The organism is Paenalicyclobacillus macrosporangiidus (genome assembly GCF_900116805.1).
GTDB lineage: Bacteria > Bacillota > Bacilli > Alicyclobacillales > Alicyclobacillaceae > Alicyclobacillus_H > Alicyclobacillus_H macrosporangiidus.
Genome location: NZ_FPBV01000015.1, coordinates 1 through 91,318 on the forward strand (window position 1 = coordinate 1; position 91,318 = coordinate 91,318).

Annotated in this window: 98 protein-coding genes; 10 read left to right on the plus strand and 88 right to left on the minus strand. The window is 55.2% G+C overall.

Features of this window, described 5'->3' with window-relative positions:
- Together BM357_RS12460 and BM357_RS12465 are read left to right on the plus strand one after the other, a co-directional pair.
- Window positions 1-426, plus strand: a 426-nt coding sequence (locus tag BM357_RS12460; protein ID WP_483869894.1) for a DinB/UmuC family translesion DNA polymerase, incomplete at its 5' end; no start/stop codon positions are given.
- Window positions 423-752, plus strand: coding sequence for a YolD-like family protein (locus BM357_RS12465; RefSeq protein ID WP_245783983.1), 330 nt, complete (start codon window positions 423-425; stop codon window positions 750-752). The genes BM357_RS12460 and BM357_RS12465, both read left to right, overlap by 4 nt.
- Window positions 753-790: 38 nt before the next feature.
- Here BM357_RS12465 and BM357_RS12470 read toward each other — a convergent pair whose 3' ends face one another.
- The 4 genes from BM357_RS12470 to BM357_RS12485 are packed head-to-tail and all read right to left on the minus strand — an operon-like array spanning window position 791 to window position 1,994.
- Window positions 791-1,036 carry a hypothetical protein gene (locus BM357_RS12470; RefSeq protein WP_074953861.1) on the minus strand — a complete coding sequence of 82 codons (246 nt, stop codon included), beginning with the start codon at window positions 1,034-1,036 and terminating at the stop codon, window positions 791-793.
- Complete coding sequence (locus BM357_RS12475) at window positions 1,023-1,553, minus strand: hypothetical protein (RefSeq protein WP_074953864.1); 531 nt, start codon at window positions 1,551-1,553, stop codon at window positions 1,023-1,025. The genes BM357_RS12470 and BM357_RS12475 overlap by 14 nt, the downstream gene beginning before the upstream one ends.
- Window positions 1,531-1,836, minus strand: a complete 306-nt coding sequence (locus BM357_RS12480) for a hypothetical protein (RefSeq protein ID WP_074953867.1) — start codon at window positions 1,834-1,836, stop codon at window positions 1,531-1,533. The genes BM357_RS12475 and BM357_RS12480 overlap by 23 nt, the downstream gene beginning before the upstream one ends.
- Entirely contained in the window at window positions 1,836-1,994 is a 159-nt protein-coding gene (locus tag BM357_RS12485) for a sigma factor-like helix-turn-helix DNA-binding protein (RefSeq protein WP_281245601.1), read from the minus strand. The genes BM357_RS12480 and BM357_RS12485 overlap by 1 nt, the downstream gene beginning before the upstream one ends.
- Before the next feature lie 169 nt (window positions 1,995-2,163).
- On the opposite strand from BM357_RS12485, the gene BM357_RS12490 reads away from it, so the two are divergent.
- Window positions 2,164-2,361 (plus strand): alpha/beta-type small acid-soluble spore protein, encoded by a 198-nt coding sequence (locus BM357_RS12490; protein ID WP_074953870.1) that lies wholly within the window; start codon window positions 2,164-2,166, stop codon window positions 2,359-2,361.
- Between the two features lie 209 nt (window positions 2,362-2,570).
- On the opposite strand, the gene BM357_RS12495 is transcribed toward BM357_RS12490, so the two are convergent.
- The 15 genes from BM357_RS12495 to BM357_RS12570 all read right to left on the minus strand — a co-directional run bounded on the left by BM357_RS12495 (window position 2,571) and on the right by BM357_RS12570 (window position 16,457).
- Window positions 2,571-2,756: a hypothetical protein gene (locus tag BM357_RS12495; protein WP_074953873.1), complete on the minus strand. Its 186-nt coding sequence runs from the start codon at window positions 2,754-2,756 to the stop codon at window positions 2,571-2,573.
- Window positions 2,757-3,479: 723 nt separating this feature from the next.
- Window positions 3,480-4,136, minus strand: coding sequence for an SOS response-associated peptidase (locus BM357_RS12500; RefSeq protein ID WP_074953876.1), 657 nt, complete (start codon window positions 4,134-4,136; stop codon window positions 3,480-3,482).
- Window positions 4,137-4,148: 12 nt separating this feature from the next.
- Window positions 4,149-5,057, minus strand: a complete 909-nt coding sequence (locus BM357_RS12505; protein ID WP_074953880.1) for an ATP-dependent DNA ligase — start codon at window positions 5,055-5,057, stop codon at window positions 4,149-4,151.
- Between the two features lie 147 nt (window positions 5,058-5,204).
- Window positions 5,205-5,747 (minus strand): TIGR-Tas system RNA-guided endonuclease, encoded by a 543-nt coding sequence (gene tas, locus BM357_RS12510; RefSeq protein WP_074953883.1) that lies wholly within the window; start codon window positions 5,745-5,747, stop codon window positions 5,205-5,207.
- A gap of 109 nt (window positions 5,748-5,856) precedes the next feature.
- On the minus strand, window positions 5,857-6,279 hold the full coding sequence (locus BM357_RS12515; protein WP_074953886.1) for a hypothetical protein: 423 nt from the start codon (window positions 6,277-6,279) through the stop codon (window positions 5,857-5,859).
- A gap of 294 nt (window positions 6,280-6,573) precedes the next feature.
- Window positions 6,574-7,008, minus strand: coding sequence for a hypothetical protein (locus BM357_RS12525; protein WP_074953892.1), 435 nt, complete (start codon window positions 7,006-7,008; stop codon window positions 6,574-6,576).
- A 38-nt stretch (window positions 7,009-7,046) separates the two neighbouring features.
- Window positions 7,047-7,559, minus strand: a complete 513-nt coding sequence (locus BM357_RS12530) for a hypothetical protein (protein WP_074953895.1) — start codon at window positions 7,557-7,559, stop codon at window positions 7,047-7,049.
- Between the two features lie 342 nt (window positions 7,560-7,901).
- A complete protein-coding gene (locus BM357_RS12535; protein ID WP_074953898.1) occupies window positions 7,902-8,204 on the minus strand; it encodes a hypothetical protein in 303 nt (100 codons plus the stop codon).
- Between the two features lie 41 nt (window positions 8,205-8,245).
- Window positions 8,246-8,767, minus strand: coding sequence for a hypothetical protein (locus BM357_RS12540; RefSeq protein WP_074953900.1), 522 nt, complete (start codon window positions 8,765-8,767; stop codon window positions 8,246-8,248).
- A gap of 87 nt (window positions 8,768-8,854) precedes the next feature.
- Window positions 8,855-9,010 (minus strand): hypothetical protein, encoded by a 156-nt coding sequence (locus tag BM357_RS19895; protein WP_175511523.1) that lies wholly within the window; start codon window positions 9,008-9,010, stop codon window positions 8,855-8,857.
- A gap of 1,767 nt (window positions 9,011-10,777) precedes the next feature.
- Window positions 10,778-11,605 (minus strand): hypothetical protein, encoded by an 828-nt coding sequence (locus BM357_RS12545; RefSeq protein ID WP_074953902.1) that lies wholly within the window; start codon window positions 11,603-11,605, stop codon window positions 10,778-10,780.
- Window positions 11,598-13,637, minus strand: a complete 2,040-nt coding sequence (locus BM357_RS12550) for an ATP-dependent DNA helicase (RefSeq protein WP_074953905.1) — start codon at window positions 13,635-13,637, stop codon at window positions 11,598-11,600. Before BM357_RS12550 ends, BM357_RS12545 begins: the two co-directional genes overlap by 8 nt.
- A 664-nt stretch (window positions 13,638-14,301) precedes the next feature.
- A complete protein-coding gene (locus BM357_RS12560) occupies window positions 14,302-15,234 on the minus strand; it encodes a hypothetical protein (RefSeq protein ID WP_074953911.1) in 933 nt (310 codons plus the stop codon).
- On the minus strand, window positions 15,224-15,937 hold the full coding sequence (locus tag BM357_RS12565; RefSeq protein WP_139234707.1) for a hypothetical protein: 714 nt from the start codon (window positions 15,935-15,937) through the stop codon (window positions 15,224-15,226). The genes BM357_RS12560 and BM357_RS12565 overlap by 11 nt, the downstream gene beginning before the upstream one ends.
- A gap of 196 nt (window positions 15,938-16,133) precedes the next feature.
- Complete coding sequence (locus tag BM357_RS12570; protein ID WP_074953918.1) at window positions 16,134-16,457, minus strand: hypothetical protein; 324 nt, start codon at window positions 16,455-16,457, stop codon at window positions 16,134-16,136.
- A gap of 86 nt (window positions 16,458-16,543) precedes the next feature.
- Between BM357_RS12570 and BM357_RS12575 the strand changes: the two genes are divergently transcribed.
- The gene (locus BM357_RS12575; protein ID WP_074953921.1) at window positions 16,544-17,224 is read left to right on the plus strand and encodes a hypothetical protein; all 681 of its coding nucleotides are present in this window, start codon (window positions 16,544-16,546) and stop codon (window positions 17,222-17,224) included.
- A gap of 49 nt (window positions 17,225-17,273) precedes the next feature.
- Here BM357_RS12575 and BM357_RS12580 read toward each other — a convergent pair whose 3' ends face one another.
- From BM357_RS12580 to BM357_RS12590, 3 genes are all read right to left on the minus strand, one after another.
- Window positions 17,274-17,543 (minus strand): DUF3553 domain-containing protein, encoded by a 270-nt coding sequence (locus BM357_RS12580; RefSeq protein ID WP_074953924.1) that lies wholly within the window; start codon window positions 17,541-17,543, stop codon window positions 17,274-17,276.
- Between the two features lie 75 nt (window positions 17,544-17,618).
- Window positions 17,619-18,740 carry an RNA-guided endonuclease InsQ/TnpB family protein gene (locus BM357_RS12585; protein WP_175511524.1) on the minus strand — a complete coding sequence of 374 codons (1,122 nt, stop codon included), beginning with the start codon at window positions 18,738-18,740 and terminating at the stop codon, window positions 17,619-17,621.
- A gap of 245 nt (window positions 18,741-18,985) precedes the next feature.
- Window positions 18,986-20,107 (minus strand): RNA-guided endonuclease InsQ/TnpB family protein, encoded by a 1,122-nt coding sequence (locus BM357_RS12590; protein WP_245783984.1) that lies wholly within the window; start codon window positions 20,105-20,107, stop codon window positions 18,986-18,988.
- A gap of 208 nt (window positions 20,108-20,315) precedes the next feature.
- Here BM357_RS12590 and BM357_RS20495 point away from each other — a divergent pair, with 208 nt between their 5' ends.
- Entirely contained in the window at window positions 20,316-20,444 is a 129-nt protein-coding gene (locus BM357_RS20495) for a hypothetical protein (RefSeq protein WP_281245599.1), read from the plus strand.
- A gap of 281 nt (window positions 20,445-20,725) precedes the next feature.
- Here the strand turns inward: BM357_RS20495 and BM357_RS12605 are convergent, their stop codons facing one another.
- The 3 genes from BM357_RS12605 to BM357_RS12615 form a co-directional block, all read right to left on the minus strand.
- The gene (locus tag BM357_RS12605; protein ID WP_074953938.1) at window positions 20,726-21,229 is read right to left on the minus strand and encodes a PD-(D/E)XK nuclease superfamily protein; all 504 of its coding nucleotides are present in this window, start codon (window positions 21,227-21,229) and stop codon (window positions 20,726-20,728) included.
- Window positions 21,226-22,038, minus strand: a complete 813-nt coding sequence (locus BM357_RS12610) for a Dam family site-specific DNA-(adenine-N6)-methyltransferase (protein WP_074953940.1) — start codon at window positions 22,036-22,038, stop codon at window positions 21,226-21,228. The genes BM357_RS12605 and BM357_RS12610 overlap by 4 nt, the downstream gene beginning before the upstream one ends.
- Before the next feature lie 113 nt (window positions 22,039-22,151).
- Window positions 22,152-24,299 carry an ATP-dependent helicase gene (locus BM357_RS12615; protein WP_074953944.1) on the minus strand — a complete coding sequence of 716 codons (2,148 nt, stop codon included), beginning with the start codon at window positions 24,297-24,299 and terminating at the stop codon, window positions 22,152-22,154.
- A gap of 761 nt (window positions 24,300-25,060) precedes the next feature.
- Between BM357_RS12615 and BM357_RS12620 the strand changes: the two genes are divergently transcribed.
- Together BM357_RS12620 and BM357_RS12625 are read left to right on the plus strand one after the other, a co-directional pair.
- Window positions 25,061-25,879, plus strand: a complete 819-nt coding sequence (locus BM357_RS12620; protein WP_074953947.1) for a ParA family protein — start codon at window positions 25,061-25,063, stop codon at window positions 25,877-25,879.
- A complete protein-coding gene (locus BM357_RS12625) occupies window positions 25,821-26,405 on the plus strand; it encodes a hypothetical protein (RefSeq protein WP_139234708.1) in 585 nt (194 codons plus the stop codon). Before BM357_RS12620 ends, BM357_RS12625 begins: the two co-directional genes overlap by 59 nt.
- 34 nt (window positions 26,406-26,439) lie before the next feature.
- On the opposite strand, the gene BM357_RS12630 is transcribed toward BM357_RS12625, so the two are convergent.
- The 24 genes from BM357_RS12630 to BM357_RS19415 form a co-directional block, all read right to left on the minus strand.
- The gene (locus tag BM357_RS12630; protein ID WP_074953953.1) at window positions 26,440-27,645 is read right to left on the minus strand and encodes a hypothetical protein; all 1,206 of its coding nucleotides are present in this window, start codon (window positions 27,643-27,645) and stop codon (window positions 26,440-26,442) included.
- A gap of 2 nt (window positions 27,646-27,647) precedes the next feature.
- Window positions 27,648-28,907 carry a transglycosylase SLT domain-containing protein gene (locus BM357_RS12635; RefSeq protein ID WP_074953956.1) on the minus strand — a complete coding sequence of 420 codons (1,260 nt, stop codon included), beginning with the start codon at window positions 28,905-28,907 and terminating at the stop codon, window positions 27,648-27,650.
- Complete coding sequence (locus BM357_RS12640) at window positions 28,904-30,331, minus strand: hypothetical protein (RefSeq protein ID WP_074953959.1); 1,428 nt, start codon at window positions 30,329-30,331, stop codon at window positions 28,904-28,906. The genes BM357_RS12635 and BM357_RS12640 overlap by 4 nt, the downstream gene beginning before the upstream one ends.
- Window positions 30,332-30,346: 15 nt before the next feature.
- On the minus strand, window positions 30,347-31,465 hold the full coding sequence (locus BM357_RS12645) for a hypothetical protein (protein ID WP_074953961.1): 1,119 nt from the start codon (window positions 31,463-31,465) through the stop codon (window positions 30,347-30,349).
- Window position 31,466: 1 nt separating this feature from the next.
- A complete protein-coding gene (locus tag BM357_RS12650) occupies window positions 31,467-33,431 on the minus strand; it encodes a VirB4 family type IV secretion system protein (protein ID WP_074953964.1) in 1,965 nt (654 codons plus the stop codon).
- Entirely contained in the window at window positions 33,373-34,194 is an 822-nt protein-coding gene (locus BM357_RS12655) for a hypothetical protein (protein WP_074953968.1), read from the minus strand. The genes BM357_RS12650 and BM357_RS12655 overlap by 59 nt, the downstream gene beginning before the upstream one ends.
- On the minus strand, window positions 34,191-34,397 hold the full coding sequence (locus tag BM357_RS19385) for a hypothetical protein (protein WP_139234709.1): 207 nt from the start codon (window positions 34,395-34,397) through the stop codon (window positions 34,191-34,193). Before BM357_RS19385 ends, BM357_RS12655 begins: the two co-directional genes overlap by 4 nt.
- A gap of 214 nt (window positions 34,398-34,611) precedes the next feature.
- Window positions 34,612-35,016, minus strand: coding sequence for a hypothetical protein (locus BM357_RS12665; protein ID WP_074953974.1), 405 nt, complete (start codon window positions 35,014-35,016; stop codon window positions 34,612-34,614).
- Between the two features lie 28 nt (window positions 35,017-35,044).
- The gene (locus BM357_RS12670; protein WP_074953977.1) at window positions 35,045-35,380 is read right to left on the minus strand and encodes a hypothetical protein; all 336 of its coding nucleotides are present in this window, start codon (window positions 35,378-35,380) and stop codon (window positions 35,045-35,047) included.
- A gap of 157 nt (window positions 35,381-35,537) precedes the next feature.
- Entirely contained in the window at window positions 35,538-35,762 is a 225-nt protein-coding gene (locus tag BM357_RS19390; protein ID WP_139234710.1) for a hypothetical protein, read from the minus strand.
- On the minus strand, window positions 35,759-36,055 hold the full coding sequence (locus BM357_RS20105) for a 3D domain-containing protein (RefSeq protein WP_074953980.1): 297 nt from the start codon (window positions 36,053-36,055) through the stop codon (window positions 35,759-35,761). Before BM357_RS20105 ends, BM357_RS19390 begins: the two co-directional genes overlap by 4 nt.
- Before the next feature lie 314 nt (window positions 36,056-36,369).
- Window positions 36,370-36,711, minus strand: coding sequence for a DUF4406 domain-containing protein (locus tag BM357_RS20735; protein WP_074953983.1), 342 nt, complete (start codon window positions 36,709-36,711; stop codon window positions 36,370-36,372).
- A 137-nt stretch (window positions 36,712-36,848) separates the two neighbouring features.
- On the minus strand, window positions 36,849-37,328 hold the full coding sequence (locus tag BM357_RS12685; protein ID WP_074953986.1) for a hypothetical protein: 480 nt from the start codon (window positions 37,326-37,328) through the stop codon (window positions 36,849-36,851).
- Between the two features lie 43 nt (window positions 37,329-37,371).
- Window positions 37,372-37,632, minus strand: a complete 261-nt coding sequence (locus BM357_RS19395; RefSeq protein ID WP_139234711.1) for a V-type proton ATPase subunit F family protein — start codon at window positions 37,630-37,632, stop codon at window positions 37,372-37,374.
- Between the two features lie 86 nt (window positions 37,633-37,718).
- Complete coding sequence (locus tag BM357_RS12690; protein WP_074953989.1) at window positions 37,719-38,234, minus strand: hypothetical protein; 516 nt, start codon at window positions 38,232-38,234, stop codon at window positions 37,719-37,721.
- A gap of 375 nt (window positions 38,235-38,609) precedes the next feature.
- Complete coding sequence (locus BM357_RS12695) at window positions 38,610-39,053, minus strand: hypothetical protein (protein ID WP_074953992.1); 444 nt, start codon at window positions 39,051-39,053, stop codon at window positions 38,610-38,612.
- Between the two features lie 137 nt (window positions 39,054-39,190).
- Window positions 39,191-39,709, minus strand: a complete 519-nt coding sequence (locus BM357_RS19400) for a hypothetical protein (protein ID WP_139234712.1) — start codon at window positions 39,707-39,709, stop codon at window positions 39,191-39,193.
- A gap of 856 nt (window positions 39,710-40,565) precedes the next feature.
- Complete coding sequence (locus tag BM357_RS12705) at window positions 40,566-41,288, minus strand: hypothetical protein (protein WP_074953997.1); 723 nt, start codon at window positions 41,286-41,288, stop codon at window positions 40,566-40,568.
- A gap of 503 nt (window positions 41,289-41,791) precedes the next feature.
- The gene (locus tag BM357_RS12715; protein ID WP_139234713.1) at window positions 41,792-42,919 is read right to left on the minus strand and encodes a ParM/StbA family protein; all 1,128 of its coding nucleotides are present in this window, start codon (window positions 42,917-42,919) and stop codon (window positions 41,792-41,794) included.
- Window positions 42,920-43,099: 180 nt separating this feature from the next.
- Window positions 43,100-43,756: an EAL domain-containing protein gene (locus BM357_RS12720; protein ID WP_074954006.1), complete on the minus strand. Its 657-nt coding sequence runs from the start codon at window positions 43,754-43,756 to the stop codon at window positions 43,100-43,102.
- 135 nt (window positions 43,757-43,891) lie between these two features.
- Window positions 43,892-49,759 carry a hypothetical protein gene (locus BM357_RS19405; protein ID WP_139234714.1) on the minus strand — a complete coding sequence of 1,956 codons (5,868 nt, stop codon included), beginning with the start codon at window positions 49,757-49,759 and terminating at the stop codon, window positions 43,892-43,894.
- 285 nt (window positions 49,760-50,044) lie between these two features.
- The gene (locus tag BM357_RS19410; protein WP_074954015.1) at window positions 50,045-50,149 is read right to left on the minus strand and encodes a putative holin-like toxin; all 105 of its coding nucleotides are present in this window, start codon (window positions 50,147-50,149) and stop codon (window positions 50,045-50,047) included.
- Between the two features lie 128 nt (window positions 50,150-50,277).
- Complete coding sequence (locus tag BM357_RS12740; protein ID WP_074954018.1) at window positions 50,278-51,630, minus strand: hypothetical protein; 1,353 nt, start codon at window positions 51,628-51,630, stop codon at window positions 50,278-50,280.
- An 85-nt stretch (window positions 51,631-51,715) separates the two neighbouring features.
- Window positions 51,716-52,291, minus strand: coding sequence for a hypothetical protein (locus BM357_RS19415; protein WP_139234715.1), 576 nt, complete (start codon window positions 52,289-52,291; stop codon window positions 51,716-51,718).
- A 499-nt stretch (window positions 52,292-52,790) separates the two neighbouring features.
- On the opposite strand from BM357_RS19415, the gene BM357_RS12750 reads away from it, so the two are divergent.
- Together BM357_RS12750 and BM357_RS12755 are read left to right on the plus strand one after the other, a co-directional pair.
- The gene (locus BM357_RS12750; RefSeq protein ID WP_074954025.1) at window positions 52,791-53,138 is read left to right on the plus strand and encodes an AbrB/MazE/SpoVT family DNA-binding domain-containing protein; all 348 of its coding nucleotides are present in this window, start codon (window positions 52,791-52,793) and stop codon (window positions 53,136-53,138) included.
- On the plus strand, window positions 53,131-53,439 hold the full coding sequence (locus tag BM357_RS12755; protein WP_074954028.1) for a type II toxin-antitoxin system RelE/ParE family toxin: 309 nt from the start codon (window positions 53,131-53,133) through the stop codon (window positions 53,437-53,439). Before BM357_RS12750 ends, BM357_RS12755 begins: the two co-directional genes overlap by 8 nt.
- 46 nt (window positions 53,440-53,485) lie before the next feature.
- Here the strand turns inward: BM357_RS12755 and BM357_RS12760 are convergent, their stop codons facing one another.
- From BM357_RS12760 to BM357_RS12785, 6 genes are all read right to left on the minus strand, one after another.
- Window positions 53,486-54,949 carry an AAA family ATPase gene (locus BM357_RS12760; RefSeq protein ID WP_074954031.1) on the minus strand — a complete coding sequence of 488 codons (1,464 nt, stop codon included), beginning with the start codon at window positions 54,947-54,949 and terminating at the stop codon, window positions 53,486-53,488.
- Between the two features lie 89 nt (window positions 54,950-55,038).
- Window positions 55,039-55,665, minus strand: coding sequence for a hypothetical protein (locus BM357_RS12765; RefSeq protein ID WP_074954034.1), 627 nt, complete (start codon window positions 55,663-55,665; stop codon window positions 55,039-55,041).
- Window positions 55,666-55,803: 138 nt separating this feature from the next.
- A complete protein-coding gene (locus tag BM357_RS12770) occupies window positions 55,804-56,478 on the minus strand; it encodes a hypothetical protein (protein ID WP_074954036.1) in 675 nt (224 codons plus the stop codon).
- A 494-nt stretch (window positions 56,479-56,972) separates the two neighbouring features.
- Window positions 56,973-57,941 carry a site-specific integrase gene (locus tag BM357_RS12775; protein ID WP_074954038.1) on the minus strand — a complete coding sequence of 323 codons (969 nt, stop codon included), beginning with the start codon at window positions 57,939-57,941 and terminating at the stop codon, window positions 56,973-56,975.
- 1,281 nt (window positions 57,942-59,222) lie between these two features.
- On the minus strand, window positions 59,223-59,699 hold the full coding sequence (locus BM357_RS12780; protein WP_074954041.1) for a type II toxin-antitoxin system VapC family toxin: 477 nt from the start codon (window positions 59,697-59,699) through the stop codon (window positions 59,223-59,225).
- Window positions 59,696-59,971, minus strand: a complete 276-nt coding sequence (locus tag BM357_RS12785; protein ID WP_074954044.1) for an AbrB/MazE/SpoVT family DNA-binding domain-containing protein — start codon at window positions 59,969-59,971, stop codon at window positions 59,696-59,698. Before BM357_RS12785 ends, BM357_RS12780 begins: the two co-directional genes overlap by 4 nt.
- A gap of 210 nt (window positions 59,972-60,181) precedes the next feature.
- Here BM357_RS12785 and BM357_RS19420 point away from each other — a divergent pair, with 210 nt between their 5' ends.
- Window positions 60,182-60,898 (plus strand): hypothetical protein, encoded by a 717-nt coding sequence (locus BM357_RS19420; protein ID WP_139234716.1) that lies wholly within the window; start codon window positions 60,182-60,184, stop codon window positions 60,896-60,898.
- Window positions 60,899-60,944: 46 nt separating this feature from the next.
- Here the strand turns inward: BM357_RS19420 and BM357_RS19425 are convergent, their stop codons facing one another.
- The 33 genes from BM357_RS19425 to BM357_RS12960 form a co-directional block, all read right to left on the minus strand.
- The gene (locus BM357_RS19425) at window positions 60,945-61,271 is read right to left on the minus strand and encodes a hypothetical protein (RefSeq protein WP_139234717.1); all 327 of its coding nucleotides are present in this window, start codon (window positions 61,269-61,271) and stop codon (window positions 60,945-60,947) included.
- Complete coding sequence (locus BM357_RS12795; RefSeq protein WP_074954050.1) at window positions 61,243-62,061, minus strand: ThiF family adenylyltransferase; 819 nt, start codon at window positions 62,059-62,061, stop codon at window positions 61,243-61,245. The genes BM357_RS19425 and BM357_RS12795 overlap by 29 nt, the downstream gene beginning before the upstream one ends.
- The gene (locus BM357_RS12800) at window positions 62,058-62,987 is read right to left on the minus strand and encodes a Mov34/MPN/PAD-1 family protein (protein WP_074954052.1); all 930 of its coding nucleotides are present in this window, start codon (window positions 62,985-62,987) and stop codon (window positions 62,058-62,060) included. The genes BM357_RS12795 and BM357_RS12800 overlap by 4 nt, the downstream gene beginning before the upstream one ends.
- Before the next feature lie 29 nt (window positions 62,988-63,016).
- Window positions 63,017-63,754 (minus strand): hypothetical protein, encoded by a 738-nt coding sequence (locus BM357_RS12805; protein WP_074954055.1) that lies wholly within the window; start codon window positions 63,752-63,754, stop codon window positions 63,017-63,019.
- Window positions 63,723-64,274: a hypothetical protein gene (locus BM357_RS12810; RefSeq protein ID WP_074954058.1), complete on the minus strand. Its 552-nt coding sequence runs from the start codon at window positions 64,272-64,274 to the stop codon at window positions 63,723-63,725. The genes BM357_RS12805 and BM357_RS12810 overlap by 32 nt, the downstream gene beginning before the upstream one ends.
- On the minus strand, window positions 64,271-64,603 hold the full coding sequence (locus tag BM357_RS12815) for a hypothetical protein (protein ID WP_029423400.1): 333 nt from the start codon (window positions 64,601-64,603) through the stop codon (window positions 64,271-64,273). The genes BM357_RS12810 and BM357_RS12815 overlap by 4 nt, the downstream gene beginning before the upstream one ends.
- Window positions 64,604-64,690: 87 nt before the next feature.
- The gene (locus BM357_RS12820) at window positions 64,691-67,978 is read right to left on the minus strand and encodes a DEAD/DEAH box helicase (protein WP_074954062.1); all 3,288 of its coding nucleotides are present in this window, start codon (window positions 67,976-67,978) and stop codon (window positions 64,691-64,693) included.
- A gap of 102 nt (window positions 67,979-68,080) precedes the next feature.
- On the minus strand, window positions 68,081-69,130 hold the full coding sequence (locus BM357_RS12825) for a DUF6094 domain-containing protein (protein ID WP_074954065.1): 1,050 nt from the start codon (window positions 69,128-69,130) through the stop codon (window positions 68,081-68,083).
- Between the two features lie 87 nt (window positions 69,131-69,217).
- On the minus strand, window positions 69,218-69,469 hold the full coding sequence (locus BM357_RS12830; RefSeq protein WP_074954068.1) for a hypothetical protein: 252 nt from the start codon (window positions 69,467-69,469) through the stop codon (window positions 69,218-69,220).
- Window positions 69,470-70,192: 723 nt separating this feature from the next.
- Window positions 70,193-70,585 carry a hypothetical protein gene (locus BM357_RS12840; protein WP_074954074.1) on the minus strand — a complete coding sequence of 131 codons (393 nt, stop codon included), beginning with the start codon at window positions 70,583-70,585 and terminating at the stop codon, window positions 70,193-70,195.
- Between the two features lie 24 nt (window positions 70,586-70,609).
- Entirely contained in the window at window positions 70,610-72,061 is a 1,452-nt protein-coding gene (locus tag BM357_RS12845; protein WP_175511525.1) for a vWA domain-containing protein, read from the minus strand.
- A gap of 5 nt (window positions 72,062-72,066) precedes the next feature.
- Complete coding sequence (locus BM357_RS12850; protein ID WP_074954078.1) at window positions 72,067-73,191, minus strand: AAA family ATPase; 1,125 nt, start codon at window positions 73,189-73,191, stop codon at window positions 72,067-72,069.
- Window positions 73,192-73,266: 75 nt separating this feature from the next.
- Window positions 73,267-74,166, minus strand: a complete 900-nt coding sequence (locus tag BM357_RS12855) for a DUF6744 family protein (protein WP_074954080.1) — start codon at window positions 74,164-74,166, stop codon at window positions 73,267-73,269.
- A 165-nt stretch (window positions 74,167-74,331) separates the two neighbouring features.
- Window positions 74,332-75,507 (minus strand): DNA polymerase III subunit beta, encoded by a 1,176-nt coding sequence (dnaN, locus tag BM357_RS12860; RefSeq protein ID WP_074954082.1) that lies wholly within the window; start codon window positions 75,505-75,507, stop codon window positions 74,332-74,334.
- A 43-nt stretch (window positions 75,508-75,550) separates the two neighbouring features.
- The gene (locus BM357_RS12865; RefSeq protein WP_074954085.1) at window positions 75,551-75,841 is read right to left on the minus strand and encodes a LysM peptidoglycan-binding domain-containing protein; all 291 of its coding nucleotides are present in this window, start codon (window positions 75,839-75,841) and stop codon (window positions 75,551-75,553) included.
- 90 nt (window positions 75,842-75,931) lie between these two features.
- Window positions 75,932-76,195, minus strand: a complete 264-nt coding sequence (locus tag BM357_RS12870; protein ID WP_245783985.1) for a DUF4258 domain-containing protein — start codon at window positions 76,193-76,195, stop codon at window positions 75,932-75,934.
- 4 nt (window positions 76,196-76,199) lie between these two features.
- Window positions 76,200-76,337 carry a hypothetical protein gene (locus tag BM357_RS19900; RefSeq protein WP_175511526.1) on the minus strand — a complete coding sequence of 46 codons (138 nt, stop codon included), beginning with the start codon at window positions 76,335-76,337 and terminating at the stop codon, window positions 76,200-76,202.
- A gap of 3 nt (window positions 76,338-76,340) precedes the next feature.
- Window positions 76,341-77,900, minus strand: coding sequence for an AAA family ATPase (locus BM357_RS12875; protein ID WP_074954088.1), 1,560 nt, complete (start codon window positions 77,898-77,900; stop codon window positions 76,341-76,343).
- Between the two features lie 139 nt (window positions 77,901-78,039).
- The gene (locus tag BM357_RS12880) at window positions 78,040-78,354 is read right to left on the minus strand and encodes a hypothetical protein (RefSeq protein WP_074954091.1); all 315 of its coding nucleotides are present in this window, start codon (window positions 78,352-78,354) and stop codon (window positions 78,040-78,042) included.
- Window positions 78,355-78,433: 79 nt separating this feature from the next.
- Window positions 78,434-78,826, minus strand: a complete 393-nt coding sequence (locus BM357_RS20740) for a DUF4258 domain-containing protein (protein ID WP_074954094.1) — start codon at window positions 78,824-78,826, stop codon at window positions 78,434-78,436.
- An 87-nt stretch (window positions 78,827-78,913) separates the two neighbouring features.
- Window positions 78,914-79,399 (minus strand): single-stranded DNA-binding protein, encoded by a 486-nt coding sequence (locus BM357_RS12890; protein WP_074954097.1) that lies wholly within the window; start codon window positions 79,397-79,399, stop codon window positions 78,914-78,916.
- Between the two features lie 24 nt (window positions 79,400-79,423).
- The gene (locus tag BM357_RS12895) at window positions 79,424-80,491 is read right to left on the minus strand and encodes a recombination directionality factor (RefSeq protein ID WP_074954099.1); all 1,068 of its coding nucleotides are present in this window, start codon (window positions 80,489-80,491) and stop codon (window positions 79,424-79,426) included.
- A 17-nt stretch (window positions 80,492-80,508) separates the two neighbouring features.
- Window positions 80,509-81,051: a CHC2 zinc finger domain-containing protein gene (locus BM357_RS12900; RefSeq protein WP_083430488.1), complete on the minus strand. Its 543-nt coding sequence runs from the start codon at window positions 81,049-81,051 to the stop codon at window positions 80,509-80,511.
- Between the two features lie 734 nt (window positions 81,052-81,785).
- Window positions 81,786-82,667 carry a hypothetical protein gene (locus BM357_RS12905; RefSeq protein ID WP_074954102.1) on the minus strand — a complete coding sequence of 294 codons (882 nt, stop codon included), beginning with the start codon at window positions 82,665-82,667 and terminating at the stop codon, window positions 81,786-81,788.
- 421 nt (window positions 82,668-83,088) lie between these two features.
- Window positions 83,089-83,520, minus strand: a complete 432-nt coding sequence (locus BM357_RS12915) for a prepilin peptidase (protein ID WP_074954108.1) — start codon at window positions 83,518-83,520, stop codon at window positions 83,089-83,091.
- The gene (locus tag BM357_RS12920; protein ID WP_175511528.1) at window positions 83,513-84,964 is read right to left on the minus strand and encodes a hypothetical protein; all 1,452 of its coding nucleotides are present in this window, start codon (window positions 84,962-84,964) and stop codon (window positions 83,513-83,515) included. Before BM357_RS12920 ends, BM357_RS12915 begins: the two co-directional genes overlap by 8 nt.
- Complete coding sequence (locus BM357_RS12925) at window positions 84,961-86,439, minus strand: ParM/StbA family protein (RefSeq protein WP_083430489.1); 1,479 nt, start codon at window positions 86,437-86,439, stop codon at window positions 84,961-84,963. Before BM357_RS12925 ends, BM357_RS12920 begins: the two co-directional genes overlap by 4 nt.
- 625 nt (window positions 86,440-87,064) lie before the next feature.
- The gene (locus BM357_RS12935) at window positions 87,065-87,535 is read right to left on the minus strand and encodes a hypothetical protein (protein WP_074954119.1); all 471 of its coding nucleotides are present in this window, start codon (window positions 87,533-87,535) and stop codon (window positions 87,065-87,067) included.
- 34 nt (window positions 87,536-87,569) lie between these two features.
- A complete protein-coding gene (locus tag BM357_RS12940; RefSeq protein ID WP_074954121.1) occupies window positions 87,570-88,877 on the minus strand; it encodes a hypothetical protein in 1,308 nt (435 codons plus the stop codon).
- A gap of 29 nt (window positions 88,878-88,906) precedes the next feature.
- Window positions 88,907-89,317 (minus strand): hypothetical protein, encoded by a 411-nt coding sequence (locus tag BM357_RS12945; RefSeq protein WP_139234718.1) that lies wholly within the window; start codon window positions 89,315-89,317, stop codon window positions 88,907-88,909.
- 27 nt (window positions 89,318-89,344) lie between these two features.
- Complete coding sequence (locus BM357_RS12950; protein WP_074954127.1) at window positions 89,345-89,566, minus strand: hypothetical protein; 222 nt, start codon at window positions 89,564-89,566, stop codon at window positions 89,345-89,347.
- A 191-nt stretch (window positions 89,567-89,757) separates the two neighbouring features.
- Window positions 89,758-90,573 (minus strand): type II secretion system F family protein, encoded by an 816-nt coding sequence (locus BM357_RS12955; RefSeq protein ID WP_074954130.1) that lies wholly within the window; start codon window positions 90,571-90,573, stop codon window positions 89,758-89,760.
- A 110-nt stretch (window positions 90,574-90,683) separates the two neighbouring features.
- Window positions 90,684-91,184, minus strand: a complete 501-nt coding sequence (locus BM357_RS12960) for a hypothetical protein (RefSeq protein WP_139234719.1) — start codon at window positions 91,182-91,184, stop codon at window positions 90,684-90,686.
- Window positions 91,185-91,318: the final 134 nt, after the last annotated feature.

Below are 91,318 nucleotides of genomic sequence, written 5' to 3' on the forward strand. Positions count from 1 at the left end.
TGTGTGGTAATGCTTGAGCTTCTGGACGAAGTGTGCGAACGGGCTCGCCGCGCAGGCCAAGTTGGTCGGCGAGTGGGTCTTGGTTTGACATACGAAGGATTGAGCGGCGGATTCTATCGGGCAAAGACGATTTCGCAGCCCTCAAACAGGCCGGAGGAACTGTATCCCACATTGTCGGCGTTGCTCGACCGGCATTGGGATGGGAGTGGTGTGCGTGCGGTATCCGTATCTCTCGACCTGCTGATATGGGATACAGCGGTGCAGTTGTCCCTGTTTGATGATGTGCCGCGGCGAAAGAGGTTTTGGCAGGCCGTTGACGGGATTCGCGCGCGTTTTGGTGAAACGGCTGTTATGCGTGCCAGCAGCTTGATGCCTGCCGGGCAGCTTCGTGAACGCGCGCAGAAGATTGGGGGTCACTGGGCGTGACGTCGATCCGGGACGGTAACATCTTTGAGGCCATGCGGATTCTGCTTCCAGAACACAGAGCAACAACGCAACGGTATCGTGAATGGAGGTCGCGCAGGCGGCCACCGGAGCTGTCTGCGGACGAACTGTCGGAGATGCAGTACAAACTGTCGGAGGCGATTGAGCTGCGCCGGCCGGTGAGACTTGTGCTGTTTCATCCGGACGAGGATGTGGTGATTATGGGCGTTCCTGAGTTGAAAGGAGGACGTTTGTGGTTATGGCGGGATGATGGAAACCGCGTGCTGGTGGATTGTCGTCGGTTGATGCGAGTTGAAACTCGCTGTTGATTTTGGGCAAAAAAAATCCCGCAGCAGCGGGTGTGTTCTCAGGCATCGACATCATGCATCAACCCATCCTGGCCAGACAGCCATTCCCGCGACACCTTGGATTCAATGGACGATAGAACTTCGGCTGCAAATTCGCGTTGCCCATTGAAATTGTTATATTTTCCAATTGCGATGTCCTCCAACGCCCCAACCGCCTCCCGCAGCGCGTCGGCTAAGGTGTGGATGGTTTCTGCATATGCTTGCGGTGTACGTGGACCGTTTTTCACTTGTTCAGGCGTCAACATCCGCTGTCGCTCCTTTCTCCCCACGAACCTTGGCGAGTGTGTCGCGGGCGATTCGCTTCATTTCATTCCCGAATTCAGTAACACTCGCGAATCCCATAGACATCGTTGCGTTTGCGATCCGTTCCAACGCCTCCAGCATGAGGGCGTTTTGTGTGTTTGCCTCATCGGCACGTTGTTTCCATGTCTCCATCAGCCCAAAGGACTGTTTTAGATGTCCAATAATGCGTTTTGCTGCACTCGGTGCTGTCTCTTTGGTGATCATTCCATGTGCATCAATTGTTGAACGCAGCGCACCTACGATCTGCCGCTCAAATAAAGGGCGATTTATCACTTCTTTACTCAACTCCGCATTCCGCCGTTGCAGGTCCCGTATCGTTGCCACCAGATCCCGCAGGCGCTGCGCTACAATCTCCGTGATCTGATCTGCTTCAGACCCGTCGCCGGGAATCGCCATAATCATGTCGGCTACCGTCTCCGTGCGCTGGATCTCGTCGTCAGTCAACACGTTTCCGCTCATCGACTTCACCACCTTCTAGGAATTGGCGCGCCCGGTGGCCGCCGTCAGTCTGACGATAGGCATAGAATTCGATCACACGTATTGCCTCCAACAGCTTCTGCGCCAGCCACGGGCCTTCGGTGCGAGATGTGGCAATGAATTTGGCGTCGCTTGAACGCCAAATGTCACCTGTGATACCGCGCACAATCGGATTCAAACCATTAGTACCAGCCGACCATGGCCCCTTCGTCGCCTTCTCAGCCAACTCCAGATACTTCTCAGCACGTTCGCGGATACTCTCCATTACGCCATCATCCCCCTGTACCGCTCCCGACTCCGCAGTCCCTGCGAATAGTGATACCGCACCGCATCCCTCGACATCCCGGCCAACTCTGCGATCTCCGGCCAGTCCAGCAACTCCACCGCCCTCATCATCAGCACCGCCACCTGCGCTGGCTTCAGCGTCCGATCTAATTATCCAACAGTTCTATAGATATTTGGCGCTATTTAGGCGCCAATATATCTCCGGAACAATGTAGACAACTCCCGCTTCGGTGCAAGTGAGCATACACATCAATCCTCCAGCGCAAAATACCGATTGCACTTAACTCCCCTAGGAGGATGATGGACAGTGCCGAGTCGCAACCAATACGTTTCTCCGCAAGTGAGGAACACCATCGAGCAGATGAAATGGGAGATTGCAGCGGAGTTCGGCGTCAATTTGGGGCCCGACACCTCTGCTCGGGAGAACGGCTCCGTGGGCGGCGAAATCACGAAGCGGCTCGTGGCGTTCGCGGAGGAGCACATGTTCGGGCAGATGAGGAGATAGGTGGTGGTTGCGGAGGCCCTGGCGGCTGGGCGTTTCGCCGGCGCGTCGGCGGATGTGAGCAACATAGGCTGGATCGGTGGGCCAGGATGCGCATGGGATACAGTCTCTCCTCCTGGACCCACCCTATCTTAAGGCCGGGGTTCCCATATGCGAATACAAACGCCCCCACGCCCCCTACACAGTAGTGAACATACCCCTGTTAATGTGTTTCAGTTAGGTTTCAGGTATTCGTTTTTCTGGTCGATGACGACTTCCTTGCCGTTGAATCTGAATTCAGCCAAAGCACGTAATACAGACGCTTTCACCACGAACCCCATCCCGGTGCCTGGTTGGGTATTGAGAGAAAGGGATTCCTTAATGTCTTCGATGGCATTGTTGAATTGTTTGATATCCATGTGATTTCCTCCTTATCGTCTCTCTATTCCAAGGAAATTCGATAACACTCGATAGCGCCCGGGCCCTTTGGGCCAAACCTATAAAACCCCTGTTCGCCTTCCCACACCTCATATCCCCTGGAACATTGAGTGGGCCAAATACCGAATTTCCCCTCGCCTAATTATTCAACAGTTCGCTAGATGTTTTGCGCCATCTGTGCGCCAATATTTCCACGGAACGAAACCGCCCATTCAGGCGGCCTCAAGCCTGCACAAACCGGGACAACTTCCGTTCCTTGTCGACGTATTCGCAGAAAGCTCAGGCTCGCCGAAGTTCTCCTTCCCGAATGTGTGGAAGGGGCATACAAAAAAGTCCTCCTGCGCAAAATACGATTGCACTTAACTCCAACAGGAGCAGGAGGGATCGGCGGGCCAGGGTGCGCATGGGATACAGTCTCTCCTCCTGGCCTCACCCTAATCATAAGGCCGGGGTTCCCATTTGGGAATACAAACGCCCCCACCCGCCGCTATGGGATGGGGGCGCGATCATGGGAATGTACCTAACCCGGTGTCGGTGTAGCCCGAGCGAACCAACACATCCATGGATGATTCTCCACCGCCAGCCCCTCCGTCGCTGGCGGCATTGACAGCCACGGTTGCTGTCCTACCCACCTGATATTATGGGCGCATAGCCTTGAAACTAAATCGAAAGCCCCAAAGCCACGCTCAAAACGTCCTGGCCTCTTATTCAACTGCCTGAATGCACTCCGGCACGTCGTTCCGAGGATTCCCGACGAGTTTAGGCACGCGGTACCAAACCATATCATCGGCAGGGTAGGGCTCCAGGATCGGCAGCAGTTCGTCCAGACTGTGTGCGGCACGGTCAAGGTACAGGTCGTAGTCCTGCTTTCGAAGTATTACCGGCATCCGGTTGTGTAACACCGACATGGCAAGATTGGACTCGCACGTGAGTATGCTGCACGTGGACAGAGGACCATTTGGCGAGTCCCACGTATCGTAAATACCGGCAAGCCCGAAGAAGTCGCTGCTCTTGACTCGGATTCGATACGGCTCCTTGGTGTTTCGATGCCACTCGTAGTACCCGTCGCACGGCACAATGCACCGTTTGCGCTCCACCAACCGCCGCAAGACAGGATTGACTTTCAGTGTCTCCACCCGCGTGTTAATGGGCTTCGGACCGCCTCCGTCCCACGCCGCCGGCTGAAGCCCCCATTTGAGCGCCCCGAACCGGCGCTCGGTTCCGTCGGAGAGGATGGCCGGGATCTGCTGGCTGGGGGCGATGTTGTAGCGCAGCGGATAGTTAGCCGTGACTCGACCCAGGCGGAAAAACTTGATAACCTCCGACCAGTCTTCGTACGCGAAGGAAAAGCGGCCGCACATCCTCAGTCACCCCTAGCTTATCCAACGGCACTCGGCCGGATCTTTGCCTGGTACAAACCCGCGGAACGCAACCGTACGAAGGTGGTGCCGTTCCGTCCGTTCAAGGTACTGTATCTTGCAGCACAGGACGGGCGCAATCCATTGCACATCGCGGTCCTTCGCCGTATGGATCTCCTTTGCTACCTCAAGAAACGCCGTTTTCTCTTCAGCTTTGAACCCGTATTCCACCACCGCCACTGGCTTGTTCCGAACGGTCGGAAAGTGTAGGCCAACGACAAGGCCAAACTGTGGTTCGCGACGATACCCGAGGATTACGGCGTCGATCTCCTTCCAGTTCTTGATCTTCAGCCAGTTTGTCGTCCTCGTATCGGGAATATACAGGGAATCCTTACGCTTGGCGACGATGCCTTCCCAGTTCCTTTGCTCAGTCAGCCTCTTCATTTTGATACCGGCTCCGTCAACAAACATCGTCGGTGTGAGAATGTGGGACGATTGGACCAGGTCAAAGAGTCGCTGCTTGCGGTACAGGAGCGGTTCGTTCATGTGGCTCCTGTCGGTGTACAGTACGTCGAACGCAACAAACGTCACGGGGTGCGTTTGCATGGCCCGATGAATGCGGCGAGGATCCTGGATCCGGCCGCGGTATTGGAAGTCGTCGAACACACTCCGGCCGTCACGGAGGCAGATGCCTTCACAGTCGAGAACGGCAGAATAGGCACGGATGGCACTCGCAACCTCACGGAGTTCCGGGAAGCGGTCTGTGACAATCCTGCCGTTGCGTGTGAAACCCTCCACACGGTCTCCCTGCTTGTGCAACAGGATCCGCCAGCCGTCCCATTTGGGCTCGAAGATGTAATTGGGATCGTCGAATGCTTCCATGTGCATGTTCGGAAGCATGGGATTGATCGGAGTAAACAGCATAGGCCTCACCTATGTCGATCGTGGCAGTGCTGCAGGGATTTGGCCATAGGGGAATAGTGGTAACAGGCAGCTAAAAATGTGCGGAATCTGTTTCCATCCGACAAAGGACCGCCTAAGTATCGCAAAAATCTGTCCTTTTTGGGGCGGTCATCGTCTTCCCTGCCGCCACAGATCGGCCAGGAATCGCTTCTCCATCTGACGCATGGCGGCTAGGTGTGCGTGAGCCTTGACCCACCCCCGCCCATCGTACACGTCGCGGTAGCGATCGTACACCTCTCGATAGCTCGACCGGTGCATGATCATCCGCGTGCCGACGAGGTACATGGTGGTTTTGAGACGCGGGTTGTAGGCCGTCGCGACGCCCCTCTGCCTGCGCTCAGCCTTTCCCTCTTTCACAGCAAGACCAGCATACCTCCACAGCGCCGGGATCGAGCGGAAACGCGTGACGTCTCCGATTTCGGCCATCATGAGAGCAGCTAGGACAGGCCCGACACCGCGCACGCTCTCAAGCCACGGCCATTGAGGATGCTTCTGCACTGCATCCGCCATTCGGCGAGAAACCTCTTTTTCGAGATCAGCCAGGGCTGCTTGAGAGTTTTTGGCGTCGTCATCCTTCGAAGCTATACGGCTCAGACTCATACGTGCCCGTTGGATCGCCCTGTAGCTTCGAGCTAAACCGGTCAATGACACGATTCACGCCTCCAATAAAGATGCCAGGCGCAGAATGAGTAGGTGCCTCGCGGCACAATAACATCAGGCGCCTGGCCTCTATCAGTATACGACACTGCGCATCTGGCTATCACTCGAACGCGATTCGCAGCGCCTCCTCTGTTGGCTCCTCCGCGTGCGCCCAAAAACGGCGAATAGCCTCCTCCAGGCCGTAGAGATCCACATCCGACAGCTCACGGATCTTGTTGACCAGGACCTGCCCATCTATCTCCCATTTGCTGTCCAGGTGGTTGAACCGGATTGCGTCCGCCACCTCAGCCCATATCAGGTGCGGCCGGTCGAGCATCATCCCGTTGCACGCGTCCATCACCGCGCAAATCTCAGACGCAGAAAAGCGCTCCCGGAGACTCCGCCTGGCGTCGTCTACCAGGCGGAAGTAGCGGTACAGAGCCCGCTCGATGGCGTCGTTGCGGCCCTCGTAGACCTCCGCAGACTGCTCCAGACGAGCGATCAAGTCTTCCGGGAGACGAACGGAAAGTGGTTGCTTTGGCATCTTCGCCCTCCTATCCCTCAGCAGATGGTGCGCCCGTCTGGACCGCAGCCAGGCCCGTAGATGATGGCCGGGTGCGCTGCCCTCGCAAGCCCCCGCTCCTCCAGCTTCCCGAAGACCCGGTATGCCGTTTCCATTGCGTCCTCATATGTCCTGTGCATCCGCCGATACCGAGGGAAGCGTTGCACCCGCGCACTTCCCCAAAAAGTTAACTCGTACTTCATCGTCTTCCTCCCTCTGCCCGATGTGCGGGCATGTCATGTATTTCGTGGGCCGCCGAAGCGGCCCGGGAATGCCTCAGTCGTGGAACGTCTGCCAAAATTCTTCCCACCCGGCGCCATCCGGGAGCAACCGCAGCCTCCGCAGCGCTTGGTCCGCGCTTCCGTTCCACTCGGCGGCATCATCGTACAGGCGAACTGTCCGCCCATCCTCCGCCGTGGCTACTACCACGCTATCCGAGGGGCCGAGGTTAGAGACCCCGACTCGGTCCAGCTCGGACTGGATGACAGCCTCCACGCCCGCCATCTGGAACGCCTCGGCTTCATCCCGGGTGTCGAAGAACTCGACCCGCTCCAGCGAAACCTCTGAGTCGTCCCAAGCGACCCATCGTCCGTCTGGCAATCGCGTGATGTACCACGTCACATCCCCGTTCTGCAAAACCGCCTGGGACGCCTCGAACAGCTGCGTCTCAGATCCGAAGCCGAGCGCCTGCGCAAAATCAAACACGGTCATACTCCTCGTCTCCTTCTCCCGTCTCGAGCGGGTTTGATTCACTCGGCCCAGCCCATCACTTCGTCGACCTGGCCGATCACGTCTTCCCAGTCGACCGGCCCGTAGTTGTACTCGATGAGCGGCTGAGTCAGGCCGTACCGGATGCGAAGCTCATCCTTCACTGACGCCTCTCCGTAGCCCAGCCACGCCTCCTTGCCAATGTCCTGCGCGATCTCCGCCAACATCTCGGCGAGCGGTCGCCCAGCAAACGTCAGTATGCCGACCTCTTGCGGCCGTCGCACCCACACGATCTCGGTCGGCAGAACCAGCACGGCGCCCTCGTCCGCGTCGAAATCCTCGTCCTCTGACTCCTCACCTTCCAGAGCGACGACCACCACATCGTTCATGTCGGCACCGCGGGACTGGAAGTACCTCTCCAGGCCCCGGAGCGTGCGGCAGCAGGATACCCCGCGCCTCTCGTCGAAGCCGTCCCACACTGTGGACCGCCAGTTGCTCGGGTCGAGCAGTTCCTGCGGATTCCGGCTTGCCTCCTGGATGCGGTAGTACGTCACCGTTTTCGCCTCCGTTTCCGTCTTTCTGATGTCTAGTATATCCAAACTGTATGACGCATGCAATACGAACAGCATACGAACATATTGTGAATTAATTGTGTCTACCGTAGCCAACAAATATCCCCGCTTGCGCGTGGCTATCGACAAAGCCCCCGCCGACGGGCGAGGGCCGAGTTCAGTGCCTGCGCAAGTAATCGATGATCTGCTCCTTGGTCCATATCGGGCCGCTTGCCAAGCGGATGACCGGCTCCGGAAACGCGCCGCGGCGAATATACGTCACCAGCTTGCGCTTATCCCAACCCAGGAGTTCCGACGCCTCCGCAACGCCGACAAGCGGCGGAATCAGTTTCCCAGGTGCATCTCCCGGAAAGCGGACTCGGAGATGACTTGGCGCGCCGACGAGTGCTTGTCGTATGTCTCGCCGTCCGGCATGACCTCGATCACAGTGGCGTCCAGTGTGGTAGTGACCGCCATGTCGCTTTCGGTCACCAAATACACGGACTCGTTCCCGCGCCGAATCCAGAGCAGGTGACCGCCCTGCTCCTCCCAAGTCTGCAGCGCCTCCCGGGCGTCCTCCGAGTACGCTCCGGCCGGAGCGTTTTCTGCCGCGATGGCGGCGTGCAGTTGTTCCACGAGCGTCACCATATACATCGTCCTCCTTTGGTTAGTCCCATCGGATCCCGACTTCAATCCAGCAGGAATTCTCGTCGCACGTCGGATCCGGTCTCACGCACCCACACGATCCGAGTAGGCCGGAAGAGTTCCCAGTCCTCATCCGGGTCGTATCCCACGAATTCGCCTTCGTAGCAGACCAGAAGCGGCAGGTGGATGCCGTTCAGCGTCCGAAATTCGCCGTCCATGGGCGGCTCTTCTTCGAATGATTCGAGCGCGCACAAGCCATCCAGGTACTGCGCCCAGCCGTCGCCGCATGGTTCGAGGCCCAACACTCGGATGATGGCATCCTGCGACAGGTCGGCTCCGTCGCGGTCAAAGAGGAGATACTCGACATCCTGTTCTGTCTCGACCTCGATACCTACCTCGGCCGCCACTTCGCGGACCGCCTCGAACCGTTCACGGGGCGGCAGGGCGTACTGCAGGAACGTGATCGGGTCCGCTCCCGCATATGCCCACCGCCGCACCGACCGGCCGCGTTCTAGTGCTGCCTGGGCCTGCTCCATTGATTCCTCCGTGCGGACGAAGTACATCATCTCTCATCATCCTTCGTCGCCCTTGTTGACTTTATCATACGCCAAATGTATGATAAAGTCAACACCACAAGTGAAAAATCTATAGACTTAGAAAAATAGACTTAGAAAAATGCCGATTCCAGCAGCTAAGATGCTGACTTCATTACGCACCTTTGGCGGAGCCCAGAAGAGCACCAATTGCGCCGCCAGATCGAACCCCAAGCCAAAGATGAGCGCGATTAGTACCATCTTTACTATCTGCATACATCAACATCCTCCCGCACTCAGTTTCGAGTCGTTCGTCATCTCGTCTTATCCTCGATGTCATTGTATCGTGTAATACGAACATAATACGAGCGTAATACACACGTTATATCTGATTGTTCTGGCGAAATTTCCGTTTAAGATAATCTCCGTTTCTGCATTTGCATCTCTCCCGATTCTCCCCGCTTGGCCGCCGGGGAGACTGATTTTTCCCCGCGGCTGGGGATCGGGAAAATAAAAAGGCAAGCGCTAAAAGGCATCTCGACACTTGGATTGATCCAAGAATCCAGACGCTTGAAGCGCTTGCCCTTTAACTGCCTTCGGCTTACGCCGTCCAGCGGATTCCCTACTACATCTTTGCGACTTCCTTCACCCCGTCACCGGTCGCATTCGGATGATCAACGGGGGATCCAACATCTGTCCCCGGATACCGTCTCGTTCAGTGAGACTGGCTGCTTCGTATTCGGGTAATCCCATCGACCTGATTGCCAAGGTGGTGATGGGAAGATGATAATGCGTCACAGACTAAAGCGACCTCGCAGAGCGCCCCGACTCGACAGTTGCTGGACCTTTCCAGGAAAGTGGCGCGCCTTTCCATCGCTCACTTAGTGAGGATCCAGAACTCCGGCACTCACCCTCTTAGGGGCTACAACGTGCCTTCAAACATCTTCTGAGTACAAGGCTATCATACTTCAGAATTATCTCAAGCGCAAAACATCTGAGGAAAAATTGACGCTTTGATAACAAAAGTAGGGTGAGATACCCACGAATCTTTGATGGCGAGGGCATTTCTTCTGAGAAAGATATATCATGATAGTTGATCCTACACGGTCCTGGGTTGCATCAGAACAACCATCTCACGGAAAGCCCAATCGAGGATTTGTTGTCATATTGCGGGGCCGCTTGTCAAGAAATCCGTATCAAGCATTCGAGCGAAAAAACATTTATAGCATTTGTTTTCATATGTACGGGACTCATTGGTCATCGGGAGGCAGTAACCACTGCATCAGAAAACCCAGTTAGGACTTGTATCTTGGCTCGGGAAACCGAATGGCTGAACATCATCAGTCTATCCCGGCGTGGAGACCCCTGCCTTTAGGTATGAGGAGGAAGCGCCGCCATCAGCAGTGGCATGGCTGCTACCGGCGGGCTGCTGTCAGCCAGCCTATCGTGCCAGCTGTAAGGCTAGGTGCAAGCCCCGCCCTTAAGGACTGGGGTAGCTTACGTCGTTTTCTGGTGCAACAAGCAGGGCAATGAAATCCTTCACAACGGCCAAAGATGACAACAAATCCTCACGTAAGTTTTCTGATGCAACCCGGCGAAGGGTGGGAAAACCGGTGAGAGTAGCGAAATGGAAACAAGTTGTAACACAGGTTTTCTGATGCAACATCGCATGATGCAACACCTTGGCCGCCCGTACATCGCATGGAAACAAGTTCTCACATAGATTTTCTGATGAAACAATCCGGGCGGTCAGTGGCTCTGGGAAGGCGATGGAAACAAGTTCTCAAGGTAGATTTTCTGATGCAATGTTGGCTGAAGACATCACCCATGTTCAAGCCGAGCTATGTAAACAAGTCCTCAAGTAGATTTTCTGATGCAACGAGCGTCAGCCTATCGCACAGTATGAGCTCACTTTTATGTAAACAAGTCCTCGTGTAGATTTTCTGATGCAACAAGGTCATCGGTCCCGGATAGGCAGGTCTCAAGCATGTAAACAAGTCCTCATGTAGATTTTCTGTGCAACCCTTCGTTTACGATTACGTATTAGACCTCATATTCCCAGAGTTGCGTCGTATCGGATTGACACCATGCCTCCGTGTGGACAGCCCCGCCAGCGCTGAGTTGGATGCAACGCTCCCACAGTGTGCCCCATCCCCAAGTGGTTCCGGAAGCTATCCCCCATAGTGTAGCCATCTGAAGCCACACGTGACCATCTGCCACTACATCCGGCCGACCGTGATACATGACTTGGCCCACGAATCCATGACATTCGAGTTTGTACCCCTGACGATTTGTATGTGACGTCTGCATTACAGACCCATACTGCATGCCAGGAACCAGTGAAGACTCGTCATACCAGATGAAGCTGTTGGGTGCCAGCTTCAGCGAGAACCACTCTCGTGCCATGGTGGAGAACTTCTGTCGCGTTAGTGGGATGAGCACATCCATGCGCGGCGGTTGGCGAAAGCTGAAACGGATATTCTTGCGCGCCAGGTACTTCAGTGTGTTCTCGGCGTAATAGACGGGCGTGATGAACTGCACGTACAGTGTGTCTCCTTCCGCCTCCTCGTAACGGACAGAGACGTGTTCCGCCTCCGGGTATGCGAATCGCACAACGCTTTGCATCTCTTCATCTACCGCAGGCACCCATGCGATTCGCACGTGTTGCCCATCCAGGTCAGGAAAGACACGATATGGGCTGGTCTTTCGCACGCGATTGTCCCACCAAGCGGGCATTCCTGCCGGCCGGCGGGCCAACAGGTCACCTATCTTGGATCTAACCAGACCCGCATCTGTTCCAGGAATTCGAACCACCTTTGTTTCGACCATCATTTTCTGAACAGCCTCTTTTGGGCTGAGCGTGTCAAGCATTCTGCGCTTCCTCCTCCCACACGACGGCCGCCGGTGCAAGGACTGCACCTGCCTGTTGAATCGTTCGCTCAAGTGCGGCGTTGAGGCGACGTGTAAGACGATTGTCGATTGGCGGAACCTTGGCTTCTCGCACCTGGCGTACCATTTCATCCGGGTTTTTTGCCATCACCGTCAGACTCGTCTTGGCCCGGGTTAAAGCCGTGTACAAAAGCCGCGGATCCTCATATGCCTCTGGCATCACGACAAGAACGTGGGCTCGTTCAGCGCCTTGCGCCTTGTGGATGGTGAGTGCATATGCTAGAGACCATTCATCAATGGCTTCCATCTCGTCCAATGTGGTTTCGGTGTCATCGTCAAATCGGGCCGTGATGACGCCATCATCGACGCTTACAATGACACCCATCTCACCGTTTTTTCGACCAGTGGTGTAGTTGGGAGCGTTCTGCACGATGCGCAAGCCCGGGCGCCATTTGACGTCGCCGCCGAGAAACCAGCTATTGATCTGCTGTTGACCAATGGTCCGCGTCTCCGTCGCATCCCGGAACGGCGTCAGAATCAGCCAATCAGTCGCATCAAGACCGCCATGTTCCTCCACCCACTGCATGATCTTCTGCCGCCAATGCTCTTCGGAGTCTGTCTCAATGGCAATCGCATTTATTACCGGCGGATGCCATGTCCATGGCTGGTCGATGTCCCAAAACCGGTGCGCCACTTCAGCTAATGAGCCAGCTGAACGATGAGGAACCGACAGCGTTCTGGAGGCTCTTGATACGATTGGATGAGTCAGACAGGTCCGGAATGGCTGACCGAATCCGACAGGTGGCAGTTGATTCGCGTCCCCGATGAAGACCACACGCAGATTGTGGTGTGTGAGTGTGGACCACACAATCGCGTGGAAGGTTTGCAGGTCGCACATGCTGGCCTCGTCAACCACTATCCATTGGTCCTGTCCGGAGGCCGGGAACGACCCTTTCTCCACACGTGACGAATGGTTAAATAGAGCATACGCGGAGTGAATGGTGAACGCCTGAATATCTGCCACGTCACGCAAGCGCTTGGCGGCAAGGCCCGTTGGTGCAAGACCGGTAACGGCATCGTTCATACCGAGCTTGCGGGTCGTGTCTGCCAAGGCCTTCACTAATGTGGTTTTGCCCGTCCCGGGCCCGCCTGTGACCATGGTCAAGGGCTGTGTCCACATGGCTGCCAGGGCTTCCTCTTGTGAGGTGTCTAGCGCCAATTCACTGACCAGCGAGGACCAATTTTGCGGCAACGAAAACGAGGGCCTGCGTATGTGCTCCGCCAAGGCCTCCGCGATCTGAATTTCTGACCAGTAGGCCCACTGTGGGTACAGGCGCAGTTTTCCGCCAACTTCCTGGTGAACTGCGGGAAACGGCGTGTCGAGTCGTTTGTCAGACGGATAAATCGCCCTCCAGTTCTCAACGAGTCGGCGCGCGTATTCTTCTGCTTTGCCGTTGTGCCGGCCGAGGTACCGGGCGGCCAATTGCACGGCGGCGCTGGATTTGGCGATGCGGATCACGGAATTCCCCGATTGCCACACGTGCCCGCATGCAGCAACGAAAAATCCTCGAATCCGCTTCTCTTCCAAGCGTGTCTCGTGAGCGTACTTGGCGTCGATGATCGCCAACTCAGGCAGAGACAAGGCTTGGCCGAGTACATATGGGTTCGTCTGAATTTCCTCCACACAATGCTGTATTGACGTAGCGTGATTGTGTGCAATCTCCTCGACGGCGTTGAGCAGAGTCCCGTATGGAATGCCCGTTGATAATACCTCGTTCAAGTGTTCGTGGATGAGCCCGTGGATTTGGTTGCGGCACCACCGCGCGGTCCACTTTCGAACGGAATCAGGGATGTCCAACGGTGCATTGAGCACCCACTGAGGAGTGGGAAACGACATGTCTTGTGTCAATGCACCTTCTTCTCTCGCTTTCATGACCGCGGCCAAAAAAATGCGTCCGTAAGGGTGCTTGTCCAGTTCCGACATCCAGTTCGACGAACCGGAGGACTTTTTCACTCTGATTCCCTCCATACAGCGTCGTAACTGCGTACTCGGCACAGTACGGGCTCGTGATGGAAATACGGTGGCTCGATGGCGTGGGCGTCAAGGATTCCTCGGAACCCGTTCTCTCTTGCATAAGATTCTGGAACGGGTCGGAGAACAAGACTGTCAACGCCAGCGATTGCGGAGTTGAGATCCGGCCGGCGTCGCAAGATTGCTCTGGCGATCCGGCCCATCCCACGCTGTCCCTTTTGCCCCACGTACATACCAGGAAGTCTCTGCGCTAGGCGAGCGAACTCGTCCACTTGCTCAGCGTCCACATCGACGAAGAAGTACAGGAGCGGGACAGACAGGTACGTGTATCGTACCATGGCACCGCGGAGAATCCCTGAGCTGGTCTCAATGGGTTTGAAAAACCACGGGGTGCCCTTGAAAACCGCTTCTTCCCCAGTTTCCATGGTTGGTGCAAAGAGTGCTGACACCGCCCAGAACTGGCCATCTTGAGACTCGAAACGTCTCACTGGCAAGGAGATTGGTTCCCATTGGTCCGGATCGCGCCGGTTTGCCGCGTCCGGATACAGTTCCCGCGCACGTGCTGCGAATAAGAGTGCGTCTCCCATCAAAACGCCCCTGCGCGGCAGGAAGACTGGTGCCTCCAAAAAGAGGCGGACCTCGAGGATCACGACACGGACACTTCCTTCATGGCGACGTAGAACGGCTCCTTATGGGTCAGGAGGAAGTGCAGCATGTCCCTGTTTTGTCTGACATACTCTGTGAACATTGACGGATCCAGACGTTCATCTTCCGGAATTCGTTCCCAGGACACGAGGCCAAATCCGCTCTTGGATTTGCCGCCGAAAAACGGCCGGTTGCGAAGCCGCTCAATTGCCAAACCCATCATGCTCCAATCCATGGGCGTTGCATTGTCGTGGAGCGTGAAACGCACGACAAACGGATAACCAGGCAGCACATATCCGTGAGTTACCGGCATGTTGCGGAATGGGTTCTTTTTGCCCTCTTGGTCATCAGACACCACTTCAGGCAGTCCGATGAGGGAAGGCATTTCCGGCATGCGATAGGTTGTCCAAGCACCGTTGTTGGTGAAGCTGTCCTTCAGTGCAAAGTCCTCAAACCAATCGTCCGGGAGCGTGGGAAAGAGAACTCGTAGCTCGTTTGAAGCCGGATATGCGTGTCCCAGGGCGCACCGACTGGTAATAAATTGACCTCCAACGACACCACCTAGCAGACCAAACATCGGCAGCAGCTGCTTAACCTTCTCCACATCATCCAACGACAGACGCACCTCGTTTGTGATGAGCACCCCGCCACTGGTAAGCGTGTGGTACGTGATCTTCTGGCCGCGCGTTCCATGTCCGTAGAAGGACACAGGATCGATCCCCAGTTCCTCAAAGAGATACCCGGCCAACTCCCGGCGAATACGGCCGCCGAAGCTGTTGCCGGAGAGCACCGGAGCCTCCACGGGCGCTTCCTCACCCGTGTACACTTTGAGGGTTCTCAGTATTCCGCGGGACTCACCTTCCTCTCGCCGCGATTCAATCGATTGGAACAAGGGGGTGAGAGTGCGAAAACGCAGGTACAGATCACTCGGCATGGGATTCCATCTCCTTTTTCCGGTGTGTCATGATAATGGCCCGAGTCCAATCTCTTAGTGCTTCCTCTAACGGTTCGAGAATGGGATCGAGCGTACTGCGGATCTCCTTTGGCTTGGGGTACCCATTGATGCGCCAGTCATTTTCGAGCGCCGCAACGCGCTCCGCGATATCTGCTGGCGCGTACATTGGCTTGGAACGCCAAACAATGATCCAATTCGGATCGTAACAAACTTTCCCACGGAAGATGGTGTGCTTTTGCTTGTACGATCCTTCGACCGCGACAGCCAAGAGCGGGCGAATGCGAGGAATCCTGTACCACGGAAGCTCATATGTGTCCCACGGGAAGAACGAGGTGAAATCCTCACCTTTTGTGCCATATGCGAGGAAGCTCCACGCATTTGGTGCATTCTGCAGTCCAAATGTGAACATGAGTGCGCATGACTCACACAACCAGGGCGACATGACTGGGAAGTAGTCATGGTCAGTAAATGTGGTCAGCAATATGTCACTTCGTGCATACGCTTGTCGTACGCGACGAGTGCAAAAGGAACACCGGGCGTCCACATCGTGAGGGGGATGGTCGATCTTCCAGTCGGTACGAGTTTTAACGTGTTCGGCAAACAGGTCGGAAAGAAAAATCAATTTTCCACCTTCTCTGCATGTTCTATCGCAAGTTTGGGGAAGCGCTGTTCCCTGCGTCATTTCGTTTCCTGCTGTAATTGGTGGAGTCTAAGTTTGCGGTACATTTGTGTTGCGGTAGCTACAATTATCCAAGCCCGACTACTTAGTAGGTGGCCTTTGGTATCCATTGAAAATCCCTCCCGCTTGGTTTGAACATAGCACAATTCTATATGGCTCACTGTTCGACTTCTTGTCGAAGTGCTTTTCTTTCGGGCAATTAACGTTTATAGTCCTTTTCGGTCACATCAGTGCATCGTTTCGGGCACCGGTTGGACGTTATGTCGGGCATCGGTGGGATGTCAAGTTCGTATTCTGCGTGTTCAATTAACCATCGCCCATAAAACACCTTGGCAAGTCCAATGACCGCAAGAGCGACGATCAGGTAGAATAACCATTCGCGCAGAGACAGAAGGCTATGAAACGTAAGCATACCCAACCACAGGATAGCAATCAGTGTGGCGCCGAAAATACGGAGAATTCCACCTTTAATTTGGCGTTTTCCATCTTTGACTTGGTCTTCGTCGAGGACTCGCTTAATCACCGTGGTACCTCCCCACTGTTCACGAGTGACTCGTAGTGACTAACTGGGTATACTGAAAGTATACCAGTTCCGTGGGGGCGTCGAGTATGTTTCTCTACCGGTCGAGGGTGAAAGGTAGGGACTATGTTCAAATCTGTCGCTCTGAACGTTTGGAGGGGCGTACAAAGCGCCGGTACGTGGCTGCATTGGGATCAGTCCCGACGGCGTTAGAGGAAGTCACTCGGGCCCTGAACGGCGAAGAGCCGGTCAAAGACATTCTGCGTCAGGTCGAACGCACCCGGCTGCTGGAGTGGAAAACACGTTTGGAGAACTGGCTGGCGCCGGGAGTGACCAATTCGGCCGGCTTTCCGGTCCAATCCAATACGAACATCTCTCACCTGCTCGAGCGAGAAGGAAGCGGTAAGCACGTATCACCAGACATCCTGATGTACTGGCTTCAGGTATCCCAATCCTCCTTGGGAAGGGCATCTAAGAGAGCGCCAGTCAGAATCCGCATGTTTGAACACGATTACCCTATCGGCCGGTGGATAGAGACTGCAAATAGGGTGCGCGTGGAGTACACGTGCAATAAACCGTACTTGGACATCGACGGACACGAGTATCCGATACACGTTGTCCTGGTAGTGACTAATCTGCGTGAGAAGCCCTATTTTGTCCGTTTCAGCGTGGTCTGCGCTGATGGAACAAGGATTGAAATCATCCGGAGGTCGAAGTTCAAGAAAGACCTTGCACCAGAAGTGAAGCGGTGGAAGCTCGATAACGCATAATACGGGCTGATTCCACTCGGGTACATACCCACACTTGATATCGTTCGTGTCATCGTAATCGTTCCGCTTCGACCTTTCGAAGGTATTTCAACAGCACCGTGCCATGCCATCCTCCCTGGTCCCAATTGATATAGGCACTCTTCCCTGTTAGGGACAGTCCGTCTATGGTGCCGCGCCCCCATTCCGGGTGCAGTCTGTGGACCACACGGTCGCCTTCTTTGAATGGCGGCGTCTCAAAGTACGCTGCAATCCTTGCTCGCAGCTCCTCGGTAAGGCCTTCTTCATGAACCCGACGCAATAGTTTCTCTGCTTCAGTCATGTCTCATGATCCTCCTTTATCCTGCGAAATTACGTCAGCTACCCCAGCCCTAAAGGGCGGGGCTTGCACCTAGCCTTACGGCTGGCACGATAGGCTGGCTGACAGCAGCCCGCCAGTAGCAGCCATGCCACTGCTGGCAAGGTACTTCCGGGCAATGTTGCGAGCCGCGTTCAAATCAGCATTCAGTTCAAATCCGCAGTTCCGGCACAAGAAGCGTGATTGCGTCCGTCGGTTAGAACGGTGGACGTATCCGCAACATGAGCACATCTGCGACGTATGGCGAGGGTCAATGCCAACGACAACGCAACCCTTCTCCACCGCCTTGTATTTCAGGAACGAACGTAATTGTGCAAACGTCCACGAATGCAAGCGGCGGCGGGACTCTCGTCCGCGTTGCTTGACGCGCGTGCGGATGTGATTCAAGTTCTCGACGACAATCACAGTGCCGGGTTCAACGGAATCGACGATACGCCGACTGAGAACGTGGTCGCAATCGCGGCGGAAGCGGTGAACCTTCCCGGACAGGCGGCGCAAATGCCGCTTGGCCGAGCGAGTGCCTTTCGCCTGAAGCGCACGCTTCAATCGGAAATACCTGCGGTCAATCTCTTTCCAACGCTTCTCACCGAGGAAGTTGGCGGTGGATGTGACAGCGGGATGGTTCAATCCCATGTCCACGCCGACGACATTCCCGGTTGGGGAGAAGGAGGCATCTGGAATGGTCACCACGAGATGCAGCCAAAACCGGCCCTTTCGATAGACCAGATCGGCGCTATCGAAGCCAGTAGCTTGAGCGAGGAGACGATCCGCATGTGGATTGCGAGCGAATTCAACCGACTGACGGCTTGCAACCGTAGAAAGGCTGACAACACTCGCGTTCGGGTGAAATGTGTATGTCCGCGCATCGTACCGGATCGGGACCAAGTTCCCGTGGGGGCAAGACGTCTTGCTGCCTTTCTTCAACCGGTTCAAAGCGGACTTGACGGCCTCCGTCGCACGCACCCGCGCGGCAATCAAAAGTTGCGCAGGCAAGTCCGGATGTTCCACACGGAGAGTGCGGTACGTCTCGTGGTGCAGCGTCACACCGTTCTTACAACGCTTCTGCCAGCCAACAGCACAGACAGCGTTAAAACAAGCGGTGTGCTCCACGAGGGTCCGCAACAGAATTTCCTCCTGTTTGGTTGTGGGTTTCAACAACAATCGGATCGTTCTCCTCATATTTCATACCCTAGCACATTTCGCAGAAAGAGGATGGCGACGCTCCTCCCCATGCCTAAAGACAGGGGTCTCCGCGCCGGTATAGACTGATAAGATATCCGCTTACGCCGCTTTTTATGTACATCTCGTTCGCGCCCGACAGAAACATACACTTCGTGTGCGTTGGGTTCATGTGTATGGTCATGAACCCCAGCCCTAAAGGGCGGGGCTTGCAGTTGTAGCCTGCGCTATACCGCGTACGGCTGCATGACTTCAGCCCTACGGCGAATGTTCACCGCAGCGATGGTGTCGGCTGGGCCAGCGAACCCACATTCGACACACTCAAAATTATCCCTTGTGGGGCGATTGCGTTTGTCCGCATGACCGCAGCTTGGACATGTTCGAGATGTATTGCGCGGATCGACGAACACCACGGGCACACCCGCCAAACGTGCCTTGTACTCGATGAAGAAGCGAAGCTGATGGAATGCCCAGGAATGCTGGGTGCGACGCTGAGCCTTGCGAACCGTTATCCGGTCACGAATGCCCTTGAGATCTTCAAGTGCAATCCCGCGCCCGGTGTCTTTGGCTTTCGCAACCAGCACTTTCGCAATGCGATGGTTTACGTTGGTGGCGAAACGGGCTTCCTTGCGGCGACGCTTCTTCAGCAGACGCTTGGCAGACTTTGTGCCTTTCGATTGCAGGCGTTGGCGAAGGCGTGCGTGGCGATGGCGCAGTCCGTTCACGTGCCCTCCAGAAAACACCTCGCCGTCGCTGTCTGTCGCGATGTTCTTAATGCCCAAGTCCACGCCAAGAAATCCATTTGGAGCACCTTGTGGTGGATCTGGGACATCCACAACGACAGCGAGGTAGAAGGTGCCATCGCGGTAAATCAGGTCGGCTTGTCCACGAATCCGCTGGAGGCGTGCAGCCTGGTACTCGCCAAACAAAATGGGGACCAAGATGCGGCCGCCAAGCGTTAGGATGGACACGCGATCAAGACCTTTCCAAGAAAGGAGGCGTTGGTCATATACGATGGCGCCATGCGGCTTGAATGTCGGCTTTATCGACTTGTCTCGCTTGTACGCTTCGCACGCCTTAGCGATAGCACGGACGGTCATTTGGGCTGAAAGCCCAAATTCCTTGCGGATACTGTCGTACACGAGCTTTTGCAACCGGATCTTGTTTGCAGTGCGATGTTCGAAAGCCACTTCCGCAATCGCATTGCAAGCCGCATTGAACCGTTCCATCGTCTCAAGCAACGCTTGGTGCTGTTCAGTTGTGGGTAGCAGCTTGACCATCAACGTCAGGTTCATGCCGTTATTATAGCACAAATCGTTCAATACAATAAGAGCGCGTTTCCTCCCCATGCCTAAAGACAGGGGCTTCCGCGCAAATCATATGGTGAGTTCAACACACTATTCCGATTTTAAATCCTTTGTAGAACCCTTGTCCCCCGAACGTGACCTTTCGCAGCATTGAACCAAGCGGAGGTGATGATGCATGCTGCCGCTCGTTTCAGCTGCGTTAACCATCGCCCGGGCCATGCGGGGACTAACCATTCCGGAGGTTGCGATCATGGCCGGGGTGACCCCGGACGATGTGTTTGACGCTGAGAACTTTCTCGAAGACGTACACCCCGCTACCGTCCAGATCATCGCAGGGGCACTCGGGATTGACCTGCGTTTGGTGGAGAAGTCTTTCTAACTCAGTTCGGCGCAGGGCCTGTTTCAAACCAGGTCCCTGCGGCCGCCCGGGATGAGTTGGAGCTGGGGACGTGTGGGTTCCACCTGCACGTCCTTTTCGTCGTCATCGAACAATCCGAGCGTCATCTGCTCGATCTCGAAACGGCGCATGGGGGTTCGACAGAATTTGCAGTACGAGTCTGAGCTGGTTCTGCCGCACTTGGGACATTGATTCGTGATTATCACCATTGGCTATCCCTCGTTGCCTCGCTGTAGCTGTACATGAACGGATGTTTGTTGTGGTCAATGGGTGCGAAAAGTCCGATTGGCCCAGGTTACGAAATCGTCCAAGGACATGACGCGGATGTTCTTCCCGGCTACATCAGCGCCATACAGTCGTTCCTGTGCCGCACGTTTGAGCCAATCCATGGCCCCTTTCTTTGCTCCCGAACCGCCAAGAACGATAAAAATATCCTTTTCTGGCATGGCCTCGATGGCATTGAGGTAGACGTACGGGTACTTCTCGTCTACGCTTCCCGAGGATTGTTGCCATTTGCATTCGATCCGAATGCGCAGGTTGTAATCTGCTGAGACGAGCAAGAATTCGGTCTTGCCCTCGTGGCCATAGATCGACGTGTACGGTGCGTGTTGGAGTAGCAGCTCGGTGCCGTATCGTTCCGGGCGCTTGATGTACTTGGAGAACGGGACGACCGTGAAGCCCTTACTGGTCATGACTTCGCGTATCATCCGTTCCAAGACGGTGCCGGAACTGTTTGCGAATCCACCCTGGGTGCTCGGACGGTTCATTGGTGCGTACCTCCAAAGAGTGCGAGAACTTCAGTTGCTGTTCCCCGGTTTTCTCCGTCGCAGCTGATGAAACGACGCACCTCGAGGTGCTCCACATCTGCCGCGGCGTACGCGTTTTCCGTGAAATCCGTCGCGTGATTGGAGATGAGGACCGGGATGCCCCGCTCTCCAAGCGTCGTAGCCAGGCGTGCCAAGTCCCGTTGGTCGTCCGGTCCGAATCCTCCGGCCGCGTAGTCAGTAAAATTCGCGGTGTCCGAGAGTGGGACGTATGGCGGGTCGCAGTAGATCACGTCACCAGATTGGGCCTGGCGCATGACCACGCGAAAGTCTTGGCACACGAATATGGCATGTTGAGCTTTCTGCGCGAAGTACCGCATTTCCTCTTTTGGAAAGTACGGGCGCTTGTACCTTCCAAATGGGACGTTAAATTGGCCACTCGTGTTGTACCGGCACAGGCCGTTGTATCCGTGACGGTTGAGATACACGAACAGGGCGGATTTGCGCCATGGATCCGTTGTCTCGTTGAACTCTGCACGGAGCGCGTAGTACCGCTCAGACGTGTTGTTCTCGGGTACGAACAACGTCTCGCAGTACGTGATGAACGAATCTCCATGTTGTTTGAGTGTCTCGTAGACCTGGATGAGGTCTTGGTTGATGTCGGACAACACGTACTCTGGGTAGTCCGTGTTCAAGAAAACTGCACCTGAACCTACGAATGGCTCTATGAGCCGGCGTCCAGGTGGCAATCGACGTTTGATATGCTCAACGATGCGGTACTTCCCGCCGGCCCATTTGAGGAATGGTCGCATATACCTCTCCTTACGTCGTTGACGTCGTTGGCGGAGGTTTGAGCTCCGACCTGTACTTCATTCTACAGGACAAGCCATGGCTGCGCTGGAACAGCCGGGTTAGATTCGGTTGGCTATTCCTGCAGCACACGGAGATATCTGGAGAGTTCTACGGGCTCTCCGCCGTATTGCTGGGCAGCCATGAGATACAGGTTCTCCTTGGCGCGGGTGATGGCAACATAGCACAGCCTGGTTTCTTCTCTGAGGCTGGGGCCGGATAGGGACTTGCGATGAGGAAGTATTCCCTCAACCAGGTCCACCACGAAGACCGTCCACCATTCGAGACCCTTGCTCTTGTGGATGGTCATGAGTTGAACCGCATCATCCTTGGGTTGCCTGGACTTCTCAATTACCCAGTCCACATACCACAGGAACTCCGGCACCGTTTTGTATCTCGACGCTGATCGAATGAGCGCGTCCACCCATGTGACTGGTTCGTCATCGTCTTGTTGGCGCACTACTGTCGGGTGCGTTTGGACCAGCCATCGCAATGCTTCTGCGGGGTTCTCGTAGCGACTTAGCTCCTCCACGGTTTCGCGAAATGATCGGCACTTGGGGTGCGCCATGACCGCTTCCCACCCGCCGGCCTTTACCTCGTCCACGACCTGCTTTGGGATGAATCGTCTTGGGCGGTTGAGCAGTGGTATCCAGGTTGCAGGATCCGAATGGTCGATGGTGACACGGAGATAGTCCAGAAGCGTCTTCACATCTCGGTTCTCGTAAAAATGCTTGTCCCCCACGACCTGGTATGGTATGTCCTGCTCAGCCAGGGCTTCTTCGTACGCGCGAGACTGAACGTTTGTGCGGTACAAGATGGCGTATTCGCTCCACGGAATCCGGGGGTACCGCTCATGCAACCGTGCGATTTCTTCGGCCACGAATTTGGCCTCTCCCCAGTCCGATTTGGTTGTGATGATTTCCGCGGTGGATGTGTCCTCCGATACTTCGCGCGCCGCATGCACGCGTTTTTCGATTTGGTGACCGCGGTTTAGGGCTATCACTCGGCCGGCAAGTTCAAGTATCAGGTCGTGCGACCGATAATTGATGTCGAGTACGATCTTCCTGGCATCCGGAAATTCCTTCTGGAACTGAAACATCAGATCCGGCCGGGAGCCTCGAAAACCGTAAATGGCCTGAAAGTCGTCGCCAATCACAAAGAGATTTCGTGTGTTGCGTACGAGCTCCAACAAGAACAGCCACTGCGAGTAGTTTGTGTCCTGAAATTCGTCGACAAGCACGTATCTCCAGCGGCGTCTCCAACGGTCTCGAAAGTCCGAGTTGGTCTTGAAGAACCTGAGTACGTGCAACAGCATGTCGTCGAAATCAAGGATGTGCCGTTCGGCCTTGAGCGCCTCGTATGCAGCATACACCTTTGCCAGTGTATTGTCCTGAACTTGCTCCGGCATAAGGGCCTCTGCTTTGGCCCGGGATACGTTCGTCAGGGCCTCCTGTGAGCTGGCGTATAGTGGCCCCACGCCGTGGGGATTTAGGTTGCTCGGTTCAGACAGTACAGTATCCATGAGCCAGGTTGGGTCTGCGGCAACTTTCCAGTCGTCCTTCAGGAACGATTTGAGCATGCGATAGGCTACAGCGTGCATTGTGCCAATGGTGACTTGTTTGGCTGCATCCCTTCCCACCACGTCTACGAGTCGGGTTCGCATTTCATCGGTCGCCTTGCGAGTGAACGTGCAGGCGAGAATTGAACGCGGGTCGACACCGCTTTCAATCAGGTACTGTATCCTTGCGATGAGTACGGCCGTTTTACCGGATCCTGCGGCGGCTATCACCATACATGGTCCATCTGTGTGTCGGGCTGCCTCCTGCTGAGCGGGATTGAGTTCTTGAAGTGACGGCACGTAGAACGTACTCCTTTCCCAGTTGGCGTATACCGCCTCTGCAGGGTCGGGCGTCGCCGAGGTTGTTGAAGTTTGTACAGACTCCGGGATTGACGGAAACCTGAAAATGTGGGTAAAGAATCGCGGGCAGTCTGGGGCGTGCTTGCCGCGAGGGTTCGTTACGAGGCAATAAGCCGGAGGACGCGTCTGATAACGGCGAATGTGCATGCGTACGGGTCGTTCGGGTTTGCACATGCACAAGAGTGTCGCGTTTTCGCGGTACAGGTCCTGGAGGAGTTCCTGCATGTGTCCCGGACCGGTTACCAACTCGGCATAGTTGAGCCGGATCGTTCCTCGACTTGTTGACGCCTCAATCCACCCCGCCATGGCGTTCGCCCCCTCGATCCCATTGTGGTATGAGGCACTTCGAGGAAGGACGCAAAATCTGTGCAATCCCCATGTAAGGGTGGTTTCAAGTTCTTTCCCCCATTGACTATGGCCATTCACCTGAACCATTCACCTTGGCAATTGACCATGGGAAGGTACTTTTGACATGAACCAACACCATCGACTGTTATCATTCAAAAACACTTTTCACATAAGGAATGAATTAGTTACATCGACAATCACATGTGACCTGTACAAGGTGTAGGGTCCATATAAAAGTTCAATGAAAATGTGAAAGTAACGTGTGCTATGGAAAAGTACAGGTAACGTGGTTCATGCAAAAGTACAATCAACAATACACATTCAACATATTAAGTGACATTAGGAAGATAGAAATAGAAGCTAATGGTGCTTGTAGAAATGGTATGTGAATTGTGCCCAAAACAAATAGAAGTCAAACGTGAATGGTAAAAGTAGAAGGGCCACGGTATTAACAAAAGCCACAGGCAAAATAACAAGTGAAAGTAGACTCTTACAATAGATTGTGTAACGATAAGGGAACTTCAGGTTTAAGAATGGTATTGATAAAGGTGCCTGGATAAATAAGAAGGCACAAGTGAAATTGACAAGTCAAATAAACAATGACAATATAAAAGTGAACGTAACATGCGCCTTGGTAAGGCATAAGAGTATTCTGTTTGATCCTTGGCTAAAGAACCAGTAGTAGAATATGAGGAAAACCGGCGTTTGGAGGTGTAACCGTGGCAACTGTATTCACGTTCGGGATTCAGAAGGGCGGTGTTGGGAAGACCACGACCACTGGCATAACCGCGTGGCTCTTGTCACAGAAGTACCGGGTGTTGGCGGTCGACTTTGACTCTCAGGGGAACTTGACACAACTCCTGACGGGCTATGATGACCTTCAAATCTTTCGTGAGAAAACCGTGTTGGAGGCAATTAAAACTCGGAATCCCCGAGAGTACATCTACAAAGTCAGCGACAACCTGCACATCCTGCCGGCTGACGATTTCCTCTCCCAGTTTGCGCGTTGGCTGTACACTGAGTACCGCGGCCGGCAGAAGGCGACCGTCCTGAAGGAAACGTTGGCTGTGGTATCAGATGACTACGACTACATCCTCATCGATTTGCCGCCGAATTTGGGCGAACAAACGATCAACGGCATCACGGCGGCCGACCACAACATCGTTGTGCTTCAGGCGGAGCCGTTCTGCTACAACGCCCTCGGGAACTACTTGGAGATCCTGGTGGCGACTCAGGAGCAGGTTAACCCGGCTATGAACGTGCTCGGTATCCTGACATCAGTGATCGATCCAAGAACCGGAGTGGGTCAAGGCATCTTGGCGAGAACCCGCGATGAATATAAAGATCTGGTGTTCGACACCATCATCCACCGTCGCGCGCGGGTAGCGGAGTTTGCGATCACTGGAATCGAACAGCGGACGAAGAACGACCGCGAAGCTCTGCAGATGTACGAAAGCTTCATCGAGGAGTTGATGACACGTGTCAGCGAGTACGAAAGCCGAACAGTTGCTGCAACGAATGAACCGGCGGACAACTAATACCGCCTCGTCCGTGGACGAGGGCATTGACCAGAAGAAAGACATTCTTGAGACCATCGTTGGTGCGGTTGGGGTTCCCGATGAATCGGTGCAGGGGCCTGCGGTAGTAGACCAAGTGCAGCCTCCCATTGAAACTACTACCGACCGTGCGGAATCACTGGCATCAGTCGCCTTAACAGGTTCCGATGACAAGACACAAGTGGAAGTTAACAGCACCTTTGAAAATGGCATGGGACATCAGGAAGTAAAAGAGACAAGTGATATTGACTTGTCAAAGGGACTTGCATCCATTGCAGACCAGGTTGTCAGAGAGATCAAGTCGAAGAAAACAAAGAAGGATACACACAGGAAGGCAACGTACGAACTACCGATTGAACTCTTGGAGCGGTTCGACCGTATCGCCAGTCTTATGAAGGAACCACGGGGATTTAAAGAAAGGACCATACAGCATTTGCTCGAACGGTTCTGCGACGAGATGGAAGTTCAACTTCAGGCACGACAGAAACAGCATAGAAGGAAACCGTAACCGCGGTGGCCGGGAACCCGGCGCCGCGGTTCTATCATGGTCGTGAATCGAGCGCAGGGGTGAGCAGGGCGTCCATCCACACTTGTCCGGTCTCCTCCAGTCCATCCAACGCGCGTCCCTCAATGACAGCAAGGCTTTGATCAGGTAGGAACGGACAAGTACACACGACGGTCTTGCTCCAAGCGCCAGCGTACTCTCCCGGATGTACAGGGAGCCGGTTCGGCGCCATGTTGACCACCAGCAGTTTAGGTGAGAGATGGGAAACGAGTGAGACTTTCTCCGGGTCTGGTGGTACAACGAGTACGTCAACGGAATCCTCGAGGTCTGACAAACGCGCGTCGATGACAACTGTCACCTGGTCTGGAATGCCGCGTAAGGCTTTACGCACCGAAGCCAGTGACGGACCGCAACCTTGGGCGGGCAACACCATCAACCCGTCGGACAGGCGCCACGTCTCGTTCAGGCTCAATCCACCGTGAACCCAGGTATTAGCGCCGTCCCAGTCTGTTGGGCCGTGAAGCCAGCGCGTGAGAATCGGCCGGTCGCTGGCCTCGATAAGCACCGTAATGTCTCGATTCACCAGGGCACGTGCCAGGTGCAAAGCTACAAAAGAGACACCTGACCCGGGCAGGCCGCTCACGGTGACCACGCGGGGCCCGCGCGCACGTGGCTCCGCTGACTTGGTGATGGGACCGCGTGCGCGCCAGTCTGATAAGCGTAAACCGGGTCGTACGGCCGGACGCTTGGCAGTCTGCGGTTCCGTTGATTGCTCGACAGATTCCGGCGCGTCTTTTCTCCACGTGAGTGGTTTTCGAGAGCGCTGTCCCTTGTACAGGTCATCCTCCATCTGTACGAAGGCCTGCACGTCTCCATAGGTGCCAGGGTGGTCAATACGCTCGAACACAGCCTCCAGAACGATCTCGTCCGCGAGCAAGAGATCGTATACGCCCCGGTGGACGAGAGCGGTTACCAGCGGGTCGCCCGCGGGGCGGCTTTGGTCCAGGAACACAATACGAACTCCGCGCCGACGGAGATGTTCGACGACAGCTACGAATCCCGCGTCGCCCGCGCCGGAGTCGGGGAGGACGCGGGTCAGGATGACGACGTCGCCCTGGTCCAAAGGAAGGACGGTGAGGCCTTGCAGGTACGATACAGTCTGTACGGTGTAGAGGTCCTTGTATCTGTTCCGTAAGGCCTCATCGAGGTCGTCTAGACCTGTTGCGATTACCAACTTCGCCATTCCTAGTACCCCCTGTATGGCAAACTGTTGCCGATTCCGTTGATAGCCCAGGGCACCTTGTACCTGACTTCGATGTAGCGCAGGGCAGCCATCAGATTGTCGACGGGGTTCCATATGTCCTCGTGCCCGGGCACAGCGAACTCTTGGAACGTAGACGGAAGGGTCTGCATGATACCTTCCGCATGCTCATTGCCCGGCCCGCCCGTCATGGGGTCGATGCCCTGTGGATTGTATGCGTATGGATCCCCTCCACTCTCGTGGGCAACAATGTCCAGGATGTACGGTTCCCACGACATCGGCAGGTCGTCTGCTTGCAAAGCCTGGTCAACCCACGATTTCACCTGCTCTTGATTGGGAAGATACCCAGATTTGTGAGGTGGGCCCGATGGAGCAATCGGTCCCGTTACCCCAAACATGGGACCCCACTGAGCCACCTTAGGATCGCGTAACCAGGCGAACATATCTCCTTTTTCGTATTGGCTGTATTGCATAGCGAAAATGGCATCGAACCAGAGCGGATCGACATCGGACTTTTGGAACCCGTACTTTGCGGCCGCCTGGTAAAGCCGGGTCCAGTCATACTGCATGTTGCCGTCCACCATTTGTGGCGTGATTGTCTCGGTACCTACTCCATCGGTAAAACCTCCAATGGTCACGGTCTGCCACTCACTGGTGAAGGTGCCGTCCCAGACCTCGGCCTTTCGCAATTCCCAAACCGTGAAATAAGTGATCTCCGTTGCGATGTAAGACTCCGTGGTACAACCGTTCTCGTCGCAGACGGTACGTGTTGTCCAAAACTTGTGTATCGTTTCGCCCTGGGCCTTCACCCACGTGTACTGTGGTTTGACGAGTTGATAGTAGTCCATCGCGCGCTGTGCTTGGTTTGGGCTCTGATAGCCGTCGATGAACTTGCCCAATGTCAGCAGAACGCTTGCCGGCAGATCCAATTGGTACGAGCGAACGATCTCTTTTTGACTCTCATCCAAGCCGTCTTGCCAGTGATCGGCCGCAGCCTGATATTCCTGCTGGATGGTGCTATCCACCTGTGACCATTGTGCTTGATCTCCGTCCAGGTGTACCCCCGTAAACGCGCCAAGATAAAAGGTGCCCGCGGTATTGGACACGACGCTGATGAGGACGTATCCAATTAGGAGCGGGCCGAGAACGACCATTCCAGCTGCAAGACTGAGCAAAAGGAGTTTCCATGGAGGCAGGTTGGTGATTCTCTTCCACAGGCCGGGCCTTTTGTGCTGAGAGGTCACCGGGCCCGCCTCCCACCCCACGGGGAACTGAGATCACTCAGGCCAACCCGGTTGGCCCGTACCCGGGCCTGCTGCATCATGGACTGGGACGGATTCTTATAATACTTCCAGTTGATCCTGCTGATCGAGTTTTGCGCGTCGACGACGCGTTTTTCGCCCCGTTGTGAAAGGTTTCTCGCACGCTCCATTTGGGCTTTGAGCGGTAGGTAGCGATCCTTGGCTTCGTCTCGGCGCCGTATTGCATGCTCATACTCTGCCTGCAGCTGGGCGAACATGGGTGTCCCTTCGTGTTTTGCCTGTCGTGCTTCATCCAAGCGTGCCGCGGCCACGTTCACCTCGTCCTCAGCGAACTCATAGGCGGCTTTCGCTGATTCGTAAGACGGAGACAAACGCTGTTGTTGCTCGTCTCCCTCCATCATCCATCTCATGCCCTGTTCCAGTTCGGACTGGTACTGCCCGATACGTGTGAGGTCTTCGGCCGCGTCAGAGTTCGGGCCGCCTTCAGCAGCTGCACGAAGCAGTTCCACACTCGGAAGGGTGCTGTCGTGATACAGCTTGCTCTCGGCGGAGCGGTCGCCAAATTCCTGCATGGCCACACCGAGAATATTGTGGGCCCCTGCGTAGCCGCTCGACCTATGCCCAAGGTGAAAGCTCGTAGCTTTGTGGTGAAGGTCCTGTTTCAGTCGCCGACGTGCTTCTCCAAGAAACGCGTTGGCCGCATTCCGATAGGTCGGACGTTGCTCCAACGCCGCCAGCTTTTCCATGGAGGATGGCATCAGGCGGGTGTGAGCCCCGTGAACCCGTGAGGCATGGTCGAACAAAGGCGCGTCGGAAGAACCAAACCCCGTGGTGTTCCGGCCCTTTCTCGGTTCGGAACCCGCAGCTCCAGCCTCAGTAGTGGAGGCGCCAGTCGTACCGGCGGTGCCGGTGGTGTTCAAAACCCGGGCTATCCCAGGGCCACGATGCGTCTGGGAAGTGAACGGATCGAACATTGTCCAGGCCTCGGCCTCCGGTGACGGCAGCCCCAGCGCCGCGTCATTTCCCCCAGTGAGCGATTCAAAAACGTTACCCGGACTGCTTGATTTAACTGCGGAGTCATCTCGTCCGGTGATCTTCGGCAAGTGCTTTTTCAAAGACGCTTGCTTGAGAAATGCCCTAGCTCCTGCGAGACCGGCGATTCCCGCCGATGCAGCCAAGCCTGCAGTGGCTTTCATGGCGTTTACCCCGGCGCCAAGAAATTTCTCTCCCATTCCAATCCCGATCCCTTCCATAAGCCCAGACAAAAGGGCCCCTGGACCGCTCCGGCCTCCGCCTCCATAAGGGATGAGATGGTCGAGAAAACTGCGGATGAGTCTATGTGATTGCAGCATGAGCACAAGGGCAACTACAGCGACGAGAAAATCCAGGAATGGCCCGGTGGTCATGCTTATCCGCCTCCTTTAGATCCCAATGAACACTCGTGCTATCAGCAGAAACAGCGCCGCGACGAATGGTAGCAGCATGTAAGCTGTGACTTCTTTCCACCAATGGACGATGAGGTCTACGCGCTTTCCGGTCACGAGACCGATGGCAAACAGGGGCATCAGGGTGATGAGGATGGCCAGCACGACCCGGCGCCACTGGTACGTCACCCACATGCAAAGATTCACGACGCTCATCAGGAGGTTGAACAAGGAATTCCCGATAAGACTTCCGGATGAGGTTCCTGCGAACAGTTTCAAATTGGCGATGAAATCGGCGCTAGACTGCGTGCCATCATAGAACAAGAACCCCCAGAAGCTGTTTGGGGCTAACTGTTGATCATGAGACGCACTCAAATTCAACACCCACTGGGTCAAGTCAGATACCCCGGCGTTGAGCAAACCAAGTGCGTAAGGAGTCAGACCCAGCACGAGGCCTGCCACCACAACGTTCTTGGCCAGTGTTGCCGCTCTCTCTTTGGCAATGGCGGACGATGGCGCGTTCTCGATTTGAATGCCTTGAATCACGAATGAGATGAGCGCGGCGATGGCGACCAGGGCGTACAACGAGTGCTGAACGTACATCATCGCCGACCATGTTTGCGTCGAGAAAATCCCCATCACCCATGAGTCGTTCTTATCTGGCGTCCAAATGTTGGCCGTGATCATCGCAGCGGGGCCGGTAAATCCAGTGAGTGCCCAAAAGATGGCTGCAAGGGCGTCCAAGAGACCTGCGAGCACAGCGAATGTCGCGTCCATGAGCCAGCCCTTGATGCCCTCTCCCGAGTCCGTCATGCCTGGCAACTGGATCAGCTGCGAATCAGAGGGCGGAGAAGTCGTCAGACTGCCACCGGTTTGTCCACCGGAGACCTGAGTCATCTCCCACGACACGAGCGCTGTGAGAGTATAGGCGGAGAGGGCGAGGATCGCCCCGATGACGATCCATTTCACCCTCCCCAGTGCTTCTGCTTTCTTCTGCGGAGACGTGGAGATTATGGCGATTCCTGCGAGCCCTGTTTGGACGAGGGCGAAACCGGCGGCCCCGGCCATAAGAATGGCCAGCACGAAGTGCGTCAAAGATAAAAGATCGTTGCTCATGTCAATCTGCCACTCCTTCCGTCTCCGCCGCTACGACCTTGGTAGACCACAGCCTGTCCTCGGCAGGGGTGGCTTGGTAGTAGGAATAGACGATCTCGCCTCCGACATCCCACCGTACCTGGCCGCGTTCGAACTCAAAGAGCTGTTCGAGTTCGTGATCTGCCAATGAGAACAGCTCACGCAGCGCGGCCGCATCTTGTCTGTCTTGCCGCAACAGGCACTTAGTGGCTGAGTTACGGATAATGCTGGCACCGTATTCACTGGCCGCAAACACTCGGAATTGCTGGCTGGCTGCCACTGCGGAACCGCCACGTTTGCGAATCCGCGTGAAACTTGTGTCCAGGAACAAGGCCGCCTGGTTCCCCGCTGGTGTTCCCTCGCGGTTTTTCAGCGCTTCTTGCGCTTCGTCCACGAGCACCCGCTTTTTCTGCCCGGGATTTTTCTTGATAAACCGTTCAATGATCCACTCCAACGCCACGTACATGCCGAGCTTTCGCAAATCGCTGTTTTCGCTTAAACGAGAGAGATCGAACACCACAATCGGCGCTTGTGCCAGTCGGAGAGTGCTCTGACAGTCGAACAGGCCCAATGTCTTGCCTGCTGTAACCCGTTCGAGACGGTCGGCCAGGTTCTGATACCGCGGATCAGCGGTGGCGACTTTGCGCAGTTTCTGGTAGAAATCCGAGAACTGAGGTTGTTTACGGCGACGGCGCATCTGCAAGGACTGGCCTTGCAGTTGGTGGGGGAGATCATACAGGGAATTAGGGTCCTCCGTGAATCTGAAGTCCTTGCGGTAAATCTCCTCCCACAGGCGATTGATAAGCGCAATCTCCGCGCCAGTCAGGTCGTCCGAACCCGTCAGACTGGCGGCGTAGCGGGTGAAGTTGGTCATTTCGTCGATTTTCTCTGCGATGTCCACCCGCGCCTTTTTCTGACCGGTGACCGGATCGATGTACTCTTCTTCCTCCAGTTCGCAGGGGTTGATTTTGTCCGGTGCGTCATAGTCGATGGTGACCACCGCTCCGCCCAGGGCCTTGGCGAGAGGCGGATACTCCCCTTCCCAGTCAATCACGACGGTTTGGATGTCGTGCAGAACGCTGTGGGAGATGAGCATCTTCAGAAAGTACGATTTGCCGGCGCCCGACACACCACAGACAAACATGTTTGCGTTCGTCAGTCCGTCATGCCACGCGTCGTAGAACATCGGTGCTCCGGAGACCAAGTCGAATCCGACCAACGGACCGCGGCGATGTGAAAACTGGCTGGAGGTAAACGGAAACATGTTGGCAACATAACTGCCGAACACCTCCATGGGGAACCGCAACTTGTTTATCCCCAATGGAGACACCGTTAACAGACCTTCCTGCTGAAGATAAGCCGCGTCCAAGAGTTGAAATCCGCGCCCGGGGCCCTCACGCTCCAACGTGGCGCAGGCTCGTTCCAGAGCCGGCAGACTTTCCGCGCTGACGGTGAGAACGACCGTCAGGTAATACATCTTTTCTTCTCCTGCCTGCAATGCAGCGCGGAGACTGTCGAGTTCCTCAATACGGCGGCGATTGAAAGTGACGTTTTCGGTTCGGTCAGCCTTGATGTCCATCGCGATCTGCGCTTCAAGGCCTGAGATGACCTGGGTGATCTTTCGGATCTGGCGGGCCGAATCCGCAGGTTCGATATGCACCGAAACGTCGACGTCCGCGCCGAATCTGAAAAACTGGTTTAGGAACCCAAAGTGCACGCGGTTGGGCATGCGGGTTACCACGTACGTCCGACGGTAACTGTTGGGGGCGATCTCCACGTACGTCGGGCGAAACTGCGCTTGACTGGCCGTTGCTATAACGTCCTGGAGAGTCGGGGCGTGCTCTCCCCAGACTTCCTCCAAGGCTTGTTGTTCGCGTTGGCTGTCACGTTTACGCTTGGACGGCTTTTCCTGCTGCTGTGCGGCTTGTCCTTTGCGAAACCAACGCATCGAGTTTCACCTCCTCTTCGCCCGTCAGGTATTCCTTGAGGCCTCCGTAACGGACGGCATCCCGGGCACGGGCATGCACTCGGTCCCGGTTCCAGAAGAACTGGAGCGCTTCAATGGATTCCTCCAGGCTCATGATCTGGGGGGAAACCCGGCATCGGGTCAGTCCGGAGAGAGCAGTCTCAGTTTCCTGATTGAGCACCCGCAACAAATCATCGGGATCCTTTGTTCCAATCAACCCGGCATCCACCTGGGTAATGAACAGATTTTCACGAACTGTACGTTGTTTGTTCCCTTGATCGACCAGGTGAGCTTCTACATGCCGGCCGTATTCCAAGAGCAGGTCCGAACCCCATTTTTCCGCCGTACGTGTGTAAGTGCGTTGGAAGTCCTGGCGGTAGTCAGTCAAATCCATCCGGCGGCCCTGAACGATAAATTGGACCGGGTTATGGAACATGCCAAACATGGTCTGGAAGTGATCCCGGATTGAGCGAATTTCTGCTTCCGACAGGGCATACGGATTGATGTTGCCGACTCGAATAAGGCGGCGATAGCCGCCGCCTACAAGCTGGATTTCTCCCGTTGGCTCAGCCCGCTCGACGGGCAAGAACTCCTGAAGAGGTCGGACCTTTTTTGGCTTGACCGATACTGACGTCTCATTCTTCTCGCTTCCGCGCTTTGACTTGCGCAGTTCCGAGATGAGAGTGGCGGCGACAACCGCGGTGAACACGCCGCCGCCCCCTAACCACATCAGCATGTGGTTCACAGTTCCACCCCCTCACGCTTGGCAGCGTCCGCGATGTCGGCAAGCCAGTCATGCATCTCCCGGCGGTGGCGCAACTCGCGGTACGATAAGTCATACCGGTAGATTTGCGGCTTGAATTTAAACCGAGCTTTCCGCCATACCCAGGTCAGAGCGTTGATTCGCTGTTTCGGTAAGGGGATGACGGCGAGAACCAATCCTGGCAAAACCCCCAGTCCTCCTCCCACAATGACGCGGGAGGAGGGGCCAGGGAGAAGGTAAGCCACCAGAGCGCAGAGTGCACCAAGGGGCGCAAACACGGCCAGGCCGATCCCAAGAAACAACAGGTGTTTCGTGGTTATAGGACCGATCAGCCTCAGCCCGGTTGAGGAGACTTCGATATATCCCTCTTCCACTGTTCACTCCCCCTGTTGTTGGTCCTTACGCACCAAAGAAGCTCGCGATCCAGGCAGCCAACGCGACGAGAGTTGAGGATGCCAGGCACACCACGATGCCGATAGCACCGTTTCGGATTTTTTCCATCCCCTCTTGCTTTCTCGTCGCACCACCGTGGATCAAGGAAATTCCGCCGAGAGCAATGAACACCAGACCAAAGCCCGCAGCGGCCGCGGCGATAATGCCGAATATTCCCATCGCAGCGTCCTTGATGTAGCCAACGATGACGGACTGCGTCACGGTCTTGCCCACCACTTGGTTAAAGGCGTCCGTGGTGCTGTCTGCAAAGACTGCCTGGGTAGAAAGAGACGTAATGGTCATCATTGTCAGCCAGGTGATGGCTACCCGAATGCCTGGCAGGCGCTTTAGGATCCTTACGAGGTGCTTCAATGCAACCTCCCTCCCATGTCCTTTCTGGTTACATGTGACTGAGGAAAGCCAGAAAACTGAAGTAGACCTGGGGCAGAAGCACAATGATGATCTCGGCGACGAACACCCCCGTCACCACTCGTTTGGCCCAACCCGCCAGCGTGGGTGAGTGAAATTTCCACCCGATTAGCCATGCCAACCCGGCGATCACGAGGAACATTCCGCCGTACGTCAGAGCAAACGACGAAACGCCCTGATACACCGTTGCAATTGCGGTGTTGATTTTGCCCATCATCCCCCCCATACTGACTGGGTGAATTCCCATGCTAGACAGGGTATTTAGGCCGATTTGGGACGGGTCCGTGCTGTTGGTTTGCGCCCCCAAGGATGTTTCACCTCCTTCATCCAGCATTCCAGAAGTTGACGTTGAAAAAATGCAGAATCGATGCAGGTTCATCCTCGGCTGGAACGTTGAATTATTGGGCTCCATTTCAGCGTTTTGGAGCACGGATAAAAAAGAGCCCCCGTGTCGGGGGCCTGTTTCAACGTTTCATACGAACCATTTCGCTCAACCATGATTGGAAGTCTTTCAATGTTGTTTTGGATACCGCTTCTCCGTTGAGCCCGCCGAGTCCAAGCAGGGCAGCTGAGACATCCACTGGGCGTTTGGATAACCACAGGACCACGGAGCGAACCGACTGTTCCGTTTCACGCGCGTATTCCTCCACCACGCGAGTGAATTTCCGCTGCGAATCCAAAGAAATCACCGTTGCTCACCCTCCGTCAAAACACGAACCTGCACGGTCTGCACGCCGTTTTTCATGCACCGTACCCGGTCTGGGTCGTATATGTCCAAGCGATTTCCGACGATGGCTCCGCCGGTGTCTTGCGCGACGTAGATGTGCTCGGTCCCGTCGGCGAACCGTACTTGAACCCGAGAGCCCAAAGGAATCACATTCGGGTCCACCGCGACGGTCACGCCTGCTTTCACCGGTGTACCCGTGGCCGTAATGCCGTTTCCGTTGATTCCACCGGCAGCGTCGTACCATGTGGCAACCATGGGCATCCAACGAAACTGTGGCCGGCCGGCAACATCCACCTCTGATTCATTGTCACGTCTCATTTCGAGGTCTGTCATTCCGGTAGCTCGGGAAGACAACTCCGGAAGTGATGTCGTCCACGGTTTGAACTGTGTGGTTTTGGTCGCCCTGGTATCGTCGGTTGCTTGGCTACACTCAATCCAGTGCGCTTGGACCGGAGGCGGCGCATGTGCTGGTACGGGAGACGGTGTTTGAGCGCTTGGGATAGGCGGAAGCAGTCCGACGGCCGAAAGCACTGACGTGGACAGCACGCGCACGCTGGTTCGTAGACGGATCATCGAGCATCACCGACGCGGCCAATGCGGTCGGCGTCAAGCGGTAACCCCCTGATGTCCTTCCACGTGTACAAAGGGATGTCTACAGTCGTGGCTAGGAAGGTTTTAATTCTTGCGCCGCGAGAAAATTCCCAGCCCGGGAGAAGTGCAACCGCTTGGCAGGACATCAGTTCACGGATGTTTTGTCGCATATACAAGGCCCATGGATCTTCGGGTGCGCGTTGTTCGGCGGGATTGTAGACGTCCAAGCCAAGATCACGAAGATCGTTGGCGGCCGCGAGAAATTGTTCTCGATTGAGGTTAGGAAGCCCTGACATGGGCCCACAGAGGTAGACTCGCACAGATCATCACACTCCTCGGTGTGATCGTCTCACACTGCCGGGGAGCGTACCGTGCATAATTGGCGCAATTCAAAATAGTCCGCTCCTCCTCGGTATTTGACGAAGAGAAGCGGACTTAATGAGGGGTGGCCGGATGTTTAGGACAATGTCAAACTGATTCCCTTCCCGATTATTTTGGCGAGACCGAGTTGCTGCTCCGTACGTGTGTGTTCAAGAAACGTTTTGGCTGCAGATACGACCCTTCTGCGCAAGTCGGGGTTCATCTGCGCGAGAGCTGCTGCAATGTAAAGTCGTTTCGATTCGTTACTGTTGTTCTCGAATCGTAGGCTATTGTCAACGTTGAATTCTGGATGAATGCAGTTCACAACACTTACACAGATTCCGCGAAATTCCCTTGGTTCGGCAACCAGGTTCGCAAATTGGGCTAATCCTGTTTCCGGCCAGAGAGGAACTTGTACCTCGAGGACAGTGCGTACAAGATTGTCTTGCTCCATCGTCAAAAACTCATCCTGTGCACCAGTCTTTTCGTGCAATAGAGCTTGCACCTGCGTGATGATATCGTCTAGCCTTCCGCTTGCGAATGGATTGATCCTCACCGCATCATGGACATTGGGCATCTTTGTCTTCACCTCACGCGAATGTGTAGTCTTTCGGACAGTGTTAAAGTTCTGATTCTCCATTTCGATAGACGTTTTCGATGGTCTGCGGTATGCCATTGTTCATTTTGAGAACGATTGCAAACTTTTCATTAATCGACAGACGTTTCGCCGCCTCTCTTGCCTCTTTGTGTGTCGGAGCACTGTAACAGTGTAATCCGTCAGTATCCCATGCAAGAATAGAAAAGGGAAGTGACGTTTCCTTATCCCCGGGGCAAAAGCCCTGGCCTTGTGGCGGTTGAGTTCTGGTCAAGTTCGTTTTCATTAGGCTCACCTCCAATCCCCGTTGTGATCGTTCCATAGGTGTGTTGACTCTTCCCGTCTTGGGAATTCGGCAGATTTGTCTTCACCTCATGCGAATGTGTAGTCTCTCGGACGATGAGCCTTCGGATTCGCCACAACTTTGAATTCCCCCGTTGGAAGATGGGGCAATTCATTAACGACATACGCGTGTAACGGACATATCTCTCGGATAGCAGGGTCAGTAAACACCTTTGAAGCCTGATTGATCCGAAAGAACATCCACCATTCTGCCAGGAGCATCAGTCTTGACATCCGTCCCGTATCCGCTTGGGTTACCAGAAGAACGTGCACCCCTTTGTCTTTCATTCGGGGGATCTCGGCAAGCAGCGTACTCCAATGCTCTTCGGTGTACGGGTGGTCAACCACAATTGTCGTTGAGGAACGATAATCCTCGGTCAGTATTGACGATAAGTCGAACCCGTTTAACGCGTAGCCATCCCAAGATCGGATGTTCTCTGTCCCAAACCACTGATTTTTCACCTCCTCCAGGTGCGTGTTGACCCAAACACTTTTTCCAGACTGCGTGTCACCGAATGCAATAATGCACGTTCCTCGTTCCGGCATGGTCGATGCCTCCTTCATACCTGCAATCCCCATTGTGGTACATTTGGAGGTCTGAAACATGCACTTTTGAGGCAAGTATTGATTTGCCACTGTTGTCGACCGATGTGCTGTGTGCGGAGACTGGCTAACCGGAGAGGGGATCAGATGGGTGTTCTTTGTCGTCACCGAAGACTTATGATGTCGAGCGTGTCGAAGCCGGAGGGGTATGTCGTGAGGCGTAATCTGTACCTGGTGTGGGAGTGGCGGGGACGAGGTTTCCTCGGTAAACGTGTCCTTAAGATAGCGGCGCAGGAACCGTCCTGGCATGCTGCAGTTCCTGCGCCATCCTGCTCGTGGGTAACGGGGGATCCGACACTCATGCGCTTAAGCATGAGGTCAATCCCGTACATACAGGCGATACACTGTGCTGCATTTGTGCGGCTGTTCGCTGCGCGCGTGCTCGGGGAGACGTGATTCCTCCAAAGCAGCGAAGAAATCTTCCCGGTTCAGACAGTAGAAATAGAACTTGTGCCCCTTTTGAGGCAGTGGGCTCTCGGTAATCAAGACCACATCCGGGAACGAAATCACGATGTGACTTCCGTCTTCGGCACGAAGCGCGAGGAAGACGACGGCGCCGTGGACAGCGCTTTCGACTTTGACGAACTCGACCGTATAAGTTTTCTCGTCGGTTAAACCGGGGTCAATTGCAACGTCGACACGTGATCCCTTGCGTACAACAGACAGGAAATAGTCCACAGACACCGCAGGTTCAAGCTCCGGATTCACAGCGATGAATTTTTCGACGTCTGGAATACGTTGAGCGTCATGTAAATAGCTCATCGAGGATCCCCTTTCGTGCCGTTATTCACGTGCAATCCTTTCCGGTTATTTGTTATTTTCTCGTTTTTCCTGCAATCACCTGTTTCTCGAAGACGTACGGGGGTGTCTCAAACGTGTGTAACCTCTGGCATCAGAGTTCAGCTCGTTGATTCAGACCAGTTGATAACCCGGAATTCAATGGGTGCGTAGTTCCCGCGCATACTCCTCCACTTTTCAAGAGTCTGTTTTTCCTCTTCGCTGACCACGAATACGACCCGTCGTACGACGCCACGAGCCGCGTTCGCCGGCATGGTGATGAGAGACGCCATGTGACCCAAAGTGGTGCCGTACGTGGTGTCCACGTGCAGCGTTGTGCTGTCGTTGAACATCACCCATCGAAAAGGAATCTGGTGGTGGTGCAGCTCCTGTACGTTCCACCCTTTCGCTTGGAGGCGCTGAAACATGGGCTGCATCACCGCTGTGTTGTCTCCGTGGAGCGCGGCGTTCATCCATGTCGGGTGGTCCAGGCTGTATTCGTAGGGCAGGATCATGAGGTTCTGGTACGCCCCGTACAGGGTCTGCATGGCCATCGGGAAAAACCGTTCGTAGCTGTCGAGCCCAAGGAACAACACCGGTTCAAAGTGATCGAGCAGCTTTTCAGGGAAGGCTCTGCGCACGTAGTTGGCGTATCCTCGCGCCGACTTGAGATACAGACCGACGCAGAGATCCTTTCCGCTGCACCGACGGATGAATCCGGACGCAGCCGGCCTGTGCCGCCAAGCCCCTTTGAGTTCCCTCGCTTGGGATGTGTCAGCATCCTGTGCGGGTTCCCAGGCTCGATGTCGGCCCAGCCAATACAAGACACTCTCCCATTGGAGATCCGTTCCGCCGACCCGATGTGCGGCTGCCATTACGTCCGCCATTTGAAGTGCCCTCAGTAAGTTGTTTGGTGCCATGTGGTTGGGTCTATCCGCGTAGCCCCATCCGTTCACACCGAGGACTTCTTCTATCTCGGCTACCCCATGGGGATTGAGGTGCAGCACATCAACATGGTGAGTTTCTCTCCAACGGCCTCCTCGGTACAGGCGTATGCCGGAATGATGGCGCCGCCCCGTGTATCCCGTGCGATCCAGAATGCGCGTGACTGTATTCAAGCTGCCCACACCGGTCAAGTCCCGCAACTGATCCACCGTCAGCCTCTGGTGCATGTATAAAGCTCGCATCATCTCCTGAGCCTTCGCCAGTGTTTGCGGTCGCATGGCGGCCGGCCTCAATTGCAACGTTCGTGCCGTCACGTCTCTTCTCATCCTCCTGTTTCAATGTGCCTCCTACGGTTGTAGCGGGGTCCAACAAATTGTTGCACCCCGCTACCTCGGGCTTCTGTTTTGGAGAGTTCAAGCCAATAGTAGATGGGGTTTTCGCTGTCATTACGCGGATTATCCCTGTATTTTTGCCATCGAAATTTCATGGAAAGTTACCACCATGTGGACTCTCCATATTTTTTATGGCCCATAAACCATGTTCCGTTGGAGTTCATGGCAACGTCTCATCTCGTTCAACACCATCCATCGCTCGGACTGTGATGGACACACGCGGGGCTTCCTGACGCATGTGATAGTGCAGCATAAATATAATGTGTTCTGCATCATCATCCACCAGGAAACGCCGGTTCACCAAAGCGTCGAGGATGGGGCGAATCCAAAAATGATCCGGGTCGAGAGGTTCAGGGTGCTCCACAAAAATGTCCACCCGAACAGCCACCCGCCAAAACGGGGACTTCATGTGCGCAGGTCTCTCACGCTCCAGTGAGCGTATCAGGGAACCCCACGCGTCTCGCACGGTATTCAAACTTTGCAGGCCGGAAATCCTTTTGCTCCGAACGAGGAACCAATCACTCATGCTGACCATGGAATAAGGCATGTGAATGGTGAACCCGTTTTCCAGCCAGTCCACCGTGATTCCGAAATCCAGAGGTGTCTTTGCGTTTTCCTCAATCCCTCGGACGATGGAAGTCGCGATTATTCGGTTCAGGGCGTCCCTCAAACCACGCAATCGGAATGCCAAGTTGTCGACGAGAACATCAGGGAACCCCGCTTTGGAGGCGTCTCCAGAACTCTTTGTCTCGGATTCCATCAGTTTGGCCGACATGTTCAGAAGTCTTTTAGTCTGCTCGGGATCAAAAGCACGTCGCTCTCGGATCCAGTCTCTCAGTTGCTCTATCGCATCCTGCACTTCATTCAGTTGTTCATTAACCAATCGGACATTCTCAGGCCCTCGTGACACGTCCTTATCACCCCTGAACGACGCTCTTCCAACGTTTGAGCCAGGCGCGTCTGACACTGTCGAACTTTGTCGGACATCTTGGTCAGACATTGTCGGACGTTGTCAGACATTGCTGGGCTCATGGATCATCAAACATTTCAAACACGTTACCCCAGACTTCCTCCTCGTTGCTCTCGGGACTCTGACGTGGCATAGCGATCTCCGTAGGAGCCGGCTGAATCTGGTGAATCGGAGTTGACGATTCGGTCGCAGTCACAGCACTCCCCACGCTTGGGGCCGCTTGGACCATGGGCTTCACAATCAAAGACCGATTCCAATGACAGTCGGCCCCTTGCAGGTCCCTGTACAGACGTTCCAACGCCACCAACACAATCCGCTGAAACCCGTATCCTTGGTACTGCCGGTTCAGCCAGCTCAAGAAATCAGGATCTATGTCTGCCGGAATTCGAACCGCGAACCGGCTCTGATACGTCAGCTCACGCTTGTGCATGCTGCATCAACTCGGGGAACTCTCTCTTCATGGCTTGCTCGGCGATCAGGTACATCCCCTCCGCGTTGAGCCAACGGGATTCGCTTAGGTCATTAAGGAAGTTCAGCATCACGTGATCCCGTTGTGCCTTCTGTTGCAGATAGGAATGGAACAGAGCGGCCCCGCCGCCGATGACCCAGAACTGCTCGATGTTCGGCACGCGCTGCCATTTCTCGCGGATCAAGGCATAGAGGCTGTGCGCCGCTGCCGCCAGGTGTTCCTCGATCAATGGACGCAGACTGTACGTGCGACCCATGAGTGATACCGTGTCTCGTCCTTGTTCCAGGAAGCGTTCCAGCTCCATGCGTCCACCCACAAACGCCGTCGGAACCTGGGTGAACTCTCGAATCCGCAGTAACAATTCATCCATCACGCTCGCGGTACCGAACTGGGCTCCGCTGGACAGCGCGGGGTCAATATTCACCCCACGGAAGACAGGAAACTCAGTGCTTAACTCGCCAACTTCCGCCAACCCAATCAGAGGCTTGGTCGATAGCGTGGTCGCAATGCTGGGGATGTTTCGCATCAACCACACATACGCCGTGTGGCCCTCGAGGTGCACCCTCGGATAAACGCGCAGGTGCACGGATACACCGGCCCACGGCGATGGATCCTGAAACGTCACCCAATGCTCCCCACGCAACTTGTCCTCAAATCGCCGGCGAGACCCCTTCTGAAAGGACTCCACCAGACTGGCCCCCGAGACGGCGTACAAATCAGCCTCCAACTCCCGTCGTGGCGAACCATTTGCCTCTACTTCATGCTGTACAACCGCCGCAGCCAGGCCCACGAGGTACACAATCGCAGATTGTTGGCTGAGTGTCTTGTGATCCGTTGGCAGCATGTACCGGGCCATTGTGCCCTGTGTAGCAGCCAATCGGCCGACGTACCAGTGCCTTGCATCCCCTACAAGCGAGGAATCCACGATCACATTGAGAGCATCCAGTGGATCTGCAATCTCTCCGTACTCAGGCTGCATGCCACCAATCGCTATGACGTTGGGGATCATCAGCCTCGTACTACCAAAACGTACCTTGACGGCTCCGTTGCCCAGATCAATTCCGATTGGTTTCATCTTCATGTGCTCCTTTCTCTTCGGCCGAAGTACCTTATAACGCAACACGGACGGCTATCCGCCTGACGATCAATTGCTGGTAAAGCCTAAAAAGAATCCGACCGCAAAGGCCACCGCCCCGACAATAAGCAACGAAACGAGGCTGCCCAGTAACTGACGTCCCATGGTGAAGCACTCCCCTCATAAAACTCCCAGTCGTACCGGACTTGCCTCTCGTCTGAGGTTATCTGCCGGCATCGGTCGACCGAGATAAAACCCCTGTACGTAACGCACGGGTAAGCGCCGAACAAATTCAAGATCCTCAGCAGTCTCAACGCCTTCAGCCAGCAAACAAAAATCAGGTCGTTTCACGGTCTGAGTAAGTGCCTTTACTTCTCCACACTGAGTCCAGAATTGACGATCGAGTTTAACAAACTGCGGGCGTATCCAACTCAGGGCCTCCACATTACTATGGCCAGTCCCAAAGTCATCCAGCGCCAGACGAACACCTTGGGCTTTCAATGGACTGATATCAAGACCCACTAAAACGTCTCGCTCGGTCAACTCAATCACAACCCGCTCCGGTGGCAACGCAAGTGGCCACGGCTCCCATGTACTCGGATCGGTAACGGTCACTGGCTCCGCATTTAGAAACAGCAGTTGGTCTCGTTCCAACCATGTGGCCGCTTGGACAGAAGCCTGGAACATGATCCAGCGGTCCAGAGCCACGATTCGTTTCTCTCGACGGGCCGTCTCGATTGCCTCTAACGGTGAGCCATGTGCTGGACGCAACAGGGCTTCATATCCGAAGATGCAACCATTGTGTAGATCGAAAATGGGTTGATAGACAATGTCCAACGGGGCACCCCCTCTGCCTCTTCATTGTCGAGGATGTGAAGAGACCAGAGGGCGCAAAAACGGTGCAATTTCAGTAGTGTCGCGGACGTAAAAAAGCCCCGCGTTTGAAGCGGGGCCCCCACGAATATGCAGGTGTTACGGCTGCGAAGGTTGGACGAAATACCACTGAGGTCGATCTGCTGTCACGAGAAAGTCGTTGTTAACGAGGTCATTCTCGCCACAATCGTCATAGGCTTTGATGGTGACACTGATGTGTACCCCGTCAGGGAGTTTCGGCATGATGGTCTCTCCCTGCCAGAACTGCGGCAGATTGGACGCCGGGTGCATTTCCACCGTCCATGAGGTATCGCCCTGCGCGTCTACTGTGCCTACACTGGCTCCGCCGTTGACCGAAAACACCGCCTCCACCTTGGTGGGTTGTGCGTCCGGGAACTTCACCGCAAAGGCGAATGGTGCTTGCACTCGAAGCGGGATAGGTGCGTACCCGAGCATCTCATTGGTCACAGGTAGGTGCACCTGGTTTCCTGGATACTGCTGCGTCAGTTGATCTGTCGGGTTGAAAATCCCGTCCACTTCGAGATTAGTGATGGTAAGTGGCACCCTTTTTGTATCGGTCAGTTCACCGTTCGTATAGGTCTCGTAAATCTCCGTGCCATCTCCACTTGGATCACAGCTGATCGTGGAGTACGAATCCCCTACCCTGCCTTGTCCGGTATCCGTCACCGTCACTTGATTGCTTGCTGCCAATACCACGCCTTGTTTGTCTACCAGTAGAGCAATGTACTGAAGCGATGTCCCGGGTACCGGACTGTATGGGACCGAAATGCTTAGGCCGTCCGAGTTCGGCTTCCATGTCGTGGAGACGGCCTTTTGCCACGTCTGGACAATCCGGATGTCCACTGTAGCAGAACCGCCAAGACTCTGATTCACGAAGTCAGCATCCGTTTGGACGAAGGTCACCTTGAACTGCGTCTGAGCAGGATATGTGACATTCTCCGGTAAAGCTTGCAGTGTGAAATTGTCGGGTGGCGTGACGTTGTTGAACCACGTTACGGACACTGGCGACGATGTAGCAGAGACGTTCTGCGCCGGCGTAGTCACCGTATACGACTGTTGTTGGTAGATCGGCTGACTTGGGTTTTCCTGCAACACGTATTCCGTCCAGTTCCAGGTGCCGACCGCACCGGAAAACCAGCCGTTTGGAAGCTGCAACACATATCCAGTAGTTGTCCATCCCGACGGGTTAGACGTGGATAGTATGGTTTGTCCACCGGATGTAACAGTCAAGCTCACTCCGGCAGAATTGTTGCTTGTACTGGCAAATCCGTTATTGTTCATGGCCTCAATAATGACCTGGTGCCGTCCGGCGGGCAGAGTGATCGTGGCACTGGATGTGTTGGGTATACTGCCCCCGACACCCCCAGAGTTACCACTTTGCATGACCGGCTGACCGTCCACGTAAACCTGAGCATAGTCATTAACGTAGGGCACAGAAAGCGTGATCGACTGTGTTTGCGACAAGCTAAACGTTGATTGGAAAAAGACTGTTCCGTTCGGCTGTGACGTCGAATTTGATACCCAAATTGAACCACCGTAGCTACCGGCTTGCGCTTGTTGAGTGAACACCGATGTCGGGACGTAACTCGGTGCATTCTGGAATGTCCAGAAGGCAAAGTCGTTTGACACCGTCCGCGTCACTGTTAGAGGTATAAACCCGCTTCCGGGCGTCAAGTTTCCCGGAAAAGGAGTAACCGTGCCCGACGAAAGAGAATACTCCGAGAGAACTATAGGAGGATTTGACTGATTCCACGGACTATAGTTCGGTGGCACATAGTACCCAATTAACCCATTGGAATATGGATCATACGCAATATCTAACATGTCCACCGGCAATGACCATAGTTGACCGGATGGTGTGAACTCTAATGAATTAAAGTTGGAATAGAAACCTGAAGCCTGAATTCCGTTGACATATAGATTCCCAGATACAGTATCCACAACAGAGGGCGACTGATACTCATACCAAGCCTGATTGGTACTGATATCATTGTAAGGGGACGACGGAGATTGTCTTGGATCCCACAATATCCAATAAGGGTTGTATAAATTGACACCGCCCTCAAATAGAACATCCTGATTTGCAGGGTCATAGATCAACCAACCAATATCCCCGTGACCACCAGCATTGCCAATAGGCGTCCAAGTCTTCGTGGTGAATGAATACACATAGAGATCATTGTCCACGGAGTCTCCTTGATGACTAGCGTGAACTGATTCATAAACCAAATTCAAAGGCGGGTAATAAGTGAAACCTGCCATATGACCATCACCAAATGGTGGATGATCAACTGGACTGGACCAAAGACCCGTTGATAAATTCAATACCGCAAATTGGCCGCTGGAGTTGTACGCGATAATGCTGTTTGTTAAGGAATTGTATCCATTCGGTACCGCGCTCCCAACGGGAGAAGGATAGTCGGTCCAAGCCCCTGTAGCAATCTTATATGATGCAATTCCATCCGATGATTGAACCCAAACAACGCCGTTATTTGGAATACCGACTGTGTTTGGATACCCCTGGACATATGACGGTGTTGCAATAGGCGTTAGTGTCCCAGTTGAAGTATTGAATACTTCAAGTTGACGACTTGTGGAATTGTATCCATAGACAAGCTCAGTGTAAAAAGCGGCCCCACTCAATCCTGGTATTTGCGGATTCCCAGGTTGGACCACCCGGGCGACATACGTATCTGTCTCCACCTGATTCTTGGTTTGCAATGCGTTAAGCACAGTCTGCCCTGGCTGGCCGGTGGCGATGGTCTGCCCCGTCGTCTGATCCACAATGTCGATCACATACCCGGAAGGCAGATTCGCTGCTGTAGCCGTCAGCACCGATGTGTTGTTGATTGGCAGCTGCGTGGGATTCGCAGTCAATGTGATCCCATACCAATCCACAGAGACCGTGTTGCTGCTGATCAAAGCACCCGACGTACCGGAATTCGACGAGATATAAGCCACAAACGTGTCCGTCCGCGGTATTGACTCCGAAACCTGCACGCTGTACGGGGTTGATAAGCTGTATCCTACTTCCTGCCCGGTGGTTTGGTTATAAATCACCAGATAATCCCCATTGGGTACGTTCTGCCCGGTGACTGTCAATGTCGTGGCCTGCCCCGCAGGAAGTTGCAACGGATCGGCTCCAAGCGAAAGTTGACTCCAAACGACAGTCTGTGTGTTCGACGGGTTCCCGACCTGCTCAAAGCCATCATTCAGGAACGCGATGAACGTGTCCGTTTCTGGTGTAAACGAAGCGTATTGAGTTGTTTCGGGTGCAGAACCCGACGAAGATACTATTTGCCCCGTCGTTTGGTCCATGATCACGAGGTTCCATCCAAACGGAATGGCCTGCGTTGTGGTTGCTGTCAGCGTCGTACTGTCGCCCGTGGCAAGGTATTTGGGATTTGCTGAAAGACTGATCGCTCCTGTCCAAGGGTTTGCCCATGACACGGACGTACCACCTGTAGCCATGGGATTGCCCGACGGATCAAGAATGGTGGCAGTATAGTTAACTGTGATCGTTTGGCCAGCGGCAGGATGCTCAGTCTCCGGATACGTACCTGTTTGCGACGTGAGTCCGGACGCACTCCACATGTCCGCCCCGTTTCCGTTCGGTGTGATCTCCACTGTATAGTCGGGCGGAAGAGCCACATTAACCGAGTATGAAATGGTCGATGTCTGGCCTGGCACGTTATTCACCGGATTTGCGCTCATCGTAATTGTGGGCGCAAGCCACTTCACCGTGACGGAGGATGTAGACAGCAACGTCCCCGAACTGTTGTACAGGTTGGCGGTATATTGCACGGTCGTCGTACCGCCATCTACCGGATTCTCTATCTCCGTGAACGAGTCAGACGCATTGGTATCCTTGAGCTCAGTCCACATGTGCTGCCCGCCGGAACCCATGATGGTCACGTAGTCCCCGCTCGCAAAACCCACGGTGCTATAACTGATCTGCGAGGGCTGACCTGTGAACACACTTGTCGGATTGGCACTCAGCGTGATCGTTGGTTTAACCCACGTGACGGTCACCGGTTGCGATTTCGCTGTTGGAGGCCCAACAGTCGAGACCCCTGCATCCCATTCATAGGCAACAAACGTCTGTGATCCTGCCGTGTTGCTCGCATAGGAAGTTGAGTACGTCCCCGAGTAAGTCACTACGCCATTGTCCACACCCGTCATCGTTACGGTCCAATATGGCGGTAAGGAGTAATTCTTTTCATATGCCCCAATGCCTACATATTGGCCAGTTGTCTGATTGTAAATAGTTACAAAAGCGCCCGGTTTAACCTTGTCCACGGTCGCTGTAAGCGCGGTTGAGCCACCAATCTCCAAGGTCGTAGGATCCGCAGAAAGTGTTATTTCAGAGGAGGTTGGCGGCGTATAGTTCGAATCGTAAATCGGGTATGTCTGTGTGCAATTAGTGGTAGCGTCTGTAATGATGAGCGTGGCAGAATCTACTCCGCCACTGAATGTCGCTGTAATTATGGCACTCATGCCTGCGTCGGCCGACGTTTGGGACAACTTCACAGATGGATTATCCGTCGAAAAGTTCAGTGGATCGGACGTTCTGTTGATGATCGTTATCGTGTCCGAAGTGCTATTGATTGTCCCTTGGTTCACATCTACAAACTGGGACGGGCACGAACCCTGCGGTGCGTTCCAGGTGACAGATACGACATTGGACGTGGCAAGAACAGAGCCACTTGGGGAGAGCAGCTCCGCCACATAATTCACAGTCTCCGCATTATTGTCCGTTGCCGTTGTCGTGGCCGACGTGGAACTGTTGGCGGTGTAGGTATTCTGTCCTCCGAGGGTAGACTTCCCCGATTGGTCGATGATTTTGATCGTGTCTGATCCAGACGGCGCATTGACGGCTGTGGCTGTCAGCGTAGATGAGTCGCCGGTATCTAAGTTGGTAGGATTCGCCGTCAACGTGATGTAGGGGCCCGGCGCTCCTGGTGTAACTGTGAGCGTCGTCGTGACCGCATTGCTCACCCGATCCACGCCGTCAGCAACCCAAGCTCGGATCGTGTAGGTCCCGGGCTGCAGCGACGAAGACGAGATCGACGAAATCTTGTCTGGAAAAGACCCCTGCGAACCATCCTCGGGTTGCATCTGTTCCTTGTCCGTCCCGCTCCCCACCAGCCACACGGATTGCCCGTTCGACTGATTCACCGCCTGGATCGAGACATAGTGGTGAGTCGCCAGACTGTTCCACAACGGCACATTGGACGACACCGTGAAGTTCATCTGATCGCCCTGCTTCACCGTGCCGCTCTGGTTCGTGTTGGCATCGACCACGGTGACGGAGTAGGCCGTCGGAGGCGCGGACGGTTTGATGTGATAGGTGTACAGGTACTCCGGGTACGTCTGGCCGGTCGACTGGTCCGTATATGTTCCGATTGGCCCACTGACCGTCTGCGGGTCAAAAACGGCTCCGCTCTGATTGACGACGTTCGAAAACGGAACGTAGGTGTAGGAGGTGTGGTTGTAATCGTCCTTGGTTTGAATCTGCTGATTTTGGGTTTGAAGATAATTGAGAACGTAGTCCAAGTTCCCGCCAAGCCGGTTTACCCAATCCCGCACATTGGGCGATTCGGACGGATCGGCGATAAGCAGGTAACCGTTGTTCGCGTTCGCCCCTTGCATGTCACCGAGCATGACGCCCCAGCTGCCTTGTCCGTCTCCGGCGTCCGCTTGTTCTTGGGCGATGTGGATGATTTGCCCTCTAAGTGCCGGAAATGGTCCAAACAAATTTGTATCCACTTCGACATCATCGCCGCCCATGAGGGCATACCCGCCGGATGTTTGCACCACGTATCCGTATGCGGACAGGTTATTGTTGACCGTGTAGGCGTAGGCTCCCGAATAATACAGACTGCCTATCAAGGCGGTGAGGCCGATTCCAGCCAGCGTCCACGCACCCCGCTTGTTCATTCGCATGCCAATTCCCCCGTTGAAAGGCCAAGTTAACAGCTCGACCGTAACACGCAACAAACGCAAAAACGCGCAACTTTTGTGCCAACTTTCTGCTTGCTGAAAGCGCTTGGAAAAGGGGGGGCGTACGAGCAACCTTGACGTATATTTCGGCTGTGCTACACTAAACATGAAAAGAGAGCCGAAGGCGGCGACCTTCGACTCTCGGGCACCGACGCCTTGAGCGTTATCCCTGCCCGTAAAATCGATCGGGCAAGTAACCGCCCCACCGGCGCTAACCTATGGGGGCGGTTACTTGCGTCTCAAAGCAAGAACCAGAGCCAAAACGAGCGACAGCAACGCGACGATGAATGACCCAAACTGGATCATTAACGACAGCGCACTGGCTACACTCATGGCCTCACCCCCCTCCCGTACACGGGCAGGGGGTCCCCCAAGGTGGTGCTGATTGAAATTCTATCACAAGTTAGACAATCGAAAAGCAGTCACCAGTGAGTGACTGCTTTTTCAAAAGCCTCCGTTGTTCACTTGCTGGGTGGATTCTGGTCTTCGCCCCAATCATAAGGCTGATTAAATACAGGAACGCCATTAACATTGGCGTATACAATTTGAAAACCTTCAAGATACATACTCGGATTTAATGTTCCTGTACTGATTGTCGGTCCAGCTGTGCCCGCGTTTGGTATTTCAAGTGTCTTTCCGCCTCTATTGTCCTTCGCTTGCCATCCTCCATACACCCAGTGCCCGTCCACGATATGCCACGCCATGTTGCTAAAACTCTTTGAGGTATCAGGTAACGTGAGATAGATGGTGTTTCCCTTCACTGTCGCGGTTACCTGATCGTAATACTTTGTCTCATCTGCCAAGTATGCCTGATAATCGCTTTCAGAGATCCCCAAACCACCGCTTTGTCCAGGACTTTGAGGTTTGGGAGCGGTCGACGTCAACCACAGTCCATAATTGCTGTAGAACGGTACATGCAGGTGATGTACCCCATTCACCACGCGGTCTCCCGTCAACCACCACTGCAAATTGCTCAACACCGTACTCTCATCAGCTGAATTAATGACGCTTGACGGGCTTGTCACGCTGGTGTCCTGAAAGAGTCCATTGATGCTCGCCCATGTATAGGGATCACTGGACACCTCGTACTTCAAATCATAGGGAATCCACTGCCCTTTCTGCGGGCCGGATGTTGCAATCAATCCTTTCGACTTACTAGCCCACTTCGCCAACCAGGTTGCCACGTCTCCCGCAGTCACTGGAGCGCTCGTCGGGCTCACGCCCGCGTCCGCCATGCTTGGATGGGATTGGATGTCCCAAGTGACGCCCGCAAACGTCTGCCACATCGCGTTGGCCATGTCCTGCTGTGTCACGGGTTTGCTCTGCGTCAAGCGCCAGTTCGTCCCGTCCCAGGTGGACGTGATACCCAATCGGTTGAGTACCTGCGACAGATACCAGATCGGAATAAACGTCGTATCCTGACCACTTGCAGGGTCCTTGGCCACCAGCTTCGGCGCGGTCTGCACAACCGTCCCATTGATGGAGATGCTCATTTGGTTCGGACTGGCGGCGGGATTGCCCAGGTTCGGCGTGATGGAGGACGGGACCGTCAGGTTCCAGTGCGTTCCGTCCCAACTACTTTGGATACCGAGCTTGTTGAGCACCTGCATCGCATAATAGATAGGCATGAACGTGGTGGGTTGCTTAGACGATGGATCAACCGCCGCTGTGTGTACCGGGTCGGTTATGTCCTTCCCATTCAACCAGATGTGTGTGGGCGAGAACTGCGTGGCAGCCTGTGCACCAGGTGCCATTGTTGTGAGCACGGCCAAGGCAGTCATGCTTGCGCTGAGGGGAGCTATCAGTTTACGCATTTCGAGTGCCTCCTTCGGCAGAATGTTCAACTACATCATCGCATGTCGCAACGACCGATACCTCATGTTTTGGACCCATTTTGGCCTACTTCTTAACATCGGCTTGAAAGAACTTCACCCAATCACTCACTTCTTCATCCTTGAGTACGCCAGGCAGTTCCCTCCATTGATTACCCTCCGCGTGGTAGGCGTCCGGCACAGGTATCGACGTAGTAGTAAAAAGGTCCATCGCACCTGGCAGAGGATCTTCATGATATCCCTGATAAGTCCATTCCTTTTGAGCCGCTTCAGGTGTCGAGTTCGTCCACACGACAACCGGCTTATTCTTGAGGTCTGGCCAAACCGCGGCTAATTGTTTGATCGCATACCCCTGTACAGGATCAATAAACAGCACGTTGTCTCCGTGAATTTGAACTGTCTTCCCGCTGGCCTCCGTGGCTTCCCGTATTGGCAAAGCAGGTGCGGTTCTTAAACGAGTTTGATACGACGACAAATGAGCCGACAAATCCTTTGGAAGTTCTGATTGCGGAGGTCGAAATTCTGGAATTGCATGTTGGGCAGCTTTATACTTATTCCAACTCACACCAATTGCCATAACAGCGCCTGCACACAGAATTACGATCCCCGCCACTGCAAAATGCTTGCGTGAAATAGTAAGCACGATGAATGCCTCCTTCTACAGGACTTTACTAGGCGACTTCGACGATTGACACTCCTGGCTTTACCCGTAAAGTGGGTACCCCTCCCCTGGAACCTACAACCTTCCCCGACCTTACTTCGGGCTTGGCACAACAATTCAAGTTGAGTATCTCGCTAACGTCGGACAAACGAGTGCAAGATCGATGCAAATTACGATTGGCCTTTGCGACTACGTTCGTGTAGACCGTTCTGCACCCGGGCACGGTCCAACGATGTCGGCGGAAGTACCAGAATAGCCCTTGGCAGGTGACCCTCACCAATCGATGCGACCGCAACATAGGTTGTCCCAGACGTCATGCACCGACTGCCCAACGCAAGGATCATCGGAACAATTTCTGCGCACATTTCTCTTTACGGAGTCAGTCCTTCATTGTATCCTTGAATCAAGGAAACAAGGAGGGCGTATAGCCGTGACTACTTTGGCGTATCCTGTCAGTGTGCGGGGAAGGAGGCACACTGAAGTGGAAAAGTATGTGCGGATAACTGGCAAGCGACAAGTAACGATCCCGAAGGACTTTTTTGATCAGCTAAGAATGGGAAGCGTTCTGCGTGCTTACGTTGAGGACGGCAGATTGGTGATGGAACCGGTTCGAGTTGAAGATCCTATGGACTTTACACAGGAAATCATTAATGATTTGGCCGACGAAGGTTTGACCGGAGAGGAACTCAAAAAGGAGTTTGCACGACGCCGCGAGGGAATGCTTGCTGCAATGAAGAAACTCGTTGAAGAATCCCGTAAGGAAGCACTGGAAAGCTCGGAGCCGGACGGAGACGCCTTCATGGAAGAGTTGATTAACGGCGATGCCTGAATATCAGTACAAGTTGTCGTCCAGAGCCAAGCGAGTGTTAAAGAAAATCAAAGACAAGGCGCTTCTTTGCAAGTACCGGGACGCGATGCGGGACATCTGTGAGAGCCCATACGAGGGCGACCCAAAAGTCGGTGATTTGAGTGGCCTTTTTACCGTCACGTTTCGATATGTGGATGGAGCACACCGCATCGCGTATACGGTCGTTGAAGAGGAAGACACCGAACCTTTTGTTCTAGTTTTGCTCGTTGGAACGCGGGAAAATTTCTATGAGGAATTGAAGCGTATTTGGAAAGAACAGTAGTTGCAGCCGGTTACAGTGAAATCCCCCGGCAACAGCCGGGGGACAGTCAACTGGACTTCCGGAATAAATCAATCACTTCCTGCGGCACTGGCCGACCGCGTACCTTCTCCACTTCATGCACCACGTCCTGAAGCGTTGCCACAAACTCTTGACCGCTTTGGCGGGCCAACACAGCCCTGCGACGCAGGTTTTCGGCGACTTGGTTCACTTCAGCTCCGCTCGCACCTTGGAACAACACAGGTATATGGACCAAATAATCATCACCGAATTCGGCCGAGAACTTGACGGGTTTGGTCCATCGCCACCACATCACGCGGATGTCCACATCGCTTGGGTTTGGCACATAAATCTTCGTTCCCAAGCGCCCCGGCCGAACCAACGCCTCATCGAGAGCCTCGATCCGGTTGGTGGCGGCAATCACAAATACCTGATCTCGTTGTTCGAATCCATCCAGTTCCGCCAGTAACTGATTCAGTTGGCTGTCGTGGTACGGGTTCATGCCGCCCCGTTTGCCCCCGATGGCGTCGATCTCGTCGATGAAGATGATCGCCGGAGCATGTCGTTTTGCTTCTTCAAATAAGGAAGTGATGTTCTGCTCCGTGGCCCCGACAAGGGTGCCCTGCAGGTCACTGCCTCGCGCATAGATGAAATACAGCCCGAGACTTTCAGCGACCGCCCGGGCGAGGGCAGTCTTGCCGTTTCCGGGCGGCCCGTACAATAGAATCCCTGCCCTGACCGGAACGTCGTATTGCTCCATGAGTTCGCGGCTCTTCAGAGGCAAGAGTATAGACTCCCGGATCTCCTGAACCACGTCTTGCATGCCGATGATCTTTCGAAGCGCGTCGGGATTCGCCTGATATTGCTTACCCTTCTCCCTCCAACGGACGCGACCGTTGGCTGTTTCATTCTCCGGCTGCTCCATTTGCGAAGAAGTAGGATCAGGCCGGTACTGTTCACGCCAACGCATGCTCTCTTGGAATTGCCGGGTCATCCCACTTCGGTCGTGACCAGATCCAAGCCTACCCTTTGTAGAAGCCCTAGCCGCAGGAAGATGTAAAGCCCGAGCAAGTAGGGCCCGGCGACGCCTCGCGCGCGAGAACTCCTTATCGATCCAGGCACCGAGATCCGGATCCCGGTCGGCGCGCCAGGACAGCAGGGTGTACATCTCGAACTTGGTGATGAGCGCGAAGAGCTGGGTCGGGCCAATCGAGAGATAGTTCAGTACCCCCCAAACGAGGAAGGCCAGGCCGTACGCCTCCAACGTTCCACCAATCCCCAATGACGGCGGGAGATGCAGTGGATGCCACCCCGTGAAGACGGCAAAGAAAATGTTGTAGAAAATGAGGAAAGCCAGCCAAATGGGGCACACGAAGCGCCACCAGAACTGCAGGTAGCGACCAAAATCGAAGTACCAGAATCCAAGGCTATAGATAGCACTTGGAAATATAGACAAGAGAAACAAGATGCCGAGAGACACCTCGACCTGCATTTTCAGCAACGTCACGTTCATCGGCCTGACCTTCCTTCCGTGGTTATTTCTACATGCTAGAGTACCAGAGTTGTACATCACCTACCCGTCAGTGCAGTTCCAATTTTCGCTTATGACGAAACTCGCGGCGAAGTCTCATTAACCAAGGTCCAACCCTGGTCGTATGCGGTATAACCCGTGTCGATGTATCCGTTTCTAAGGCGTCGGTTAATGGACGACGGGTCGTAGTGACGTAGTTCGTTAGGGAGTTCCGAGCCTCTATTCTTATTCACAGCCTGCTCCACATGTTTCCACATGCACAAAGCATAACTTTGAGGATGCAGTCGCACCTCTAATGCTTGCAGGTAACTGTCCAACTCGTTTTGCATTGCCTTCAAGGCCTTCAACTGTCCATCCGTAAGCGAAAGCTTGCTACGAAGTATCGCGATCTGTTGAGCCTGTTGTCCCAGGTGACGCCACCACAGTTTCCCCAAACTAGCGGCAAAGTTCTGATCCATTTCCATATGATCGTCGATCAAGGTTGTCTGTATGGACACGAATTCCCGTCCGTCTTGCACGATTTTCACCAACCTTCCGGCCGGCATTTCCCAGATTTGCAACTGAAGTCCGCGGGCATGTCTTGACACTTCCACAGCAACGCGTGTGGCTTCGCTCAACCGGCCATGACGAATTAACCCCTGATTGTCCAGCGGACTCGTGATGACATAGTACCGTATTGATTCCGCCTTGCCCGGCAATTCAAGTCCCCTCCTTGGAATCAATGCAGAATGTCACTTCCACTCGACCGTAAATGTCTCAAGCCAAAGATACGCGCCATTTTTACGCCAACTTTTGATGTCGACGGCGCCGCGTATACACCTGAGCCGCGGACAGTATCAGCTAATGTTCCCGAGCCATTCGTCCGGCACGCGCATCAATTGTTGCAATCTACGCGGTTTCAGAGTTGCGTGCAATATGCGGCCGATGTACACCGCCATGGCGTGGAGCTTACGGTTCAACGTCCGTGGCGACATATGTAACTTCGCGGCACATACATACTGCTTTTGTCCTTGCTTGTACTTGTAGTCGAACAACCGTTGCATTTCAGTGCCTTCAACGACCATTTCGATGGTGCGCAAATTCGCCTCGAGATCAGCCAGTGCCCGAGTCGTTTCCTCCAGAGCCGAATTCGCACGCAGCCGCTCAGCCCACTCACGCATGACCACGTAGTTCTGCAGAATTTTGCGGCCGATGTTGTAATAGTCACTGTCTTTCATTTTCACATTGCCCTTGGAGGGCAACGGAAATAAGACCGAGTCGGTCACGTCGGTCCCGTGTATCGGTTGCCAGGCCTCCCCCTCTCGAGCTCGTGTATAGATCGCGATTGACAACTCATCCCACCGGAATCCGAGAAATTCAGCGACAACGCCCATAACCCGCAACAATTCTTCCGGTGGTGTCACGGAACGGATCTCGACCTGTCGATCCGTGTCCATGAATACGTACATATACCCGTCCGACATGTCCCTGACTGTTGTTTCAGCACCCTCTACTCGTTTGTGTTCATCCATCGATCCCACCCCGATGCCAATGTCAGCGCGGCACCTAACCCTTGGATGGCACCTTCGGCACCATTTGAAAAACTCTCTATCTCTTTGAATCCAACATAACCGACTCCACTCGTAATTTCGCGCCATTTTTGTGCCAATTTTTTCGGTATGCTTCCTTGGGCACAGATCGTTCTGGTATAATGTCTTTTCTTGCTTCAACTGCCTTGGCCACAAGAATTCACATCGCAGCGACACAAAAACGGCTCCCTTGGTCAAAAGAGGCCAAGGAAGCCGTTTATTTCCGACGCCAACATGCCAGATCCTTGCAGGAAGATCCGTGGTGTTCGTCGAATCTGACGCATTGACCTTGGAAGCCGCTACTTCCTTGGTCACGCGGCAACAGTTGGTCCGAACTGTGTGCCGCAGGACACCTCGTGCCAACCGGCATGAGGTGTTGCTTTTTATCGACATTTTTCGACCACGTTCGTAGTTTTCCTGCTTTTCCTTTCAATTTTTTATAGGCCGATGCGAGCTGCGGCATTGGCACGGAACAGGTTTCCGTCTCGTATGTACCGTCGTACCATCATGACACTCCTGTGACCTGTCTGAGCCATTATTTCTCTTTCAGACGCCCCAGCCATTGCGGCGGACGTGGCCAGCCCAGCCCGGAGGCTGTGTCCAGCGTATTTCCGGGCGTCCAAACCGATGACTGTCGTGTACTTCTTGACAATACGAGCCACCGTTTTGTCAGAGAGGCGATCTGTGCCAATCTGACGATCCTTGGTCACCCTGCGAAACAGGGGGCCCGACGAAATTCCCGACTCCTCCAACCAGGCCTGCAACGTGCGCACGGGACAGGTCTCCAGGTAAGATCCGTACGGAATCCCCACCTTTCGGCCTTCACCTTCCTGGTCCGTCTTACTGCGGCGCAGCGTTATGATGAGTCCTTCACGAGCGAATTCGACGTCTTCGACATTCAAGGAGACCAGTTCGGATCGCCGAAACGCCCCGGCAAACCCAATCAGAAGTAGTGCTCGATCCCGCAGCCCCATCAGATCGTCTGGCGCGTGCCGCAGCATTCTTCGAAGGTCCTCCACGAGCACAGGGGATTTGCCGTTTGGGGCAACGCCAATCGTGTTCCGTATGCCTCTCCAGACGGCTTTCACGTTTTCGTCGGACGCAGGTGACGGATATCCCTTGGCTTTGTGGGCCAGGCCGATGGAAATCATGCGCCGTCCAATCGTGCTGGCCTTGTACCCCTCGTCTGCCAGATACGAGAGATACAACGCCACGGTGGTTGGATGTGCGGGCAACGAACACACCCCCCGTTCATCGCACCAACGGGAAAAGGACTGCCAATCGGACTTGTACGCCTTGACGGTGTTCTTCGCCTTGGAGTGGCGCATGTAATCGTGTGCGCTCTCCACCAGTTTTGCCACCGATGTTGTCGCTTGTTGAGTTGGCTGCGGAATTCGGTCAGGCATGCCTCAATCGCCCCCTGGCAAGGTACTTTCGAGCAATGTTGCGAGCCGCGTTCAAATGATCATTCAAGTGATCTGATGCACAGTAGATAGCGTGCAGCAGGCCGAAAAGAGCTCATGGCAACAAATTCTCACTTCGATTTTCTGATGTACCCCGTATTGCGGCCACGCTTGACCATCTTGTAGATCTGATAACAAATGCCAATATATCTTTTCTGATGTACCGCTCTTTCGGGAGCATTGTGAGCGCCTACACCCCATGGCAACTAATTGCCACATAGATTTCTCTGATGAAACCAAGACGATGGCGACCGGACTTAAGCGTGTCGACCGTCCACAGCCGTATGGTCACGTTCAAATAGTAACAACTTCTTACTCGGCTTTTCTGACGCGACTAAACCGTGGAGATCACCGTCGACATGCACGCGCCTATGGCATAAAAATTCTCACGGAGATTTTCTGGTGCAACGCGTTACGGCGCCGGACCTTGAGACTGGTTCGCCGGCTATGGAAACAAGTTCACAAGAAAGTTTTCTGATGCAACAAGATGGAGTTCGCGGCGTTCGCGGAGGCCGTCATCTGGAGATAAATTCTGAAGTAATTTTCTGGTTGTCACCGACCTGGCTAGCGCCAACTGGTGCATGCGATGGAAACAAGTTCTAACGTAGTTTTCTGATGCAAACCTATAGACGGTACCGATGTGCCGGTGGATCACGGAATGGAAACAAGTCCTCACGTAAGTTTTCTGATTCAACATGACGCACGGTTCCTCGAACACTCACTGGGATCGGTATGGAAACAAGTTCTCAGGTAAGTTTTCTGATGCAACGAACTCTCCCGCGCGGTCAAGCAGGCGCAAGTCAAATGGAAACAATTGCTGACATAAGTTTTCTGATGTAACTCTGTCCGGCTTCACCACGATGCGGGTCTGGATCTCATGGAAACAAGTGTTCTAACATTGGTTTTCTGATACAACGGCGCAATCAATCGGTGGCTGGCCGAGGTGCTCCAGATGGAAACAAGTTCTAACATAAGTTATCTGATGCTACAGCCCACACCCGATCCCGCGGTTGCCTCTTTGGTTATGGAAACAAGTTCTAGCATAAGTTTTCTGATGCAACCCTTCGTTTACGATTACGTATTAGACCTCCCGGATTAGCACCATGTCCCCGTGCGGACAAGACGCTCTGCTGCCTTTCTTCACGTGCTCACGAGGGTCCGCAAGAGAATTGCAATCTGCTCGATTGTGGGTTGCAATAGCAATCGAATCGTTCTCCTCACATTTCATATGCTATCACCTTTCGCAGAAGGAGGATGACGGCGCTCCTCACCATTCTTATAGGAAAGGGTCTCCACATCGGGTATATGAACAGATGACCCCAGTCGAAGAAAGTCGCGGTCGAAAGAAACGATACCTGCCTCCGCGTCCCGACTCCGACACACCAGGTAAGCATCTGTGAAATCGACGTTCTGCTCCGCGTACATTGTAAGGCTCTCCGTTAAACGGTCTTTGTCTTCGCACATGATTCCTTCGAGCAGCAAAACCTCCGCCAATGCACGAGCGACGTCCGAACGGTTTCTGACGTACACCGGGCCAGTCAGTACGTAAATGCACTCGGCGAGAACCATTGGCTCAATGTAGAGAACGAACTCACCATGTTCTGCCTGCTCAAACACATTCACCGCCGCATGATACATTCCTTCATGGTCACGCAAGAGATACCTGAGAATGATATTCGTATCAAGAAACAAAGTTTTCACTGTTGTCCTTCCTCCTTACCGGATAAACGAATACCCAATTCCTCTTGAGTTCTCTTGCGTGCCTCATCAATCGGAATGTAAGGTGTTCCTTCCTGATAAAGAGAACCGCCCAGCTCACGAGCAGACTTCTTCCGAAGTGGACGAATCAATATCTCCCCTTGGTCCGTATACTGAAACATCACCTTATCTCCTACTCTAAGCCCTTCCTTCTGACGAATCTCCAGCGGTATGGTGATTTGAAACTTAGAGGTTATTGTGCTGATGTGTATCATGTGAATCACTCCGTTCCCCTAACGATTTTTAGTACGACCATTATACACTTCGTCGTTTTACAACGAAACTGTCATACACAGGATGTCTTGTATTTTTATGTCCAATAAGATTAACTTATCGGACTCAAAATGAAGTCACAAAGATGGCGTGTCCAACGTAATGGTTTGTCTGTAAACTAGACATATAATTACTGCTTAGGAGCATGATACGTGAATCGATTTGATCCTGAATACATTTTAATGGAATCTGTAACCACTTATAATAATCGATTTCCTAGTAAACGTGATTACCATTCAGCGGCACGTGGTACGTCTTACCCAACCGTTGCCATGTTGATCGATAAGTATGGCAGTTTCAACAATTTCGTTGAATCATTTCTCAAAACGTATATCTCTGTACACGAATGTCCACTGCCGGATTATTTGCTTGGATGCCTTGCCTATCGCGCCAAGGTTGTTCGTGATCGACGGCGCTTTCATGTGCGCTTTATAACGAAAGACATCGAACAGATCCGAGTGCTTCAGTCCTTTGCCCAGCACATGCAAGTCTACCCGTCAAACAAGCACAAGCCCACATTGTACGTACGCCTGTATGACACATATCTCGTCACAGGTTTAGAACGATTTTACAATGGTTATAAATATTTCATCCCCAGTATAGATTTTGTACGCGGTTACATTGAGACTCACGGGCATTTTCGTGTTGAAGCACCAGGGCGGTATCGCTTAACACTCACAGGGCCACTTGTACCGCTGTGTCGTGACTTTCTGGTAGGTGTGGGTGCCCGCAACACCCGGCTGTATTCGGTTGGCAGTTCTTACCGATGGAACATTCAAAGCGGCAGTTTGCGGAAACTTCGCGATACTTTGTATCCTGATGGTTGTGTGTGCAATGAACGTGTGCGGATGATGATGTACAAGGCCTGAAAAGACGAGAGCCGGCCTGGGCCGCATCGACCCTGGCCGGCTCTGTTCACGCATCTTCTCCTGTTCCGCTGCCATCTGGTAGGTTTTGCGCCTCCCACTCGGAAATTGCTTCGAAGGCATTCCCGACGATGTCTTCATCATCCAGCCCCCGAACATCAAGAACTGCTATCCGAATATCTTGCTGTGGGTACGGCCGGCGGCGGAAGATGGTGAGATACAGATTTTCCTCCACATCTACGCTGTCATAATGAATTTCCTTCGGAGAATCGAAGAGCGAGCCTGAAATGCCTTGACCGTCATCGTGAACACGTAATTGTCGAGATTGACCGTGCTCGTATCGTTCTTCACACGGACACCTCCAGTAATTGTTCAATGGCAGCCTCCGACCGCATCCATCCGCGGCGCGCCTCGAAGAACGTCCGATGGTGCAACAAAGTGCCGTCCGCCAGTAGCGTGTGCAGATACATGAGCACCGTTGTCGCGGCCATGAGGTTGGTCATCAGGCGCTGCGGATTGGAAACGACCACTTCGCCGCACGAGACCTCCGTTGGCAATCGGTCCTCCTCGATCAGATCGGGGAACACCTCGCCCGGAAACGGCAGAACGTCTTCGCCACGAATGCGGACCCCGACAACCACCTGACCTTCCCAGCCAGAATCCTTGATCTTCGCCAGCTGGTATCGGTCCACATGCCCGGGATCATCCGGCACGGTGACGGCGCTGTTGCCGCTGTCGATGTACACAACGTGGTTGAGACAATGCAGCTGCTCGTGCAGGATGCGGCGGGTGCTACCGTTGTCTACTGCGCCCACCACAATCGTCCCATCTGCTACGCCGATTCTTTGAAGGTTTGTCTCCCGCGTCAGATACTCCGGATAGGCCGCGATGTCGAGGCCGTAGGCCCTGGAGTACCGCTCCGCCAACACACTGGCCTTCTTGCGGCCAATGTCCTGCGGGAGGAAGTATTGGCGGAGGAGATTTTTCTCTTCCACCACATCCCCGTCTATCAGCAGCACTCCCGGCACCTTGCAACCCTGCTCTTTGAGCGAGTAGAGCAGGCGGGCGACCTGCTGTAACACGTAGCCGCCCGTGCCGCCCACACCAACGAGGATCAGCCGTGTGCGTTCCGGGTCCACGACGCGAACCGGTTTTACTGTGCTCATACGGGGGTCACCACCGCAGTAATGGGACCGTCGAAGACGGCCGAGGCCTCCACCTTGACGAACTTGCCGCCGCATGAGTACCGGAAGGCAAGAGTGGGCCTCTCCCGATCCGCTTCTCCAACTACCCCGTACAGACCCGTTCGTACCTCGTCCTCGTCGTCTGTCGCTGACCAGTAGGCGGGTAGCCGGCCGTGCGAGTGGATGTGAGCGACCACGAAACGGTGTTCAGTTTCCATGAAGCCCTCGCCTTGTACGGTGACGGCCGAGGCCTTTTGCTCGGGCCACACCACATCGTAGCCAATGTCGGTGTCGTACACGATGTACGCCAGGTGCTCAATGTCCGGCTCGGACTGAAAGCGTTGCACAATCTCGCTCAGACACCAGACAGGAATTTTCGGTACGAACAGATGGAGCGGCGCACGCAGGCCCGTGCTTCCGTACACGGGTGCGGCGAAGATGCCTACTTGTGTTTGCCGAACCTCATAAACACGGCCATCCCTGTCGAGCAAGTAGTACACCGGGGGCACCGGCGGGGCCGGCGGCTCCGTGTACACGGTGATCGCCGCCCCTTTCTTGTGGCCCTTGAGTACGGGTACGATGTGGCCCGTTTCCTTGTCATAGACCATCTCTGTGCGCTCTTTCGTGAGCTCCGGGAAGGTCTGCTCCAGCCAGGCCCGTACATCCTCCAGTTTCATCGTCCGGCTGGGTACTTCGAGCCGGTGACCCGCGTAGTAGACCACACGATCAATTTCGTACTCGTCCGGTTCTGGTTCCTCAGCCGGTTTGGCTGTGGCCTTGGCAGACGTGGTACGCGTTGTCGGCTTCTTCACGGATTTCTCTGGCTCCAGCACCTGTGGAATCAGGCCCTTGCGCTCGTCCTCCGGCAGAAGGTCGAAAATCGTGGTTTGCTGGATGTTCGTGTTCATGTTCCATGTCTCCTTTTGGTTTAGATGATTTAGTACCGTTCGGCCCGGTATGCGTTGTGAAATTCAGGGACGGTTCTCCCGAACGGGATGAGCCATTCGTGGGAGATGCCCCCGTTAGCTTGGACGGCTTCTAAAAATGTGGCGTACTCCCTGTAGGGCGAGTTCTGGCTGGTTCCCACGCCGAATAGGTCGCGATTGTTGGGCGTACTGATGAATCCGAACACACCCCTGTTCACGACTTCGTGCAGCTCGCACACAGTGTTGTGCGTCCAGCACACGCGGCCGTCATCAAACACGTTAGAGTACGGCCAGCGGTACAACGGAGAAATCTCCGTGACCACGGAATCTGTCGTGACGGCAATTGAAAGACCGATAAGCTGTTTTGTATGCAAGGTCCAGCGGGCCCGGTAGACTATCGTCGGGATGTGCACCAGATACGAAGCGCCCTGATACACCATCGGATACTCGGTCGCCGGCACGTATCCCGTGAGGATGACATCTGTCCAACGGGAGCACTCCGCGATATCAACCATGAGTGTCCGATCCGGCAAACGTGGCAGTTTGGTGACTCGCAAGTCGGCCACCTTGAGTTGCTCAACCACCATGGACCGATCCAACAGGGTAAGCAGCTGGTGCCACCCTACCGTTTTGTAGTGAGTGACGCCGTTTGCCCTAATCTCGAGTTCCGGAAGCTTGTCCGGTTCGAGTTTGAGAATCAGAGCGTCGGCGGCCTCCTTACCTTTCGTGTGGAGGCTTACGGTGTTCATAAAATTGCTTCACCTCCCAGGCACTTAGGATCACGTCCCAAGCGGCCATGATGTCGTCTGTTAATGCTTCGGGCAGAACCCATATGAAGTGCGGCTCTTCGATGGTGTCGCTCAGGCCAATGCGCGATTGCACCGTACGTTGCGCGCACCACCAGATGAAATGCCGCCATTCGGCGACCTGTTGCGGATCTTGGCCCTTGATGATGATCACGCAACCGATGTCGTACACGACTTCCTCGTCGTGGACATCACCTTCAAGCCAGTGGCAATGTGCCCACATCTCGTCGTCGGCAGATACGAAGATTACTTCGCTGGTCAGACCCGGAGCGAGCAGACGCAGCATGATCTCCAACTGCGCGTCGTAGATCTGATCTCCCGGGCCGTTCATGTCCATCCCATACGGCCAGCCCAGGTTATCGATCTCCGCGACGAAGCCTGTTCGGCGAAGGAACCGTCGCAGAAAGTCGAGGTGCACCAGACCTTCGGCCAGATGCTGACGCAGTTCGTCGTCGAGGATCATATGAACTCCTCCCCGACCGACGGGTCCGGTACGGATGGCAATCTGGTGCACTCGGACAACAGTTCATCCCACACTGTGTCGTCCAAGCGCATTTGCGCCATGTCCCGCAACGGGTCTCCGTAGTCATCGTGATGGAGGATCTCCCAAGCAACAGCTAGGGTTTCATCCGTGAGGTTGAGGATGTACTCCGCAGCAAGATCCTCGTCGATCATGCGACGGAGGAATTCTTCCGCAGCTTGAATGAGGTTGGCGTACTCCGGGGATGGTTGTGGCAACTCTTGTATGGTGGCCACGAACTGGTCCCAGTGCAGCGTAATGTGGCGTTCCAAGAGGTTTCACTCCTTTGCCCATCCCCGTTGTCACGGGGGATGGGCGAATTTATCCCCACGTGACTCGGGTGTGGTGCAAAGGATGAGTTAGAGGGCGAACAACATGATCTGGTTGTCCGCTACGGACTGCTTCTTCACCCGCTTCGCCTTCTCGACCATACCCATTTGCTTCCGCCACTCACCGTACGTCAGCAGCGGCGTCGCTTCCTGGGCCACGGTTGCCTTGGCGACAGGCTTGCGGTGCGTTCCCTGGACATCTTGCGCCTCTTGAGCGACCGCGAACAGTGGAAGTGCGATGACTTCCGCATCGGCCGGCGCATGTTGAACAGGCCGCGGCGTTGGTGCGGCCGGCACCGGCTGGATGGTCTCCTCCGGTTCAGGCACACCTGCCAAGCGCCGTGTCTCTGACGCCAGTCGACGCATCGCCTGCTGAATCTCGCGCTTGAAGCGCTCTTCGGCCAGCAGGATGACCCCGCTTGGAATGTCCTTGTCGGCGAGCGTCTTCCACTTCTGCGCCAGGTCCTCCACGTTCCCGAGGCAGTTGGCAATGGCGTAGGTCGAGGCCGATTTGTCGTCCTGCTCGATGAACTGCGCGACTTCGGACTTGTCGAGACGGCCTTCCAAGAGCATCGCGTGGCTGCGTTTTTGCAGCATGCGCTTGAACTGAACCATCTCGTACGAGCCGTTGTAAACGTAGTAGTACACCTTGCAGGTGCGGTGTTGGCCAATCCGCCAGGCCCTGCGGGCAGCTTGCCGCATGGTCGCGATCTCGTCGGTGAACTGGTAGAACATCAGCGTCGGGCAATCGAGCAGGTCAAGGCCCACTTCTACCAGCTTGGCATTGCAGACCACAACCTGCGTTCCCTTTTTCACTGCTTCCTCCAGCCACTCAACGCGATCCTCCGGTGAGACGGTCGCCTGCAAGACTTGGGCGCGTATGCCATGTTGCTTGAGCACATCGGCAATACGCCGGTCCTGCTGGACTTCCCCGCTGTACCGGACGTATACCACGCAGCGACGGTTTTGCGCCAACTCGGCTTGGATGTCCTCCAGCAGACGCCGTTCTTTCGCGGTCAGTTCGTCCGGACCATACGGCGGGAAGAAACTGACGGACTCATCCCCCACCCACACTTCTTGCGGCATATGCGGCTGGTTCGCCGCATTTACCACGGACGGGATGAATTTCGCGAAGGCGTGTTGGTTGCCGATCGCATATTGCTGGCGCATGACGCCTTCAAGGGCGTTATGGAAGGACCGGTACGCCACGGCGTGTTCGTCGTCCATGTCCACGAAGATCGGTCGTTCCTCCAATTCCACCAATGGCAGGCCCATGTCGCCCAGTTCCAGAAACACCGTCTTGTCCGCCAAGTGATTGACGAACAGCTTGGGCGAAAGACCCGGGATTTCCTTTGGCGGATTGAGGATGACCTTTCTGGACGTGGTACCGCCGGCTTCAGTTACTTCGTCCGCCGCATACCGACCGCGCTGCTCCAGCGTGCCGTACAGGTGCACGAATTTGTTGAGCGAACGGTGGTCCAGGCCATCCGCTTTCATCTCGGCCGGGCAGATGCGCCACAGCAGATGGTACAGGCTTGAGGCCTTGCCGTCGCTGAGCGTGCCCGTGAGGCCCAGAACGCGCCGGCTTGCGCCGACAATCGCACCCATCGCCTCACCCTGGCCCGAGTTGCTTTTGTACTGGTGCAGCTCATCCACGATCACCAGGTCGAAGTATCCGCGCAGGTATCGTTGGATGAACCATGCCGGTTGCAGACGACGGTGTTTGAGCCCGCTGACGGGTTCTCGCTCGGGCACCGCGTCGCGCATCAGGTTCGCGCCACACTCTGTGCAGTGGTATTCCGTGATGGACTTTTTGAACACGTAACGCGTTCTGCGGCGTTCCGTACCACCTATGCCAACCGCGGTGTACTCTTCCACCCCTGTGGCAAGGTCGGAGAAGCCGAGTTTCAGTTCCGCCAGCTGGTCCTCCACGCAGTCGTGTTTCTTGGCCTCTTTCCAAGCGGTCTGCGTGGTCTTCTTCTGAATGCCGTGGCATTCAGGGCAGATCCACACGTCCTCAAGCGCAAACACGGTGATTGCAGCATCCGGCGTGCCCGGCATGTATTTGACCGCGCCGCCGTGGGCAACCAATACGGTCTTTCGGTTCTTCTCGTCCTTGGTCTCGGGCCTCTGTGCCACTATGACACGCTCCTTGTAGATGAGCGCGGGCACTTTCGGCATTCCGAGTTTCGCGGTGTCACGGGACAACAGGACGAATTCCAACGGTTTTTTACCGTTTCGAACCTCATTGTCCCGATAACGCACGACGTCCTTCCAGGACTCGAACACCGTCACCGGTGTGCCCGGGAGCGTCTTACCGATCTCGTCCCGAATCCATTTGGGAATGGTGATACCGGGAACGAGAAGCAATACCGCAAATCCACGCTTGGAACGTTCGGCCAAGGCCTTCGCGGTGGCGAGACTGATGATTGACTTGCCCGTCCCCATGTCGGACGAGACAATCACGCCCTTGCTCTGCTCCAGACCGTTGAGAATCGCCTGTACGGTATGTGCTTGGGCCGGGAACGGAACCCGTGCCATCTGCGCAATCGCAGGGTTGATCGGACGGTCCAGGTCGTGCGCTGGCGTGGCCATGTCCTCGATGGTGGTGGCCAGGTGAGGCGCGTACGCCTGAAGATAATCAATCACGTGGTACTCGCCATTTTCGTCCGGGTTCAGCACTTCCCCCAGGGCTGGCGCATCCGTCAAACCTTCCGGGAGCTGAATCGAACCAGAGCGAAGCAAGTCGCTCAGCAAATTCTTGGCCGCTTCCTCCGTCAGGTTCGGCGAGACTTCAAACGCCTGCACGTGCTTCCAGTCCGGCACGTCAGGGTCGCTCCAAACCGAGAGCTGCTGCACAAAGTTGCGCCTGTTGCACGCCAGCCAGATGACGTCCTTCCACTCCGCAACGTACGGAAGGTTGAAATCGCCTGCGAAGCGTCGCATGAAAAGGTCGGCGATATCTCCACCGTCCGGTACGATGAGAATGCGGGACTGTTCTGGCGCCAACTGCTCATCCACAGCCGACTTGTGCAGGATGATCGCGTGCGTGAGCTTGCCGATGGGCCGCGTCACGAACCGATATCCGTGCTTGTCTGTGAAGATGTTGTCGGAATCAAAGCTCGACCGATTCCGCTTCAAACGCAGCCGGCTTCCCTTAATCGCGTGCGCCACAATGGCTCGGGTCGCACTATCCAGGTCAATGAGGCCTGCAGCGACGAGATCGTCACCGTTGCGTTGAAAGTTCCGGCGGGTCACGATGAAGTGCACCGCCGCCTCGACGTAATGCTTGTCGTCGCTGTAAACGAGTGTCTTCACGCCATGCGCCCAGCGTGCACCACGTCCGGGGCTTCGGCCCCGGTTTCGTGATGCACCGGGGCTTTCGCCTCCTTTGCGTGGTGATTTATGCAGGTCGCGTGGTCACTGCAAGTCCAAAATCGTCCCGTCCGGCTGGATGGTCCGCACCGCGGTCACGTAGGATTCGGTGTCGATGATGGTCTCCGACCCGTCGTCGTTTACCACCACTTCGCGCTCAACGATTTTCCGCGTCATGCCGACGACCATGTGCCTGTTCTCGCCTACACCGACCGCGCCATTGAGCGCACCGGCCGCGATGAGCGTGGCCATGTGCGTGCGCCGAAACGGCAAGAGTGGGCGGCGCAGCGTTGAACCTGTGTCGATGGGCATGAGCATGTTGGCCGCCACCTTGAATGCTTCGGACTGTGCGAGATCGAGCCGCAGTTCTGCTTCATCGAGGATGTATCCCCGGAACAGAATTTGCGTGTCGATGTTCTCCGCAGTAGGCACCGTCCAACGTCGGCCGTCCGGTGCGTCCAGGTACGGCATTGGCAGGTTCTCGTCTTTGCCGTAGGCCAAAAGCTCATTTTTGACTTGGCGATCGGCTTCGGTCATCTCCTTGGAACTGGTGAGATTCCGTTGACGGCGACGCCCGAAGACCACAACCTGTTTGAAAGCCTTGTACTCGTCATCATCGAACCGGTACACGGCCAAGTCGGTGTAACGGTGAACCAGTGTGCTCACCATTTCTGAACCGAGCGTGTACCGCGGGATGATGTACACAAGCACGCCATCCGGAGCCAGGTATTTCGTCAAGTCCTTCAGGAAAATGAGTTCCTTGCGGAATATCTCCCCTCCGAGACCCGACTGCGAATCGTACGGCGGGTTGAGCCACATCAGCTGCATGCCGGCAGGTTCAACACGGGCCCATTCGTATCCGCAATGCACAACCTGGTCAAGTTGCTCCTTCGCCTTCAGCGCGCGCTGTCCATCGAGTTCGATTCCGTATGTCACCGCGTCCAAGGGTGCAACCGACGCCAGTGCCTCACCTTCGCCGCAGCACGGGTCGAACCAGCGTGCGGGGCCTGACGAAACAAGGCGGTCGCGAATCTTCTCCACCATGTTGAGCGGAGTCGGATAGTACCCCATCTTCGCGATACCTGCGTAGCGCATGGCATCCCTCGCGTCTGGCGCTTGGAACGTGGAGGCATCCCCCCTCCGTCCCAAACGTGTAGACGGAGGGGTTCACCTCCTTTGTATTCAGTCGTAAAAGTCTGTCGTTTCGTCGCTTCTCCGATTGGAACGGTCCGGCACCACGCGGAGTCCAAAAATACCTTTGGCGAAAAACGCGATGCCAACCCCTAGAAGGACGATACTAAAGTTATCACATGCCATTTCCTGTGCAGACTTAGGAAACATGTTCCACCCAAAATACCATGTTTCGAGTGTGTTAAACACTAATGCCAGAAGCATTAGAGCCAACCCAATCCATATCAGAGTCTTGGCTCTCATCGTTGTATCCTCCCTTGGTATGACGCGGAAGGATCCCCCTCCGTCCCAAGCGTGCAAGACGGAGGGGTTCACCTCCTTGGTTTTACTGATTCAGCGCCCTTCCCCACGTTTTGACCGAGCCAACAAGTCAGAACGTCGAAAGTCCATGTACTTGCTCAGCTCAATTTTCAGGGCTTCAATCTCCGAAGGGGTGAGCTCAGATGTGTCCAGGTCGATGAACACAGACCTCGCGTCTTCAAAAACCCCTTCTAATTCTTGTTCCACTTGTGGTAACCGTTCACTGGTCCGCATGTTGCCGACACGTGGACGAGCCAATGAGACATCTCCTTTGTGCCTATACCGGGTTAAATCGCACCGGCGTAGCGAATGATGTAATGGTGTTCAGCGCACGAATGCTCTCGGGTGCCAAACCGGTTCTGTTGAGACCGGCTTAACCAGCCTCAGCCTCGGAAATTCGGGCTGATCGGGTGTTGTGACGGGTGTTGCGATCGCAGCCTCTCCGCTTACCGACACCCGACGCCAACGACTGAGCCGGTTCAACCGTCTCTCCACCTTGGCCACAAACCGTCCGTACCAGCTATCCGTGCACTCTGTCCACAACAGTCCGTCCGCTATTGCTCTCATTTTCGTCCCCTCTCGCCCTGCAAGTAGGGGACGTAGAAGGCTTGCGCCCTCTGTCCCCTAGCTTGCAGACAGAGGGCTTAGCCCCCTTTTCGATTGATGTTATCGGTCGATCTGCTCCGCGATGTACTCGAGTTGCTCAAGCAGTTCTCGGTTGTTGAGCAGCTGAATTGACCATGGGGCCCAAAATACGCGGCTTGCTGCCTCACACCAACGCTTCATGTCGTTCACAAGATCATGCTCGATCCCATACGCGAACGTGTGAATTGCGTCGGTCATTTCCTGGAACGACTTTACTTTTTGCTGCAGAACCGTGTCTGGAATCCAAACAAACTTCCACCGGCCATCAGCTTCAATAACGTACCCGTATTTCTCATGCACGAGGGTCAGCACGGGGCTGTCGTAGGTGTACGACCATCCCCGTTGGAATAGATCGTCCAGGGCTTGCAGCGTTTCAGGAGATGGTTTCTGGAGCTTACTTGTGTCTCGTTCCATGCGCCAGTCTCCTCCTCAAAATGGTTATTGTAGTGCTTCAATGACGAACGAAAGCGTCGCATCGTCGGCCACCTGCGGCTTGGCAATCACGTCGCTGAACGGCCGGACGGAACGGTCGTCGTATCCTATCACGACAGAGATCACCTGAAACTCCTTCTCGTTTTTCACCCGGGCGAATTCCCCGTGCAAAAACTTGTCGGAGACTCGGCTTTCCCCGTCGGTGATGAACACGATGTCGCCTTTCTTGAACGACGCTTCGTCCATGATCTGCACAGCCTCTTTCAGCGGTCTTTCAAAGTTTGTACCGCCGTTAAAGAAGTGCTGCGCCATTTCAACGAGTTGAACGGGCGACGCGTCCTTTGGCCGGGGCCACTTCTGCACGAAAATCTCGGGCTCGCTTCCGAAGTGCACCACGGCAAAGGCTCGCCTTTCCCGCCGTGCGATGGCGAACAGGGCCAGGGCGATGCCCTTCTCCCAGATTTCGACCGTACCAGCCGTGCTTCCGGATTCGTCAAGGCAAACCACGATGGGGCCCTGTCCTTCCCGCTCGAAGCCACGCAAGTCGTATTGCAACAGTCGGCGTTCTGCGAACCGTTGGATGAAATCATCCTCGGTCGCTGGGTCGGCCAGCAACAACAACTCCGATGGCAGGATGTTCGCGAGGTCGTCGCCCATCGTGATGTTGACGATCTCGGTCGGCGGATGAATGGTCCGGTTTTTGCGCTTGTTGAGGGCCATCATCTGCATACGGCCCGCCATCCGAGCGATCTCCCGGACGTGCGGATTCGTGCGCAGGATGTGCGCCAGTTCCAAGCGCTCCTTCCCACTCACCGGCTTACCGTCACCCATTCCGACACCAAACGCCTGCATCATGCGTTGATCTTCCTGCGCTTCCTGAACCGCCTGCTCCAACGCCTGTCGGACAGCACGGCCTATCGAACCGCTTTGAGCGTCGAATGCCTGCTCAAATTGGTCCGTGGCCTGTTGGAGCGTCTGCATCAGGTCGGCGGCTTGTTTTTGGAGCGCTTGTATTTGGTCAAGCAGCTGTGCCGCGGCTTGGCTATCTGGCATGGCATTCGCGGCTTCCTGGTACGCTTCGGCCTGGTCCAGCAGTTGTTGTAGCTGTTGTTCCAAGTCCTGTACTTGGTGTGCCGCGTGCCTGACATCCTCCGGCATCGCCTGTTCCAAGGCGTCCCGGAGGCTGAGCGACCCCAGCGCCGCACTGTACTCGTCCATCTGCGTCGTTTGACGCAGGTCTTTCCAAGCTGTTTGGCGCATGAGGTTTTCCATCACACGGCGGTTCACCGTGGGGCCCTGTTCGTTGATGTGTGGGCTCGCCTTGAAAAGGCTCGCCCACACATCCCGCATGAGACCCTGAAATGGTTCTTCCTTAACCGCAGCCTGAATCCGCTCGGACTCTTCGAGGATCCGGTTCCAGGTCCGACGGTCGTAGCGATCTGTCTCAATTGCACCCACGTCGCTCAGATTCCCAGGCATTTGCTCGTCACTCCTTTGAGCAGTTCTTCCACCTTCTTGTCGGCTTCCTGGATCCGTTGAATCTTGGATGGAGAGCCGCCAGCGGAGATGAAGGCCTGGATCTGCGTGCGGATGGTCTTGAGTTTCTTGATCGCTTCCGTCCCGATGGCAATCGCTTGGTCGTCCGAGGCTTTCATCGCGTTGTTCGCGATGTCCCGGGCATCCTCAAGCAACTCGGCCACCTGACCGGCCACCGGGTCGAGGCGCTTCCGGACGATGGTCGCCACGGTCGCCTTTTGCGACGGGTCCTCCCACAGCGCGTGCTGCAGGATTTCCGCGTCTTCCTCCAAGACAACGTGGTCGCGTCCGGCCAGCACAGCCCGGGCGGGCAGTAGGCGCTTGGCCACCTGCACCCAGCGGCGGTCGGAGAGGAAAATCCCCTCTTGCGCCAGATCGGTGCGCAGTGTTACCAGCGCATCTGCGACGGATTGGTCAATCGGAATTTGCTCCGCCAGGTGCTGCAACAGGTTCAGTTCCGCCAAGGTGATTGGTGCGGGAGACTGCGCTGGCGACTGCATCAGCATCGCCGCAAAGTTTCCGTCGTCCTTGACGTATCCCGGCTCGTACCGCAGCATGAACCGGTCGAATACGGCCTGCAGCTCCTCCTCCTGCGGATACTCGTTGGATGTCCCAATGAGCGTCTTGAGTGGGGACGGCTCTTGCCGCGTCCCGTTGTAGAACACCCGCTCGTTGATGAGCGTGAGCAGGGCGTTCAGGATCGCGCTGTTGGCCTTGAAAATTTCGTCCAGGTAAGCGATGTGCGCCGTAGGCAGCTTTCCGGCAGTGATCCGCTCGTATTGACCCGCCTTGAGTTTGGCTAGGTCGTACGGGCCGAACAGCTCTTCCGGAGTGCTGAACTTGGTGAGCAACCACTGGAAGTAGTTGCAACCCTCAATCAAACCCGACAGTGCCACTGTAATCGCACTTTTCGCCGTACCCGGAGGGCCGATAAGAAGCACGTGAACGTTGGCGACCAGGGCCGTGATGAGCCCATCCACAACATCCTCGCGTTCTTTGAACTGCCCCTGCAGATACGTCCGGATGTCGTTCAACTTTTGAATGGCGTTCATCAGAAATCTCCTTTCGCCCCCGTGCTGTGCCGGGGGCTAAGGTTGATTAGCCCCGCACAGCCGGGGGAGAAGGAGTTACAGCTTTTCGATCAAGGACATCATCTGCTGTTCGAGCAGGTCAACGTCCGTCTCCAGCGTTCCGATGCTCTCTTTCAGGATCTCCTGATAGAGAGTCACTTCCTGCCGGATGTGCTTCGCCCGCTCAAGCAACGTCTGGATAGTGTCCTCCGTAATCACGTCTGCTTTCAACGTCGCTCGGATTTCGTTCAGGATCGTCTCGGCCTTGTTGGTCACGACGTCCCGAACCATGTCCCGGGCCTCAGCCGTGTTCTCAACCGGTAGGTGGTATGCCTTGCATCCAGCCAAACGGTTGATGAACGCGATAAGCTGGAAAAGCAGTTCCTCGTTCTGCCGGGGAATCAGGTACACACCGCCTGACTCCTTGAGCGCGGTGGCCGACAAGTCGTTCAGAACCGCGTATACGGCCCGACGCTTGGCCCCGTCATCATACGTGGTGAGGAACAGCTCGTAGTTTTTGCGGAAGGTGTTTACCGCGTCCACGATAAACGGCTCGTCCCTCACGATCTCGACATCCACGGTCTTGTAGTTGTGGTCGAATCGCAGCAAGGCGGCCTTCGAATCGTAGGTCAGCCGGTGTCCGCTGGTATCCCGGATTTCCACGACAAGGTGACGCACCACCTCGTCCCGGTTGTGCCAGACGTCACGCACCAGCAGCTCGATCCGTCGATCACCGTCCAGCTTGGCACGTCCTTCGATGGACTTGCTTGCCCGCCGGTACGCATCCACGGCCCGAATGGGCGGGAGTTTGTATCGGTCAGGCAAACCCGATTCCATGAAGGCTCGCGCCATCGTGACCTGATCCGTGTAGGTTTCCCCGATGATGTACCAAAACAGTTGGCCGATCCGGCTGGCGGTCTGGTTTTGGTTCGCAACGAGATTCTCCAGTGCAAACACTGTTGAATTCCTCCTTTTGTTTCGTTTCAGTGGTCTCAGGGTTCAGAGCTATCCTCTTGCCTTGAGACTGACGAATTTGTCCTCATCTCCAAGCGCCACCCGCCTGCACCGGGTGGGTGAATTTACCCGGTGCAGCGGGTTTGGCTTAGAGTGGGAACCACTGAATCAGCTTGCCGCGCGATCGGCTTCTTCGACTTGTGCTGTGAAGAGGGGGGCGATCAGACCGAGGCCGCCGTCCCCTACCGGTTTGACCGTGATGGGCTTATTGGGCCCGTCCAATCCCACCTCAACCTGTTTCACGCCGTCGGAGGAACGGAGCAAACCGATCCAGTAGTTGATGTTGCACAGGAGCGATAGCTCACTCGTAATCGTGCTGCTGACCACATCCACGTCGTGCTTCGCAGTTCCGTACTGCGCCGACGTGGCTGACACAACAACGCGATCAGCGAAGAAGGTGAACTCCGCCCGTTGGTGTTCAGTCTCAGAAAGGATTGATACCCGTTCGCAGGCCTCCAGCAAAGTCGCCCGGTCGATGATCACAGACGCGCCTGGTTGTTGCGGAATGATGCGGGATACATCCGGGTAACCCGTGCTCAATCCGCGAATGACCATGCGGTATGCGTCATCTCCCCAGGAGACCGTGCACGACGATGATCCGATAGAGAACGTAATCTCCTCGTCATCGTCATGCGCCGGCAGCACTGCCGCGAGTTTATCGAGCAATGCGGCCGGTACTGGCAGGCTCCTCTCGTCTCCGGATACTTCCTGGCACGGTACGTTGTAAAGCGCCAGGCGTATCCCGTCGGTCGCCACTCCATGAAGCGTGGTGTCCGAGATTTTCAGCAACACGCCAGTCAGGGCCGGACGAGCTTCTCCCTTCGCCGCGGCATACGTCGTACGCCGCAGCAACCGGAACAAGTCCGGAGCAAGGATGACGGCCGTGGTTGATTCGGCCGGGTCGTCACCGTAGGGCGTGAAGAGCTTCGGATCAAGCCCTGCCAGCTCGTATTTGGCGTTGCCAAAGGTGACGGACGTTCTCCCTGCGGTTTGGTGCAGGGTGATCTGACCGCTGGCACGCTTCACAATCTCGTGCAACTCCTTTGCCGGGAGCAGGCACGTACCTGACTTTTCGATGGTGACTGGCGAGTTCGCCGCCTCCTGGAACAACGTCCGGCGGACCGACATGTCCTCGCTGCTCGCGTAGAAATCCACCCGGTCTTCGTCCTTGTTCGCCTGGATGAGCACGTGCCGCAGCACCGCCTTGTTGGTCGAGGTCGGGACCACACGTACCAGGTCGCGCAACACCTTTTCCAGCTCGGTGTTGTTGAAGGTTGCTTTCATCGCGATCTCTCCTTTGTGTTGGTAGTCGTATGACCGAATACGGTCAACGAAAAACCAGCCGATTCCACAGAGGCTCCGCTTTCGTGGGTACCTCCAGGATGTCGCCTGGTTTGAGTTGCATGGCATCACGGATGTGGTTGCGCTGAATGATAGCCTCTACCACATACCGCGTGTCGTCCGGACATTGTTTCTCCGCGATGGACCACACCGTTTGCCCTGGCTCGACGACGACCTGTTTCCAACCCGATAAGTCGGGAGGAAGAAGCCGTAGGACCAGGAGTGCGTCGATCCCCGCGAGGATAAGCCCAATCCCGGCGTATCGTTTGATTCGCATTGCCATCCCCTCCGTGGGTATCGTCCACCCACGGGACCCGCCGCCCGAGGGTGATGAGTAACCCCCGTATGGCGGGTGGGGTTGTACAACTTACTGGCGCTTACGCCGCACTGCTACAGTGGACTCCCATTCATCCGCGGAGTACACCGTGATGATCGTGTTGGGCTTGGCCAGAACGACGTGCACCGGCTTTCCGTTGACATCCCCGCGTTTCATGACGCGGGTTCCGTTCTCTTGTACGGTCACGCCGACCTGGGCGATCTGCTCGACCGCTTCAACGGGTAACCGGCGTTCGAGAATGCGTCGCACGGCGTGCCCGTCAAACACGGGCTTGGACATGGTTTTCAGTTTCATGGTGTCACACCTTCCATTCGTCGATGTCCTCTCGGCGTGCGGTAAGCGCAGCCGGCAGAGTGCCATCGAAGTAGTGTTTGAGCATCTGGTCAAGCACGTATCCGTCGTCGTCAGACGCAAAGAACGCTGGGATCTGACACATCCCTTACGCCCCCTGCGCGTGTGCGACGTCAGATACGATCTGGACCTCCAGCGGGCGATCCGCGACATACGCGGCGATGACCTGACCGCCAAACGTCTCGTCGAAAAGTCGCTGCACGGATTCGGCGTTGTCCACGTACACGGGCATCGGCTCACCCTTTGCCTGTGCGAGGACGCGGCCGATCTCGAGATCGCACCGCACCTTTTCCGAGAACGACAGCAACCGGTAAGGCCGACCCTTCCACGTAATCCTGAACGTCTCGCGGGTCTCGCCGGTTTCCTTGTTCCTGTCCGTCAAGTGAATGCGGACGTGCTCGAAAAGGCCGTTGAGCTTATCGTGCTGGGCGCGCAGGTACTGGAAGCGGAAATCCTGCAAGGCCTTCAACTTGCGCTGCAAGCCATCCAGGCGCTGACGTTCGGCTTCTAGTTCTTGCCGCACCCGCTCGATGTTCGCCCGGGCATCCTCATACGTCCGCAAGTTGGCGACATACGCGACCTCCAGAAAGTGCTCGTCTTTGAGGCGTTTCTCGATCTCTTGGACAAACCGTACCAGTTCGGCATCGGGTGCGGCGGTTTTCGGCAACGCTTCAAGTTGCTCGATCTCCGCCTTGACCTGGTTGCCTTCCTGGAACATCTCAGCCAATCTCACCTTGGCCGCCTTCGTCTTTTCAGCCACTTCTCGGCGGATCTGCTCCACCTTGTCAGGGGGTAATGGTTGCCCGCAGGTGTGGCAGTGGGTGTCCACTCTGGGGAGACTGTCTCGTAATGCACGGAAGTCCCGGCCCAGCGATTCGCGCCGTTCACGCAGCTCCTTCAAGCGCTGTTGCCGATGCTCGGCTTCCGTCTCGCGCTTGATGAGTTCTCGCTTGGCCGCTTCGTACTGCTGGCGTTCCTCGTCCGTGACTTGGCTGACAAAGGGCTTCGGTGCTCCCTTCTCAATGGCCGAAAGGTACACACTGCGCTGCCCTTCCAAACGCAGTACGGTCTCTTCGCAGGCCTTGATTTCCTGTCGAAGCCGCTGGGCGGCGTAATCGACGGAATCCAGACCCATGACGAAGAGGTCGTTCGCCAGAAGCTCCCGGTTGTCCAGGCGCATCCGAGCGAGAACCTCATCCTTGGTCACGTCGGGGACACATCGGCTCAAGACGGTTTTGGCGTCCTTCGGCTCCAGACTGCTGAAATAGCCCGGAAAAAAGATCGACAGGAACTCCTGTACCGTCCCAAACCAGCCTTCTATTTGACCGGGGGTTGGCTTCCTTCCATTCACCAACTGCACCGAGCCCTTACTTCCGACCCGTGTGCGCGAGATGGTGACCGGGCGTTTGTGGCTTTTGAGGAGAAATGTTGCGGTGACCGCCATGCTCTTGGCACCCAGGCGCATCAGGCTTTCGTCCTGCTTGGTCTTGCCGTAGATGTTGGTGCCCCACAGACACCACACGACAGCTTCGGCCAGCGTGGACTTGCCCGCGCCGTTGTGCCCGTACACGGTGGTTACGTCGCCGAAGGTGAACTCGGCGCGTTCAAAGCAGCGGAAGTTCTCCAAGACGAGCGCTTGGAGTTTCATGGGAATCCCTCCCGTGGGTGTGTTTTGAACACAAGCCCACGGTCGATGCCGGGGCTTGTGTGAAACAGGCCCCGCGCATCATGCGGGATGATGTTCGTTACCGTCCTTCTTGGTTGGGCCGCGGATGTGTCGAGGCCCGTTACCTCGTTGCCCCGAAGAGCCCTTCCTCGCTCAACACTCGGATAAGCTCCTGTTCGGCCGCATCGGCTTCTTCCTCCGTCTCAAACGGTGACTTGACGCCGATTTGCTCTTTGGCCTCCTCCATCAGTCTCGTCACATCCAACTTGGCGAAGTCCACGGTGATGGCTTTCCGGTCCTCTACTGGGAACCGTTCCGCGTAGCGATCTGCCACAACGGCCGACATCAGCGGGTATCCGGATATCTCACCATTCTCGACAAACGCCGGAAAGTTGGTGAACGTGACCGAGTTAAACTCCATGGTCGTCGTCGTCATTTGAGGTCCGTCCTTTCGCATTTCGACCCGTCCCTTCGGTATTCTGCTGTATCAGCATTATATACCTTTGGGACGAATCTTACTGATTATGCTGGTTATGGCGACTGTGCCGAAGGTCAGTGAGCACCGTAACGACCGAGAAACGGGCCTCCCCTCGGACATTTGAAATCGCCAGAGCGATTGCCAGCGAAGGTTTCCCTTTCTCAGGGCGACCCACGATTGTAAATACGGGATCTCGATTCTGAAAGGGGTTCTCACCGTATGGGTACGTGTACGGTGAATGCATTTCGACTGGCTCTCCGTTACGTATGGCCAGTTTGACCACCGCCTCGGGGATACCGCGTTCAACCATGCGACCCTTGGCATGGTCGGTGAACTTGACCAGGTTGTGCTCCAGATGCATCTGGAGAACACTCTTCAGTAAGGGCCAGTGCTTTTGATACGCGTTTCCGTTTCCACCTGAGGTCTCCATTCAACCGCCCATCGTGCAACACCACCGAGAGGGTTCCCCTCTCGCGTGTTGAACGAGAGGGGGCCTTTCCCTCCTTTCCTGGTGTCGTTAAAAGAGCATGTCGTCGTCCGGGATATCTAGCACGGTGTCGTCCGCAAACGGGTCGTCATCCGCAAACGGATCGTCCTCGAACCGCTTGGACGTTGGTGCCGGTTTGCCAGGCGCAGACTTGCTCTGCTGAGTGTCTGCGGCCGACGCAGTCTTGCCGTTCGCGTCTGCCCTGTCCAAGAACCGGACAGACTCGGCAATGACTTCCGACACGCGCACCTTTTGCCCATCGCGATTCTCATACGACCGAATCTGTAATCGACCATCCACCGCAGCCAAACGTCCTTTGTGCAGGTACTGGGCGCACAATTCGGCGAGTTTCTGCCAGACAACGATGTTGATGAAATCCGTCTCGCGTTCTCCGGACTGATTCGGGCGTGGCCTGTCCACCGCCAGGGTGAACTTCGCCACGGCTGTACCGGAGTTGGTGTATCGGAGTTCCGGGTCGGCCGTAAGCCGGCCGATGAGAATGACCCGATTGAGCACCAGCTCATCTCCTTTCAGGACACATCAGGACACAATCGCGAAATCCACGAGTTCCGTGCGGTTTCTCCACTTCTCAGATGGAGCCGTACGGAACCGGATCGCGGTTCCTGCTTTGAGGCGTTGCAACTGATGGACCAACTTAGGCTCATCCGTGAGGACTTCCACCAGTTTCCCGTCCAACGTGGCCAATTCAGCCCGGGCCACTTCCTTGTTGGACTTGTTGCGCTTGACCTCCACCTTTGCCACTGCAGCCACGTCGGCGCCATTCATGTCGTCGACATGTGGATCCGGCTGTGGCTCGCCTTCAGTGGTTTCCACGTCGCTGCCGGCCACGTCCGTGTCCCGAACGATGTTGGCGTCGGTGTACAGGTCCTCTGGCAACTCGTCCTGCGGAATCGGCTCGACGAGCGGTGTCCCCGTACTGAGCAACGGCATTTGACGCAGAAAGTCGGTCAGCTTCATGTCCTGGATTGCAAGCTCCAGAACGTAAACCGTCTTTGCAATGCCGTCCGGGTTGACCACCTTCGGCACAATCCGCAGCTGGAGCGGGATCATGGCGATCCGCCCGCCCGTCAAGGCGCGAATCATCTGGATGGAGCCGTTGAGGTTCGCTGTGGTGTGATAGCTCGACGTGTCGATCTGCCACACCCCGATACCCGGAACGTCCGGCAGGAAGAACTGCAGCCGTCCGAGTTCCTTGCACTTGTTCTGCTGATAGAAGGGGCAGTCCTTGTACAGACACGGGATCTGTACGCGATTTCCCTGTCCGTCTGCACGATGCGCGATCTGGCCGTCCCCCTTACAGAACAGCTTGTACTTCCCGCTTCCGCCCTGGTACGAAGCCAGGTGCTGCGGGAAAAACTGCTCTGGATCGTTGGTGGGGAAAGCGATCGTGATCTCACGCGGCTTGTCTCCATATACGCTGTGGAACGCCTTCGCCGCCGCCTCAGACGTGGATTCGTCCGGCTTAACAACGAAGTAGTCAACAGCCTTGGGATGCTCTTTACCCTTGTCGTTTGTCGTCCGAAACCCGAGATGGATTTTACCAACCCGGGGGATGCGTACCTCGTCGGACCAGCCTTTGATGGGCACGGCAATTCCTCCTTCGCCTAGCTGACCGCTCCCCCACATACAGGTTCTGCGTGGGTATGATCAGCTTGGACATCGTTTTCTCCCTCCGCGAGCAGCCTCATCAGTCGTTCGGTTTGCTCGCGCTTGAATTTCTCGTGTGCCTGCCACTCACGCCAGATCCAATCAAGCTCAGCCTTGCGACGGCGATGCCATTCAATGGGGTTGACTCCCTTTGGCGCACTCCGTCGCGGCGTTCTCAAGGTGAACCCGAGTTCCGCCAGCTGCGCTTTGGTCAGGCGCTCAGCGGGGTGCAACAGGCGCTTGGGCCGGCCGTCCTGCGGGTACAGTTCCGCCTTCGCAGCCTCGAAGCTAATGCCTCGAAGCCACGCGTGGAAAGCAACCACTCCGCCCTTTGCCCCACACTTGTGACAGTAGAACGTGTCTTTGACTGCGGACACGTACAGGTGAAAGTCTCGGCCCTGATCTCCGCACACCGGGCAATGGGCCTTGTACTGGCCAGGGCGGGACGTCTTGTACAACACGAGCTGGTTGCGTTGTGCAACTTCCTCAATGCCGACCAAGCCGATCCCCCCCTCGTGCACGTGCAGTGGCTTGTGCATACCGCATAAGAAGCACTCTCAGAGTGTTTTGGGGTACTTGTCGGTAAGCGTGAGGGGTTCAATGTGAGGATTACTTCGCATTTGCATCTCTCCCGATTCTCCCCGCTTGGCCGCCGGGGAGACTGATTTTTCCCCGCGGCTGGGGATCGGGAAATAAAAAGGCAAGCGCTAAAAAAGCATCTCGACACTTGGATTGATCCAAGAATCCAGACGCTTGAAGCGCTTGCCCTTTAACCGCCTTCGGCTTACGCCGTCCAGCGGATTCCCTACCTACATGTTTGCGACTGCCTTCGCCCCGTCACCGGTCGCATTCGGATGATCAACGGGGGATCCAACATCTGTCCCCGGATACCGTCTCGTTCAGTGAGACCGGCTGCTTCGTATCCGGGTAATCCCATCGACCTGATTGCCAAGGTGGTGATGGGAAGATGATAATGCGTCACAGACTAAAGCGACCTCGCAGAGCGCCCCGACTCGACAGTTGCTGGATCGTTACCAGGAAAGTGGCGCGCCTTTCCTTCGCTCACTTAGTGAGGATCCAGAACTCCGGCACTCACCCGCTTAGGGGCTATTACGTGCCTTCAAACACCTTCTGAGTACAGCGTTATCATATCTCAAGATTATTACACGCGCAATAGACCTTGACAAAAAATTAGCACCACCTCTTGGCGGTGCTAATCACCAGTTGCCTGGCTTTAGGCTACTGGTTGAGCAATTACGCCTTCCACTGTACCGAGCAGAACCTTTTCCTCCTCGTTACGTCCAGTGATTCGGAGCGACACCCAAGTTCCTGTCCGGAACATTTCTCGCTCACCGCCCCGCCGGAAACGCACGCTCACACCATCATGCAGCACTGCGTAGCCGTTGCTTCCACGCACGACGCGAACCTGCCCTACCACGTGGCTGCCGTTGATGTACTTGCCTTTATGCAGGTCATACGGATTGTCCATGGCGTCTTTCCGGGATACCACAATGGTCTTTCCTGAGCGTTCTGGCATGATTTTGACTGTGACCATTTCCCCGATTCCCAACTCACGCGGCTGAACCACGCCAAAATCGACCAAGGACAATGGCAGCCATGTGGAAAATCCACCGACGTCCACAATGTAACCGCGAGGCAACCGCCGGGCGATCACACCCGTCCAATTCGTGCCTGGAGACATCTTCGGCAGGTTCGCATTTTGCATAGCTTCGCGTGCTCGCCGTCTCGAGAACAACAGCAGAGGCCGTTCTCCCGTGCCCGGATTAAATCGGTCCGGCATCACCGCGATGAGCCGGTTGTAGTACCGCGGGAACTGTCTCGCGTTTGCAATTCCAGATTCGGACAGCGGGATATGCCCGATGAGCGGCCCGAACCGAATCATGAGTGCCTCTTCTTCCCGCCACTCTTGTTGGTTGTCTTGTTTGTTGAAGTAATACTTGATCCGTTCGGACCCAGTGACGAGGGCCTGCACGACAGTGTCATTGCTACGCCACGACATGAACATCATCAGGGCGTGTTCATCGCTGTCGAATTGCTGTGGGTTGATTCTTGCTCCTTCCGCAGTAATGTTCAGATACACCGGAATCGCATCCACATTAACTTCCTCCCTCACCTTAGATTTGAAATTTAGCTTCCCACGCTTTCCCGTTAAATCGGACCCCCAACACTTTCGAGTATCCGAGCCTGGAACAATGGTCCTGTGCCCTGCGAAGAGCCACGTTAGCCAGTTCAGCCAGCTCGTTGGCCTGTACTCCCATGGGCGGCGGGACTTCGTACAAAACCAGCGTGGCGCGATGTTCCACTATCGGACCATTCATCCTGGACTCCACCCGAACCACAGGCCGCTTGTGGAGCTTCGCCTGTTTATGGGCCACCACCCTGCGCAAAATCCGAAGTTCCTCCGCTTCGCTCCTCTCCAACTTGTTGGACCGCCCTCCTCTCGTGCGGTACACCTACACGGTCATTGTCATGCCGCATGTTCATTCCCGCGATGCAAAAATGGCGCAACTTTTCGCTCACAGGACGTTGGCCCACGCCATGGCCACCAGGGTGCTTAACACCATGTAAGGGGCGACCGCCACCCTCAACTTCTTTCTCTTCCGCACCGCCGGCAAAAACCGAATCAGGACGAGTGCGTTAGTCACTACGAAAGCGAGCAGCACAACCGCAGGCCCAAAAATCGCCCCAATCACTCCGTATAACAGGGTGTCCCCCCAACCCATGTGAACGCACAGGGAAAGGACCGTGCCCAAAAGCAGTCCAAGTGCAAGACCAGCGAACGACAACCACAGTCCACGCCAGCCCTCAAACACCACGCCCAACACGAATCCCGCAAGGACTCCGGTCAACACGATCCACAGCGAAATCGTGTATGTCCTGCGATCCTCTTCGGCGGCGACGAGAAGGACGGTCATGCCTACGAACAGTGTGACAAGGCCCCTAAGCATGGCTCAACGCCTCTTTACGCACAAATACGTCGTAGTCGTCGCCGTCATACACCTTCTGCCATTCAGATGACACCCGCAACAGCTCTACCAGCGGTGCACTGTCACTGATGCATACATAGTCCACGCCTTGGGTTTGCAATTTCTGCAGTGTGCCGGCCTTCGCCAACTCAGACTCAATGAAGGTTTTCATCACCCCGTCAGCGAGATACAACTCCGTGCGCCCATCCACACTGACAGGCACACCGAGTTCCTCCAAGGTTCCACCCAGGTCGTAATCATTCCACAATCGCCAATCTGGGTGTTGCTGATGAAGCTGTTCCACCACAGCTACCGCTTCTGGATACAGTTTCGGTGCCGCGTTTGTGCGCAGGGTTCCGTGCACCGACAAACTTTCCCGTACCACAAGCCCCGTTGTTCCAAGCGCCAGCGCGATGGCCAACGGTCTGCTCCAGGATCGTATGGGATAACTCGAAAGCCGACGGATAGATGCCTTTGGAGCCAAAAACCATGGCAAAGTGACCAGGAAGTATGAGCCGAAGCGGACAGCATGTAAGAACATCGCAAGGGTTCCCACGAACCACACGGATCTGAAAAAACTCACTGGCTCCAGCGCAGATAGTCTCGCCACTATCCCGATACCAAGCAACACCAAGGCGGCGGCGGTGTACCATTCGGTCGCCACAGGAGGTTGCCATTCAAGGATGTATTGCCACACATGAGACTGTAGCGACAGCCAGACGGAAAATGCGTACAAGTGCCAGGTCTGTGGGTTTGCCAATCCCACGAGCATCAGGACGAGGGCAGTCAACAGCAAGGGACGGGAGCGTTCCGGATGCGGCCGATGATGGATCCAGCCCCACTCAAAGGCAGGAATGAGCTCGCTGACGCCGACCCATATCACCCATCCGATGCCAAGCACAAAGGATCCGTGTAGGTTTGCCCAAACAAGCATCCCAGGCACCAGCCAGGCGAGGTTTCGTAAACGCCCGGTCTCCCGAAACCGTTCCACCTGCAATACAAATAAGGCGAACAGCAGGTATGAGAAGGTTTCTGCGCGAATCTGGTCCCACGGTAAGGACAGGACCGCCACAACAAATGCCATGATGCGCGGATATGCTGCTTGCCGCCGTGCCAAGAGCTCCCCCAGCGTCCACCAGGTGGCGCTGGACACCAGGGCCATCATGCCAACGACCCCTCGAAACCCGAGCCAATGATTGGCCAGATACAGCAGTACCTCGAATCCCCATTCCTGTGGCGTCCATGCTTGTCCGTAGGCGGTCCAGGTCCAGTAATCCTGACGAGGAATTTGGTGATGAGCAACGATCCACTGACCAACGAGGTTGGACCAGATGGGATCTTCGATGATATACGGTGTCTTATACCAACCCACGAATAGAGCTAAAAGAGCCGTCGCGAGGACGGCTCTTTTCTGACGCTGACTCACCATGCAGAACGTCCCTCTCGGAACCGAGCCGGAATGTCGCGTTTGGGTTGTGCACTTCCCGCTCCCACACCTACAGGTTCGTCGTGAAGTCTTGATGTCGAATCGGTTGCGGGTTGCAGGTGCTCCACTCGGGACTCAGAACGGGGTTCAGGAGCCGATACGGCTTCCGGTTTATCCGTCGCAAGGACCGGTCTTTGCGACAGATCCTGCGACCTTTCAGAGGGAGCTTGCCCCTGCGGCTCAGGTGTGACCCGAATATCATCCGCAGTCATCTCTCGCTTCCCCACGTCCTGACTGATGGATTGCCCTGACTGCCTTGCCGACGCCTGAGTCTCAACCGTGTGGCTTCCCATAACTGCCTGCAAACATCCCTTTGCGTTGACCCACTGAGCGTCTTTGACAAAAACCTCGTGGGGGTGAAATCCCGCGAGTGCCTCTTGGAGTATCTGCGCCCCGCCTCCGATCCAAAAGACTGCCCGCACACGGTTTCGTTTGGATCCCCAGAGGTCTGCCAACTGGGAATGTATGCTTCGTGCGAGGGACTTCTTCGCCCGGGTCACTTCTTCTTCACAACTCCACACCCGGTCACCGTAATAGATAGACCCTTGTTCCAAAACCCGGTCGGCCAAATCAGGATCCAGCATTTCTCCAGTCTCCGCCTCAAACACCCGTCGAATGACGCTCGTGAGATTCCTCGCGCCGTGAGAGAGGGTAGAGGAGAGTTCTTCATGAACCAGTATCTCCGTCCCGGACACTTCGAGCACCACGACATCAGTGGTATCCCCGCCGATGTCGACTACGGCAAGGTAACCATCTTCGTCTGCGAACTCCTGGTACTCAGAAGCCAGAGAATAGGCAGCCACAAGACTCTGCGGATAGGTCGTTACCGACCGGATGACAAGACGTTTCCGCTGCCCGTCCACGATCTCGAGATCCTTTTGTACCCCTCGCAATCGAGCAGCAAATTCAGCTTGGACGATGGGGTACTGAGAGTACGGAAAATCAACCACCAGATCTACCGGTTCCTCATCACGAACCAGACATCCAAGTGCCGTCCACACGAGCAGCTCGGCCGATTCACTTGCGAACCGTTCCCGACCGAACACGTATTCCGGCAGAGTACCGAACCGCTCGGCCATCTTGCCCACGTACATATCCCTGGTCTGATCCCCATCGTAAAAACGCACCTGCAGGACATCTTCAGACTTAGATGGACTGGCTGACAGGGAAAACACCCTGCGGCGCTGTCCTTCTGCGACAACGGAACGGAACAAGATTCGTTCCCCTGACTCAGACACGGCTTTGACATACCGATTTCCTAAATCCACTGCGATTTTCATTTCAGGTGTGCACCCCTCTCCCACGCTGTGATACATGTGAATCCAAGGGGAAGTATCGCAAAGCTGTTGGGAGAAGAAATGCAAAAACGGCGCGGGTTTTACGCCGGCCGTGACACGAGCTCGCGATTGGTCCATATAAACACCGACCACGACTTACCTGGGTACAACAGGCGTTGCCCGAAACGGATAGGGAAAGCCCCATTGTACACTTCTTTTAACAGGTGTTTTACCGCTCGATAGCCCACCCTGCCAAAGGCGTCTGTGTAGGTCACACCAGTTATGGCAAATGGCCGGCCGGCTGCCAGGCATTGATGGGTGATTATTTCGGCATCCTGTCGTGTCCTGCGTACGATCTCCTTTTGATCATGGAGAAGTTCCTTTACTTTTCGAGGCGATACATGCACCTCGTAGAGATCCCCCGCCAGTTCAATCCCGGTAGCTCGGTGTATTCGAGAACGCAATGCCGGGTGCAATGGGCAGACCACTAGCAAGGATAGGGTACGGTGATTCATGGCCCAGGTCCAAATTGTTTGCAAGATCATTGTCATCATGATGACAACGGCTATACTGAGGAGAATGCTCGTCCGAACGGACGCAGGCGCATACAAGCAAGTGGCTGTGATAATAAACGTCCCGACCGCGAGCACCAGTTTCCCACGTCCACGTAGAAGCAACCACTGTAAAGAAGCCATAACATCGTAGATAGGGCTATAGACACTGAACAACAATGACAACCAGCGGATAAGCTTGTCCAAAGAAATCATCCTCCCACGTCTACAGATTGTCCCTGCATACTTGCCACCGGAGCCTCTGTCCAGATGATGGGCTGATCTGATAAGGAAGCATGCTCAAATAAGTTGCTCAAGATATTCAAAGCCGCGTATATACCCTTTGGCGTATAGGACACCGTGACTGTGTATTGCGCATGAGCTGGAGATGGATACGAGACCTGCGCGCTAACCACCTGCACGACATTGTTCAAACCGGCTCTTTGTTCTTCATCGGCGAAAACCTGATTTGCTATGGCTGTAGCAGCCTCAATGTTCACGTCCGGCTCGAAACCGACCCCGTTTGGGGCTGTGACAACACTGTACTGCGCTTGGGTAGCCGCGCTAACGGCAGCCGCTTTTGCGGCCGCGTACACCACTCTGTGGGTGTGGATCAGCTCGAAAGTGTCCACGGCAAACCAGATGGTGAGCAGCGTCATTGGTATGGAGAACATGACGTACAACACCGTGTCTTCCAGGTCCCCGCGAAATCTGCGCTTAATAGGCTTCGGCTGTGAACGGAACCAGTGTGCCGTCACTTAGCCTCACCACCCCAGTAATGTCGTTGGCGCTGGCTGCCTGCACTTGTACCTCGTTCGCGGAAATCTGTGTTTGATTGGACAGCCCGGTTCCCGACACCACGCAATTGGTTAGATCAGGTCCGAAAATGTCGATGTATTGTCCTCCATCGGAGGTTGGGTACATCACAGCCGTTAACTCCTGGCTGCCACCTGTCCAGGTGACGCTGAGGCTGTCACTTACTGCCAAAGCCTTATCGATTTGACCTTGAGGACCATAGTAGGCGACGTAGCTGTGAGACCCTGGGGTACCACTGTTGACTAGATAAGTTACGGTGTCCCCGGACCCTGACCAAATGAGATACTGGCCCGTAGTGGTATCGTAGATGCCCACACCATTGGTACCATCTCCAGGAACGGAACTGCTGGCCGTCCACGTAACTGGGGTGTGAACGGGCACCGTCGCGGAGCCGTATTGCAATCCGCTTCCGTTTTTCCATCCCAGTGTCACACTGTACTGAGTGTCTCCAGACGGGTTGGCGACGAAATAGTATGTCGTGGATCCGTTGGCCGTGTTCACGGTGATCCGGCATTCGTCTCCAGGCCGAATCACCTCGGTACCTCGGCCAAAGTTCTCGATGCCTGTTATGGTGATTTCATTATCCTTCCAGTCTCCGTAGGTTATCGCGAGTCCACTGGTATCCGATCCCGCTTGCCACCCCTGTGTGGTGTCCTCAAAAGTGAGGAAGTCTCCTGTTGTGGTCCCAGGAACACCATTGGGCGGAGCACCGAATCCGTAACCTTGGATATACATAGCCAATTTCTGACCAGATATCTGCAGAGTGGTCTTCACCACACCGATTTTGTCCGGGGGCGTATCCGTTAAAACGGCTTGCAAACCGTTATGCAGGTAATCCAGGGCTTGAGTGCCTCCACGAGTAATCGGCATGGTGAGATCAAGACCGAATATCCTTTGAATCGGAGCGAGAATCGGCATGTGATATGTGACCGTCACGTTTACCTCTTGGTCTTGTTGCGCCTTTCTAACCGTGACATCCGTATTGGCGTCAAAACGTCCTCCGACAACAGGCAAAGCCGCTTGAATGTTTTGTGTTACAGCGGTTTTCACTGCATCCGTGTCGCTTGAAACAGCCGCTGCCGACAATCCTGCATCCACGGCCGCCTGCACCACGTCGGCCGTGTGCTCGAACATCAGAAAAAACACAACTGCATCCAGGCCCAATAAGGACACGACCATCCAAAATAGCCGGGTGATGAGGGTGGTCATCGCCGTACCCCCCTTCTCGCAAACGGTGATTACTGGCTGTACGGAACCCACTGTTCTGCCGCGCTGTTGACCGTTACGGTGATGCTGTCTGCCACCGTAAGGGTCGGACCAGCCCAGCCTATCATCTCGGTGATGGCTCCAAACACCGGTACCTGATAGGTCACGGATACCCTTTGTTGTCCTTGGCCGAGATCCATCACTTGCACGTTTTGGTTGGCGTCGAAGAGGACCATACCGCCCAGTTCTGTCGGCAGTTGACTCTGAATCACACGCTGGGCTTTCGCGGTGACCTCAGAAGCAGAGGATCCGGTCTGAGCCACTTGCGCAGCCTGAAAACACGCGGTATCCACAACGGATACCGCGTGCGCCAACGGCAGGCCGATCACAAAAACCAGTACGATCAGCACGCACCAGAACCCTAAGGTCCACATCTTGGTCACGAATTCCTCGTCCATATGCCCGACAACTCAATAGTTGAAATTGTAGTTTTGGGACACGGTGTTCAAACTCGATCCTACGTGGTCCTTGACCAAAGCAATCGCCTGCGGTCCGAACACCATGATGACTCCCACGATCACTGCGACAAAAATCCAGCCGCGGCCGGTGATTTCCTCCAGACTAGCGCGGACTGACATGCCGCGCAGAAAGCACCGAAACTTCAACCGGTCGAAGAACCTGACCTGTGGCACACTAGGCCAACTCCTTTCGCTACGGACTTTGGTACTGCGACGAAACAGTGTTGGTCTCTGAACCCAGAGCATTCCGCACCGCATGGATGGTTGGGGGGCCCAACACCAACAACACTGTCACGATCGAGACCAGAAACCACCAAGATTTCGCTGGAATCTCTTCGAACGATCCCCGAACGTGACGCCGCTGTCTATAGTTGGACGGCCGCATTGCGAATCATCCCCCACACGAACAACCCTACGTCCAGGATGAGCGGGGTGACAAAGAACATCAGGAACTTCATGTATACCCCCATCTTCGCTTGGCGCTGCTTTGATCCCAAGCGAAGGGCCTCCTGATGATTCAGCTCTTCAATCACGTGATTCAGACTCTCGGAGATCTTCGAACCGTATTTGGTTTGCATCAGCGCCTTGGCTACCACCTCCAGGTCTTCACTGGGTGACTGCTGTGCGGCTACCTGCATCGCCTCCTCGAAAGTCATTTGACTCATCAATGCCCGTGTATCTCGGAGAATACGGCGCAAGTGACCTCGGAGATAAGTTTCCACCAGGCGCAAGGCCTGCTGGTAACTCACGCCCGCCTTGACATAGACCTGGAGCAAAAGAATAAACAGTCTCATTTCCGTGGCCACACTTTTGGCCACAGTCCTTGCTTTTGCACGAACCTCCAACACGGGGTAGACAAATGCAATGGCACCCAGGATTAACGCAAGATACCAATTGTCCGCGAGCAAACGAACAATCGCGGTCGCCGTAAGTCCAAGCAACCACTGCTGTCGTTCCAGGGTGGCGGGTGTGCGCTTGGAGCCCGCCTGTCTCAGCCAGCGTTCATAGGCGGGGTGCATCCGGGCCAGGGGCGATTTAAACGGTCGGTCCCTGGCCCTGCCGCGGGTTTGAAATGCCTCGCGGGTTTTTCGCTGCATGCGCTGCCGTTGCCGTTCGTTCCCCCACAGCCACGACAAGCCGGCAATGAAAATGAGAACTCCAACCAGAACCGCGGCCCGCATGCCATCTCCTCCTTCCAGGCGTGATATTTGATAAATCCATCCCTCTTACCATGCTTCCACACGTTTCGAGGCATAAAATGCAGAAACGATGCAATCTGGGTCGGGAACACTTACTCGAGATTGGTGGTCTTGGCAACTTGCGAGACCCCGGTGAAGTACGAGATCAGTGTTATAACCAATCCGAACTGCATAGCCCCATGGATGTGGAGCGGTCGGTACCCCACCGTGGCCACGACTAAAATGGCGAGGAACAGTCCAATTGCGATGATTCGGTACATGGATATCTCTGAGAAAATAGCGTTTTGAGTCTGAATCTTGACAGCCAATGCCTCGCGGATGTCCCTCCAGAGCTCGGTCAAACTCGCGTTGTAACGCTGTCCTTCATAGGTGAGCACCGCCAAGGTCTCGAATTCCCGAATACCTAATTCCTGAGCCCGAAGGATCATAGCCTTAGCAACATTGATGTTTCCAGGCGCCCTTCCCAATTCGTTGATGTATTGGAACTCGCGGCGTATCAGTGGCGACGTGGCCTCACGTTCGATCTCTGCGCACGCGTCCTCGATGGTGGCGGAATGCAGCACGTGGATGCCTGGATTAACGACATCCGTCAACAGGCGGGTAGTGTCCCGTCAAGTGGTGTAATTTCACCGTTTGTGTCTAATGTGTGACATCCATGGCTTTGTTCCGTCGCGGGAGTATATCGACCTTCGTCGCTCCGTCAAGGGGTGCTGCGCTCGTCCGGTCG

Bases quoted from the DNA above. Each gene is read 5' to 3' on its own strand.
- BM357_RS12955 (WP_074954130.1), bottom strand. From the start codon at position 90,573: ATGCGGGCCGCGGTTCTGGTTGGAGTTCTCATTTTCATTGCCGGCTTG.
- BM357_RS20105 (WP_074953980.1), bottom strand. From the start codon at position 36,055: ATGGTTGCCACATGGTACGACGCTGCCGGTGGAATCAACGGAAACGGC.
- BM357_RS12850 (WP_074954078.1), bottom strand. From the start codon at position 73,191: ATGAACGCCATTCAAAAGTTGAACGACATCCGGACGTATCTGCAGGGG.
- BM357_RS12640 (WP_074953959.1), bottom strand. From the start codon at position 30,331: ATGACCACCGGGCCATTCCTGGATTTTCTCGTCGCTGTAGTTGCCCTT.
- BM357_RS12480 (WP_074953867.1), bottom strand. From the start codon at position 1,836: ATGGAGAGTATCCGCGAACGTGCTGAGAAGTATCTGGAGTTGGCTGAG.
- BM357_RS12575 (WP_074953921.1), top strand. From the start codon at position 16,544: ATGTTTCTCTACCGGTCGAGGGTGAAAGGTAGGGACTATGTTCAAATC.
- BM357_RS12505 (WP_074953880.1), bottom strand. From the start codon at position 5,057: ATGCTGTTTACTCCGATCAATCCCATGCTTCCGAACATGCACATGGAA.
- BM357_RS12685 (WP_074953986.1), bottom strand. From the start codon at position 37,328: ATGCCCAATGTCCATGATGCGGTGAGGATCAATCCATTCGCAAGCGGA.
- BM357_RS19895 (WP_175511523.1), bottom strand. From the start codon at position 9,010: ATGCAGATAGTAAAGATGGTACTAATCGCGCTCATCTTTGGCTTGGGG.
- BM357_RS19405 (WP_139234714.1), bottom strand. From the start codon at position 49,759: ATGCGAATGAACAAGCGGGGTGCGTGGACGCTGGCTGGAATCGGCCTC.
- BM357_RS12535 (WP_074953898.1), bottom strand. From the start codon at position 8,204: ATGGTGACGCTCGTGGAACAACTGCACGCCGCCATCGCGGCAGAAAAC.
- BM357_RS19410 (WP_074954015.1), bottom strand. From the start codon at position 50,149: ATGAGTGTAGCCAGTGCGCTGTCGTTAATGATCCAGTTTGGGTCATTC.
- BM357_RS12805 (WP_074954055.1), bottom strand. From the start codon at position 63,754: ATGAACACCGTAAGCCTCCACACGAAAGGTAAGGAGGCCGCCGACGCT.
- BM357_RS12715 (WP_139234713.1), bottom strand. From the start codon at position 42,919: ATGAAACCAATCGGAATTGATCTGGGCAACGGAGCCGTCAAGGTACGT.
- BM357_RS12580 (WP_074953924.1), bottom strand. From the start codon at position 17,543: ATGACTGAAGCAGAGAAACTATTGCGTCGGGTTCATGAAGAAGGCCTT.
- BM357_RS12925 (WP_083430489.1), bottom strand. From the start codon at position 86,439: ATGGACCAATCGCGAGCTCGTGTCACGGCCGGCGTAAAACCCGCGCCG.
- BM357_RS12590 (WP_245783984.1), bottom strand. From the start codon at position 20,107: ATGGGGAGGAAACGCGCTCTTATTGTATTGAACGATTTGTGCTATAAT.
- BM357_RS12470 (WP_074953861.1), bottom strand. From the start codon at position 1,036: ATGTTGACGCCTGAACAAGTGAAAAACGGTCCACGTACACCGCAAGCA.
- BM357_RS12800 (WP_074954052.1), bottom strand. From the start codon at position 62,987: ATGAACACGAACATCCAGCAAACCACGATTTTCGACCTTCTGCCGGAG.
- BM357_RS12755 (WP_074954028.1), top strand. From the start codon at position 53,131: ATGCCTGAATATCAGTACAAGTTGTCGTCCAGAGCCAAGCGAGTGTTA.
- BM357_RS20740 (WP_074954094.1), bottom strand. From the start codon at position 78,826: ATGGAGACCTCAGGTGGAAACGGAAACGCGTATCAAAAGCACTGGCCC.
- BM357_RS12515 (WP_074953886.1), bottom strand. From the start codon at position 6,279: ATGCCAAAGCAACCACTTTCCGTTCGTCTCCCGGAAGACTTGATCGCT.
- BM357_RS12475 (WP_074953864.1), bottom strand. From the start codon at position 1,553: ATGAGCGGAAACGTGTTGACTGACGACGAGATCCAGCGCACGGAGACG.
- dnaN (WP_074954082.1), bottom strand. From the start codon at position 75,507: ATGAAAGCAACCTTCAACAACACCGAGCTGGAAAAGGTGTTGCGCGAC.
- BM357_RS12545 (WP_074953902.1), bottom strand. From the start codon at position 11,605: ATGCTTGACACGCTCAGCCCAAAAGAGGCTGTTCAGAAAATGATGGTC.
- BM357_RS12610 (WP_074953940.1), bottom strand. From the start codon at position 22,038: ATGCGACCATTCCTCAAATGGGCCGGCGGGAAGTACCGCATCGTTGAG.
- BM357_RS12830 (WP_074954068.1), bottom strand. From the start codon at position 69,469: ATGAGAGCCAAGACTCTGATATGGATTGGGTTGGCTCTAATGCTTCTG.
- BM357_RS12810 (WP_074954058.1), bottom strand. From the start codon at position 64,274: ATGATCCTCGACGACGAACTGCGTCAGCATCTGGCCGAAGGTCTGGTG.
- BM357_RS12870 (WP_245783985.1), bottom strand. From the start codon at position 76,195: ATGAAACTGAAAACCATGTCCAAGCCCGTGTTTGACGGGCACGCCGTG.
- BM357_RS12615 (WP_074953944.1), bottom strand. From the start codon at position 24,299: ATGGCGGGGTGGATTGAGGCGTCAACAAGTCGAGGAACGATCCGGCTC.
- BM357_RS12940 (WP_074954121.1), bottom strand. From the start codon at position 88,877: ATGACCACCCTCATCACCCGGCTATTTTGGATGGTCGTGTCCTTATTG.
- BM357_RS12540 (WP_074953900.1), bottom strand. From the start codon at position 8,767: ATGATGTACTTCGTCCGCACGGAGGAATCAATGGAGCAGGCCCAGGCA.
- BM357_RS12695 (WP_074953992.1), bottom strand. From the start codon at position 39,053: ATGAGCTATTTACATGACGCTCAACGTATTCCAGACGTCGAAAAATTC.
- BM357_RS12785 (WP_074954044.1), bottom strand. From the start codon at position 59,971: ATGATACACATCAGCACAATAACCTCTAAGTTTCAAATCACCATACCG.
- BM357_RS12825 (WP_074954065.1), bottom strand. From the start codon at position 69,130: ATGCGCTACGCAGGTATCGCGAAGATGGGGTACTATCCGACTCCGCTC.
- BM357_RS12630 (WP_074953953.1), bottom strand. From the start codon at position 27,645: ATGGCGAAGTTGGTAATCGCAACAGGTCTAGACGACCTCGATGAGGCC.
- BM357_RS19395 (WP_139234711.1), bottom strand. From the start codon at position 37,632: ATGAAAACGAACTTGACCAGAACTCAACCGCCACAAGGCCAGGGCTTT.
- BM357_RS12495 (WP_074953873.1), bottom strand. From the start codon at position 2,756: ATGGATATCAAACAATTCAACAATGCCATCGAAGACATTAAGGAATCC.
- BM357_RS12865 (WP_074954085.1), bottom strand. From the start codon at position 75,841: ATGCGAATCAAACGATACGCCGGGATTGGGCTTATCCTCGCGGGGATC.
- BM357_RS12565 (WP_139234707.1), bottom strand. From the start codon at position 15,937: ATGACGCAGGGAACAGCGCTTCCCCAAACTTGCGATAGAACATGCAGA.
- BM357_RS12645 (WP_074953961.1), bottom strand. From the start codon at position 31,465: ATGAGCAACGATCTTTTATCTTTGACGCACTTCGTGCTGGCCATTCTT.
- BM357_RS12775 (WP_074954038.1), bottom strand. From the start codon at position 57,941: ATGCCTGACCGAATTCCGCAGCCAACTCAACAAGCGACAACATCGGTG.
- BM357_RS12690 (WP_074953989.1), bottom strand. From the start codon at position 38,234: ATGCCGGAACGAGGAACGTGCATTATTGCATTCGGTGACACGCAGTCT.
- BM357_RS12880 (WP_074954091.1), bottom strand. From the start codon at position 78,354: ATGACGACGACGACCATGGAGTTTAACTCGGTCACGTTCACCAACTTT.
- BM357_RS12915 (WP_074954108.1), bottom strand. From the start codon at position 83,520: ATGCTTAGGGGCCTTGTCACACTGTTCGTAGGCATGACCGTCCTTCTC.
- BM357_RS12840 (WP_074954074.1), bottom strand. From the start codon at position 70,585: ATGGAACGAGACACAAGTAAGCTCCAGAAACCATCTCCTGAAACGCTG.
- BM357_RS12525 (WP_074953892.1), bottom strand. From the start codon at position 7,008: ATGACCGTGTTTGATTTTGCGCAGGCGCTCGGCTTCGGATCTGAGACG.
- BM357_RS12605 (WP_074953938.1), bottom strand. From the start codon at position 21,229: ATGAACCGTCCGAGCACCCAGGGTGGATTCGCAAACAGTTCCGGCACC.
- BM357_RS12875 (WP_074954088.1), bottom strand. From the start codon at position 77,900: ATGAAACTCCAAGCGCTCGTCTTGGAGAACTTCCGCTGCTTTGAACGC.
- BM357_RS12770 (WP_074954036.1), bottom strand. From the start codon at position 56,478: ATGGATGAACACAAACGAGTAGAGGGTGCTGAAACAACAGTCAGGGAC.
- BM357_RS12795 (WP_074954050.1), bottom strand. From the start codon at position 62,061: ATGAGCACAGTAAAACCGGTTCGCGTCGTGGACCCGGAACGCACACGG.
- BM357_RS12740 (WP_074954018.1), bottom strand. From the start codon at position 51,630: ATGCGTAAACTGATAGCTCCCCTCAGCGCAAGCATGACTGCCTTGGCC.
- BM357_RS12500 (WP_074953876.1), bottom strand. From the start codon at position 4,136: ATGTGCGGCCGCTTTTCCTTCGCGTACGAAGACTGGTCGGAGGTTATC.
- BM357_RS20495 (WP_281245599.1), top strand. From the start codon at position 20,316: ATGGCCGGGGTGACCCCGGACGATGTGTTTGACGCTGAGAACTTTCTC.
- BM357_RS12560 (WP_074953911.1), bottom strand. From the start codon at position 15,234: ATGCCGAGTGATCTGTACCTGCGTTTTCGCACTCTCACCCCCTTGTTC.
- BM357_RS12650 (WP_074953964.1), bottom strand. From the start codon at position 33,431: ATGCGTTGGTTTCGCAAAGGACAAGCCGCACAGCAGCAGGAAAAGCCG.
- BM357_RS12760 (WP_074954031.1), bottom strand. From the start codon at position 54,949: ATGAACGTGACGTTGCTGAAAATGCAGGTCGAGGTGTCTCTCGGCATC.
- BM357_RS19900 (WP_175511526.1), bottom strand. From the start codon at position 76,337: ATGTGTCAGATCCCAGCGTTCTTTGCGTCTGACGACGACGGATACGTG.